117 protein-coding genes, 1 tRNA gene and 1 pseudogene (1 of these 119 only partly in view) are annotated in these 108330 nt (G+C 63.8%); 62 read left to right on the top strand and 57 right to left on the bottom strand.

Annotation, left to right across the window (positions count from 1 at the left end; genetic code table 11):
* The 4 genes from clpA to RQP55_RS09270 form a co-directional block, all read left to right on the top strand.
* Positions 1 to 1361 carry the 3' portion of an ATP-dependent Clp protease ATP-binding subunit ClpA gene (gene clpA, locus RQP55_RS09285; protein WP_315609904.1) on the top strand. It extends 1012 nt beyond the left edge of the window, so the window shows 1361 of its 2373 coding nt (coding positions 1013–2373); its start codon lies beyond the left edge, outside the window; its stop codon occupies positions 1359 to 1361.
* A gap of 74 nt (positions 1362 to 1435) precedes the next feature.
* Positions 1436 to 1828, top strand: coding sequence for a globin (locus RQP55_RS09280; protein ID WP_315609903.1), 393 nt, complete (start codon positions 1436 to 1438; stop codon positions 1826 to 1828).
* Positions 1829 to 1867: 39 nt separating this feature from the next.
* The gene (locus tag RQP55_RS09275) at positions 1868 to 2515 is read left to right on the top strand and encodes a YoaK family protein (protein ID WP_315609902.1); all 648 of its coding nucleotides are present in this window, start codon (positions 1868 to 1870) and stop codon (positions 2513 to 2515) included.
* A 54-nt stretch (positions 2516 to 2569) separates the two neighbouring features.
* Positions 2570 to 3085 carry a DUF1993 domain-containing protein gene (locus tag RQP55_RS09270; protein WP_315609901.1) on the top strand — a complete coding sequence of 172 codons (516 nt, stop codon included), beginning with the start codon at positions 2570 to 2572 and terminating at the stop codon, positions 3083 to 3085.
* Between the two features lie 5 nt (positions 3086 to 3090).
* On the opposite strand, the gene RQP55_RS09265 is transcribed toward RQP55_RS09270, so the two are convergent.
* The 6 genes from RQP55_RS09265 to RQP55_RS09240 are packed head-to-tail and all read right to left on the bottom strand — an operon-like array spanning position 3091 to position 9280.
* Entirely contained in the window at positions 3091 to 3375 is a 285-nt protein-coding gene (locus tag RQP55_RS09265) for a DUF167 domain-containing protein (protein WP_315609900.1), read from the bottom strand.
* Positions 3356 to 3922 (bottom strand): gamma carbonic anhydrase family protein, encoded by a 567-nt coding sequence (locus tag RQP55_RS09260; RefSeq protein ID WP_315609899.1) that lies wholly within the window; start codon positions 3920 to 3922, stop codon positions 3356 to 3358. Before RQP55_RS09260 ends, RQP55_RS09265 begins: the two co-directional genes overlap by 20 nt.
* A 1-nt stretch (position 3923) precedes the next feature.
* Positions 3924 to 6155 carry a hypothetical protein gene (locus RQP55_RS09255; RefSeq protein WP_315609898.1) on the bottom strand — a complete coding sequence of 744 codons (2232 nt, stop codon included), beginning with the start codon at positions 6153 to 6155 and terminating at the stop codon, positions 3924 to 3926.
* Positions 6152 to 6706: a GNAT family N-acetyltransferase gene (locus tag RQP55_RS09250; RefSeq protein WP_315609897.1), complete on the bottom strand. Its 555-nt coding sequence runs from the start codon at positions 6704 to 6706 to the stop codon at positions 6152 to 6154. Before RQP55_RS09250 ends, RQP55_RS09255 begins: the two co-directional genes overlap by 4 nt.
* A complete protein-coding gene (hemB, locus tag RQP55_RS09245; RefSeq protein ID WP_315609896.1) occupies positions 6699 to 7694 on the bottom strand; it encodes a porphobilinogen synthase in 996 nt (331 codons plus the stop codon). The genes RQP55_RS09250 and hemB overlap by 8 nt, the downstream gene beginning before the upstream one ends.
* 44 nt (positions 7695 to 7738) lie before the next feature.
* The gene (locus RQP55_RS09240; protein WP_315609895.1) at positions 7739 to 9280 is read right to left on the bottom strand and encodes a M23 family metallopeptidase; all 1542 of its coding nucleotides are present in this window, start codon (positions 9278 to 9280) and stop codon (positions 7739 to 7741) included.
* A 141-nt stretch (positions 9281 to 9421) separates the two neighbouring features.
* Here RQP55_RS09240 and RQP55_RS09235 point away from each other — a divergent pair, with 141 nt between their 5' ends.
* The 6 genes from RQP55_RS09235 (at position 9422) to RQP55_RS09210 (ending at position 14768) form a co-directional block, all read left to right on the top strand.
* Positions 9422 to 11968: a helicase-related protein gene (locus RQP55_RS09235; RefSeq protein WP_315609894.1), complete on the top strand. Its 2547-nt coding sequence runs from the start codon at positions 9422 to 9424 to the stop codon at positions 11966 to 11968.
* Positions 11965 to 12267, top strand: a complete 303-nt coding sequence (locus RQP55_RS09230; RefSeq protein ID WP_315609893.1) for an RNA-binding S4 domain-containing protein — start codon at positions 11965 to 11967, stop codon at positions 12265 to 12267. Before RQP55_RS09235 ends, RQP55_RS09230 begins: the two co-directional genes overlap by 4 nt.
* A gap of 5 nt (positions 12268 to 12272) precedes the next feature.
* Positions 12273 to 12611, top strand: a complete 339-nt coding sequence (fdxA, locus tag RQP55_RS09225; RefSeq protein WP_315609892.1) for a ferredoxin FdxA — start codon at positions 12273 to 12275, stop codon at positions 12609 to 12611.
* 304 nt (positions 12612 to 12915) lie between these two features.
* Positions 12916 to 13449 (top strand): CarD family transcriptional regulator, encoded by a 534-nt coding sequence (locus RQP55_RS09220; RefSeq protein ID WP_315609891.1) that lies wholly within the window; start codon positions 12916 to 12918, stop codon positions 13447 to 13449.
* Positions 13450 to 13582: 133 nt separating this feature from the next.
* A complete protein-coding gene (locus RQP55_RS09215) occupies positions 13583 to 14347 on the top strand; it encodes a head GIN domain-containing protein (RefSeq protein ID WP_315609890.1) in 765 nt (254 codons plus the stop codon).
* 142 nt (positions 14348 to 14489) lie between these two features.
* A complete protein-coding gene (locus RQP55_RS09210; protein WP_315609889.1) occupies positions 14490 to 14768 on the top strand; it encodes a hypothetical protein in 279 nt (92 codons plus the stop codon).
* Here RQP55_RS09210 and RQP55_RS09205 read toward each other — a convergent pair whose 3' ends face one another.
* Positions 14769 to 15719, bottom strand: coding sequence for an L-threonylcarbamoyladenylate synthase (locus tag RQP55_RS09205; protein WP_315609888.1), 951 nt, complete (start codon positions 15717 to 15719; stop codon positions 14769 to 14771).
* 55 nt (positions 15720 to 15774) lie between these two features.
* Here RQP55_RS09205 and RQP55_RS09200 point away from each other — a divergent pair, with 55 nt between their 5' ends.
* Positions 15775 to 17499 (top strand): acyl-CoA dehydrogenase, encoded by a 1725-nt coding sequence (locus RQP55_RS09200; protein ID WP_315609887.1) that lies wholly within the window; start codon positions 15775 to 15777, stop codon positions 17497 to 17499.
* Positions 17496 to 18341, top strand: coding sequence for an ATP-binding protein (locus RQP55_RS09195; RefSeq protein WP_315609886.1), 846 nt, complete (start codon positions 17496 to 17498; stop codon positions 18339 to 18341). The genes RQP55_RS09200 and RQP55_RS09195 overlap by 4 nt, the downstream gene beginning before the upstream one ends.
* Positions 18342 to 18344: 3 nt before the next feature.
* Here RQP55_RS09195 and RQP55_RS09190 read toward each other — a convergent pair whose 3' ends face one another.
* Positions 18345 to 19808 carry a sorbosone dehydrogenase family protein gene (locus RQP55_RS09190; protein ID WP_315609885.1) on the bottom strand — a complete coding sequence of 488 codons (1464 nt, stop codon included), beginning with the start codon at positions 19806 to 19808 and terminating at the stop codon, positions 18345 to 18347.
* A gap of 91 nt (positions 19809 to 19899) precedes the next feature.
* Between RQP55_RS09190 and RQP55_RS09185 the strand changes: the two genes are divergently transcribed.
* Together RQP55_RS09185 and RQP55_RS09180 are read left to right on the top strand one after the other, a co-directional pair.
* On the top strand, positions 19900 to 20382 hold the full coding sequence (locus RQP55_RS09185; RefSeq protein ID WP_315609982.1) for a GAF domain-containing protein: 483 nt from the start codon (positions 19900 to 19902) through the stop codon (positions 20380 to 20382).
* Between the two features lie 128 nt (positions 20383 to 20510).
* On the top strand, positions 20511 to 21293 hold the full coding sequence (locus tag RQP55_RS09180; protein WP_315609884.1) for a glycine zipper 2TM domain-containing protein: 783 nt from the start codon (positions 20511 to 20513) through the stop codon (positions 21291 to 21293).
* 81 nt (positions 21294 to 21374) lie between these two features.
* On the opposite strand, the gene RQP55_RS09175 is transcribed toward RQP55_RS09180, so the two are convergent.
* The 10 genes from RQP55_RS09175 to RQP55_RS09130 form a co-directional block, all read right to left on the bottom strand.
* Positions 21375 to 22529 (bottom strand): acyl-CoA dehydrogenase family protein, encoded by a 1155-nt coding sequence (locus tag RQP55_RS09175; RefSeq protein WP_315609883.1) that lies wholly within the window; start codon positions 22527 to 22529, stop codon positions 21375 to 21377.
* Between the two features lie 82 nt (positions 22530 to 22611).
* Positions 22612 to 25302 carry a carboxypeptidase-like regulatory domain-containing protein gene (locus tag RQP55_RS09170; RefSeq protein WP_315609882.1) on the bottom strand — a complete coding sequence of 897 codons (2691 nt, stop codon included), beginning with the start codon at positions 25300 to 25302 and terminating at the stop codon, positions 22612 to 22614.
* 27 nt (positions 25303 to 25329) lie between these two features.
* On the bottom strand, positions 25330 to 26160 hold the full coding sequence (locus RQP55_RS09165; protein WP_315609881.1) for a molecular chaperone: 831 nt from the start codon (positions 26158 to 26160) through the stop codon (positions 25330 to 25332).
* Positions 26161 to 26361: 201 nt separating this feature from the next.
* Positions 26362 to 26865, bottom strand: coding sequence for a DUF4402 domain-containing protein (locus tag RQP55_RS09160; RefSeq protein ID WP_315609880.1), 504 nt, complete (start codon positions 26863 to 26865; stop codon positions 26362 to 26364).
* A 191-nt stretch (positions 26866 to 27056) separates the two neighbouring features.
* A complete protein-coding gene (locus tag RQP55_RS09155) occupies positions 27057 to 28013 on the bottom strand; it encodes a ParB/RepB/Spo0J family partition protein (RefSeq protein WP_315609879.1) in 957 nt (318 codons plus the stop codon).
* The gene (locus RQP55_RS09150; RefSeq protein ID WP_315609878.1) at positions 28010 to 28786 is read right to left on the bottom strand and encodes an AAA family ATPase; all 777 of its coding nucleotides are present in this window, start codon (positions 28784 to 28786) and stop codon (positions 28010 to 28012) included. Before RQP55_RS09150 ends, RQP55_RS09155 begins: the two co-directional genes overlap by 4 nt.
* Entirely contained in the window at positions 28783 to 29424 is a 642-nt protein-coding gene (gene rsmG, locus RQP55_RS09145) for a 16S rRNA (guanine(527)-N(7))-methyltransferase RsmG (RefSeq protein ID WP_315609877.1), read from the bottom strand. The genes RQP55_RS09150 and rsmG overlap by 4 nt, the downstream gene beginning before the upstream one ends.
* Complete coding sequence (gene mnmG / locus RQP55_RS09140; RefSeq protein WP_315609876.1) at positions 29421 to 31292, bottom strand: tRNA uridine-5-carboxymethylaminomethyl(34) synthesis enzyme MnmG; 1872 nt, start codon at positions 31290 to 31292, stop codon at positions 29421 to 29423. Before mnmG ends, rsmG begins: the two co-directional genes overlap by 4 nt.
* A gap of 61 nt (positions 31293 to 31353) precedes the next feature.
* Positions 31354 to 32631 (bottom strand): tRNA uridine-5-carboxymethylaminomethyl(34) synthesis GTPase MnmE, encoded by a 1278-nt coding sequence (gene mnmE / locus RQP55_RS09135; protein ID WP_315609875.1) that lies wholly within the window; start codon positions 32629 to 32631, stop codon positions 31354 to 31356.
* Between the two features lie 26 nt (positions 32632 to 32657).
* Positions 32658 to 32915 (bottom strand): DUF6489 family protein, encoded by a 258-nt coding sequence (locus tag RQP55_RS09130; protein WP_315609874.1) that lies wholly within the window; start codon positions 32913 to 32915, stop codon positions 32658 to 32660.
* Between the two features lie 118 nt (positions 32916 to 33033).
* On the opposite strand from RQP55_RS09130, the gene RQP55_RS09125 reads away from it, so the two are divergent.
* Entirely contained in the window at positions 33034 to 33732 is a 699-nt protein-coding gene (locus RQP55_RS09125; protein ID WP_315609873.1) for a dienelactone hydrolase family protein, read from the top strand.
* On the opposite strand, the gene RQP55_RS09120 is transcribed toward RQP55_RS09125, so the two are convergent.
* Positions 33724 to 34860, bottom strand: coding sequence for an aspartyl/asparaginyl beta-hydroxylase domain-containing protein (locus RQP55_RS09120; protein WP_315609872.1), 1137 nt, complete (start codon positions 34858 to 34860; stop codon positions 33724 to 33726). The two genes, RQP55_RS09125 and RQP55_RS09120, sit on opposite strands and share 9 nt — an antisense overlap.
* Before the next feature lie 78 nt (positions 34861 to 34938).
* Here RQP55_RS09120 and RQP55_RS09115 point away from each other — a divergent pair, with 78 nt between their 5' ends.
* Positions 34939 to 35331, top strand: coding sequence for a nuclear transport factor 2 family protein (locus tag RQP55_RS09115; RefSeq protein ID WP_315609871.1), 393 nt, complete (start codon positions 34939 to 34941; stop codon positions 35329 to 35331).
* A gap of 22 nt (positions 35332 to 35353) precedes the next feature.
* Here RQP55_RS09115 and rho read toward each other — a convergent pair whose 3' ends face one another.
* The 3 genes from rho to hemE form a co-directional block, all read right to left on the bottom strand.
* Positions 35354 to 36610: a transcription termination factor Rho gene (gene rho, locus RQP55_RS09110; RefSeq protein ID WP_315609870.1), complete on the bottom strand. Its 1257-nt coding sequence runs from the start codon at positions 36608 to 36610 to the stop codon at positions 35354 to 35356.
* 161 nt (positions 36611 to 36771) lie between these two features.
* Complete coding sequence (locus tag RQP55_RS09105; RefSeq protein ID WP_315609869.1) at positions 36772 to 37218, bottom strand: CopD family protein; 447 nt, start codon at positions 37216 to 37218, stop codon at positions 36772 to 36774.
* Positions 37219 to 37230: 12 nt separating this feature from the next.
* Positions 37231 to 38256 (bottom strand): uroporphyrinogen decarboxylase, encoded by a 1026-nt coding sequence (hemE, locus tag RQP55_RS09100; protein WP_315609868.1) that lies wholly within the window; start codon positions 38254 to 38256, stop codon positions 37231 to 37233.
* A gap of 320 nt (positions 38257 to 38576) precedes the next feature.
* On the opposite strand from hemE, the gene RQP55_RS09095 reads away from it, so the two are divergent.
* The 10 genes from RQP55_RS09095 (at position 38577) to RQP55_RS09050 (ending at position 45022) form a co-directional block, all read left to right on the top strand.
* On the top strand, positions 38577 to 39401 hold the full coding sequence (locus RQP55_RS09095) for a pyruvate, water dikinase regulatory protein (RefSeq protein ID WP_315609867.1): 825 nt from the start codon (positions 38577 to 38579) through the stop codon (positions 39399 to 39401).
* A complete protein-coding gene (locus RQP55_RS09090) occupies positions 39398 to 39988 on the top strand; it encodes a Maf family protein (protein WP_315609866.1) in 591 nt (196 codons plus the stop codon). Before RQP55_RS09095 ends, RQP55_RS09090 begins: the two co-directional genes overlap by 4 nt.
* On the top strand, positions 39985 to 40833 hold the full coding sequence (locus RQP55_RS09085; RefSeq protein ID WP_315609865.1) for a shikimate dehydrogenase: 849 nt from the start codon (positions 39985 to 39987) through the stop codon (positions 40831 to 40833). Before RQP55_RS09090 ends, RQP55_RS09085 begins: the two co-directional genes overlap by 4 nt.
* Positions 40830 to 41435, top strand: coding sequence for a dephospho-CoA kinase (gene coaE / locus RQP55_RS09080; RefSeq protein WP_315609864.1), 606 nt, complete (start codon positions 40830 to 40832; stop codon positions 41433 to 41435). Before RQP55_RS09085 ends, coaE begins: the two co-directional genes overlap by 4 nt.
* Positions 41436 to 41486: 51 nt before the next feature.
* A complete protein-coding gene (gene dnaQ / locus RQP55_RS09075) occupies positions 41487 to 42173 on the top strand; it encodes a DNA polymerase III subunit epsilon (RefSeq protein WP_315609863.1) in 687 nt (228 codons plus the stop codon).
* Between the two features lie 31 nt (positions 42174 to 42204).
* Entirely contained in the window at positions 42205 to 42771 is a 567-nt protein-coding gene (gene hpf / locus RQP55_RS09070) for a ribosome hibernation-promoting factor, HPF/YfiA family (RefSeq protein ID WP_315609862.1), read from the top strand.
* A gap of 123 nt (positions 42772 to 42894) precedes the next feature.
* Positions 42895 to 43356 carry a PTS sugar transporter subunit IIA gene (locus RQP55_RS09065; RefSeq protein ID WP_315609861.1) on the top strand — a complete coding sequence of 154 codons (462 nt, stop codon included), beginning with the start codon at positions 42895 to 42897 and terminating at the stop codon, positions 43354 to 43356.
* Positions 43331 to 43828, top strand: coding sequence for a PaaI family thioesterase (locus tag RQP55_RS09060; protein WP_315609860.1), 498 nt, complete (start codon positions 43331 to 43333; stop codon positions 43826 to 43828). Before RQP55_RS09065 ends, RQP55_RS09060 begins: the two co-directional genes overlap by 26 nt.
* The gene (locus RQP55_RS09055; RefSeq protein ID WP_315609981.1) at positions 43825 to 44160 is read left to right on the top strand and encodes a DUF1491 family protein; all 336 of its coding nucleotides are present in this window, start codon (positions 43825 to 43827) and stop codon (positions 44158 to 44160) included. Before RQP55_RS09060 ends, RQP55_RS09055 begins: the two co-directional genes overlap by 4 nt.
* A gap of 274 nt (positions 44161 to 44434) precedes the next feature.
* Positions 44435 to 45022, top strand: coding sequence for a cell wall hydrolase (locus tag RQP55_RS09050; RefSeq protein WP_315609859.1), 588 nt, complete (start codon positions 44435 to 44437; stop codon positions 45020 to 45022).
* 33 nt (positions 45023 to 45055) lie between these two features.
* On the opposite strand, the gene xth is transcribed toward RQP55_RS09050, so the two are convergent.
* The 3 genes from xth to RQP55_RS09035 form a co-directional block, all read right to left on the bottom strand.
* On the bottom strand, positions 45056 to 45835 hold the full coding sequence (xth, locus tag RQP55_RS09045; protein ID WP_315609858.1) for an exodeoxyribonuclease III: 780 nt from the start codon (positions 45833 to 45835) through the stop codon (positions 45056 to 45058).
* A 7-nt stretch (positions 45836 to 45842) separates the two neighbouring features.
* Positions 45843 to 46160 (bottom strand): HesB/IscA family protein, encoded by a 318-nt coding sequence (locus RQP55_RS09040; RefSeq protein ID WP_410000281.1) that lies wholly within the window; start codon positions 46158 to 46160, stop codon positions 45843 to 45845.
* Between the two features lie 63 nt (positions 46161 to 46223).
* A complete protein-coding gene (locus tag RQP55_RS09035; RefSeq protein ID WP_315609856.1) occupies positions 46224 to 46652 on the bottom strand; it encodes a CBS domain-containing protein in 429 nt (142 codons plus the stop codon).
* Between the two features lie 109 nt (positions 46653 to 46761).
* On the opposite strand from RQP55_RS09035, the gene RQP55_RS09030 reads away from it, so the two are divergent.
* A complete protein-coding gene (locus RQP55_RS09030) occupies positions 46762 to 47034 on the top strand; it encodes a hypothetical protein (protein ID WP_315609855.1) in 273 nt (90 codons plus the stop codon).
* 2 nt (positions 47035 to 47036) lie between these two features.
* On the opposite strand, the gene RQP55_RS09025 is transcribed toward RQP55_RS09030, so the two are convergent.
* The 4 genes from RQP55_RS09025 to RQP55_RS09010 all read right to left on the bottom strand — a co-directional run bounded on the left by RQP55_RS09025 (position 47037) and on the right by RQP55_RS09010 (position 49941).
* Positions 47037 to 47213 (bottom strand): hypothetical protein, encoded by a 177-nt coding sequence (locus RQP55_RS09025; RefSeq protein WP_315609854.1) that lies wholly within the window; start codon positions 47211 to 47213, stop codon positions 47037 to 47039.
* 200 nt (positions 47214 to 47413) lie between these two features.
* Positions 47414 to 47857, bottom strand: a complete 444-nt coding sequence (locus tag RQP55_RS09020; protein ID WP_315609853.1) for a DUF2497 domain-containing protein — start codon at positions 47855 to 47857, stop codon at positions 47414 to 47416.
* Between the two features lie 36 nt (positions 47858 to 47893).
* The gene (locus RQP55_RS09015; protein ID WP_315609852.1) at positions 47894 to 49336 is read right to left on the bottom strand and encodes a TolC family outer membrane protein; all 1443 of its coding nucleotides are present in this window, start codon (positions 49334 to 49336) and stop codon (positions 47894 to 47896) included.
* Between the two features lie 2 nt (positions 49337 to 49338).
* A complete protein-coding gene (locus RQP55_RS09010) occupies positions 49339 to 49941 on the bottom strand; it encodes a protein-L-isoaspartate O-methyltransferase (protein WP_315609851.1) in 603 nt (200 codons plus the stop codon).
* A 158-nt stretch (positions 49942 to 50099) separates the two neighbouring features.
* On the opposite strand from RQP55_RS09010, the gene RQP55_RS09005 reads away from it, so the two are divergent.
* From RQP55_RS09005 to RQP55_RS08985, 5 genes are all read left to right on the top strand, one after another.
* Positions 50100 to 51626, top strand: a complete 1527-nt coding sequence (locus tag RQP55_RS09005; protein ID WP_315609850.1) for a fumarate hydratase — start codon at positions 50100 to 50102, stop codon at positions 51624 to 51626.
* 83 nt (positions 51627 to 51709) lie between these two features.
* The gene (locus tag RQP55_RS09000; RefSeq protein WP_315609849.1) at positions 51710 to 52954 is read left to right on the top strand and encodes a sensor histidine kinase; all 1245 of its coding nucleotides are present in this window, start codon (positions 51710 to 51712) and stop codon (positions 52952 to 52954) included.
* On the top strand, positions 52947 to 53687 hold the full coding sequence (locus RQP55_RS08995) for a LytTR family DNA-binding domain-containing protein (protein ID WP_315609848.1): 741 nt from the start codon (positions 52947 to 52949) through the stop codon (positions 53685 to 53687). Before RQP55_RS09000 ends, RQP55_RS08995 begins: the two co-directional genes overlap by 8 nt.
* A gap of 22 nt (positions 53688 to 53709) precedes the next feature.
* A complete protein-coding gene (locus RQP55_RS08990; protein WP_315609847.1) occupies positions 53710 to 53976 on the top strand; it encodes a hypothetical protein in 267 nt (88 codons plus the stop codon).
* 8 nt (positions 53977 to 53984) lie between these two features.
* Complete coding sequence (locus RQP55_RS08985; RefSeq protein WP_315609846.1) at positions 53985 to 54725, top strand: metallophosphoesterase family protein; 741 nt, start codon at positions 53985 to 53987, stop codon at positions 54723 to 54725.
* Here the strand turns inward: RQP55_RS08985 and RQP55_RS08980 are convergent.
* The 5 genes from RQP55_RS08980 to RQP55_RS08960 form a co-directional block, all read right to left on the bottom strand.
* A complete protein-coding gene (locus RQP55_RS08980; protein ID WP_315609845.1) occupies positions 54722 to 55411 on the bottom strand; it encodes an HPP family protein in 690 nt (229 codons plus the stop codon). The genes RQP55_RS08985 and RQP55_RS08980 overlap by 4 nt on opposite strands.
* Before the next feature lie 85 nt (positions 55412 to 55496).
* Positions 55497 to 55991: a 30S ribosomal protein S9 gene (rpsI, locus tag RQP55_RS08975; protein ID WP_315609844.1), complete on the bottom strand. Its 495-nt coding sequence runs from the start codon at positions 55989 to 55991 to the stop codon at positions 55497 to 55499.
* Positions 55991 to 56470, bottom strand: coding sequence for a 50S ribosomal protein L13 (rplM, locus tag RQP55_RS08970; RefSeq protein WP_315609843.1), 480 nt, complete (start codon positions 56468 to 56470; stop codon positions 55991 to 55993). The genes rpsI and rplM overlap by 1 nt, the downstream gene beginning before the upstream one ends.
* Before the next feature lie 160 nt (positions 56471 to 56630).
* The gene (locus tag RQP55_RS08965) at positions 56631 to 57356 is read right to left on the bottom strand and encodes a hypothetical protein (protein ID WP_315609842.1); all 726 of its coding nucleotides are present in this window, start codon (positions 57354 to 57356) and stop codon (positions 56631 to 56633) included.
* 84 nt (positions 57357 to 57440) lie between these two features.
* Positions 57441 to 58487, bottom strand: a complete 1047-nt coding sequence (locus RQP55_RS08960) for a COX15/CtaA family protein (protein WP_315609841.1) — start codon at positions 58485 to 58487, stop codon at positions 57441 to 57443.
* A gap of 94 nt (positions 58488 to 58581) precedes the next feature.
* Between RQP55_RS08960 and RQP55_RS08955 the strand changes: the two genes are divergently transcribed.
* The 3 genes from RQP55_RS08955 (at position 58582) to RQP55_RS08945 (ending at position 60609) form a co-directional block, all read left to right on the top strand.
* On the top strand, positions 58582 to 58950 hold the full coding sequence (locus RQP55_RS08955; protein WP_315609840.1) for a MerC domain-containing protein: 369 nt from the start codon (positions 58582 to 58584) through the stop codon (positions 58948 to 58950).
* A 79-nt stretch (positions 58951 to 59029) separates the two neighbouring features.
* Positions 59030 to 60016, top strand: coding sequence for a sulfur carrier protein ThiS (gene thiS, locus RQP55_RS08950; protein WP_315609839.1), 987 nt, complete (start codon positions 59030 to 59032; stop codon positions 60014 to 60016).
* A gap of 65 nt (positions 60017 to 60081) precedes the next feature.
* Positions 60082 to 60609 (top strand): hypothetical protein, encoded by a 528-nt coding sequence (locus RQP55_RS08945; RefSeq protein WP_315609838.1) that lies wholly within the window; start codon positions 60082 to 60084, stop codon positions 60607 to 60609.
* Between the two features lie 5 nt (positions 60610 to 60614).
* On the opposite strand, the gene RQP55_RS08940 is transcribed toward RQP55_RS08945, so the two are convergent.
* From RQP55_RS08940 to RQP55_RS08930, 3 genes are all read right to left on the bottom strand, one after another.
* Complete coding sequence (locus RQP55_RS08940; protein ID WP_315609837.1) at positions 60615 to 62447, bottom strand: long-chain fatty acid--CoA ligase; 1833 nt, start codon at positions 62445 to 62447, stop codon at positions 60615 to 60617.
* 92 nt (positions 62448 to 62539) lie between these two features.
* The gene (gene ggt / locus RQP55_RS08935) at positions 62540 to 64243 is read right to left on the bottom strand and encodes a gamma-glutamyltransferase (RefSeq protein ID WP_315609836.1); all 1704 of its coding nucleotides are present in this window, start codon (positions 64241 to 64243) and stop codon (positions 62540 to 62542) included.
* Positions 64244 to 64253: 10 nt separating this feature from the next.
* On the bottom strand, positions 64254 to 65279 hold the full coding sequence (locus tag RQP55_RS08930; RefSeq protein WP_315609980.1) for a quinone-dependent dihydroorotate dehydrogenase: 1026 nt from the start codon (positions 65277 to 65279) through the stop codon (positions 64254 to 64256).
* A 122-nt stretch (positions 65280 to 65401) separates the two neighbouring features.
* Between RQP55_RS08930 and RQP55_RS08925 the strand changes: the two genes are divergently transcribed.
* From RQP55_RS08925 to RQP55_RS08890, 8 genes are read left to right on the top strand one after another with little or no spacing between them, the layout of a single operon-like run.
* On the top strand, positions 65402 to 65812 hold the full coding sequence (locus tag RQP55_RS08925) for an SUF system Fe-S cluster assembly regulator (protein ID WP_315609835.1): 411 nt from the start codon (positions 65402 to 65404) through the stop codon (positions 65810 to 65812).
* Positions 65809 to 67290 (top strand): Fe-S cluster assembly protein SufB, encoded by a 1482-nt coding sequence (gene sufB / locus RQP55_RS08920; protein ID WP_315609834.1) that lies wholly within the window; start codon positions 65809 to 65811, stop codon positions 67288 to 67290. Before RQP55_RS08925 ends, sufB begins: the two co-directional genes overlap by 4 nt.
* Entirely contained in the window at positions 67287 to 67796 is a 510-nt protein-coding gene (locus RQP55_RS08915) for an endonuclease domain-containing protein (RefSeq protein ID WP_315609833.1), read from the top strand. Before sufB ends, RQP55_RS08915 begins: the two co-directional genes overlap by 4 nt.
* A gap of 2 nt (positions 67797 to 67798) precedes the next feature.
* The gene (sufC, locus tag RQP55_RS08910) at positions 67799 to 68542 is read left to right on the top strand and encodes a Fe-S cluster assembly ATPase SufC (RefSeq protein WP_315609832.1); all 744 of its coding nucleotides are present in this window, start codon (positions 67799 to 67801) and stop codon (positions 68540 to 68542) included.
* Positions 68539 to 69276, top strand: coding sequence for a SufD family Fe-S cluster assembly protein (locus RQP55_RS08905; RefSeq protein WP_315609831.1), 738 nt, complete (start codon positions 68539 to 68541; stop codon positions 69274 to 69276). The genes sufC and RQP55_RS08905 overlap by 4 nt, the downstream gene beginning before the upstream one ends.
* Before the next feature lie 41 nt (positions 69277 to 69317).
* Complete coding sequence (locus RQP55_RS08900; RefSeq protein ID WP_315609979.1) at positions 69318 to 70511, top strand: cysteine desulfurase; 1194 nt, start codon at positions 69318 to 69320, stop codon at positions 70509 to 70511.
* A complete protein-coding gene (locus tag RQP55_RS08895) occupies positions 70508 to 70981 on the top strand; it encodes an SUF system Fe-S cluster assembly protein (RefSeq protein WP_315609830.1) in 474 nt (157 codons plus the stop codon). The genes RQP55_RS08900 and RQP55_RS08895 overlap by 4 nt, the downstream gene beginning before the upstream one ends.
* Entirely contained in the window at positions 70978 to 71331 is a 354-nt protein-coding gene (locus tag RQP55_RS08890) for an iron-sulfur cluster assembly accessory protein (RefSeq protein WP_315609829.1), read from the top strand. The genes RQP55_RS08895 and RQP55_RS08890 overlap by 4 nt, the downstream gene beginning before the upstream one ends.
* On the opposite strand, the gene RQP55_RS08885 is transcribed toward RQP55_RS08890, so the two are convergent.
* A complete protein-coding gene (locus RQP55_RS08885; RefSeq protein ID WP_315609828.1) occupies positions 71328 to 72266 on the bottom strand; it encodes a hypothetical protein in 939 nt (312 codons plus the stop codon). The genes RQP55_RS08890 and RQP55_RS08885 overlap by 4 nt on opposite strands.
* Before the next feature lie 84 nt (positions 72267 to 72350).
* Entirely contained in the window at positions 72351 to 72794 is a 444-nt protein-coding gene (locus RQP55_RS08880; protein WP_315609827.1) for a hypothetical protein, read from the bottom strand.
* 135 nt (positions 72795 to 72929) lie between these two features.
* Between RQP55_RS08880 and RQP55_RS08875 the strand changes: the two genes are divergently transcribed.
* Positions 72930 to 73925, top strand: coding sequence for an adenosine kinase (locus RQP55_RS08875; protein WP_315609826.1), 996 nt, complete (start codon positions 72930 to 72932; stop codon positions 73923 to 73925).
* Here the strand turns inward: RQP55_RS08875 and purD are convergent.
* Positions 73922 to 75202 (bottom strand): phosphoribosylamine--glycine ligase, encoded by a 1281-nt coding sequence (purD, locus tag RQP55_RS08870; protein ID WP_315609825.1) that lies wholly within the window; start codon positions 75200 to 75202, stop codon positions 73922 to 73924. The genes RQP55_RS08875 and purD overlap by 4 nt on opposite strands.
* On the opposite strand from purD, the gene xseA reads away from it, so the two are divergent.
* The 5 genes from xseA (at position 75201) to RQP55_RS08845 (ending at position 82620) form a co-directional block, all read left to right on the top strand.
* Positions 75201 to 76604 (top strand): exodeoxyribonuclease VII large subunit, encoded by a 1404-nt coding sequence (xseA, locus tag RQP55_RS08865; RefSeq protein WP_315609824.1) that lies wholly within the window; start codon positions 75201 to 75203, stop codon positions 76602 to 76604. The two genes, purD and xseA, sit on opposite strands and share 2 nt — an antisense overlap.
* 28 nt (positions 76605 to 76632) lie before the next feature.
* Entirely contained in the window at positions 76633 to 76836 is a 204-nt protein-coding gene (locus RQP55_RS08860) for a DUF2093 domain-containing protein (protein WP_315609823.1), read from the top strand.
* Positions 76837 to 76848: 12 nt separating this feature from the next.
* Positions 76849 to 77730: a M23 family metallopeptidase gene (locus tag RQP55_RS08855; protein ID WP_315609822.1), complete on the top strand. Its 882-nt coding sequence runs from the start codon at positions 76849 to 76851 to the stop codon at positions 77728 to 77730.
* Between the two features lie 318 nt (positions 77731 to 78048).
* Positions 78049 to 81027, top strand: a complete 2979-nt coding sequence (locus RQP55_RS08850; RefSeq protein WP_315609978.1) for a TonB-dependent receptor domain-containing protein — start codon at positions 78049 to 78051, stop codon at positions 81025 to 81027.
* 90 nt (positions 81028 to 81117) lie between these two features.
* Positions 81118 to 82620 carry a tetratricopeptide repeat-containing sulfotransferase family protein gene (locus RQP55_RS08845; RefSeq protein ID WP_315609821.1) on the top strand — a complete coding sequence of 501 codons (1503 nt, stop codon included), beginning with the start codon at positions 81118 to 81120 and terminating at the stop codon, positions 82618 to 82620.
* Here RQP55_RS08845 and RQP55_RS08840 read toward each other — a convergent pair.
* Positions 82611 to 83621: a hypothetical protein gene (locus RQP55_RS08840; protein ID WP_315609820.1), complete on the bottom strand. Its 1011-nt coding sequence runs from the start codon at positions 83619 to 83621 to the stop codon at positions 82611 to 82613. The two genes, RQP55_RS08845 and RQP55_RS08840, sit on opposite strands and share 10 nt — an antisense overlap.
* Positions 83622 to 83701: 80 nt before the next feature.
* Here RQP55_RS08840 and RQP55_RS08835 point away from each other — a divergent pair, with 80 nt between their 5' ends.
* From RQP55_RS08835 to RQP55_RS08820, 4 genes are all read left to right on the top strand, one after another.
* Complete coding sequence (locus RQP55_RS08835) at positions 83702 to 84874, top strand: aspartyl/asparaginyl beta-hydroxylase domain-containing protein (protein WP_315609819.1); 1173 nt, start codon at positions 83702 to 83704, stop codon at positions 84872 to 84874.
* A 120-nt stretch (positions 84875 to 84994) separates the two neighbouring features.
* On the top strand, positions 84995 to 85294 hold the full coding sequence (locus RQP55_RS08830) for a hypothetical protein (protein ID WP_315609818.1): 300 nt from the start codon (positions 84995 to 84997) through the stop codon (positions 85292 to 85294).
* A gap of 75 nt (positions 85295 to 85369) precedes the next feature.
* Positions 85370 to 85639 carry a hypothetical protein gene (locus RQP55_RS08825; RefSeq protein ID WP_315609817.1) on the top strand — a complete coding sequence of 90 codons (270 nt, stop codon included), beginning with the start codon at positions 85370 to 85372 and terminating at the stop codon, positions 85637 to 85639.
* Positions 85640 to 85684: 45 nt separating this feature from the next.
* Positions 85685 to 86011: a hypothetical protein gene (locus RQP55_RS08820; RefSeq protein ID WP_315609816.1), complete on the top strand. Its 327-nt coding sequence runs from the start codon at positions 85685 to 85687 to the stop codon at positions 86009 to 86011.
* 14 nt (positions 86012 to 86025) lie between these two features.
* Here the strand turns inward: RQP55_RS08820 and RQP55_RS08815 are convergent, their stop codons facing one another.
* Positions 86026 to 86412, bottom strand: a complete 387-nt coding sequence (locus RQP55_RS08815; RefSeq protein WP_315609815.1) for a hypothetical protein — start codon at positions 86410 to 86412, stop codon at positions 86026 to 86028.
* Positions 86413 to 86661: 249 nt separating this feature from the next.
* On the opposite strand from RQP55_RS08815, the gene RQP55_RS08810 reads away from it, so the two are divergent.
* Positions 86662 to 87684: an esterase-like activity of phytase family protein gene (locus RQP55_RS08810; protein WP_315609814.1), complete on the top strand. Its 1023-nt coding sequence runs from the start codon at positions 86662 to 86664 to the stop codon at positions 87682 to 87684.
* A 49-nt stretch (positions 87685 to 87733) separates the two neighbouring features.
* Here RQP55_RS08810 and rpmB read toward each other — a convergent pair whose 3' ends face one another.
* Entirely contained in the window at positions 87734 to 88018 is a 285-nt protein-coding gene (rpmB, locus tag RQP55_RS08805; protein ID WP_315609813.1) for a 50S ribosomal protein L28, read from the bottom strand.
* Between the two features lie 102 nt (positions 88019 to 88120).
* Between rpmB and RQP55_RS08800 the strand changes: the two genes are divergently transcribed.
* Positions 88121 to 88576, top strand: a complete 456-nt coding sequence (locus RQP55_RS08800) for a nucleoside deaminase (RefSeq protein WP_315609812.1) — start codon at positions 88121 to 88123, stop codon at positions 88574 to 88576.
* 38 nt (positions 88577 to 88614) lie between these two features.
* Here the strand turns inward: RQP55_RS08800 and nadC are convergent, their stop codons facing one another.
* From nadC to RQP55_RS08785, 3 genes are read right to left on the bottom strand one after another with little or no spacing between them, the layout of a single operon-like run.
* Complete coding sequence (nadC, locus tag RQP55_RS08795) at positions 88615 to 89475, bottom strand: carboxylating nicotinate-nucleotide diphosphorylase (protein WP_410000280.1); 861 nt, start codon at positions 89473 to 89475, stop codon at positions 88615 to 88617.
* Positions 89476 to 89485: 10 nt separating this feature from the next.
* The gene (locus tag RQP55_RS08790) at positions 89486 to 90283 is read right to left on the bottom strand and encodes a LytTR family DNA-binding domain-containing protein (protein ID WP_315609810.1); all 798 of its coding nucleotides are present in this window, start codon (positions 90281 to 90283) and stop codon (positions 89486 to 89488) included.
* 21 nt (positions 90284 to 90304) lie between these two features.
* Entirely contained in the window at positions 90305 to 91462 is a 1158-nt protein-coding gene (locus tag RQP55_RS08785; protein ID WP_315609809.1) for a sensor histidine kinase, read from the bottom strand.
* A gap of 93 nt (positions 91463 to 91555) precedes the next feature.
* Between RQP55_RS08785 and RQP55_RS08780 the strand changes: the two genes are divergently transcribed.
* On the top strand, positions 91556 to 92164 hold the full coding sequence (locus RQP55_RS08780) for an HD domain-containing protein (protein ID WP_315609808.1): 609 nt from the start codon (positions 91556 to 91558) through the stop codon (positions 92162 to 92164).
* Positions 92165 to 92167: 3 nt separating this feature from the next.
* Here RQP55_RS08780 and RQP55_RS08775 read toward each other — a convergent pair whose 3' ends face one another.
* From RQP55_RS08775 to RQP55_RS08745, 7 genes are all read right to left on the bottom strand, one after another.
* Positions 92168 to 92917, bottom strand: coding sequence for a DsbA family protein (locus RQP55_RS08775; RefSeq protein WP_315609807.1), 750 nt, complete (start codon positions 92915 to 92917; stop codon positions 92168 to 92170).
* A 10-nt stretch (positions 92918 to 92927) separates the two neighbouring features.
* Complete coding sequence (locus tag RQP55_RS08770) at positions 92928 to 94280, bottom strand: M48 family metalloprotease (protein WP_315609806.1); 1353 nt, start codon at positions 94278 to 94280, stop codon at positions 92928 to 92930.
* Positions 94281 to 94289: 9 nt separating this feature from the next.
* The gene (locus RQP55_RS08765) at positions 94290 to 95240 is read right to left on the bottom strand and encodes an alpha/beta hydrolase (RefSeq protein ID WP_315609805.1); all 951 of its coding nucleotides are present in this window, start codon (positions 95238 to 95240) and stop codon (positions 94290 to 94292) included.
* Positions 95241 to 95322: 82 nt separating this feature from the next.
* On the bottom strand, positions 95323 to 96702 hold the full coding sequence (locus RQP55_RS08760) for a hypothetical protein (RefSeq protein WP_315609804.1): 1380 nt from the start codon (positions 96700 to 96702) through the stop codon (positions 95323 to 95325).
* 129 nt (positions 96703 to 96831) lie between these two features.
* Positions 96832 to 97275 (bottom strand): DUF2141 domain-containing protein, encoded by a 444-nt coding sequence (locus RQP55_RS08755; RefSeq protein ID WP_315609803.1) that lies wholly within the window; start codon positions 97273 to 97275, stop codon positions 96832 to 96834.
* Positions 97242 to 97976 (bottom strand): sterol desaturase family protein, encoded by a 735-nt coding sequence (locus RQP55_RS08750; protein ID WP_315609802.1) that lies wholly within the window; start codon positions 97974 to 97976, stop codon positions 97242 to 97244. The genes RQP55_RS08755 and RQP55_RS08750 overlap by 34 nt, the downstream gene beginning before the upstream one ends.
* 43 nt (positions 97977 to 98019) lie before the next feature.
* Positions 98020 to 99717 (bottom strand): DEAD/DEAH box helicase, encoded by a 1698-nt coding sequence (locus tag RQP55_RS08745; protein ID WP_315609977.1) that lies wholly within the window; start codon positions 99715 to 99717, stop codon positions 98020 to 98022.
* Between the two features lie 277 nt (positions 99718 to 99994).
* Here RQP55_RS08745 and RQP55_RS08740 point away from each other — a divergent pair, with 277 nt between their 5' ends.
* Both RQP55_RS08740 and RQP55_RS08735 read left to right on the top strand, forming a co-directional pair.
* Complete coding sequence (locus RQP55_RS08740; protein WP_315609976.1) at positions 99995 to 101323, top strand: M20/M25/M40 family metallo-hydrolase; 1329 nt, start codon at positions 99995 to 99997, stop codon at positions 101321 to 101323.
* Complete coding sequence (locus tag RQP55_RS08735; protein ID WP_315609801.1) at positions 101254 to 101496, top strand: DUF1289 domain-containing protein; 243 nt, start codon at positions 101254 to 101256, stop codon at positions 101494 to 101496. The genes RQP55_RS08740 and RQP55_RS08735 overlap by 70 nt, the downstream gene beginning before the upstream one ends.
* Here the strand turns inward: RQP55_RS08735 and RQP55_RS08730 are convergent.
* A complete protein-coding gene (locus RQP55_RS08730) occupies positions 101493 to 101981 on the bottom strand; it encodes an MmcB family DNA repair protein (RefSeq protein WP_315609800.1) in 489 nt (162 codons plus the stop codon). The genes RQP55_RS08735 and RQP55_RS08730 overlap by 4 nt on opposite strands.
* Before the next feature lie 39 nt (positions 101982 to 102020).
* Positions 102021 to 102407 (bottom strand): hypothetical protein, encoded by a 387-nt coding sequence (locus RQP55_RS08725; protein ID WP_315609799.1) that lies wholly within the window; start codon positions 102405 to 102407, stop codon positions 102021 to 102023.
* A 169-nt stretch (positions 102408 to 102576) separates the two neighbouring features.
* On the opposite strand from RQP55_RS08725, the gene RQP55_RS08720 reads away from it, so the two are divergent.
* A tRNA-Arg gene (locus RQP55_RS08720) sits at positions 102577 to 102653 on the top strand.
* A 30-nt stretch (positions 102654 to 102683) separates the two neighbouring features.
* On the opposite strand, the gene RQP55_RS08715 is transcribed toward RQP55_RS08720, so the two are convergent.
* The gene (locus RQP55_RS08715) at positions 102684 to 104021 is read right to left on the bottom strand and encodes an ROK family transcriptional regulator (RefSeq protein WP_315609798.1); all 1338 of its coding nucleotides are present in this window, start codon (positions 104019 to 104021) and stop codon (positions 102684 to 102686) included.
* On the opposite strand from RQP55_RS08715, the gene RQP55_RS08710 reads away from it, so the two are divergent.
* The 3 genes from RQP55_RS08710 (at position 103973) to RQP55_RS08700 (ending at position 108280) form a co-directional block, all read left to right on the top strand.
* Complete coding sequence (locus RQP55_RS08710) at positions 103973 to 106462, top strand: TonB-dependent receptor (RefSeq protein WP_315609797.1); 2490 nt, start codon at positions 103973 to 103975, stop codon at positions 106460 to 106462. The two genes, RQP55_RS08715 and RQP55_RS08710, sit on opposite strands and share 49 nt — an antisense overlap.
* 97 nt (positions 106463 to 106559) lie before the next feature.
* On the top strand, positions 106560 to 107798 hold the full coding sequence (locus tag RQP55_RS08705) for a glycerate kinase (RefSeq protein ID WP_315609796.1): 1239 nt from the start codon (positions 106560 to 106562) through the stop codon (positions 107796 to 107798).
* The gene (locus RQP55_RS08700; RefSeq protein ID WP_315609795.1) at positions 107795 to 108280 is read left to right on the top strand and encodes an MGH1-like glycoside hydrolase domain-containing protein; all 486 of its coding nucleotides are present in this window, start codon (positions 107795 to 107797) and stop codon (positions 108278 to 108280) included. Before RQP55_RS08705 ends, RQP55_RS08700 begins: the two co-directional genes overlap by 4 nt.
* Here the strand turns inward: RQP55_RS08700 and RQP55_RS12080 are convergent.
* A pseudogene (locus tag RQP55_RS12080) lies at positions 108242 to 108330 on the bottom strand (integrase catalytic subunit); the annotation flags it as partial. The gene RQP55_RS08700 and the pseudogene RQP55_RS12080 sit on opposite strands and share 39 nt — an antisense overlap.

Here is a 108330-nt window from a genome sequence, read left to right as displayed (position 1 = left end):
TCCGCAACCACTTCGAAAAGGACCGCGCGCTGCTGCGCCGGTTCCAGAAGATCGACGTGAACGAGCCGACGGTTGAGGACACGATCAAGATCCTGAAAGGTCTGCGCACCGCGTTTGAAGATCATCACAAGGTCAAGTACACGCCCGATGCAATCAAGACCGCGGTTGAGCTGTCGGCCCGCTACATCAATGACCGCAAGCTGCCCGACAAGGCGATCGACGTGATCGACGAAGTGGGCGCGATGCAGATGCTGGTGCCGCCCTCAAAGCGCAAGAAGACCATCACCGCGCGCGAAATCGAGGCCGTGATCGCTACCATGGCGCGGATCCCGCCCAAGTCGGTGTCTTCGGATGACCGCACCGCGCTGGAACACCTTGAGCGCGACCTCAAGCGCGTGGTGTTCGGCCAGGACAAGGCGATCGAGGTGCTGAGCTCGGCCATGAAGCTGAGCCGCGCGGGGCTGCGCGATCCGGACAAGCCGATCGGCTCGTTCCTGTTTTCGGGCCCGACCGGGGTCGGCAAGACCGAGGTTTCCAAGCAGCTGGCCGAGATTTTGGGCATTCCGATCCAGCGCTTCGACATGTCGGAATATATGGAGCGTCATTCGGTCAGCCGCCTGATCGGCGCGCCTCCGGGCTATGTCGGCTATGACCAGGGCGGGCTGCTGACCGATGCCGTGGACCAGCAACCGCACTGCGTGCTGCTGCTCGACGAGATCGAGAAGGCCCACCCCGACCTGTTCAACATCCTGTTGCAGGTGATGGACAATGGCCGCCTGACCGATCACCACGGCAAGACAGTCGACTTCCGCAACGTGATCCTGATCATGACCACCAATGCCGGCGCCAGCGATATGGCCAAGCAGGGCATCGGGTTCGGCGATGTGTCCAAGGCCGATGCCGGGGACGAGGCCGTGAAGCGGATGTTCAGCCCGGAATTCCGCAACCGGCTCGATGCGATCGTGCCCTTTGCCTACCTGGGCACCGAAGTGATCGCGCGGGTGGTAGACAAGTTCGTGCTCCAGCTTGAACTGCAGCTGGCCGATCAGAACGTCCACATCCAGTTCGATGGCGATGCCCGGAAGTGGCTGGGCGAGCGCGGCTATGACAAGCTCTATGGCGCGCGGCCGATGGCCCGCCTGATCCAGGAGAAGGTCAAGCAGCCGCTGGCCGAGGAGCTGCTGTTCGGCAAGCTGCGCCACGGCGGCGAAGTCCACGTTTCGGTCAAGGACGCGGCTCTGGCATTCGAGCTGACCCCGGCCCCGCCGAAGCTGGCCAAGAGCAAGGCCGCAAAGCCCGCCGCCAAGCGCAAGGGCAAGGCCGCCCCCGAACCGAGCAACGACAGCAACGGCACCGATTGATCGGCGTCAATGCGTAGGATTCGGCAGCCTGTCAGCGAGCAGGCTGCCGAATTTCGTTTTGGAGAGCCGAACCAATGCCCACTGACACCGCCGCAAGTCCTTTCGAACGGGTTGGCGGCCATCCGGCCATGCGGGCAATCACAGACCGGTTCTATGACCTGATGGACCAGGATCCGGCCTATGCCGATCTGCGCGCAATCCATGCCGCAGACCTGGCGGAGATGCGCATCCAACTGCCCCTCTTCCTGGCCGGATGGGCCGGCGGCCCGCGCGACTGGTTCGAAGCCAATCCCGGCAAATGCATGATGAGCGCCCACGGCGGCATCCCGATCACGCCGGATACGGCCGGGCAGTGGGCAGAGGCCATGACCCGCGCCATCGCCGAGGTTGACCTGGCCGACCGCGAGATCGCCGATGCCATGGCTGACGTCCTCAGCCGAATGGCGCGGGGCATGGTGCGCGACTGATCCTCGCCATGGGGGCCAATTGCCGTTAGCCTGGGGGCCATGAACTCAATCGACCGTTCGCGCCGTCGCCTTGCTATCGCCGCTGCAGGCCTGGCAGGGTTTGTCGACGCCGTCGGGTTCCTGTCGGCCAAGGGCTATTTCGTCTCGTTCATGTCGGGCAATACGACGCGGCTGGGCGTGGACCTGGCGGTCGCGCCGCACCGTGCGATCGTTCCGGCTGGACTGATCGCGGGCTTCTTGCTGGGCGTCTTCGCGGGAGCGCTGCTGGCGATACGGTTCGAGACCCGGCGCAAGGTTGCGGTTCTGGCCTTGGTCACGATCCTGCTGATCGGTGCCGCGCTGGCACATGCGGCAGGCGCCACCACTGCCATGCCGGGCTTCCTGGTGCTGGCCATGGGCGCGCTCAACAACACCTTCCAGCGCGACGGCGAAGTCACGGTCGGGCTGACCTACATGACCGGTGCGCTGGTGCGCTTCGCGCAAGGCCTGGCGGCGCGCATCGCGGGCAGCGGGGGTGAGGGCTGGGTGAACTGGCTGCTGTTATGGCTTGGCCTTGCGCTGGGCGCGCTGGCCGGAGCCTATGCGCTGCTTTCGGCCCCCGGAATAGCACTGTGGCTTGCCTGCTTGTGGTCGCTCACCCTGGTCTGGGCGGCACGTGGCATCACCGAATCAACACGGAACACTTGAACGGTGCGCCGTAGCACCCTAGTTCAGTTTCAAATCGAAACTGGAGACTCTGCCATGCACCTCGCCGAAACCGCCCTGATTACCTTTGACCAGCTGCTGGGCACGCTGGATCACTTGCTGGGCAAGGCTGCAGCCAGCGAGCAGGGCGAAGCACTGCTCCAGGCGCGGCTGGCGCCCGATATGCTTCCGCTGGCAACCCAGGTCCGGTTCACCACGCAGCAGGTCTACAACACGCTCAACCGCGCCTATGGCGCGAGCCATTCCGGGGCCGATGCCGACCATGGCTCGATCGCCGCAGCCCGCGCCCATCTTGCCGAGGTGCGGGCGCTGATCGCCGCCGCGCGGAAGACTGCCCCACTGGCCGAGGACGCCATGGTGGAGTTCGACCTGCCGAACGGCATGACCTTTGCCCTGACCGTGTCGGACTATGTCCGCGACTGGGCCACGCCGCAGTTCCACTTCCACCTGATGACGGCTTACGCGATCCTGCGCCATGCCGGCCTGCCGATCGGCAAGACCGATTACATGGGCTACATGATGCAGCACCTGAAGGCGCCGCCGCAGGGTTGACCCGCCTAGGGCGCGACGAGCTGCACCTGCTTGTCGCGCCCGGTTGCGCCGCGGAGCAAGCGAAGGCGTGACGTTGCGACGCCCAGTGCCGTTGCCAGCAGATCCAGCACGGCGGCATTGGCCTTGCCGTCCTCGGGCTTAGCGCGGACTTTAACGACCACCCGGCCCGCTTCGATGGCAACGGCCTCTACCCGCGCGCCCGGCGTAACCCGCAGGGTCAGGCGTCCTTCCCCGTCAGCCAGCGCCAGGATCGCCGCAGCGGGCGGCAGGTCAGCCTTCGGCCTGGCCATTCAGCGCCGCCACGTGGTGCTTGGCATTCTCGACATAATGCTTCACGCCCATCTGCAGGCCAGCCAGCATCCGGTCATCGAGATCGCGCATGAAGGTGGCCGGGCGGCCAGACCACAACTGCCGCGCCGGGATCCGCTTGTTTGGCGATAGCAGCGCACCCGCCGCCAGCATCCCGTCATGCTCGATCACGCAGCCGTTCATGGTCTGCGCCGAAAAGCCGACGAAACCGCGGTCCTCGATCACCGTGCCATGGATCATCGCCATGTGGCCGATCAGCACGTCTTCCCCGATCAGCGTGGGATAGCCGTTGGGATTGCCGGGCATCGGCCCATCGCAATGGATCACGCTGCCATCCTGGACATTGGTGCGCGCGCCGATCACCACCCGGCTGACATCGCCGCGGATGACGCAGTTATACCAGATCGAGGCATCGGGCCCGATCTCCACATCGCCAATGATCCGGCAACCGGGCGCAATGAAGGCGCTGTCATGGATGCGCGGGCGCTTGCCATGAATTTCAAGGATAGTGGTGTCGGGACGGGTCATATCAGTGGTTTCCCAGCAGGTTGCCCCAGCGCACCTGGGGCAGGATTGAAGCGTGATCATCGGTCCAGGCCCGGGCAGTGACAGGGCCCGGCCCGCGCCAGGAACGCGCTGGATCGATTGTGCGCAAGGCATCGATCCGCGCCGGATCGCGGGCGATAGCAACCCAGGTTGATGGCGTGAAATAGCTGCCAGTGTTCGGGGTCGTATCGTCATCGCGGATCGCGATCCCAAGGCCTCGCTTGCGGGCGATGGCGGCAAGGACCGGCTCAAGATCGATATAGCGGTTTGAAATGTGCACCAGCAGAATCCCCTTGGGGCCGATGGCATCCAGATAGACCCCCATCGCCTCGTCCGTCATCAGATGTAGCGGGATTGCATCGGACGAAAAGGCATCCACCGCGAGCAGATCAAACGTGCCTTCGGGAACCTGCGCCAGCTTGAGCCGGGCATCGCCCAGCACCACCTGCGCACCGGGCGCGCAATCGCGCAGATAAGTGAAGGTGCCATTGCGCGAGAGGTCGAGGACAGCCGGGTCAATCTCGAAGAACCGCCAGGATTGGCCGGGGCGATGATAACAGGCGAGCGTTCCGGTTCCCAGCCCAACCACGCCCAGCCGCGCCTGTGAACCAAACAAGCGATCGGCGTTGGCAAAGGCGATACCGACACCCGAGCCTGGCCCGTAATAGGTCAACGGCAGCCGGCTAAGCTTGGGGTCAAGCGATTGCTTGCCGTGCAGCGTGGTGCCGTGGGCCAGGGTGCGCATCCGTTGCACCGGAAAATCGCGCACGGTGTATACGCCAAAATAGCTGCGGGTGCGCAACCCATCGCGTGAGGCGTTGACGGTATCCCACCCCCCTTGCGCATAGAGCAGCGCCAGCAGCAGCAGCGCCAGCATCCAGCGCCAGGGCGCGATCAGGCAGCCGAGCAGGCCTACGCCCAGCGTCAGCAGGTACTGGCGCTGCGTGAATTCGCCCTCGGTCGAGGTTGCCTGGTAAATGAACCAGCACATCGCCAGGGCCGTACCCAGAACCAGCGCAGCAGTGATCTGGGCCAGTTGCGGGTCAACACCTTTGAGCTTGCGCCAGTCGAACAGGGCGGCGGTTGGCAACAGGAGCGCGGCGGCCAGCACCAGCAGCGGATGTTCCCACACCCAGTCAAACAACAGCGGGGCAAACAAGGCCGTAAACAGGCCGCCCAGCACACCACCCGCCGACATCACCAGATAGAACAGGGTAAGCTGCGACGCATCGGGCCGGGCATCGTAAAGCCGTGAATGCAACGCCACGCAGACCACGAACAACAGGAACACGCTGCCAATTACCGGGGTGAGTGTTGCGGAGTGGCTCGAAGCGGCGGCAAAGCCTCCGGCGGCCAGTACAAACAGCGGGGCAACATTGGTAAAGACCCGCGCCAGCATCCGGCTATCGGCAAAGGCCACGCTGAAGCTGAGCAGATAGAGCCCGAGCGGGATCACCCACAGCAGCGGCATGGCGAAAAGGTCAGTCGTCAGGTGCGTTGTGGTGGAAAGCATCAGCCCCGATGGCACCGCAGCCAGCACCAGCCAGAGCATAATCCTTTTCCAGCCGATCACCTCCGCCGGGCCTTGGGTCTGCTGCACCAGCGCGGTGTCCGCCGTATCCTTGCGGCTCCAGGCGCAAATCGCCACCAGCACCACGAGCAGGGCATAGCCAACCGACCAGCCGATGCTTTGGCCCGAAGCGGAAAGCAGCGGTTCGGCCAGCAAGGGGTAAGCGATCAGGCCGCCAAAGCTGCCCAGGTTCGATGCCGCATAAAGCGCCCAGGGTGCGCTTGATGCAGGATCGGCGGCATACCACCGCTGCATCAACGGCGCCTGCGCCGAAACGAGGAAGAACACCGGCCCGATCGTCAGTGCCAGCAGGGCCGGCACCCACAGGATCTCCATCCCGGCGGAGGGAAGTGGCAAATCGGCCAGGGTGATCGGCAAGGACAGCCCGGCCAGCGCCAGCAGGGCAAGATGGATCCGGCCTTGCCGCTTGAGCGGCAGTTTCGACAGGCGATGGGCATAGTAATAGCCCGCCAGCAACAGCGCCTGGTAGACCAGCATGGCGCTGTTCCAGACGTTCGGCGCCCCACCCAGCCGCGGCAAGGCCAGCCGCGCCACCAACGGCTGAACCAGAAACAGCAGGAAGCTGCCGGCAAGGATCGTCAGGACGAACAGCAAGCGCTGCGCCCCGGCCCCCGACCGGTTCACGGCGCACCCCACTGGCTGCGCGGCAGCGCATAGGTCACATGGCGCAAAAGCGAATCATCGGCCGCCAGGCGCGGATGATCGAAATCGAGATCGGATCGATAATTCATGCCCAGACGCTCCATCACCGCCCGGCTGCGGCGGTTGCCAACATGGGTGATTGCCCAGGCTGCGTCATCGGCAAAATTGTCGAAAAACCAGTTAATTGCAGCGCGCGCTGCTTCGGTCACATAGCCATGCCCCCAGGCCGCGCGGGCGAGGCGCCAGCCGAACTCCCCCTTGCCCGCAACTGGCCCGGCCGTGCCGCGGATCAGGCCGCACCAGCCGATCAACTGTTGATCGTCCTGTCGCACCAGGGCCCAGAAACAATGGCCGTGCTCAGCCTGATGGGCGCGCATTCGGGCAATCAGGGCGGCCACTTCGTCCCGGCTCATTACCGGACCGAGCGTGGCCATCACTTCCGGATCGCTGTTGATCGCGTGGAAGGGCGCAAGATCATCATCGCGCCACGAGCGCATGATCAGTCGTTCGGTGGCGAGCTGGAACTCAGCCATTCAGCAGCCGCGCGGCATGCGCGGCATGATAAGTCAGCACCCCGCAGCAGCCCGCACGCTTGAACGCGGTCAGCGTTTCCAGGACCAGGGCATCGCGATCGCCGGCCCCGGCCGCAACCGCCGCTTCGATCATCGCATATTCACCGCTGACCTGATAGGCGAATACCGGGACGGCGAAGGCTTCCTTCACCTTCACGATAATATCGAGGTAGGGTAGCCCCGGCTTGACCATCACGCTGTCAGCCCCCTCAAACAGGTCCAGCTCCACCTCGCGCAGGGCTTCCTCGGCGTTGGCGGGATCCATCTGATAGGTCTTCTTGTCACCCTTCAGCAGGCCGCGGCTGCCCACCGCATCGCGGAACGGACCATAGAAGGCCGAGGCATATTTGGCGGCATAGGACATGATCTGGACATTGGCCTGACCGGCCCCTTCCAGCGCATCGCGGATCGCGCCAATCCGGCCGTCCATCATGTCGCTGGGCGCAATGACGTCAGCCCCGGCGGCGGCCTGGTTGAGGCTCTGGCCAACCAGCACTTCAACCGTGGCATCGTTCAGCACATAGCCTGCCGCATCGATCAGGCCGTCCTGGCCGTGGCTGGTATAGGGATCGAGCGCCACATCGGTCAGCACGCCGATCCGATCGCCGCAGGCATCCTTGATCGCCCGGATCGCCCGGCACATCAGGTTATCGGGGTTCAGCGCCTCGCCCCCATCCTCGCTGCGCAGCTCGGGCGGGGTGTTGGGAAACAATGCAAGACAGGGAATGCCAAGCGAAACGGCTTCCTTCGCCCGCTCAACCACCAGATCGACCGACCAGCGCGATACGCCGGGCAGCGACGCGATCGGCTCTTCCGTATTTGTCCCGCTGGTGACGAACATTGGCCAGATCAAGTCGGCCGGGGTCAGCACGGTTTCGCGGTGGAGCGCGCGGCTCCAGGCGCTGGCACGGGTCCGGCGCAGGCGGGTGGCGGGATAGGAACCGGTCATGGCCGATGCTCTAGGCGCGAGACCGAGGGGCAGCAAGCCCGCTTCTAAGTGATGGGTGAACCAAGCGGTGCCAGCGCTGCCCCCGGCGCCACGGCCTTGAGCGCGGCCATCCTGGCGCGGAATGCCGCCAACTCCTTGGCATCGACCTGATTGGAAACGGTGAAGCGCACCGACAGCGGATCAACCTTGGCGCCGTTGCGATAGAGCTCGTAATGCAGGTGTGGGCCGGTCGAGAGGCCGGTCGAGCCGACATAGCCAATCACTTGCCCGGCCCGGACGCGGGTTCCCGGGGAAACGGCAATCCGGCTCATATGCGAATAGCCCGTGCCCCAGCCGCCGCCATGTTCCAGTTTGACGTGATTGCCATGGCCCCCGGCCCAGCCCGCGAAACTGACCGTGGCATCGCCAACGGCATAGATCGGCGAACCCCACGCCGCGCCGAAATCGACCCCGGCGTGCATGCGGGTATAGCCCAGGATCGGGTGCCGCCGCGCCCCGAAGTTCGAGGTGATGCGGCCAACCACCGGCATGATCAGGCCCGAACGCTGCGCGCCCATGCCGGATGCTTCGAAGAACTGGCCGTCGCCCCCCCAGCGGAGCAGCTGGGCCTTGGCCTTGCCATCGCGCTCCACCCCCGCGAACAGCAATTCACCGACGCTGGTTTCGCCGCTCGCCGCGCGCTTGAACCCGACAATGATGTCAAACGTGTCGCCCGGCTCGATCGCGGTATCGAGGCTCAGGTGCTGGTCGAGCACCTGGAGATATTGCTGGATCGCCTCGATCGGCGCGCCCGCGGCGCGGGCCGAGCGATAAAGCCCGGCGCCAATCGTGCCGCGGATGCGGAGCGGGGTGGTGCTGACCGGTATCGCGGTGGACCGCAGCACGAAACCACCGTTGCTCCGCGCGATGGTGAGCTTGAGATCAAACCGTGCGCGAAACGAAATGGCGTCAAGCGGCCGGGGCAGGCCCGGTCCTTCACGGCGGCCAAGCGTGATGTCGATCTGCGTGCCCGGCGCGAGGCCGGCCGGATCGATCGATCCGGAAACCAGGTTGCTGACCCGCGCGGCATCGCCGGCACCGGCACCGGCCCGTTGCAGCAGCCGCTCGAAACTGTCACCGGCGCCAAAGCTGGCGGTCAGTTGCACCACGGCCCGTTCGGGCACGTTGGCCGCGGGACGGACCCGGTCCGTGAGCCCCATCCGCACCCAGCTGCCAGAACCGAGTGCCAGCGGCCGGATGGTCTGGGCATGGAAGGCAGCGCGCGCGGCCGGGTCGAGCGGCATGGCTGGCGGCGCGGCCATGGTGGAAAAGTCGGGAAGGAAGGCCAAGGCCAGCGCGCTCAGGCCGAACAGGGTGCCAAGCCCCCTGAACCAGCGCGGCGATCCAATGTCCTCCGCCAGGTCGGGGGCCCAGTCGAGGTGGGCGAGACGCGCCGCCCAGTGCCGACGCAGGCGTTCAAGCTGCCCCACCTGGCCGGCGGACCGATTGCCGGGAATCCGGGCGGGTGACGCTGCCATACCGGTCAGGCGAAGACCCAGCGAGGCTGTTGCGCTCCCGCCATCAAGCGCTTCACGCGATATGAACACCAATCTGCCCCCCGGGCGGCTGCAATCGGCAACCGCTCTGCACGGCTAAGGTTAATCTTCAGCTAAAAATGGGGGCGCTGGGGAATAGGGCTTATGGGCACCTTGTCGGCTCCTGGTGGCAGTGCCACATCCTGGCACGCAATGGCGCGCAGCACTTCTGGCACTCAGCAGCGAGACGATGACAGCCGGGTCAAGGCTGTGCTCGGCCCGACCAATACAGGCAAGACGCACCTGGCGATCGAGCGTCTCTGCGCCCATTCCTCCGGCGCAATCGGCTTTCCCCTGCGGCTGCTGGCACGCGAGGTCTACGATCGGGTTTGTGCGATAAAGGGCGCGGACCGGGTCGCCTTGATCACAGGTGAGGAGCGGATCGAGCCGAAGCATGCCCGCTGGCTGCTATGCACTGCCGAAGCCATGCCCGTCAGTGCTGATCTGGCCTTTGTCGCGCTGGACGAAGCGCAGCTTGGCGCTGACCGCGAACGCGGCCACGTCTTTACCGACCGGCTGCTGCATGCCCGCGGCCGCGAGGAGACCATGATCCTGGGTTCCGCCACGCTCGAACCCATGGTCCGCGCGCTGATCCCGAAGGCAGAGATCGTGGGCCGGCCCCGCTTTTCGACGCTGAGCCACGCCGGTGCCCGCAAACTTTCCCGCATCCCTCCGCGCTCTGCCATCGTCGCCTTCTCGGCCGAGCAGGTTTACACCATTGCGGAAATGCTGCGGCGGTTCCGCGGCGGCGCGGCGGTGGTGATGGGGGCGCTCTCGCCCGAGACGCGCAACCGTCAGGTGGCATTATACCAGTCAGGCGAAGTCGATTATCTGGTGGCGACCGACGCGATCGGAATGGGGCTCAACCTTGATGTTCAGCATGTTGCCTTTGCCGGGCTGTCCAAATTCGACGGGGTACGCCAGCGGCGGTTGATGCCAGCGGAAATGGCCCAGATCGCCGGCCGCGCCGGGCGACACCAGACCGATGGCACCTTTGGCACGCTGGCGGGGACCGGCAGCCACGACAGCGAATTCACGCCCGAAGAGATCTACGCGATCGAAGAGCACCGTTTTGCCCCGCTGACGCATTTGTTCTGGCGCGATTCAGAACCCGATTGCAGCAGCGTGGCCAATCTGATTGCCGACCTGGAGCGTCTGCCGGGACGCCCCGAACTACGGATTGCGCCCGAGGCAATCGACCTGGCAGTGCTCAAGCGGCTGGCCGATGATCCCGCGATCCTGGCCGAAGCAAAGGGCAACAAACGCGTCGCGCGGCTATGGGATGCCTGCCGCCTGCCCGATTTTCGCCAGCACGGTGCGGAAACCCACGCCCGCTTCGTGGCACGGCTGTGGACGGACCTGAAGGACGGCCAGATCCCCGGCGATCATGTTGCCCGCGCGATTGCCGAACTTGACCGCCCCGATGGCGATATCGACACGCTGCAGGGCCGGATCGCGGCGATCCGATCGTGGTCCTATATCGCCCAACGGCCCGACTGGGTGCTGGCGCGCGAGGAAATGGCCGCCCGCGCCCGCGCCGCCGAAGCCCGGCTATCGGATGCGTTGCACGGACGGCTGACTGAACGGTTCGTCAATCGCCGCACTTCGGTCCTCATGAAAAAGCTGGGCCCGGATGCCGGCTTACTACCGGTCACAGTCGAAGAGGACCGGGTGCTGGTCGATGGCGAGGCGATCGGCGTGCTGTCAGGGTTCCGGTTCCGGGTCGATCCCGCCGCGCGACTGGCCGATCACAAGCTTTTGCTGGCAGCAGCAGAGCGCCACTTGCCGGTTCTGCTGGCCAGGCGCGCCGAAAGGCTGACCGCCGCCCTTGCTGCAGGCGAACGCGTTGAACTCACCCTGTCAGGCGCAAGCCTGGAGTGGGAAGGCGAGCGGATCGCCCGGCTTGCGCCCGGCAAGTCCATCCTCAACCCTGTGCTGGCGCTGGAACCGGCCCTGACGACCCTGCCGCAAGTTGCGCGGCGCGACCTTGAATCTGCCCTGCTGGGCTGGCTGGAAGGGACGATGGCTCCGCTCGCGCCGCTGCGCAAGCTGGAACAGGCCAGCCGCGCAGCCGATGGCGGGCCCGAACTGCGCGCCCTGCTGATCCGCCTGATCGAAGCTGGCGGGACTCTCGGCAAGGCAGGTTCCGGGATTGACCTGCTCAAGCCGGCCCAGCGGCACCTGCTGCGCCGGTTGGGCGTGCAGGTGGGTGCGCTCGATCTGTTCATGCCGGCCATGCTCAAGCCGGCTGCCTTGACGGCATGGCGCAACTTGCAGGCCGTAAAGGGTGCGCAGTTGACCGCTCCGCATCCGACTATGCCTCCGGTCCTTGCAGTGATCGGACGGACGGCCCCGCCCCCCGGCTATCGCTCGCTCGGCCAACAGGCGCTGCGCCTCGACATGGCAGAAAAGCTGCTGCATGCCGCTCACGGTCTGCGCAGCGCCGCCGCTGGCAAGCCTGTGGTTCTGAACCCCGCGCTGGCCGTGTCGATGGGCCTTGGCACCGCGGCCTATGCCCAATTGCTCCGAGCCGCGGGGTTCCAACCGATCATGCCGCGCCCGCTGCCAAAGGGCGCCGCAGGCCCCATCGCGCCGCCGCGCTGGCGCTGGCGGCCTGGCCGACCCGACCACCGCCCCCCGGCGCGCGCGGCTCGGCCTGCCAGTGGCGCCTTTGCTGCGCTTGCGGACCTGGTTCGATGAGGGTCGACAAGCTGCTTTGGTACCTGCGGCTCGCCCCATCGCGGACCTTGGCCCATGATTGGGTGGCCGAAGGGCACTTTCGGCTGAACGGAAAACGAATCGAAAAGCCAAGTGCAGCTGTTGCCGTGGGTGACATTCTGACGGTTCCGGCGCGGTCTGGCGTGCGGGTAATCAAGCTTATTACGGTTCCCGAGCGACGCGGTCCCGCGCCGGAAGCGCTCGCTTGCTACCACACGCTTGACGAGCGCGTCGCAAATCCCATAGCAGCACAAAACAACACCACGCCTCAGGGGACCTGAATACCATGACCTATGTCGTCACCGACGCCTGCATCAAGTGCAAGTACATGGACTGTGTTGAGGTCTGTCCTGTCGATTGCTTCTACGAAGGCGAGAACATGCTGGTGATCAACCCCAGCGAATGCATCGATTGCGGCGTGTGCGAACCGGAATGCCCGGCCGAAGCGATCCTGCCCGATACCGAATCGGGTCTGGAGCAGTGGCTTGAGCTGAACGCCAAGTATTCGGCCGAGTGGCCGAACCTCACCACCAAAAAGGACACGCCGGCGGATGCCGACGAGCACAAGGGTGAGGAAGGCAAGTTTGAGAAGTACTTCTCGGCAGAACCCGGCGAAGGCGATTGATCCTTCGCGCATGCAGCGCGAATCGATTGCATAGTTTGCATCTGTATTGAATTTGAGCTGGCAGCGGAATCGCTTGTCAGAGCGCGGAATTCTGCGCTCTGGCAATTTTGTTGCCGACATGCTATACAATCGCCCGACTTCCGGGGCTTCCTGCCTCGGTAGCATGGCAATAATTGGCTAGGCGGGACTGCGAACACGGACGGAGGAACACGGTGCCAGCCGCTCAAGGCCGGTGCCGGGATTGGTAATCCACGCCGCCATCCGGTTCGACGGGTAATGTTCCCGCCACATGAAAGGACGATACATGGCTTCCAAGGCGCACGCCTTCGATGTTGGTGACTACGTCGTTTATCCCAAGCACGGTGTTGGCAGGGTGATCGAGCTGCAGGAGCAGGAGATCGCTGGCATGACGCTGGAACTGTACGTTCTCCGTTTCGAAAAAGAGCGCATGACGCTGCGCGTTCCGACCAACAAGGTCGAGGCGATCGGCATGCGCAAGCTGTCCAGCGACAAGACCCTGCGCGAAGCGCTCGATACACTGAAGGGCAAGCCCAAGGTCAAGCGCACCATGTGGTCGCGCCGCGCCCAGGAATATGAAGCGAAGATCAATTCGGGCGATCTGGTGTCGATCGCGGAAGTGACGCGCGACCTGTTCCGCGCCGATGACCAGCCGGAACAGTCCTATTCGGAACGGCAGATCTTCGAAGCTGCCTCGTCGCGCCTCGCGCGTGAATTGGCAGCCATGGAAAAGACCGATGAACCGGCTGCACTCAAGAAGATCCTCGCGATTCTCAACGAGCATGCGCCCAAGTACTATGCCGAGGCGGCCACCGCCTGACGGCACCAACCCGATCACCGAGAAGGGCCGTTCCCGCAAGGGAGCGGCCCTTTTCGTTGTCGGCACAACCCGCCCCTTGTTGTCTCCGCCATGCTGTATTATATCAACAACACACACCAGCAGGAGACTCGCGATGAAGTTTGACAGGTTCTTTCGGGCAATCGGCCCGATTGCTGCGGTGGCCATGGCTGCCGGGGTTGCCGCTTGCGACGGAAATGTCTCGATCAATGGCGAAAAGGGCAAGCCGCTTGCCGAAATCGACCTGACCGGCACGCCGCCCGAGGAACTGGTCCTGCTGGGCCCGGACGAGATCCGCGTAACCCAAGGCGACAAGCTGGCGATCACGGTCGAGGGTGACAAGGCCGTGACCGACAAACTGCGTTTTACGCTGAAGGGCGGTACCCTGGGCGTGCTGCGCGAAGGCAAGAGCATGGGTGACGGCAAGGCCGTGGTCAACGTGACCATGCCCGCACCCAAGACGCTGACCATGGCCGGATCAGGCAAAATCAATTCCGCTGCCCTGGCCAGGGACGCCAAGGTAACGATTGCCGGATCGGGTGACATCGAAACCCCCAATGTTGCCAGCGACAAACTGGACCTGACGATCGCCGGCTCGGGTTCCTATCGAAGCGCAGGCAACGTCAAGGTGCTCGAGGTCAGCATTGTTGGCAGTGGTTCGGCCGCAATGGACGCACTCAAGACTGACAAGGCCGACCTGACCATTGCCGGTTCGGGCAATTCCACTTTCGCCAGCGATGGCGAGGTCAAGGCCAAGATCATGGGATCGGGCAGCGTTACCGTTCGTGGCCGCGCGCGCTGCACGGTTGAATCGATGGGTTCAGGCAAGCTGGTCTGCGAACCCGGCAATGGCACGGCTCCAACTAGCGAGAAGCCCTGATGGCGCTGAGGTTCATCGGCGGCTAATCCGGGGCCAATCAGGATCGGACGATCCTGTTCAATCCTGAACACACCGGGAGTTAGCCATGCCTCGTCTCAAACCGCTCCTCCTCCCTGCCCTGCTGGCCCTGCCTGGATGCGGGGTGGCAGGAGCTGCGGTCGACCTGGCCAGCGCTCCGGTTCGCGTGGTAAAAACCGGCAGCACGGTTGTCGACAAGATGACCACCAGTCAGGCTGAAAAGGACCAAAAGCGAGGCCGCGAGATTCGCCGGCGCGAGGAACAGATCGGCGAGCTGGAACGGGACTATCGCAAGCAGTCCGGCAAATGCCAAAGCGGCGACGAAGACGCCTGCCGCAAGGCGGATCGGATCCATGCTGAAATGCGCGCGCTGATGCCAAGCGTGCCTTACGAAGCACGGTAATCAGGCTGCGGCGCGGGCCAGCCGGTCATTGATCGCTTCGCCGATGCCTTTGTCCGGGATCGGCGCGACGGCAATCCGCGGATGGGGAGCGCCAGCCGCGGCGTGAAGCGCGGCATAAAGTTGCGCCGCCGCTTCGGCCAGATCGCCGCCGGGGGATAAAGACAGATCCCCGCCGATGGCGCCAAAGCCGATCAGGAACTCATCATCGGCGGCAGCCGTGGCATTGAGGCGAACCGGCTTGCCCGGCGCATAGTGGCTGGCCAGCTGGCCGGGAGCCTCGATCGCGGCCGACGTCACGGCTTCGGGCGGACAGCCCAGGACTTCGGCAATCCGCTCTGCCGCAATCGGCCCCGGGCGCAGGACCTGCCAGGGTCCATCCTCGCGCAGCGCAACGATCGTCGATTCGAGCCCGGCGGCGCTCGCCCCGCCATCCAGGATCAGCGGCACGGCCGCGCCCAGTGATCCCGCGACATGGTCTGCCCGGGTCGGGCTGACACCGCCGCTGCGATTGGCCGATGGGGCCGCCAGCGGCAGGCCGCTGGCCTCGATCACAGCGCGCATCACCGGATGAGCCGGACAGCGCAGGGCAATGGTCGGCAGTCCCGCCGTGACTGCCGGTGCAATCGGCGCACCCGGCTGCAACGGGAGAACGAGCGTCAGCGCCCCGGGCCAGAAAGCCGCAGCCAATGCCTCGGCACGCGGATCGAACCGGGCCAGGCCGCGCGCGACAGCGACCGAGGGCACGTGAACGATCAGCGGATTGAAGTCTGGCCGGCCTTTGGCGCGATAGATCGCCGCTACTGATTCGGCTCGATCTGCACGAGCGGCTAGCCCGTAAACTGTCTCGGTTGGCAAGGCGACAAGGCCACCGGCGCGCAATGCCGCAGCGGCCGCAGCAATCCCGGCGGGATCGGCGGCACGGATCTGTGCGGCTTCTTGCTTGTCGGACATGCACCTCCCGCTATAGGCGGGAAGCCGCAAAGCCAAGGGAAAGCAAGAGAGCACCATGGATTTCACTGCCCCTACCGCCGATCAGGTCCTCGCCATTCGCGTCAACGCCGGGATCGAAGAGCTTGCGTCGCACCCGCGCTTTGCCGCTGCCAGCCCCGATATGGTCGAAGCGATCGTCGAAGGCATCGGCCAGTTTGCCGCAGGCGAATTTGCCCCACTCAATCGCAAAGGCGATGTCGAAGGTGCCAAGCTGGCCAATGGCACGGTGACGCTGCCCGCCGGCTTTGCCGAAGCCTATCAGGCCTATGTCGAGCAGGGCTGGAACGCCGTTGCCGGCGACGAGGCCCATGGCGGCCAAGGCTTGCCCTTCACGCTGGCTGCCAACGTGCTGGAGAATCTGGGCGCCGCCAACATGGCCTTCTCGCTGCTGCCGATGCTGACGGTTGGCGCAATTGAAGCGCTGGCCCACCATGGCAGCCCCCAGCAGCAGGCGCTGTACCTGCCCAAGCTGGTCAGCGGCGAATGGTCCGGCACCATGAACCTGACCGAACCGCAGGCCGGATCGGATGTCGGTGCGCTGCGCACCACGGCCACCCCGCGCGGCGATGGCACCTGGGCGATCAAGGGCACCAAGATCTACATCACCTGGGGCGAGCATGACCTGGCGGGCAATATCATCCACCTGGTCCTGGCCCGCACCCCGGGTGCACCGGCAGGCAGCCGGGGCATCTCGCTGTTCGTGGTCCCCAAATACCTGGTGAAGCCCGACGGCTCATTGGGCGCACGCAACGATCTGCGCTGCGTTTCGATCGAGCACAAGCTGGGGATCATGGCGAGCCCGACCTGCGTGATGAGCTTTGGCGACAACGACGCGTGCGTGGGCGAATTGGTCGGGCATGAGAACGAAGGCCTGAAGGCCATGTTCACGATGATGAACTCGGCCCGTATCAATGTTGGCAACCAGGGCGTGCAGATTGCCGAGCGCGCGCTGCAACAGGCCGGCTATTATGCCCGCGAGCGTGTCCAGTCGGCCCGCGCGGGCGGCGCCAGCCGCGAACCGGTGGCGATTGTCGAGCACCCCGATGTGCGGCGGATGCTGCTGCGGATGCGCGCCCTGACCGAAGGCGCGCGCGCGTTGCTCTATTACACCGCCGGCCAGGTCGATCGCGGCGCGCTGGGGGACGATGCCGCCCAGCTGCGCGCCGATTGCCTGGTGCCGATGCTCAAGGCCTGGGGCACCGACATTGGCTGCGAAGTGGCCAGCCTGGGCGTGCAGATTCACGGCGGCATGGGCTTTGTCGAGGAAACCGGCGCCGCCCAGCATTACCGCGATGCCCGGATCGCCCCAATCTATGAAGGCACCAACGGCATCCAGGCGGCCGATCTTGTGACGCGCAAGCTCGGCTACGAGCAGGGCGGCGTCCTGACGTCACTGTTCGCCGAAATCGCCCGGGATTGCAGCGATGCACCCGAGCTCGCGGCCTTGGCTGGTGACTGCGAGGGGATTGCCCGCTGGATGGTCGATCAGGCGAGCCTGGACGACCGGCTGGCCGGCAGCGTGCCGTTCTGCACGATGAGCGCCGTGGCCGTGGCCGGATGGCAGCTGCTGCGCCAGGCGCGCGCGTTGTCCGCCGAATCGACGCCGCAGGCCAAGGCCAAGGCCGTGGTTGCCGGCTACTTTGCCCAGCATATTGCCAGCGAGGCCCGCGGGCTCAAGGTGCAGGCGCTGGCTGGCGCAGATCTGCTTTACGCACTCGACGCCGAGGCCCTTGCCGGATGAGCGATCAGGGCGATCCGCTGGCCCGCATCGCCGATGCGCTTGAACGGCTGGCCGGCGCCCTGCCAGCCATGCCTGACTGGACGGCGGCCCCGGCCTATGTCTGGGATCGCAGCGGTGCCCGCGCCGTTGCCAACCTTGCCGCGCCTTCGCTTGACCTGCTGCAGGGGATCGACGCCCAAAAGGCGCTGGTCACCGCCAATGTTGCCCGCCTGGCCGCGGGACACGCGGCGCACGACATGCTGCTGTGGGGCGCGCGCGGCATGGGCAAGTCAGCCTTGCTGCGCGCCAGCGTGATCGCGGCGCAGGATCGCGATCCTGCGGCACTGGCCCTGGTCCAGGTGGCACCGGATGCCTCTGCCGCCCTGCCCGGCCTGTTCGCGGCGCTGGGCGGCGAACAGCGCCGCTTCCTGGTGTTCATCGATGATCTTGGTTTTGCCGAGGGCGACAGCGAAGGCTCACGCGCGCTGCGATCATGGCTGGAAGGCGGGGTCGACGCCCGCCCCGGCAATGTCCGTCTTGCCGTCACCGCCAATCGCCGGGCGATTGTCTCGCGCCATGCCGGGGAGCAGGCCATTTCTTCCAGAGAAGAGGGGCCGATCAACCCGCGCGATGCAGTGGATGACAAGCTGGCCCTGGCCGACCGGTTTGGCCTGTCGATCGGCTTTCATGTTTGCAGCCAGGATGACTATCTGGCGATTGTTGGCGGCTATTGCGCCAGCCATGGCCTCAGCTGGGATCAGGGCGAGGCGCTGGAATGGGCCAAGCGGCGCGGTGCCCGCTCGGGCCGCGTCGCCTGGCAATTCGTGACCGAACTGGCCGGACGGGCCGGCCAGTCGCTCTAGGCCTTAACGGCCAGCCCCCGTCTGCTTGAACCCGGCGCGGTACTGCGCCTCAAGATTGCCATCCAGTTCACGCTGGGCCGGCATGCGCGCCGTCACCACCGGGCGCACGGCTGCTGCAGGTGCCGCGCCCGGTGCGGTGACCCGCCAGATGATCCCGCCGGTGTCATCGCTGACCAGCAGGGCGCCGGTCTTGTCGAAGCCCACCCAGGTCGGGCGACCGCGCGTTTCCTTCTTGCCACTGAGGAAACCGGTCAACACCGGGATCGGCTTGCCCTGCGGATTGCCGTTGGCATCGAAGGCAACGAAGACCACATCATAGCCGGTCAGCGGTTCGCGGTTCCACGAACCATGGCGGGCGATGAAGGCCCCATTGGCAAAGGCCGGTCCCATCCGCTCACCACCGCGCACGAAGGCCAGGCCCAGCGGCGCCATGTGGGCGCCCAGGCCATATTCGGGCTTGCGGACATATTCATCGATGAATTCCGGCGGCTGCCCGCCCACGCGATCATCGTCGTACTTCTTCCAATAGATCCACGGCCAGCCATAATGGGCACCCACGGGCACATTGGTCAGGTAATCGGGAACAAGATCCGGGCCGAGCATGTCGCGCTCGTTGACCACGGTCCAAAGCTCGCCGGTCGAGGGGTTCCAATCGAGGCCATTGGCATTGCGCAGGCCCAAGGCAAATTGGCGGGCGCGGCCCGATTTCAGGTCAAGTTCCCAGATGGCAGCGCGGCCCTTTTCGATCTCGAAGCCCTTTTCGGCAATGTTCGAAGCCGAACCGACCGCGACATAAAGCTTCGCCCCATCGGCGCTGAGCACCAGGTTGCGCATCCAGTGGTTGCCGGCCGGGGGCAGGTCCATCAGCTTCTTCGGCGCACCGTTCAGCGCGGTTTCACCCAGCTGGTAGGGGAACGAGAGCACGGCATCGTGATTGGCCACGTAAAGCGTGCCATCGCGCCAGCCCAGGCCCGAAGGTGAGGCAAGGCCATTACCCTTGCGAAGGACATGGCGTTCTTCCGCCTTGCCGTCGCCATCGGCGTCACGCAGCAGGACCAGCCGATCGGCCGAACCTTGCTGCGCGCCCGCGCCGCCCATCAGGAACTTGGCAACCAGCGCTTCCAGCCCGTTGCCCAGGTTGCCCTTGGGCGCATCGGTTTCAGCCGCCACGACATCGCCGTTCGGCAGGACAAGAATCACGCGCGGGTGCTGCAGCCCTTCGGCAAAGCGGTTCACGCTCAGCCCCTTGGCGGCCACCGGCGCTTCACCCGCGGCCCAGCCGATTGGCTTGGCGATCCGGATCGACGGGAAACGCTCTTCCTTCGGCTCGACGATCAGAGGATCGCGGCCGGAAAGCTCGTCCGGCGTATGCTCCGACGGAGTGGGGCGGGTAAGGACATAGCCGAGGCCAAACAGGACCACGAGGACGGCGAGGCTGCCAAACAGCCACTTGCGGGTTCTAGACATGGGGCAGTTGATAAGCGGCCAAGGCCGCGGGGACAATGGACCTTTTGACGGGGGTCTTTTGGCGGCGACGGCTTTGGCCTATGGCGGGACCATGTTTGCTTTCGCGCCCGATCCGAACCAGCCCAAGTCCGAACTCTATGCCGACCTGGTCGAGGCCGCACAGGCGCTGACGCGGGACGAACCCGACGGCATGGCCAACATGGCAAACCTGGCCGCGCTGATTTGGCAGTTCCTGCCGCGGCTGAATTGGGCCGGATTTTATCGCACCGTCGATGGCAACCTGGTGCTGGGACCGTTCCAGGGCAAGCCGGCCTGCATCCGGATCGCCTCGGGCCAGGGCGTCTGCGGCGCGGCCTTGGCCAGTGGCGCCACGCAGCTGGTACCCGATGTCCACGCCTTCCCCGGGCACATCGCCTGCGATGCAGCCAGCCGGTCTGAACTGGTGGTTCCGGTCTGGCGCGATGGCCAGGTGATTGCGGTGATCGATCTGGACAGCCCCGAACCGGCGCGCTTTGACGAAGGCGATGCGGCCGGGATTGAAGCCCTAGCCAAAGCGATCGCCCCCGCGATCTGATCCACCGGACTGCTCCGAAACGGGACAGCTGGAGCACAAGTTGCTCATAGCACTTGGTTTTCTGCCCATTGCGATGCTAAATTCCTGATTAAGGTCGGGATTCTCTCCGGCACAGCAGGGGATTGCCCATGTCATCGCGTGCGATTGCGCTTCGTTTCATGTTTGCCGCCGGGCTGGCCAGCCTGGCCGCGCCCGTTTTGGCGAACCACCAGCCAGTCACCGATGCCGAAGGGCGTGTCTTCGGCAATACGGTGAGCGACCCGCTGCCCGAATGGCAGCAGCCACGGGCCGTTCGCGTTGCGCAGCAGTTGCCGCCGATGCCAACCAGCTATGGATCGGACCCGATGGATCAATCCGGGATGGATCGGGCGGCGTGGGAGGAGGAGCGGGCCGATTGGCTGGCCGAATGCCGCCAGCGCTTCGGTGGCCGGGGCAAGGTGGCGGGCGGCGTGGTTGGCGGCGTGGTTGGCGGGATCGCCGGCAGCGCCATCGCCGGCCGGGGCCACCGGACGATCGGCGCTGTTGTCGGCGGCGTGACCGGAGCCGTGGCCGGGGCGGCATTGGGCGATGCGTCCGACCGCAGCCGGGCGCGGGATTACTGCGAAAGCTATCTTGATCGCCATCTGGCGAGCTACGGCCAGAGCTATGGCAGCTCGGGCTATGCGAACCCGGGCCAGGGGACCTACGTCTACCCCCAACGGCAGGTGGCCTATGCCATGCAGCCGATGATGGTGATGGTCCCGGTGGCAATGACCACTGTTGCCGCCCAGGTTGTGCAACAGCAGCCTTGCACCGAAGTGGTTGAGGAATGGGTACCCGTGGCGCGGCCTGCCCGCCGCTACATTCCCCGCCGGATCGCGCCCAGCAAGCGGGTGCGGGTCTATCCGGACAAGCGGGTCCGCATCTACTGAGGGCGATGCCAGGCACATAAACAGAAAAAGGCGGGGGGCCGATTGCCGGCACCCCGCCTTCTTGCTGTCAGCCCCGGCCCGTCAGAGCTTGCGGCCGATCAGTTCCTTCATGATTTCGTTCGTGCCGCCAAAGATCCGGGTGACACGCGCACCGCGCCACATCCGGGCGATCGGGTACTCATTCATGTAACCGGCGCCGCCGAACAGCTGCAGGCACTTGTCCATCACTTCCCATTGCAGGTCGGTGTGCCACAGCTTCGCAGCGGCACCCTCTTCCGGGGTGAGCTCCTTGCGCAGGTGCCGCGCCAGGGCCCAGTCAAGATGCGCCCAGCCAACCTGAAGCTTGGCCTTGAGATCGGCGAGCACGAAGCGGCTGTTCTGAAAATCAAGGATCGGCTTGCCGAAGGCCTTGCGATCACGGGTGTACTCAACCGTCATGTCGAAGGCCCGCTGCGAACCGGCCATGGCCGAGACGGCGATCGAGAGGCGTTCCTGCGGCAGCTCGCTCATCAGGTAGATGAAGCCCATCCCTTCCTGCCCAAGGCAGTTGGTGATCGGCACGCGCACGTCCTCGAAGAACAGCTCCGAGGTATCTGCTTCGTCCTGCCCGATCTTGTCGAGGTTGCGGCCGCGCTTGAAGCCTTCACGATCAGCCTCGACCAGGACGATCGACACGCCCTTGTAAGCGGGCTGCACCTCGGTGTCGGTCTTGCAGCATACCAGGATCAGGTCAGCATTCTGGCCATTGGTGATGTAGGTCTTCGACCCGTTGATCACGTAATGGTTGCCATCCTTCTTGGCCGTGGTGCGCATCCCCTGCAGGTCTGACCCGGTGCCCGGCTCGGTCATCGCAATCGCGGTGATCACCTCACCCGAGACGAGCTTGGGCAGCCAGTGGCGCTTCTGCTCTTCCGAGCCATAATTGACGATATAGCTGACGACGATATCCGACTGCAGCGAGAAGCCGGTCGTCACCCCGCCATAATAGGCGCCTTCCTCATCGACGATGGCGTTGTAACCAAAATCGAGACCCAGGCCGCCGTACTCCTCTGGCACCGTCGGGCAGAGCAAGCCCAGCTCGCCCGCCTTGGGCCAGATCGATTTCGGCACAATCCCGTTCTCAGCCCACTGCGCGCCGTGCGGGGCGACTTCTTCCTGCATGAAGCGGCGCACCGTCTGGCGGAACGCCTCATGGTCTTCGGTGTAGGCGGTGCGGGCAAGTGAATCGAGCGACATGGGGGTTCCCTCTGGCTGACTTGGATTGGCCAAAGGTTTGACGTTGCCCCGCGCGCCGGTCAACCGGAATTTAATCGCCCGGTTAAGGGGCCGCCGCAACCTGTGCGGCGGCCAGCAGCTGCAGCCGGATCCGTCCCAGCCGCAGCGAAGGATTGGCCCGGTCGATCCGCAGTTGCCGGTCAAGTTCGGCCTTGATGCCCAGCGTCGCCGCGCTCGCCGCTCCGATCCGCAGGCGGTAATCGCCATAGGGCACGGAATCGAACAGGACATAACCGTCGAAGTCGCTCTGCACCTGGCGGAGCACCTGCCCAGCGGTATCGGTCAGTTCGATCACCACGCCCTCGCGCGGCTGGCCATCGGCGTCGAGCAACAGCGCCTCGACTTCGCCCGTCGGGGCAAGGCCAAGGCTAAGCTTTGCGGCCACGCCCGGTCGCGGCACAACGACCATACCCTGCCCCTTGGGCTGCAACAGCGGGTCGGGCAGGGTCCCCGAATCAATCGAAACAAGCACTGGCACAAACGGCGTCAGCCCATCGATCACCGCCCGGCCGGACCGGTTGGTCGGCGCCTCGGTGTGGCGGAAGCCCGCTTCGACCGTAACGCCCTCCACCAGCGCTTCACCGGCCTGGCGATGGCCATCACCGTTATCATCACGGAATACTTCGACGGCGGCCTGTCCGGTTTCGGCAAGGCGTTGGCGCGACATGCGCCAACCGCCGTCGACCGGATCAGGGCCCAGGCTAAAGCCCAGGGTTAGGCCAATTGACATGTGCCCGCGGGTATCGAGCCGGGCTTCGGTGCGCAGCGCAAAGCGATCAAACTGGCGGACCAGCCCGACCATGGCCTCGCTGCGGCGCGAAGTCGCATCGTGTTCATAGCCCAGCCGCAAGGTGGAATTCTGGCCCAGTGCGGATTCCGCGACTAGCTGAGCATTCTCGAACCCGCGGCGCTGACCATCCAGGGCAAAGCGCGCGGCCCCGCGCAGACGGACCTGCCCGAGCGCGGTGTTGGCGATCAGGTTCAGCTTGGTGCCAAGATCACCAGCAGCTGCCCCGCCGGGCTGGCCAGAGCTGGTCCGGCGCGTCAGTTCCGCCGCCAGCGAAGTTCGCCGCAGCTGAACCGCGGTGCGCATTAGCCACTCGCTAACCCTTGCCCCGGTCCGGCTCCGCAATTTGCGCAGACCCGCCTCAACCGGCAATCGCCAGGATCCCAGCTTGACCGACGAACTCAGCCGCAGGCTGTATTGCCGGCGCTGATCGGCCTCCACCAGCTCGCTTTCGTAGTCGCCATGGACCCACAGCGCTTCCGCATCATACCGGATCGGACCAATTCGCCCGAGCGCCTTGGCCTGGATGGCCCGTCCGGCACCAAGCTGCTGCGCGCCGCTCAATTCGAGCAGCATACGGCCCAGCGCCCGTTGAACAGTCCCTTCGATGTAGTGGTGGCGGCGATCGCCGAGCATCGCACTTTGATACTCAAGGCCAGCCGTGGTTCGTCGATCGATGCCGCGTTCGACACCGACCCCCCAGCGCCAGCCGGTATTCGGCGCGGCGAAGGTCTTTGACAGGTCGATCAGGTCTCGGCCGGAATCGACCACTCCCGCCCAATACCAGGTCTTGCCCGCAGGCAGGCTTTCAATCCCGACCGGTGCGCTGCTGCGCTCGCGCTTGATCTGGCCTTGCGGGCCGTAGAGCACGACTTCAAAGTCATTTTCGCCCCACAGCAGCTCGACATCATCGAACCGATAACGGCCATCGCCGCGATCAGCCTGGTAGGCGCGCAGTTCACCGTTGCGGTAAAGCTCGGCATCCCAACCCGCCGGAAGGGTCCCGCTCAGCGAAGTTACCCCAAACCGGCCCGGACGGTTCAGCGGGCGGTTGGAGACAAAGGCTCCCCGGCCATAGGCGGCCTGGTTGGTCAGGGCGCCGCGCAACGCCTCTACGTCACCCAGCGCCACCTGGGTTGCCTTCAGCGGACCAAGCATTTGGGCCGAGGGATCATTGCGGTAGAGCTTGAGGCGTAGCGAATCCGCACCCTTATTGGTGCTGCCAGCAAGACGGGCGCTATAGCTGAGGCCAAGGGCTTCGCCAGCCGCCAGCACTTCCAGCTGGGCATTGGCGCCGGCATTGCGGGCCCACTGCCCCTGAACCTGCACGTCGACCGACGGGGTGCGCCAGCCACGATAGGGCGTTGCTGCTTGCGGCAATTTGGCCAAGTCAAATTCCGTGACGCTGGGCGTGCGCAGTCGCGCGGCGCGACTTTTGCGCTCGATCGCCTCAAGGAACGGCAGCTTGCGATCGGATTCGAGCACGACCGCCAGGTTTGAAAGTTCGGCGCGGAAGCGGACCCCCATCCAACCGGAGAGCGCCTTGAGATCGACACACCACCCTTCGGGCGTGTCGTGGATCGCATCCTTGGCAATCGCATGCGCGCCGTTCATGTTTTGTACCGTATCGGCATCGCGATCGAGGGTGAAACGCTGATCCTCCGCAAAGAGCCACCCGGTTGCGCGGCGCGACTTCTTGTCGAGCCGCACCGGCAGGTCGAGCGCCTGGATCAGGTCGGCAAGGTCAACGCAGACGCCCGCCGGGGTCTGGTAACCGCGAAGGGGTTCGCCCAGCCGGTACTGGCCGCTGCGCAATTCCAACAGAAGCGAATCGTCTTCGCTGGCATGCCATGACTCCGCCTCGGCCGGAACGGCCGCCACCGCAACGCCGAAAGCCGCCCCAAACAGGGCGGCCAGGCGGCGCAGCGGGGTGCGGCAGTTCCTCATGACGTCAGGGTCCGATCGCCGATCAGGTCAGCGTACGGTTGAGGTTACGGCAGCAATCAGCTGCCCGCCGTTTTCTGGCAGTTCGCGGTATTCGATGCGGATCGGGCCGGTGAGCTTGCCGATCTGTTCGGCGGTCAGCGGGATCCGCACCGAGCGGCCCTGCACTTCAGGGTAGATTGCGACGCCCTTCAGGGCAAAGACCTGCTCGTTCCCGCGCTTGCCAAGGATTTCGCCATAGACAGAGCGTTGCCCGGTGCGGCGCATTTCGAGCTCAAGCCATTCCGCACCAGGATCGCCGCCGAGCCGCGGGTTGGCGATCGTCGCCCCCGCCTCAAGCCGCCCCTTGCGGATAAAGACCGGGATCGTGATGCCATAGACTGGGGTCAGGCGAATCGCGAGCTGGCCGGCCGCAGCCTGGTCCTGCATGGCTTCGGGCGAAAGCGCTGGCGGAATGGCGCGAAAGCTCATGTGAACGCGGTATTCGCCGTCGGGCAATTCAGCCGCCGGCCGCGCACTCAACCGGATTGCCTGTGGTTGCCCCGGAAGCAGGGTGATGCGCTTGGGGGCATAGCGCAGCATTTCCAGCGCAGCCTTTTCCGCGGCGCTGGCCTCGGCTTCGCTGACGTCGGCGAAGTCACCGTTTGCTTCCATCCGACGCAATTCAACGCCAATGCGATAGGTGGCCGCCTGGCTGCCGATATTGCTCAGGACAACCTCGGCATTGCCCGCGCCATTGATGATCACCCGGGTGGGTGCGACCAGCAGGTCGCCCTGTGCCGCAACCGGGGAGGTTACCCCCGCAGCAACGACAATGGCGAGGCCGGCAAAAAGATCGCGAATTCGACGTGTGATCAGCATTGGCTGCGAACCCCTGGCAGAAGCAAATCCTTGCCGGGATCTTTCGAACCATCCCCCGGCTTACGCCTAGGCCCTAGGGGAACAGGGTTAATTTCCCGCTAAGCATAGGCGAAGCCGGGACAAACAAGAAGGGCCGCACCCCAAGGATGCGGCCCTTCCAGTTCGAATGCAGCTGCCTGATGGCAGCCGGGACTATTCGGCTTACTGGTACTCGACAGAAACGCTGAAGGTGCCGTTATAGACGCCGGCAACCTGGCCCGAAGCGACAGTCAGGGTTCCGCCGATCGAGAAGTTCGACGAACCGGTGCTGCCCAGCTGGAAAGCGCCGGCCGGATTGGCATTGAAGCCGCTGATCGACATGGCTTCGGTGCCGCCCGAGCGGGTCAGGGTGGCCGAAGTCGGCAGCGTGAGTACGACGTTGGCATTCGGGGTGCCGGTTACGGTGAAGCCGGCCGGAGCGCGGGTGCCGGTCGAGATGAGCGTGCCCGACGAGCTCGCGGTCGAATCGGCATTAACGGTTACGCTGCCGCCGGTATTGGCGGCGATCTGGCCGAAATTCAGCGACGAGTTGGCCGTCAGAGTCAGCGTGGTCAGCACTTCCGCCGAAGCGTTGGCAGTGGCCGAAGTGGCCGCGGAGGCGGCCGAGGCAAACGAAACGGCGCTCAGAGCGGCACCGACAAGAGCGATACGAAGCGTGTTACGCATGATAATTATGATCCCTTCCAAGCAATCTAACCCGCAGCACCAAAGCGCTGCCGAATGGAAGACACTGCCCCATTCGCAAGTTTGCTTGTAGAATCACAGAGTTGTAGGATTACTTTATATTATGGTTAACAGATTGGCCCCAAACCTTAATATTTGAGCCCGGAAGAACCACTGAATTGGCTTAAGAAGCGCTAGATTCCACCGCCGGTCAAACGCTGGCAAATAAGGTCCAACTGGTCGAGCGTGCGATACCGGATCGTTACGGCGCCGGAACGGGGATCGGCGTCGGCGTTGATCCGCACGGACAGGCCCAAGAACTCCTCAAGATGCGCTTGAACGGCGGCAATATCGGCAGAACTGGCACCATCTCGCTCGTTGCGAGCCCGCCGTTGGGTGGTTGGTGCATCCTTGCGCCGCACCAGCCGTTCGACTTCGCGGACGGAAAGTTGACGAGACACCGCCTGGCTCGCAAGTTCTGCCGCATTTTCAATACCAACCAGCGCCCGGGCATGGCCCATCGATAGTTTGCCGCTCTCAACCAACGCGATCACGCTTTCCGGAAGAACCAGAAGGCGCTGCAAGTTGGCGACATGGCTGCGGCTCTTGTCGACCAGCTTGGCAATCTCCGCCTGGGTCAGCCCTTCGCCTTCAGCCAGCCGATGATAGGCCCGCGCCTCTTCAATCGGATTGAGATCTTCGCGCTGCAGGTTTTCGATCAGCGCAAGGGCCGTAACTTCACGCTCATCCAGATCGCGCACGATCGCGGGAATTTCGTGAAGCTGCGCGCGTTGGGCCGCGCGCCAGCGCCGTTCACCGGCAACGAGGCGCCACTTGTTGGCACCATGCGGCGTTACGATCACCGGCTGGATCACGCCGCGCGCTGCAATCGATGCAGCCAATTCATCAAGCGCGGCTTCATCAAAGTGACGGCGTGGCTGGCCCGGATGCGGGATGATCGACGCCACCGGCAAGACGGCCAACCCTTCATTTGACGTCGCGCCGCCTGCACCCGGCAGCGCAGCGGGATTGACCAGCGGCTCCTCGCGCCGCGTCTCGCCCAACAAGGCGCCAAGTCCGCGCCCAAGGGCAAGCGGCTTCTTCTTGGCAGCTGCCTGGGGTGCTGTACCAGTGGTGCTATCGTCGCTCATGCGGCTTTCCTTGATTCAGGCAGGCGGGCAATCAATTCACGGGCAAGCGCAATATAGGCCCGGCTACCTGCGCAGGAATGATCATAAACCAGCGCCGGCAAGCCATGGCTTGGCGCTTCCGAGAGGCGGACATTGCGCGGGATCACCGCTTCAAACACAAGCGGGCCAAGGCAGGAACGAACATCCTCAGCAACCTGGTCGGTAAGACGGTTACGCCGATCAAACATCGTCAGCGCCACACCGATGATGCCAAGACCCGGATTAAATCTCTGCTGAACGCGCTCCACCGTTTGGAGAAGCTGGCTCAAACCCTCAAGCGCGAAAAATTCACACTGCAGTGGCACCAGCAAGGTATCCGCCGCGCAAAGTGCATTCAGCGTCAACAGGCCCAGCGAGGGTGGGCAGTCGATCAGACAAATATCGTGGTCTGTGTCCGCAGCAAGCGCCTGAGCCAGTCGCGAGGTCCGGTTCTCGACAGCGACCAGCTCCACTTCGGCACCTGAGAGGTCGACCGTGGCGGGGACAATGTCGAGCCCGGGGATCCGTGTCGCCGCGACACAATCGCTTAGCGCAGCCTGGTCAACGAGCAGGTCGTAGGTCGACCGCTCACGATCATTGGTGCCAATGCCAATCCCGGTTGAAGCATTGCCTTGCGGGTCGAGATCCACCAGCAAGACCTTCCACCCGGTCGCGGCAAGGGCCGTGGCAAGATTGATCGCCGTGGTGGTTTTGCCCACCCCGCCCTTCTGGTTGGCGATCGCCATGCGAATCACGATTTCTTCCCCTTTTTGCCCAGTAGCTGGCCAACAATGACCCCGGCCTCTGGATCAGTCAGCGATTGTTCCACGTGGAACATGTGATTCCATCCCCGGAGCTCCAACAGTTCCTGCTGCGCCGAGCGCCCCTTCGGCAACAGGTAGAGCGTGTCCTTTGTGGAAAAGCGTGCGGATAGGTCAAGCAGTCGGACCAGTGGAGCAAAAGCCCGTGCCGAAATGACGCTGAAGGGTCGCGATTCCACGAGCTCAAGTCGCGCACCGACGACCCGCGCATGATCCAGCCCCAAAGCGATTCGCGCGCGCTCCAGCCATTCAACGCGGCGTGCGCGGGATTCGACCATGACAACTTCACAGTCGGGACGTAGAGCTGCGATCACCAAGCCTGGGAAACCCGCTCCAGTACCCAGATCGAGCCACGGGCGAGACGTTTCACGTGGAACGTGGGTGAGCAACTGGGCCGAATCGACAATATGGCGCTGCCAGACGACTGGAAGGCTCGCCGCCGCAACAAGATTCTGGCGGGCGTTCTCTTCAGCGAGCAATGCGATCAGGCAGGCGATCCGTTCCGCCGCTGCCGGATCCCATTCCGGCAGGGCTGCCAGCCAGGCCTGCGCTGCGGTTTCCGAAGTGATCATGCCGCGCGCTCCGCTCGGCGCCGGGCATGGACCAGCAGGGCCGCCAGCGCAGCGGGGGTAATGCCGGGCAAGCGTCCGGCCGCCGCCAGAGTGGCTGGCCGCGCCTTGCTCAACCGTTCGACCATCTCGCGCGAGAGCCCTGGAATGGAACCATAGGGGAAGTCATCGCCTAGTGGCAGGGCTTCACCTGCACGCATATCGGCCAGTTCGCTGTCCTGGCGGGCAAGATAGGGGGCATAGGCCGCATCCTCGGCCAACTCTTCTGCCAGATCCGGGTCCTCGGCAAAATTCTCACCAAGCCATGGGGTGAGCACGTTGAGATCGATCCCGGTGAACCGCAGCCATTCGCGCAATGGCTGGCGGCCCACGTCAGCGCGCACCGGCAGACCCGCGGCCGCCAGTTCATGGCCGGTCGCCGAAGCACCGAGCGCATCGTTCAGCCGCGCGCGCAGCGCTTCACGCCGCCGGTACCATTCCGCGCGCCTTGGCCCGACACAACCTGCAGCAAGCGCCAACGGTGTGAGCCGACTTGTTGCGTTGTTGGCCCGGAGGCGGAGCCGATATTCGGCCCGGGCGGTCAGCATCCGGTATGGTTCACTGACACCGTGGAGTGTCAGGTCATCGATCATCACCGCCATATAGGAATTCGCCCGGTCAAGCGCGATCGGGGCCTTGCCCAGCACATCAGCTGCAGCCGACATTCCGGCAACAAGGCCCTGCGCCGCGGCTTCTTCATAGCCCGTGGTCCCGTTGATCTGGCCCGCGCAATAGAGCCCGGGCATGTCGCGCAGTTCAAGGCTCTGACGCAGCGCGCGCGGATCGATATGGTCATATTCAACGGCGTAGCCAGGCACGACCATCTCAACCCGATCCAGCCCTTCCATCGTCCGCAACATCGCCAGCTGGACGTCAGCCGGAAGCGAAGTGGAAATGCCGTTGGGATAGACCAGATGGGTATCGAGCCCTTCCGGTTCGAGAAAGACCTGGTGCCCGTCACGATCGCCGAAGCGGTGGATCTTGTCTTCAATCGAGGGGCAATAGCGCGGACCCTGGGCGCCGATTGCACCGGAGAACAGCGGCGAGCGGTGGAGATTGGTGCGGATCACGTCATGGCTTCGTACGTTGGTCCGCGTGATCGCGCAGAACACCTGTGGGAGCACGCGTCCCGCACCGCCATTAGCCGACGGCAGCGCCGACATCGTCCAACCCTCAGCTTCAGATGGCTGTTCTTCCAGCGCGGCCCAATCAATCGTCCGGCCATCAAGACGCGGCGGGGTGCCGGTCTTGAGGCGGGCCATCGGCAAGCTCGCTTCGCGTAGCTGCGCGGCGAGGCGCTGCGCCGAAGCCTCTCCGATCCGGCCACCCACAATCCGCTCTTCGCCGCGAAACAGCACGCCACCCAGAAAGGTGCCAGTGCAAAGGACCACCGCGCGAGCCGCAAGCGCCGTGCCATCGGCAAGGTCAAGCCCGGTCACGCGTCCGCCAGCCAGCCGCAGGGCTGCCGCCTCCCCCTGCACCAGGGTAAGTGCGCCCTGCTGGCCCAACAGGTGCTGGACTGCCGCCTTGAAGCGCTTGCGGTCTGCCTGGACCCGCGGGCCCTGCACGGCGCTGCCCTTTGAGCGATTCAGCATGCGATAGTGAATTGCCCCGGCATCGGCAGCGCGGGCGATGATCCCGTCGCAGGCATCGACTTCGCGGACCAGGTGTCCCTTGCCAAGCCCGCCAATCGCCGGGTTGCAACTCATCGCGCCGATCGCATCGAGATCGAAGCTGACCAATGCCGTGCGCGCGCCCATCCGGGCTGCTGCCGCTGCCGCTTCCACGCCGGCGTGCCCGCCGCCCACTACGATGATGTCAAACTGGTCCATGTGTCTGGAGGCGGCCTTAGCCGAGCGATGTTTCACGTGGAACAGGTTTTGCACCCGGTCACTACTTCCCGATGCAGAACCGTCCAAACAGCGCATCGAGCATGTCTTCGGTCGTAACCCGGCCCAGCAGGCCATCGAATGATACACGGGCCAGGCGCAGGGCTTCCGCGACGAGCAGCGGGTCAAGCTCATCCTCTGCCGCCTGCAGGGCGCGCGCTGCTTCGCGCAGCAAATCATGCTGGCGCTGGCTGAGCGCCGCTTCACCTGGTTTGGGCAAGGCCTGCCGGGCCGTGGCCACCAGATCAGCGATCAGCGATTCGATCCCCTCGCCACTGACCGCCGACACGCGGTGGCGCGGATGGCGCTTGGCCGTGCCCTGCGGCCGGTCGGCCTGCGCAGAGATTTCCCAGGCCCCGGCCGGCCCCTGACCTTCGGGTCCAAGCCACAGCACCAGGTCAGCGCGGTCCAATGCCTCAAGCGCACGCTCGATGCCGATGGCTTCGACAACATCATCGGTCGCATCGTGCAGGCCGGCGGTATCAGCAAACAGAAAGGGTATCCCGGCATAGCCCACCGGCCGCGTCAGGACATCGCGCGTGGTCCCTGCGATCGGGGTGGCAATGGCGGCCTCGGATTGGACCAAAATATTGAAAAGTGTGCTTTTTCCGGCATTTGGTGGGCCGGCAATAACCACCCGGAAGCCTTCGCGGAGCGTCTCTGCCCGCGGCCGATCAAGCCAGGCGCCCAATTCCTGTCGCAACAGATCGATCTGTTGCAGGAAGTTGGCCGGAAGCGTGGCGACATCATCCTCATCGGCAAAATCGAGCACGGCTTCAACCGAGGCCGACAGACCCAGCAGACGCTCACGCCACTGTTCGACCTGCCGAGAAAATGCGCCGCCCGCCATGGCCAGCGCCGCTTGGCGCTGAAGCTCTGTCTCAGCCGAGAGCAGGTCGGCAAGGCCCTCAGCCTCGGCCAGGTCGATCCGGCCATTCACGAAGGCCCGCCGGGTGAATTCGCCCGGTTCGGCTGCCCGTAGCCCCGGCAGGGCTGCAAGCGCACCCGCTACTGCCGAGACGACCGCCCGCCCGCCATGAAGATGAAGCTCAGCCGTATCCTCACCTGTCGCGGTGTTCGGTCCCGGTAGCCACAGCACCAGCGCGCGATCGAGCACAGCCTTGGCCGAATCGCGCAAGGTTGCAGCCACGGCCCGGCGCTCGGCCGGAAGCCGGCCGGCGAGCGCTTGCAACGCCCCGCGTGCCGCCGGGCCACTTATCCGCACTACCGCGATTGCAGCCGGCGGCGCGCCGCTCGACAGGGCAAAGATCGTTTCAGCCATAATCCGTCAGGCGCACCGGTTAGGGTTCAGTCTTCGCTCTTCCTCTTGGAGCCAGCGGCAAAGGCGGCGCCATTCTCAACAAATTGCTGGAACAGCTTGAGGCCCATCTGGCCCATCGGCGCGATATTCTTGGCAATTTCCTGGATCTGGTCGACGTTGCCAGCACCCTTCATCGCCTTGGCAATGGCTTCGACATAAAACTGGTTGGCCTTGCCCACGTCGGGCAGGCCCAGGAACGAGCGCGCCTCTTCAGGGGTGCAGTCGATCTCGACATTGATCTTCATCACGGTCTCCTTGCCGGCGGTCCCAGTTCCGCGAGGCAAGCTGGCACAGGGCCTTGGCAAAGTCCATCCAGCCGACCTATTGCTAACGCCACACCCCTTCAGTTTGCGGAGCTTTCCCATGGCCACGAACACCCAGATCCCGTCGCTTGACGGTGCCGCCCAGATTCCCGCCTATCTTGCCCGTCCTGCTGGAACGCCCAAGGCAGCGATCATCGTCATTCCGGAAATCTTCGGGGTGAACCCGGGCATCCGCCAGAAGTGCGAGAGCTGGGCCAGCGAAGGCTATCTGGCGCTAGCCCCGGATATTTTCTGGCGCTTTGCTCCGGGCGTGGAACTTGATCCCGATGTACCCGAGCAGCTGCAGGAAGCCTTCGGCTATTTCGGGCAGTACGATCCGGACCTCGGCATTCAGGATATCGAAGCGGCAATCCATCACATTCGCCGCACGGAAGGCGTCAGCAAGGTCGGCCTGGTCGGCTACTGCCTTGGCGGCCGGATGGCCTATATGGCGGCTGCGCGGACCGATATCGATGCTTCGGTGGGCTATTACGGCGTGATGATCGATACCATGCTGAACGAAAGCCACGCGATCGCCAATCCGTTGATGCTCCATATCCCGACCGCCGATCACTTTGTGGGCCCGGAAGCGCAGGCGGCGATCCACGCCGGACTGGACAACCACCCCAAGGTGACGCTGCACGATTACGAAGGGTTGGACCACGGCTTTGCTGCCGAAATGGGCGACCGCCGCAACGAAGCCGGTGCTCAGCTGGCCGACGCGCGGACCAGGGAATTCCTGGCCGCGAACCTAGCCTGAGCTGTAACTGCCGATCGCCTGGAAGATCCGCGCGATGGCCGCGCGGTCTTCCTCGGGCACTTCGGGCCGCCAGATCTCGAACAACAGCACGACGCGGCGCTGCGGCCCGTCGTTCTTTGCCTCGTGTTCGATCGAATCGTCGAAAACAAGCGGCACCCCCGGCTCCCAGGTGCGCGTGTCGCTGCCGACGCGCAGCCAGCACTTGGGGGCAGTCAGCACGGGGATGTGGCAGATCAGCCGGGTGTTGAGCATCCCGCAGTGCGGCTTGATGTGGGTGCCGGGGAGCAGGCTGGACCAATGCGCATTGGGTGACCGGGAAGGAATGCGCGGCATGGGTGCCAGGTCCAGCGCAGCCATCGTTGCGGGACAGCGCGCGGCATTTTCCGCGACCACCGCGCCGTCGCGCCAGAAATAGAAAGCCGACCAGTCCTTGCGCTCCAGCAGGTGGTTGGCCGGAGCAGGGCGATCGGGATTGTGCCGGACATAAGGGTCAAAACCCGCATCGCCGTCAGCCACAACCTGGGCCAATTCATCCTGCATCGCGGGGACATGGGCCAGCATGGCTTCCAGCCAGGGAAATTCGGCCGGATCATAGAACCTGCGTTGCGGCAGCCCGGGATAATAGAACATCGTGGGTTGCTGAAGATGGATCTGGCGTTTGCCAGTCAACAGGTCGACCGCCTCGCGCATCGCCGGACTGAGGTCCTGGCCAAGCTCACCCAGCAGGTGGCCAGTGAAGTCGTCGGTCGCACTGGCAAGGTAGGCGCGGGCATGCGCTTCAAGCTGCGCCAGTTCGGGCGGAACGCGGCCATCGAAGGCCATTTGCGCCTGAGCCGTACGGTAGAAGCTGATCGCCGCCCGGGCATCGCCGGCCCGCTCGCGCAACAGCCCTTTCAGGAGCAACGCACCGACATCGCGAATTTCCCGCCCGAGTTGGCGGTCAATCGCGGCTTCCGCCGCATCGCCCTGCCCAAGCGCCAGTTCGGCATTGGCCAGGGCAATCCATGGAAAATCATCCGGCGGGGAACCGGCCGCCACCTGCCGCAGCAGCCCTGCCGCACGGGGCAGGTCACGCGCCGCCAGGGCCTGCATCCCCTCGGCAATGATCGTGCGGATTTCGCTGCTCATGGCCAAGCATAGGTCAGGCTGGAACTTTCGCGCAAGTCGCGGCACTATCCTGCCCGATCAGAGCGGAGGAGAGACCTGATGTCCAAACACCCCGGCGTTGCTGCATGGCATGCCTATATCGGCAACGAAACCCCCGAGGCGCTTGATGCGATGCTGGCTGACGATGCGGTGTTCCATTCCCCGGTCGTCCATACCCCCCAGGTCGGGAAGGCGATCGTCAGCAAATACCTGCTCTCGGCCGCCAAGGTGCTTAACGGGGATCACTTTGCCTATGTCCGCGAGCTGGTTGATGGCGACAATGCGCTGCTTGAATTCGTGAGCGAGATCGACGGGATCAAGATCAACGGGATCGATCTGATCCGCTTCGACGAAAACGGAAAGATCATCGATTTCAAGGTGATGGTCCGCCCGATCAAGGCGGTCAACAAGCTGTGGGAGATGATGGCCGCGCAGCTGCAGGCGGCGGGATAACCCCACCGCCTGAGCGCTGAACTTACTGGTTCATCGTCGCAAAGAAGTCTTCGTTGGTCTTGGAATCCTTCATCTTGTCGAGGAGGAATTCCATTGCGTCGATCGTGCCCATCTGCATCAGGATGCGGCGCAGGACCCACATCTTGGAGAGCTTGTCCTTGCCGACCAGCAGCTCTTCCTTGCGGGTACCGGACTTGCCGACATCCAGCGCCGGGAAGATGCGCTTGTCCGCAACCTTGCGGTCGAGCACGATTTCCGAGTTACCGGTGCCCTTGAACTCTTCGAAGATGACTTCGTCCATGCGGCTGCCGGTATCGATCAGCGCCGTGGCGATGATCGAAAGCGAGCCACCCTCTTCGATGTTGCGCGCCGCGCCGAAGAAGCGCTTAGGACGCTGCAGGGCGTTGGCGTCGACACCGCCGGTCAGAACCTTGCCCGAGCTGGGCACAACCGTGTTGTAGGCGCGGCCAAGGCGGGTGATCGAATCGAGCAGGATCACCACATCACGCTTGTGTTCGACCAGGCGCTTGGCCTTTTCGATCACCATTTCGGCAACCTGGACGTGGCGCGTGGCGGGTTCGTCAAAGGTGGAGGAGATCACCTCGCCCTTCACCGAACGCTGCATGTCGGTCACTTCCTCGGGGCGTTCATCGACCAGCAGAACCAATAGGAACACTTCGGGGTGATTGTCGGTGATCGCCTTGGCGATGTTCTGCAGCAGCACCGTTTTGCCGGTGCGCGGCGGCGCGACGATCAGCGCGCGCTGGCCCTTGCCCTGTGGGCTGATGATGTCGATCACCCGGGCCGACTTGTCCTTGACCGTCGGGTCGACCGTATCAAGGTTCAGGCGCTCATCAGGATAAAGCGGTGTGAGGTTGTCGAAGTTGACGCGGTGACGAACAACTTCAGGCTCGTCAAAGTTGACGCTGATCAGCTTGGTGATCGCGAAATAGCGCTCACCATCCTTGGGCGCGCGGACTTCGCCTTCAACCGTATCGCCGGTGCGCAGGCCCCATTTGCGGACCTGGTTGGGCGAAACGTAGATATCGTCGGGACCGGCCAGATAGTTTGCTTCCGGGCTGCGCAGGAAGCCGAATCCATCGGCCAGCACTTCGATGGTGCCCTGGCCAATGATTTCCTCGCCATCTTCGGCCAGTTCCTTGAGGATCGCAAACATCAGGTCCTGGCGGCGCATCGTCGATGCGGCTTCAACCTCAAGCTCTTCGGCCATCTCGACCAGCTCGGCGGGGGTTTTCTTCTTGAGTTCTTTAAGATGCATTGGCTTGGCATTTCCGAAAGATGCGCAGTGGGCGCAGGCTGTGATGGCCGGTCGATCGATGGGCTTGGAGAAAGCGGATCGCAGCGCGTCGTTTGTGGTGCGCGCCCTTGCCGGACCGCTCGCAGATAGGCCTTTGCGCGAAAGCGGTCAACGCTGCAGCGTCAGAATGGCTTCACGATGACCATGATTGCAATCAGCACCGTGGCAATCCCGGGAACTTCGTTGAGGATGCGCAGCTGCTTGCCTTCCAGCCGGCGCTGGCCATGGGCCAAATCGGCCGCATAGCCCGCCATCCAGACATGATAGGCACTCAGGATCAGCACCAGGCCCAGTTTGGCATGGAACCAGGGCTGCAGGAATGCACCGATCGACAGGGCCAGGGCAAGGCCAAGTAGCCAGGTAACGGCCATGGCCGGCCACAGGATAATCCGCAGCAGGCGGCGTTCACGGTCAATCCACCGGGCCTCTTCGGGCGAGCCTGGCTCAGCCTCCTGATGGTAAACAAAGAAGCGCGGCAGCATGAAAAGCCCCGCCATCCAGAAGATCACGAAAGTGATATGGCCAGCCTTGAGCCACAGGTAGGTCATCGAAAGCACCCACGACAGCATTGGAACATCATACTAGCGCTTCCACCCGCGCACCAGCGCCAGCAATTGCCCGACATGCTCGACCGGCGTGGTCTGGCCAATGCCATGGCCCAGGTTGAAGACATGCGGACGATTGGCAAAGGCATCGAGAATATGCAGCGCCTGACGTTCCAGTTCGTCACCGCCGGCCAGCAACAACAGCGGATCAAGATTGCCCTGGACCGGCATGCCGGCCGGCAGTTCGCGCGCCGCCCAGATTGGATCGATCGTTTCATCGATCCCGATCGCGTCCACGCCGGTCTCGCGCGCATAGGCTGCAAGCTTTTCGCCGGCACCCTTGGGAAAGCCGATGACCGGCACATTCGGGAACCGCGCCTTGAGCTGGCGAACGATTGCGGCGTTGGGGGCAATTACCCAGCGTTCAAATTCGCTGGGGGCCAAGCTGCCTGACCAGCTATCGAACAGCTGAACCGCTTCGGCCCCGGCCTGGATCTGCCCGATAAGGTATTCAACCGTCACGGTGACGATCGCATCAATGATTGCCTGAAAACCTGCGCGGTCGCGGTAGGCCAGCGCGCGGGTGTCGTGCTGATCCCGGCTGCCTTCGCCGGCGACCATATAGGTCGCGACGGTCCAGGGGCTGCCGGCAAAGCCCAGCAGCGTCTTGTCTGCCGGTAATGCAGCTTTCACCTGGCGCACGGTCTCATAGATCGGGCTAAGCCGTTCAGGCACGGCAATCAGGCTGCCAAGCGCTGCATCGAGCAGGCGAGGTGAAAGATGCGGTCCTTCGCCAACCAGGAACTGCAGGTCCTGGCCCATGGCATAGGGAACGATCAGGATGTCTGAGAACAGGATTGCCCCATCGAATCCGAACCGGCGGATCGGCTGCAGGGTAATCTCGGCCGCGGCCTCACTATCATAGACAAGGTTCAGGAATCCGCCCTTGCTGGCTCGCAGTGCGCGGTACTCTGGCAGATAGCGACCAGCCTGGCGCATCAGCCAGACGGGCCGCTCGGCCGTGTTCTCGCCAGACAGGGTACGCAGGAGCAAACCGGGCATTTCGTGAGTCCAATCAAAATCTAGAATAGATTCTTATAAGGTTTTTGTAGGTTGTTGGCCCTGTGGAAAGCGGGGATTGGCGCCCCTTGCCTGAATTGTCCCGGGCTGAACAGGGGCAAGCGTAGCTGCGAATCCGCAGCCTGATGCGTCAAGCAGAGGTTGTCCCCACTGTCCCCAGCCTGTGGGAATCGTTATCCCCCTGTCCACAAGGTCTGGGCGGAGTGGCCGGAAGCGGGCAGGGAATCTGTCCCCGAACTTGTCCCTGAGCTTATCCCGTGGTTTATGCGGCAGACTGTCCACAGGGGTGGTCCAAATTCCCGATGCCGCGTCTGCACCTCCATCTCTTGTCTGATTCCACCGGCGAAACGCTGGAGATGATTGCCAAGGCGGCACTGGCCCAGTTTGAAGGGGCTGAGGTCAGCCGCCATTTCTGGCCAATGGTCCGCTCGCTTCAGCATCTTGACCGGATCATGGGCGAGGTTGCAACCAATCCGGGGCTGGTTTTCTTCACCTTGGCGAACGCCGACATCCGCGCGCGGCTGGAAGAACGATGCCGCGCCCTTGGTTTGCCGGTTGTCCCCGTGCTTGACCGCGCCGTTGACGCGCTTGAGACTGCGCTTGGCCAACATCCGCATGCCCGTCCGGGCCGGCAGCACGCGATGGATGAGGCCTATTTCGCCCGCGTTGACGCCATTCATTATACCATTGCGCATGATGATGGTGTTGCCTGGGAAGATTGGGAAGAAGCCGACATCGTCCTGGCCGGGGTTTCGCGGACTTCGAAGACGCCAACCTCAATCTATCTCGCCAACCGCGGCTACAAGGTGGCGAATATTCCGATCGTGGTGGAAAGCCCGCCACCTTCGGCCCTGTTCGGGCTGAAGCATCCGCTGGTGATCGGGTTGACCACTGCGCCCGAACGGCTGGTCCAGGTTCGGCGCAACCGGTTACTTTCGCTCAATCAGGCGCCCGAGACGACCTATGTCGATCAGCAATGGGTCACCAGCGAGGTGCAGTATGCGCGGCGGATGTTTGCCGATAACAATTGGCCGGTGATTGACGTTACCCGTCGGTCGATTGAGGAGACCGCCGCGGCCGTGATCAATATCTATAATGAATCGATTTCTGCGGAGAAGCAGCGGTGAGTTCCCTGATCCTCGCCTCACAAAGCCAATCGCGCAAGGCGATGCTGAGCGAAGCCGGCGTGCCCTTTATTGCGCGGCCTGCCCAGGTGGACGAGCGTGCGATCGAAGCGGGCATGACCGGGGCAAAGCCCGGCGAAGTGGCCCTTGCGCTGGCGCGGGCCAAGGCGCTCGCCGCGGCGGACCGCGCGTCCGGGGACTGGGTGCTTGGCAGCGATTCACTGGTGTCGGTCGCAGGGCGGCGCTTTGACAAGCCGGGCAGCCGGGAAGAGGCGGCTGACCATCTTCGGTTCTTCTCGGGCAAAGTGATGGAACTGCACAGCGCCGCGGCGCTGGCCCGGTCCGGGCGGGTTAATTGGGATCACGCCGATCTTGCCCGTCTGAAAGTGCGCGAACTCTCGCCTGCATTTATCGAAAGCTACCTTGCGCAAGAATGGCCGGCGGTCAGCGGCTGTGTCGGCGTGTTCCGGATCGAGGCGCTGGGGGTGCAACTGTTTGAAAGCATCGAAGGCAGCCATTTCACCGTGCTGGGCATGCCCTTGCTGCCAGTGCTGGCTGCGCTGCGCGCACGCGGAGCGCTGGCGGCATGAGCAAGTCCTATGCCGAAGTGATCGGTGATCCGATTGCGCAATCGAAAAGCCCGGTAATTCACGGCTTTTGGCTTAACCTTGTGGGGATCGACGCCGAATATCACCGCTGCCACGTTAAACCAGAAGGCCTGGCGGATTACCTTGTAGCCCGGCGCGGCGATGCGTTGTGGCGGGGCTGCAATGTTACCATGCCGCACAAGCAGGCGATCATGCCGCTGTTGGACCGGCTGGATCCCGAGGCAGCGCGAATTGGCGCGGTCAACACGGTAGTGCGCGAAGCCGATGGCACGCTTACCGGTTACAACACCGACGCGCCTGGCTTTCTTGAGCCGGTCCGGCCGAAACTGGGGGAAGAGCCCTATCGCTTTGCCTATGTGATCGGCACTGGCGGCGCCGCGCGAGCGATCATTGACGCGCTGTTTCATGCCGAATTCATGATCTGGTCGATCAGCCGCAACCCGGCCAAGGCCAAGGCAGAATTCGGGCACTATCTGGGCGATGATCCCGAGTTCCTGATCGATCTGGCGGAATTGAAACCCGGCCCCTTGCGGCCGGCCGACCCGGAAGTGTTCAGCCTGATCGTCAATGCCACGCCGCTTGGCATGACCGGAAATCCGCCGCTCGATCTGCCCTGGGGCGGGTTCCTGGGCAATGCTACGGTGTATGACATCGTAACCTCTCCCGCCGACACCGCCCTGCTGCAGCAGGCCCGCGCGCAAGGTTTGGCAACGATCGATGGCCTTGCCATGTTGATCGGCCAGGCGGCTGTTGCATTCGAGAAGTTCTTTGGCGTCGCCGCGCCGCGGGGGCAGGATGCCGAATTGCGCAAGCTGATGACGCGATGAGCGGACACCGCCCGTTTATCCTCGGCCTTACCGGATCGATCGGCATGGGCAAATCGGCCGTTGCCGCCATGTTGCGTGGGCTGGGGGTGCCAGTGTTCGATGCCGATGCGGCGGTGCACGAACTGCAGGGACCGGGCGGGGCCTGCCTTGGCCCAATCGAGCGCGCTTTTCCCGGAACGACCGGACCGCAGGGAGTTGACCGGCCGAAGCTGGGGGCCGCGGTTTTCGGCAATCCGGAAGCCCTGAAGCTGCTGGAATCGATTGTTCATCCAGAAGTTGCTGAAATGCGCCGTGCGTTTCTGGCCGACAACGCCGCTGCGCCGCTGATCGTTTTCGACATTCCGCTGCTGTTTGAAAAGACCGGCAACCACGGGCTTGATGCGGTGGCCGTGGTTTCCGCCCCGTTCGAGCAGCAGCGCGAACGCGTACTGGCCAGGCCAGGGATGACCGAGGAAAAGTTTGCCCAGATCCTGAAGCTCCAGGTCCCCGATGCCGACAAGCGCGCGCGGGCCGATTATTTGATTGATACCGGCATCTCGCTCGCTGAAACGCGCCATGCGGTGCAGAGCCTCGTTCACACAATCACTGCTGCGCAGATTTAGTCGATTCGCCCTCTTGCCAGCGCGTGAAGGTGGGCCGATATCAGTCTGGAAATGCGCGAGATCATTTTTGACACCGAGACCACGGGGCTTGATCCCAGGAGCGGTGACCGGCTGGTGGAAATCGGCTGCGTCGAAATGGTTAATCGGGTGACGACGGGCGCAACCTTTCACTGCTATCTCAACCCTGATCGTGACATGCCGGCCGCTGCCGAAGCGGTGCACGGCCTTTCCGCGACATTCCTGTCAGACAAGCCTCGCTTCCACGAAAAGGCAGCCGAGTTTCTGGAATTCATCGGCGATTCAATGCTGGTGGCGCACAATGCCGGGTTCGATTTCGGCTTCATCAATATGGAGCTGGAGAAGTGCGGGCTCGATCCCGTTGGGCGGGATCGGATGATCGATACGGTCGCCCTGGCGCGGATCCGCCATCCCGGGGCGAAGAACTCGCTCGATGCGCTTTGCACCCGCTATGGCATCGATCGCAGCCACCGCACGTTGCACGGCGCATTGCTTGACGCTGAATTGCTGGCCCAGGTCTATGTTGAGCTTACCGGCGGGCGGCAGATCGGTTTGGAACTTGCAGCCGAATCAGCGGGTGCTGACTTGGCCGAACCGGTTGCCCGTCTGCAGCGCGAGCGGCCCTTCCGCGAGCCCCGCCCGCACGCACCCAGTGAAGAGGAACTATCCGCCCACACCCAGTTTCTCGACCTGCTCAAGGAGCCACTCTGGAGATCTTGAGCAGGCCAGGTTGATACCAAGGAGAAGTCTTATGGATATCCGCGTTTCCGGCCACCAGATCGATACCGGTGAGGCTCTTCAGGCCCATGCCCAGGAACGACTGTCCGGGATTGTTGGCAAATACTTCTCGCGCGCCTTGTCCTCAACCATCACCTTCAACCGTGCCCCGGCTGGTGCTTTCCGCGCCGATATCGTCACCCATGTGATGCAGGGGCTGGTGCTCAAGGGTGCGGGCATTGCTCATGATGCCCATGTCGCCTTCGATCAGGCGGCAGAAAAGATCGACAAGCAGCTGCGCCGCTACAAGCGCCGCCTGAAAGATCGGCACGAGGAATCTGCCCACGCCATGAAGGCGGAAGAAGCGGCCTATACCGTCTTTGTCGAACCGGACGCCGAGGTTGAGGAAGTCACGATCGATGCTCCGGTGGTGATCGCCGAGACCCGGGTTGATGTGCCCGAGGCGACCGTTTCCGATGCGGTGATGATGCTGGATCTGCGCAACACGAACGCCTTGCTGTTCAAGAACGCCGGCACCGGCAGGCATAATATGGTTTACCGCAGGGGCGATGGCTCGATCGGGTGGGTTGAACCTTCCTAGCCAAGGGTATAAGGGCCGCGGCAACCTTTGGTGAGGGTGAGGGGTCGATGGTGCGGACGCGTTTCCGCCGCCCTTGCCCCTTGGCCGCGCCAAGCCCACCAGTTTCGGACATTTCCTACTGCCATGACCGGACTTTTCACGCTCTCGCCTGATGCCGTCGCCACCGTGGCCGCAGATAGCAAACACGCGATTCTTGAGCAGCTTTCGCAGCGATTCGCAGCAGTTTACGGGCTTGATCCGGTCACGGTTCTGGAACGGATTGAGGAGCGTGAGCGTCTGGGGAGCACGGGTTTTGGCCGCGGCGTCGCAATTCCCCATGCCCGCCTGCCAGGACTTCCCCGCCCTGTTGCGGTGTTTCTGCGGCTGGATGCTCCTGTCGCCTTTGATGCCGCCGATGGCATGCCGGTGGGTCTTGTATTCGGCCTGCTTTCGCCCGAATCGGCGGGTGCCGCGCATCTCCACGCCCTCGCTGCGATCAGTCGGATGATGCGCGACGAGGCCATGCATGCGGCCCTGGCTGAAGCCCCGGGGGCCGAGGCACTTTACGCGCTGCTAGCCAATGTCATCGATCGCGACGCCGCCTGACGCTGCGCCAAGCGGCGCGGCAGTCCACTGGCGTGCGCTCGAAAGCCTTTATGCTTCGGCGCCCATCAACCGTCTGTTCGATTCCGAGCTGACGGTTACCGGCGCGGGCGCGGCGCGGATTGCTTTTACCGTGGACGAGCGCTGCTTTCATGCCGCCGGCGCCGCCCATGGCACGATCTATTTCAAGATGCTCGACGATGCGGCCTTCTATGCTGCCAACACGCTGATCACCGATCGCTTCCTGTTGACCACCGCCTTCAACCTGCACTTCACCAAGCCGGTTCGTGCTGGCCGGGTGATTGCCGAGGGGCGCTGGGTTACGGGCCGTAAACGCGTGCTGGTTGCTGAAAGCCGATTGGTTGACGAAGAAGGCGAAGAGATTGGCCGCGGGACCGGAACCTTCATGCGCAGCCGCATCGCCCTTTCCGGCCTGCCCGGCTATGCCGCGGTCTTGCAGGCGGCCGCAAGCTGACCGAGGAGCCCCGCCTTCCCGCGCACCTCGAGGTTGGGGCGCTGATCCGGCGGGTCGGAGCCGAGGGCGGTTTTGCCAGCGTGCTGCAAAAGGGCGAGCCGGATGGCGGGACGATTCTTGTCGTCCTGACCGAGCGCGGCACCGGGGCGCGAGTCTATGAACGCATGCCGCGCGCGGACGGAACCCGCGCCTGGCAACTGTCCCGCCGCGAAGATCCCGACAACAAAATCGAATTGCAGGAATGGCTTGATCGGCGGGGTTTCCAGGATCCGGACCTGTGGATTGTCGAACTGGACATCGCGAACGGTGAACGGTTCATCGGAATAACCTGAACCTCAGATTGACTCTGCTGCACTGCGGAAACAAGGGGCCGGACCTTTTGTTTGTGCGCAGGCGGCGCGGGCGGCATTTCAGCCCTTCGCGCTAGCACGCAGACGGGGGACAACCGGCAGGTTTCTCGGCCGGGGGCAGTTTGATTTCGGTTTCTCCGCCCCCATCCCAGCCTGTGCAGGTCGGTCCACCGCCCAGTAAGACGGTTGAATGCTTCGCATTTCGAATAGTACCAAGCTGAACCGCGCCAGCCTTATTGCTGTCGTGGCATCGGCGATGATGATTGTTGTGAGCGCCGATGGTTCGGGCGCGGCAGCAGAGGCTCTGAAGCCCGCTGCGATCCAGACTGAACCGACCCTCCCCGTGATTTCCCAACCGGTTGTCCAGCCGCTGCCCCAGGCCGAAGCGCCGGGCGATGCCGCTGCGGCCGGTGCCGATGAAGCGCCGCGCGCTGTCAGCCTGGCAGAACTGGTTGCCCAGCAGCCCGAGCCGGCCGATCTCTCGCGTGAGCTTAACTGCCTTGCCAGCGCCATCTATTACGAAGCCAAAAGCGAAACGCTGAACGGCCAGCTCGCCGTCGGCCGCGTGATCGTGGCCCGTTCGAAGTCGGGCCGTTTCCCGGATTCGTACTGCGGCGTGGTGTTCCAGCCGTCGCAGTTCTCGTTCGTGCGCGGCAATAGCCTTCCGGCCACGCCCAAGGCGTCGCGCCAGTGGAAGAACGCTGTCGCCGTGGCCCAGATCGCCCACGAAGGAACCTGGCGCAGCCCGGTGGAGGGCGCGCTGTTCTTCCACGCTGCTTATGTCAGCCCCGGCTGGCGGCTGACCCGGATGGCCCGGGTCGATAACCACGTGTTCTATCGCTAAACGGGTTGGGGGGCTGCGGCCCCCCTTCTTGCATCAGTTGGGCTTGTGAAGCTCGATCCATACCGGCGCATGGTCGCTGGCTTTTTCGCGCCCGCGATATTCCTTGTCGACACCGCAGGCTTTCAAACGGTCGGCCAGTTCGGGTGAGAGCAGGACATGGTCGATCCGGAAGCCGTGATCGCGCTGCCAGGCTCCGGCCTGGTAATCCCAGAAGGTCCAGACCCCGCCGCCCGGATTGTGGGTGGCGATCGCGTCGGTCCAGCCATCGGCCAGCAGCCGCATATAGGCATCCCGTGATTCCGGCTGCATCAGCGCATCATCAGCCATGGCGGCCGGAGCCCAGACATCGCGATCGGTCGGGATCACGTTATAGTCTCCCAGCACCACGGCCGGGACTTCCTCTGCCTTGATTGCCTGCATGCGGGCACGGAGCCGCTCCATCCAGGCCAGCTTGTAATCGAACTTGGGCCCAGGCTGCGGATTGCCATTGGGAAGGTAGATGTTGATGATGCGCGTATCGAACACATCAACCTCAAGATAGCGGGCGTGCTCGTCAGTCGGATCGCCGGGCAGGCCTTGCTGCACCACCTGCGGGGTTGTGCCGTCAGCCAGAACCGCAACGCCGTTGAACCCCTTCTGGCCATGCCAGACGGCATGATAGCCGATCTTCTCAAACTCAGCGGCGGGGAAGCCTTCGTCCTGGGTCTTGATTTCCTGCAAGCAGGCAACTGCCGGGCGGGTTTCCTCCAGCCATTCGAGCAGACGCGGCAAACGGGCCTTGATCCCGTTGATGTTGAAGCTGGCGATGCGCATCAGGAATTCAGACCGCGAAGCTGGAGCCACAGCCGCAACCGGCGGCAGCGAGCGGGTTTTCGACCTTGAAAGCCGAGCCGCCGAGCGAATCCACGAAGTCCACGACGCTACCGGCCACCAGATCAAGGCTGACCGGATCGACCACCAGCTTCACGCCATCGGTCTCGACCACCAGGTCATCGCCCTCAATGCTTTCAGCCAGACCAAAGCGGTATTGGAAGCCGGAACACCCGCCACCTTCAACCGACAGGCGCAGGGCCGCCGGTTTGCCCTGCTTGTCGGCAATCAGCGCAATCCGCGCGGCAGCCGCGGGGCTGAGGGTCATTGTCGGGGTTTCCATGTCCCCGATGTAAGCCGCGCGGGCATTACCCGCAAGGCCGCTGGGCGTTCAGGCGCTCTGGATATAGCTGCGCATGGCCTGAGCTTCGGATTCGATTCGCTCAATCCGGTATTTGACCAGATCCCCGATCGAGATGAAGCCGACCATGGCCTTGCCGCGCACCACCGGCAGGTGCCGGACCCGGCGCCGGGTCATCAGGCCGAGCGCTTCAAGCACTTCGGTCTGGGGATCAACGGTAATGACCGGCGCGGTCATCGCCGCGCCAACCGGACCATCGAGCATGGCCGCGCCATGCTGGGCCAGGCCATAGACCACGTCACGCTCGGAAAAGATGCCAACAATCGATCCGTCCTGCGTCACCGGCAGGGCGCCGATCCGCTTTTCGGCCAGCAGGGCGACGGCCTCGCCCACGCTGGCAGTGCTTTCGATGGAGATGATGGGGCCGCTGCGGCCTTCGATCAGGCGGGCAATAGTCATAACGATACTCCCCTCTAGACCAAGGAGGATGACACGAAGTGGCACGATTGGCGAGTCCGCGACCAAGGTCTACTTGCGCTGTCCCGCTGGGAGGCGCAAAGGCGCGGCGATGACCCAATCTCCGCTCGATAATCCTGAGATCGCCGCGATTGCCTGGGCGCGCTACAAACGCCTGATCAAGCGCTGGAGCCTGGTGACCCTGGCAGTCTGCGTGGTGCTGATTGCCTATCTGGCCTGGGAATTCGGCCTGCCTTCAATTCACCTCTATATCGCGACGGTGCTGGGCATCGCCGGGGTAATCATGCTGACCGTGGCGTTGATGGCCTTGCTTTTCCTGTCGAGCGGCACCGGCCACGACGAATCGATCGACGACCGGGAATAGTCTCAGGCTGGCGGGTTAAGCCGGAATTCTTCGACCGGTACACCGCCAATCAGGTGTTCCTGGATGATCCGCTCCAGCACTTGCGGCGTGCAGGAATGATACCAGGTCGGTCCCGGCCAGACCACGGCAACCGGGCCCAGCGCGCAGACCCGCAGGCAGCCGACCTTGTTGCGCAGCACCCCGGTATGGCCGCCCAGCCCAAGCTCGCCGAGCCGCTTTTTCAGAAACAGCCATGCTTCATGCCCTGAGGCGCGGTCACAGCATTTGGGTTCTTCGGGGTCAGCGCAGAGAAAGATCTGCCACCGCGTATCGAACCCACCCAGCCGCGCCAGGGTGCGCTCGGCCAGTTCACGTTGGGCGGGGTCGACTGACAGGACCCTTAGCCCTTCTTGCCGACGATCCGTGCGATCTCGGCAGCAACCATCCGCTCAACCAGAGCCGGCAGGTTCTTGTCGAGCCATTCGGCCAGCGCCGGGCGCAGCAATTCGCGGGTCAGCCCTTCCAACGAGGTCTCGCCCGAGCGGACGATCTGCGGTGGTGCGCCGGGTTCTGCCAGCATGGCCAGCGCGGCCAGCGATTCGCGCATCGAGGTGGCGGTGTATTCGGGCAGCAGCGGGCCGCCCTCTGCATCCTCAACCAGCTCGGCTGATGCATCGAGTTCGAAGATATCGTCTTCATCGAATGCTTCAGTAGCAGCGTTCTTGAGCCCGCGCTCCTGGCGCTCTTTGCGTTCGACGGCAGCGCCGGCGCGGTTGTCGCGCGCGATCACCTTCTTGATCGAATCGAGGATTTCCTCGACCGACGGTTCACCTGCCTGGCGCATGCCTAAACCCCCACTTTGTCCCGCTGAGGGACAGAATCACTTGCGGGTTACAGAGCCGTCCTGCGGCTTTGAGTCAACGGTCCGTGTCGATTGCTGCTTGGGTGCGGGATCGCTCGCCCAATCGAAAATGTTGCCGGATACGCGCTTGTAATTCGCCTCCGGCTCGTAGAGCGCACCCCCATCCAGCCCGAGGTCGCGCGCTTCGGCCTTGCCGATCGCCGCCAGCAGGTTGAAACCGGCCACATAGCCATTGCGCTCTGCCGTGGCGAGCTGGACCTGGGCGCTGAGCAGTTCCTGCTCGGCATTGAGGATGTCGAGAATCGTCCGGTTGCCCACAGTGTTTTCCGCCCTCACGCCTTCAAGGCTGAGCTGGGCTGCGGACACGGCGGCACGGTTGGCGGCGATGATCTCGGTCGCGGCCTGATGCTGGGCATAGGCAGCCCGGACATTGGCAATCACGGCGCGTTCAACGGCGATTTCCTGCTCCAGCTGGGCGCCTTCGCGGGCCTGGGCCTGGCGCTTCTGCGCGGCGGGCAGGCCGCCCTGGAAGATGGGCACCGTTGCCCGCACGCCAACCTGGGCGGTGGTGTCAGTCTGCGGCAGGGTAGCGGAAATGGGGCCGCCCAGCGTACCATAGTAATTGGTGTAATTGCCGTTTGCGAACAGACTCACCGACGGAAGCCGGTTGGCACCGGCCGCCTTGCTGTCAAAGCCTGCGGCCTTGGACCGCTGGCGTGCCGCGCCAAGGTCTGGATTATGGTCAAGCGCATAGCTGACGGCGTCTTCCGGGCTGCTCGGCAGGCCGACCAGCGCCGGGGGGCTTTGCAGATCTTCGGGCTGCTTGCCGACTACCTGGATATAACGCTCACGCGCGGTCAGCAGGTTCGCTTCGGCGGCGCGGGTCTGGCCGCGTGCCAAGGCCAGGCGGGATTCCGATTGGGCCACGTCGGTTCGGGTCAGGTCACCAATCTCGAACCGGTCCTTGGTGGCCTGGAGGTTGACCTGCAGCCGATCCACGTTCTGGCGGTTCAGCCCGACGATTGCCTCATTCAGGATCACATCCATGTAATTGGCCACGACCTGGCTGAACAGACCGCTTTCGCTGGCGCGCAGATCCTGCTGCCCGGCTTCGACCCGGGTCTTGGCCGCACGGATCGAGTTCTTGATCGCGCCGCCCGCATAGATCGGGGCGCCAAAGTTGGCCTGGGTCTGCAGGGCCCGCTCCGGCGCAGTAAAGCTTGATTGGCTCTGCTTCACGAATTCGATGTAATTGGCCGTGCCGTTCAGCGATGGCAAGCCCGGGGCCCGCGCAATTGCGACCCCGGCATCGACCGCGCGCTGCTGGGCGCGAGCAGCCTGCAGGGTGGGATTGGTGTTATAGGCCATGACCAGCGCTTCGCGCAGGTCGTCGGCAAGAGCCGGGGTTGCTGTCAGTCCGATTCCTGCCAGCAGGATTGCCCGCCCAAGCCGTTTGGCCATGCTCAGAAGCTCCACCGTTTAGGTGCTGCGAATTCTGTCAGCACCGGGATTCCCATTTCGGCCAGCGGCAGCAGCGCCGCGGCTCCGGCGGCCTTGCGGCCGCTTGCGAGGCGCGTCACCCCGCGTTCGACCAGGCCCGTTATCAGTCGACCAGCGTCTTCGACGCGGGCAGCCAGACCTTCGGGTAAATGTTCAATCGCGCCGTCGATCAGGACAAGGCTGTAACTGCCCTTGACCTTACCGGCGGCGGCATCAGCCGCACTTATCGTCGTCACTTTGGCGACCAGGCCCTCGAGCAGTGCGGCAAGGTAGCCGCTGCCGCAGGAAACCAGCAGCACCTTGTCATCGCTACGCAGCCCGGCTTCGACCAGCATTCGGCCGTGGAACAACGGTGCGGCCAGGGCATGCCCATCGCCAAGCGGAATCGCCCGGTCGATATAGGCATGGGCGCGCGAGGCGGCTGGAACGAAGTCTTCGCGCGCAACACGGGCGAAGGCTTCCAGCACGACAGGATCGTTGACCCCGCTCGTGCGCAGCTGGCTGTCAATCATCGCGCGGCGGGCGGCGGCAAGGTCGGTGCCCGGACGCTCGGCAGTGATAGTCATGATTCAACCCTTCTCGGCGGGCTGTATTGCAAAAATAACACAGCACCGCAATCGTCTTGCTTCTAAGCGAAGCGCCGCCCCGCGCCAAGCGCTTTGACGGCAGGCCCGTTCCATGCCTAAAGCGCCAGCAAACAACCCCATTCGAGGAGCCAAAATCCATGAGCGAGATGGTGACGATCCGCGAGGACGATCTAATTGAGAGCGTCGCCGACGCGCTTCAGTTTATCAGCTATTTCCATCCGATGGACTATATCCGGGCGCTCGGGGATGCCTATCAGGCTGAGCAGGGCCCTGCCGCCAAGGATGCGATTGCCCAGATCCTCACCAACAGCCGGATGTGCGCAGAAGGCCACCGCCCGATCTGCCAGGACACCGGCATCGTCAATATCTTCGTCGAATGGGGCCAGAATTGCCGGCTTGAATCGGGCCGCTCGCTGCAGGAAGTGGTCGATGAAGGGGTGCGCCGGGCCTATAACCACCCGGAAAACAAGCTGCGCGCCTCGGTGCTGGCCGATCCGGCTTTTACCCGCCGCAACACCCGCGATAACACCCCCTCTGTGCTTCATGTCACGATGGTGCCCGGCAGCAAGGTCAGCATTGATGTGGCGGCGAAGGGTGGCGGCAGCGAGAACAAGTCCAAGTTCAAGATGATGAATCCCAGCGACAACATCGTTGACTGGGTGGTGGAGATGCTGCCCCAGATGGGGGCCGGCTGGTGCCCGCCGGGGATGCTGGGCATCGGCATTGGTGGCACGGCGGAGCACTGCATGCTGCTTGCCAAGCAGGCGCTCATGGAGCCGATCGACATGGCTCAGTTGAAGCAGCGCGGGCCGCAGAACGATATCGAGGCGATGCGGATCGAGATCTTCGACAAGGTCAACGCGCTGGGCATTGGCGCCCAGGGCCTGGGTGGGCTTTCGACGATCCTGGATGTGAAGATCATGGACGCGCCGTGCCACGCCGCTTCCAAGCCGGTGGCGATGATTCCCAACTGCGCCGCCACGCGCCACGCGCATTTCACGCTTGATGGCTCGGGCCCGAGCTTCCTGGAAAAGCCCAACCTCAAGGAATGGCCCGAAGTGCACTGGACCCCTGACAAGGCGGCCAAGCGCGTCAACCTCGATACGCTGACGGCCGAGGAAGTTCGCGGCTGGAAGCAGGGTGACCGGCTGCTGCTCAATGGCAAGATGCTCACCGGCCGCGATGCCGCGCACAAGCGGATCAAGGACATGCTGACCAAGGGCGAGGCCCTGCCGGTCGCGTTCAAGGGCCGTTCGATCTATTACGTCGGCCCGGTCGACCCGGTGATGGGCGAAGTGGTTGGCCCCGCCGGCCCGACCACCGCCACCCGCATGGACAGCTTCACTGACATGATGTGCGAGTTGGGCCTCTTGACCATGATCGGCAAGGCCGAGCGCGGCCAGGGCGCGACCGAGGTGATCGCCAAGCACAAGGTGGCCTATCTGATGGCCGTTGGCGGTGCGGCCTATCTGGTGGCGCGGGCGATCCGCGAAGCCAAGGTTATCGCCTTCGAAGATCTGGGCATGGAAGCGATCTACGAATTCACGGTTGAGGACATGCCGGTGACCGTGGCGGTCGACAGCGAGGGCAACAATGTCCACCAGCTGGCCCCGCTCGCCTGGAAGGAAAAGATCGCCAAGGAAGGGCTGCTCCCGGTCAAATAGGCGGTGCCGGACGTTCGACCAATGACGCCTGCGGCTCGACCAAGCTGCTGGCCTCATTGGCTGCTGGTGGTCTAGGCAGGGCCATGGACCCGACAGCGCCATCCACGCCGCGCGTGCCGTTCAGGCTGGTACTGGCCTCGATCGCCGGGGTCTGGCTGGCCTATTTTGCGCTGACGACACTGCGCGGCTGGCTGGTCGGGCTCGAACTGTTTGACGCCCTGTTGTTGCGTCGCGGCCTGGTGACCGTTGCATCGATGGCGGTGACCCTGGCGCTATGGCCGCTGGTCCGCCTGCTTGATCCGCGCCCCTTCTGGGTCAAGGTGGGCGCCGTGCTGCTGATGGCCTTGCCGGCCTCGGTCCTGCTGGCGGCAATTAACCAGGCTGTGTTCGCTGATATTGAAAATAAGGTCGTCGCCACGATTGGTGAGCGCGAAGGTCTGCGCATTCGCAGTGATGAGAGCGGCAACCTGCTGGTCGACCCGCTCGACCGCGAGGCGGAAGCAGCGGCAAGTTCTGCACCGCCGCCAGCTGCCGCGGCGCGTGCGGACGCAGAGGCGCGCCCCGCGATTACCATCGACGCCGAGACCCGCGCCGACAACCGCCTGCGCCAACTGGTCGACGTGGCGCTGGGGCGGTATTATCTGCTGCTGGCCTGGGCGGCGCTCTATTTCTCGCTCGCCAATGCCGAACAGGCCCGCGCAGCGGAGCGGCGCGAGGGTCAATATCGCCGCGCGGCCAAGGCCTCCGAGCTGCGGTCCTTACGCTATCAGGTTAACCCGCATTTCCTGTTCAACACACTCAATTCGCTTTCGGCGCTGGTGATGACCGGAAAGGGACAGGCGGCCGAACAGATGATTCAGACGCTCTCAACCTTCTATCGCCGCAGTCTGGCTGGCGATCCGACGGCCGACGTGGCGCTGGATCAGGAAATTGCATTGCAGCGGCTCTATCTTGAGATCGAGGCCGTCCGCTTTCCCGATCGCCTGCGCACCCGGTTCGATATTCCTGCGGCACTGGCCGATGCACGCATGCCCGGCATGATCCTCCAGCCGCTGATCGAAAACGCCGTCAAATATGCCGTTTCAGCCACGACAAGTCCGGTGACGCTGACGATTACCGCGCGCCAGGAACATGGCGGTCTGGTCATCGAGGTGGCTGATGATGGACCGGTTACGAAGGACAGCAAGCCCGGTTTCGGCATCGGCCTCGCCAATGTCCGCGACCGGCTGGCCGCGCGGTATGGCGATGCCGCGCAGTTTGACTCTGGCCCGGTTGCCGGCGGCGGCTGGCGCAGTGTGATCCGCCTGCCCCTGGAACGCCATGACTGATAGCCTTGCCACCGCAGCCTTGCGCACCCTGATCGTCGATGATGAGCCACTGGCGATTGAGCGGATGCAGTTGATTTGCCGCGACCTGGCCGGAATCGAGGTGGCCGGGACGGCCCAGGACGGCGCCGCGGCGCTGCGGATGATCGATGCGCTTTCGCCCGACCTGGTCCTGCTCGACATGACCATGCCCGAACTTGATGGCCTGGCTGTCGCCCGCGCCCTGGCCGGGCGCAAGCCGCGGCCGGCGGTGATCTTCGTCACCGCGCATGAGAACTTCGCGGTCGAAGCCTTCGATCTCGACGCAGTCGACTATGTGCTGAAGCCGGTTACCCCTGATCGGCTGGAGCGGGCCGTAGCCCGCGCACTGGCCCGGCGCGGCGAGCGGGCCGAACAGGGCGGGGATTGGCTGACCGAATTCTGGGTGCCCTATCGCTCTGAACTGCTGCGGATCGCTGCCGCCGATGTCGATCGGATCGATGCCGAGCGCGACTATGTCCGGCTCCACGTCGGCGATCGCAGCTACCTCTTGCTGCAGACGGTAACCGGGCTTGAGGCGCGGCTTGATCCGCAGCACTTTATCCGGCTCCATCGTTCGACCATCCTGCGGCGCGACCGGATCACCGGCCTGCGCCACGATGGCCTGGGGGTGTGGTCGGCCGAACTGGCCGATGGCACGGCGGTACGCATCGGCCGGACTTACCTGGCCAAGGCCAAGGCAATGGCCGGACGCTGAATCGCGTGTTAGGGATGCGGCGATGTTCGTCGCGCTCACCTTCCTGTTGGGGATCGGCAATTTTGCCGTCCATCGCGCCGTGCTGAACAGCGAGCACCCGCTGCTGGGGCAGGTGCCCTGGTTCTTCCAGATGCTGGGTGGCCGGTTCAGCCTGCTGGTCGAATTTGCCATGCTGTTGGGGGCGATGTTGATGGTGTCCGAAGGATCGGCCGGCTGGGCCTGGTTCTATGCCGGCTACAGCGCGGTGAATGCCGGATCGGCCTGGCTGATCCTGTCCGGACGGGTATAGGGAACGCCATGCCGGACAAGACCGTGCTCTATCACGTCAGCGACCTGCACTTTGGCTATGAAGACCGGCAGGCGCTTGAATGGTTCGCGGCCGAGGTGGAGCGTGAACGGCCGGCCGGGGTGGTCTGCACCGGCGACCTGACCATGCGCGGCACGGCCAAGGAATTCGCCCTGGCCGCGGAATGGCTCACGCACCTGCCGGTCCCGGTCTCGATCGAACCGGGCAATCACGATGTGCCCTATTACCACATGATGCTCCGGCGGTTGGCGCGGCCCTATGTCCATTTTCACGCCCTCAAGCACCGGTTGGGCAGCGAGATTGCCTTGCCGGATGTGGCGGTTGTTTCGCTCAAGACCATTGCCCGCGCACAGCTGCGGCTCAACTGGTCAAAGGGACGGGTCAGCCAGCCCGACCTGGATGCAGCGCTGCATGGGCTGGGGCAGCACCAGGCGGTGCCGTTGAAGCTGGTGGCCTGCCACCACCCGCTGGTCGAGGCCGACACCCATGCCACGGCATCAACTCGCGGCGGCAAACGGGCATTGGCAGCATTGGCGCGGGCCGGGGCTGGTGCCGTTCTTTCGGGCCATGTTCACGATCCCTTTGACCGGGTGGTCGAGATCGATGGTCATGCGATCCGGATGGTCGGCGCGGGCACGCTATCGCAGCGGCTGCGCAGCTCGCGTCCGTCGTTCAATCGGCTGGTGCTGGATGGGGCAGGCGGCTTTTCGGTTGCGGTGCGGACGCTTTAACCGCCGCGGCGAGAGCGAACCTTGCCTTCAACGGCATGGACCACGGCGAGCAGGTCTTCGCGGCTGACGTCCAGCACTTCGTCCCATTCGGCCAGAACCGCATCAAGATCGCTGTCCTCGATATGACCGATCCAGTCGGGCTGGGCCGCTTGCGGCGCGGCGCGGTGGGGATAGGAATGGCCGGTTAGCCGGTTCCAGGCCACCCCGGCCACCAGCAGTACCAGCACGTTGAGCGCCAGCGGCATGACCAGGAAGCCAAGGCCGGCAGCCTCCACTCCGGGAGTTGCCAGCGCGGTAATCAGCACGGTGCCCCCCGCCGCCGGGTGCAGGCAGCGAAGCAGGCTCATTGCGGCAATGGTCAGGCAGACCGATAGTCCTGCCGCAAGCCAGGTCGCGCCAAGCAAGGCGTGTGCGCCAACCCCGATTGCCGCGGAGAGCATGTGGCTGCCGAACACCGGCCAAGGCTGGGCCAGGGGGCTGGCTGGCAGCACAAAGATCAGCACGGCAGAGGCACCCATCGAGGCAACCAGCCATGGCAGGGCGGGATCGTTGCCCATGATCATGTGCGCGATCCACGCCGTGAGTGCGATTGCGAGGCCAGCCCCGGTCGCGCCGCGCAGCCAGCCGATTCGGCCGGCAATCATCATGCGGGTGGGGGTGGCGGCGAGCGGGGCGTGCTGGTGCATGGGCTGGCTGTCTCTGGGTTGGCGGATATGAAAAAGGGGCCGACCTTGCGGCCGACCCCATTTTTCCAAACCGTTGCGATCCGGATCAGCGCTTGCTGAACTGGAAGCTCTTGCGAGCCTTGGCGCGGCCGTACTTCTTGCGCTCAACCGCGCGGCTGTCGCGGGTGAGGAAGCCGGCGGCCTTGACGACACCGCGCAGGACGGGTTCGAACTTGGTCAGTGCCTGGGCGATACCGTGCTTCACGGCACCGGCCTGACCCGAGAGACCGCCGCCCTTGACGGTGGCGATCACGTCGTACTGGCCAGCGCGGTCAGCAACCTGGAACGGCTGGTCGATCACGAGGCGCAGGGTCGGACGGGCGAAGTAGACCGACTGGTCACGACCGTTGATCACGACCTTGCCCGAACCGGGCTTGATCCAGACGCGGGCCACGGCATCCTTGCGGCGACCGGTGGCATAGGCACGGCCCTGGGCGTCGACTTCCTTTTCACGAAGCGGCGCAGCCGGAGCAGCGGGGGTGGCGGTCACATCGGCAGCAGCACCGAGATCGGCCAGATCGTTGAGCGTGGTGTCAGACATCAGGCACCCACCTTGTTCTTGCGGTTCATGGCAGCGACGTCGAGCGGCTGGGGCTGGGTGCCCGCATGCGGATGCTCGGCACCGGCGTAGAGGTGAAGGGCGCGCATCTGGGCACGGCCAAGCGGACCACGGGGGATCATGCGCTCAACAGCCTTTTCGAGCACGCGCTCGGGGAAGCGGCCGTCCAGCACCTTGGCTGCGGTCACTTCCTTGATGCCACCGGCATAGCCAGTGTGCTTGTAATAGATCTTCTGCTTCAGCTTGTTGCCCGTCAGCTTGACCTTGCCGGCGTTGATGACGACGACATGGTCGCCGCAATCCACGTGCGGGGTGAAGCTCGGCTTGTGCTTGCCGCGCAGATGATTGGCGATGACCACGGCCAGACGCCCGACCACCATTCCTTCGGCATCGATCAGATGCCACTTCTTTTCCACCTCGGCCGGCTTGATCGACCGGGTGACCTTGGAAAGCGCCTTCATGGCAACTCCCTTTCTGATAAAAGGTCAAATCCCTGAATTACACGCCACGCAGAATCGCTTCCGGCAGCGCGGGAAGGCGGCCCAATCGAGGATTGGCGCCGGAAAGTCAAGCATTCCGGGCCTCTGCAGAGAGGTAAAATAATACCGCCCCACTCGGATTTCAGGGTTTGACGTGTTCGAAGGTCCAGATTTCACGTGAGGTGCGCGTGGTTCCGCCGAGGTCTGTATGAACGGTCCGCTCGACCCGCGTTGGCAAGCTGCCATGGATCTGGCCTTCGCTGCGCATCGCGATGTTGATCGATCCGCGGCTGCCGTCGGGTAATGCAATGTCCCGCGTTTCGAGTGTATCCGGGTGAGCCGGATTGAAAATGTCGACTGGCCAGGCAGTTCCGCCGTTTCCCGCCATCACAACCTGGGTCAGCATGGTCGTTGCCTGGTTGCGGGCATTCGTCGAAACCAAGGCTCCGGCGATCATCATTTCACCCAGCGCCACGGCGCGGGTGCGCGAGGCATCACCAATAGGTGGACCCAACCGCGTCTTCACTTTGCCAGCCGAATCGAGCATTATCGGAAAGAAGCCTGGCTCGACCCGATTTCTCTCAATCTCGGCGAATTGCTCAAGCAGAGGCGGAACCTCAACTGCAACGTCACGCAGCTCGCCGTCGATCTGCCAGCCATCCGTTTCGCGCCGGAACCAGACCAGGTAGCGGCGTGTTACCCGCACTTCCTTGCCATCAACCAGGCTCCGCACCACGGTGCGGCTGATCATCACTGGCCCTTCGGCAGGCCGGAATTGGCTGGTGCGAAGCTCGGTTGGTGGTGTTCCCATCAGTTGAGCCGGCGCGAGCGCGGCGAAGCCGGCCAGCAGCATTACCCGCGTGCTCATGCCAACTCGCTGCCGCGATTCGTCATCACCCCACCCCTACACCATTGATTCTATGAAGTATTGACGCAGGTGCGGTGGCTTTCGTCAAGCCTTTGCGCCGCCCCGCCCCAGTGCATGGGCACCCCAGACCGTGCTCGCTACCAGCAGGGCACCAACCAACTGGTGCGCCACGGCGATCCACAAGGCCACTCCGCTCATGACCGTGGCGATGCCCAGCAGGACCTGGATGCCGAACGTGGAATGGATCGCGATTGAGGCCCGCCGATCAACCGCGCGTAGCCGGCGGCCCACAACTACCAGGATTGCGACCACCACCCAGGCCCACCAGCGGTGCACGAAGTGCGTCAGGAACGGATCGTTGAGCAGCGCATGGACCTTGCCGGCAGCCCAATCGATGCCTTCAGGTACGAAGCTGCCCTGCATCAGCGGCCAGACATCCCAATTGAACCAGCCTGCGCCCGCAACATAGCCTGCGCGCATCCCGGCCACGAGCGCGCCGAAGAACAATTGCAGTCCAAGGGCGGCCAGGGCAAGCAGGGTAAAGGGTGTCAGCCGCGCAGGCTCTTCACCCCGGGCCAGGGCGCGCAAGTCAAGCGCGGTCCAGACCAGGCCACCCAGAGTGAACAGGGCAACCAGCAAGTGCGTGGCGAGGCGGAAGTGGCTGACGCGGACATCAGCGCTAAGGCCGGATGAGACCATCCACCAGCCGATCGTACCCTGCAGCCCGCCGAGCGCCAGCAGGGCGATCAAGCGCCCATGATAGCCCTTGGGGATCGCGCCCTTGATCCAGAACCAGGCCAGCGGCAGGGCAAAGGCCAGGCCAATGATCCGGGCGATCAGGCGGTGAACCCATTCCCAGAAGAAGATGAACTTGAAATCGGCCAGGGTCATGCCGGCCGGTCCGGTCACTTCGATATATTGCGGGATCTGCTTGTAGTCATCGAAAGCCGCTTGCCACTGCGCGTCATTCAGCGGCGGCAGAACCCCCGAAACCGGCTTCCATTCGGTGATCGAAAGGCCCGATTCGGTCAGGCGGGTAATCCCGCCGACGGCAACGATGAATACCACGAGGGCGGCAACGGCGAAGAGCCACCGGGCAAGCGCCAGAGGCCGGGGAGAAGCTGCTGTCATGAGCGTGGCCACTGCTCCCGACCGAACAAAAGCGCAAGCGGGCTTTTGGGGCCATCTTGCGGCATGTAACACTATAACATATATGAAGTGCCTGATGCGTGACGCACTCCTCTCGATTCGCGGCCGGCTGGACCGGTTTGGCGTGCTCCTGTCCGGGCTGTGCATGTTGCACTGTCTGGCCGGGTTGTTGCTGGTTGCCGGGTTGGGTCTGGGCGGGCAATTTCTGTTCGCGCCGGTGATTCACCGGGTCGGCTTGGCCTTGGCAATTGCGGTCGGGGCAGTGACTTTGGTGATCGGCGTGGTGCGGCACGGCGATCCTCGGCCGATGCAGACTGGCGTTGCCGGTTTGGCGTTGATGGCTATTGCCTTGATGGTCGGCCATGGTCTGGCAGAGGCACTGTTGACCATTGCAGGCGTGGCTTTGCTGGCCTGGGCTCACTGGCGCAACCTTAAGCTGTCCTGATCATCCTGACCGGCGAGCAAACCTACCTGCTCTTTCGCCGCATTGCCAAATTTCCGCTGCGCGCTATCTGCGCTGGGTGATGACCGAACAGCTCTCCCTTACCGTCAATGGCGAACCCCGCCGCGCCGCCACTGGCTCTGTGGCCGATCTCGTGCGCAGTCTTGAACTCGATCCAGCCAAGGTTGCGGTTGAGCGCAACGGCGAAATTGTCCCGCGCTCGACCCTTGCCGCGGTCGCGCTCAGCGAGGGCGATGTGCTGGAGATTGTCCATTTTGTTGGTGGCGGGGACCATGCACCGGAGGACACCTGGACCGTTGCCGGGCGCACCTTCCGTTCGCGGCTGATTGTCGGCACTGGCAAGTACAAGGATTTTGCTGAGAATGCCGCGGCGGTTGAAGCTTCGGGCGCGGAGATCGTGACGGTCGCTGTGCGCCGGGTCAATGTATCGGACCCCAAGGCGCCGATGCTGACCGATTTCATCGATCCGAAGAAAATCACCTACCTGCCCAACACGGCCGGCTGCTTTACCGCAGAAGACGCGATCCGCACCTTGCGACTGGCACGCGAGGCGGGTGGCTGGGACCTGGTCAAGCTGGAAGTGCTGGGCGAGGCGCGCACGCTCTATCCCAACATGGTCGAAACCATCCGCGCCTGCGAAGTGCTGGCCAAGGAAGGCTTCCTGCCGATGGTCTACTGCACCGACGATCCGATCGCAGCCAAGCAGTTGGAAGATGCCGGGGCAGTTGCGGTCATGCCACTGGGTGCACCGATCGGTTCGGGCCTTGGCATTCAAAATCGCGTTACGATCCGTTTGATTGTTGAAGGTGCCTCAGTTCCGGTGCTGGTCGATGCCGGGGTGGGCACGGCCTCGGACGCTGCCGTGGCGATGGAGCTTGGCTGCGAGGGCGTGTTGATGAACACCGCCATTGCCGAAGCCAAGGATCCGCTCCGCATGGCCCGGGCGATGAAACTGGCGGTCGAGGCCGGTCGCCATGCCTATCTTTCCGGCCGGATGGCTACCCGCAAATACGCAGATCCCTCCAGTCCGCTGGCAGGGTTGATCTAAGCATCAGGGTTAACGGGATCATAACTTTATCATGATGACTTAGCCTCTCTCGAAAGGGGCTTGTCATGGCCAAGACCGGAACTGCATCGCTGACGATCGCCGAACTGCGCGAATTCGCCAGCTTTAGCCCGTGCGAACAGCGTTACATCAAGCGAAGCCTTGATGTAGGACTGGGTCGGCAGGATGCCTTCAAGCTTTGGGCCCGCGATGCCGGGGAAACCGCATCGATCCGGAGCCAGTACGTGGTCTACCAGGAATTGAAGGCCTTGCGGGTGCAGATCCCGGCGGGCAGTGACTTTGCCAGCCTCGAGAGCTTTATGGGCAAGCTGCTGCGAGTCACCGCCTTTGATATTGCCCAGGACCGGATTGATGGCTTTCCGGCCTACCGGTTCCTTTATGAGCGGCTGCTTGGTGCTGAGGCGCGCCCGTTCCTGCCCAGTGCCTTTTGCGCCGCTGCGGCCCTGCCGCAGATCAGGCCGGAGCGCCGCAAGCACCTGCTCCAGTCGATCAGCGAAGCCGCCGCTACCGCCCCAGGGTGGTCAAGCCGCGAACCGAGCTTCTACCCTGAATGGGTTGAGCAGGAAGCGGCCTAGATCCGCTAGCCTTTGTAGAGGGCGTCAAGCCGGTCGGCGTATCGCTCTTTCAGCTTGTGGCGGCGGATCTTGAGGCTTGGGGTCATTTCCTCATTCTCGATCGCGAAGGCCTCGTCCGCGAAAGCGAACTGGCGGACCTTTTCAATCACGCTGAGGTCCTGATTGACCCGGTCGATTGCCGTGCGGATCGCTGAGCGGAAGGCGGGCAGATCCTGCAGCGCCTTGAAGTCAAACTTCTCACCCTGGGCGCGGGCCCATTCGAGCGCCCATTCGGCATCGGGCACGATCAGACCGACCACATAGGGCCGCTTGTCACCGACCACCATTGCCTGAGCGATTTCGGGCTGCAAAGTAAGCATGCCTTCAACCTTCTGGGGCGAGATATTGTCGCCCTTGTCGTTGACGATCATGTCCTTCTTGCGGTCGGTAATGACAATCCGACCCTTGACATCGATGTGGCCAACATCGCCGGTGTGGAGCCAGATGCCAGCGCCGGGTTCACCTTCTGGCTCTTTGAGCACGCGGGCGGTCTCGGCCTCGTTCCGCCAATAACCATGCATAACCAGCTCGCCGCGAACCAGGATTTCGCCATCCTGGGCGATCTTGATTTCGACTCCGTCCATGGCCGGGCCGACCGTGTCCATCTTCAGCCCTGCCTTGGGCCGGTTGCAGCTGATCACCGGGGCGGCCTCGGTCTGGCCATAACCCTGGAGCATGTTAAGCCCCATCGCCTCGAAAAAGGTGCCAACTTCCGGGTTGAGCGGGGCCCCGCCCGAAACCATCGCCTTGATCCGGCCGCCAAAGCGCGCGCGGATTTTTGGGCGGAGGGTCTTTTCCAGGATCAGGTCCATCGGCTTATCGCGCAGGCGGCCCTTGCCCTCATTCTGGCCCTTGATCGAGCTGATTGCCAGCGCGCGGCCCATCAGGAAGTTGGCGACCTTACCCTGCTTTTCGACCTGCTTCATGATCCGGGTACGCAGCACCTCGAACAGGCGGGGGACAACGACCATGATCGTTGGGCGCACTTCCTCGATATTGCTGGCCAGCTTCTCGAGGCCTTCGGAATAGAAGATCTGCCCGCCCATCCCGATTGGTAGCATCTGCCCTCCGGTATGCTCATAGGCATGGCTCAGCGGCAGGAAGCTCAGGAAGACTTCGTCATCCCAGCCGAAGTCCTCGGACAGGATGCGCGCCGCTCCGTCCACGTTGCACAGGATCGCGCCGTGGTGCTGCAATACCCCACGCGGCGCCCCGCCTGTGCCGCTGGTGTAGATGATGCAGGCGGTGTCCTCGCGCTTGATCTTGGCCGCGCGCTGGTTGACTGCGGCGCGGGCCTTGGCGGCGTCGCCGGCCAGCAGGCTGGTCCAGTCGCGATATTCGAACTGGCCGGTCTGGGCGATGCGCAGCGGCTCGATCCCGATCACGAACCCGGCCTGTCCCGCGGCGAGCACGCCGGGCAGCAGCGGCTTGGCCAGCTTGTCATCCGATACAATCACCGCGCGCGCGCCAGAGTTTTCCAGCACGTGCAGGTGATCCCGCTCGGTGTTGGTGATGTAGGCTGGTACGGTCACGCAGCCAGCCGCCATGATCGCGAAATCTGCGATGCACCATTCTGGCCGGTTTTCGGAAACCAGCATCACCCGGTCGCCATCCTTGAGACCCAGGGCGCGCAGCGCTTCGGCCATCAGGCAGACCTGACGGGCAGCTTCGGCCCACGAAATCGCCTGCCACGATCCATTGCGCTTTGCAGACAGGAATGGCGCTTCGCCCTTCTCGTCCGCGCGGCTCAGAAACAGTTCGACCAGGTTCCGGGCGGCCCGGAAATCACCAATATCCATATTGCACTGCCCCTCTCTGCAGCACCCTTCCCTTATGGCCAGCAGCCCTAGGCAAGCTTTGCCGCATCAGCAACCCTGCGTGCCATTGCGGCCTATTGCCGCGCGGCTTCACCCTCGCTGCGCGGATCGGCCGCACCCACCAACTTGCCGCCACGCACTTCAACGGCATTGGCCTTGAAGCTGCGTTCACGCAGGCGGACATCCGGGTGACCCAGCCCGTTCAGCACGGGGATCAGCTGTTCATGCTCGGTCCCCCCTTCGACAAAAACGGTGTTGCCGCCCGGCGCAAAGATCACCGGCAGGCCCAGCGCCTGGTCGACCGGCAGATTCCAGTCGATCACCGCGATGATCGCTTTCAGGACCTGGGCTGGAATCGTTACCCCGCCCGCTGCGCCGACGGCCAGTTTCACCTTGCCGTCTGGGCCATAGACGATGGTGGGCGCCATCGAGCTGCGCGGGCGTTTGCCGCTTTCGACCCGGTTGGCGACCGGCTTGCCGTTGACCTCGGGCACGATCGACAGGTCGGTCAGCTCATTGTTCAGAAAGTAGCCATTGACCATCAGCCCCGATCCGAAGGCGCTTTCGATGGTGGATGTCAGGCTGGCCGCCATGCCGTTGCGGTCAATCACCGCGAAGTGTGATGTGCCATTTTCGGTCTGCCTGGGGCCATCGGCCATGGCGACCTTTACGCCGGCCGGATTGCCTGGTGCGACCGAGGGCATGGTGCGGTCAGTCGCAACCAGTTGGGCGCGGGCAGCCAAATAATCAGGGGCGAGCAGCCCGGCGACCGGCACGTCAACGAAATCCGGATCGGCCAGATAGCGCTCACGATCGGCATAGGCGAGTCGCTGGGCTTCGACGATCAGATGCCAGGCCGTGGGCGAATCCTTGCCCATGGCCGGCAGGTCGAACTTTTCGAGCACGCCCAGCGCCCCGAACACCGTGGTCGCACCCGAACTGGGCGGACCCATGCCGCAGAGCCGATACTTGCGGTAATTCGCGCAGACTGGCGGGCGGGCCTTGACCCGGTACGAAGCCATATCGGCCAGCGTCATCGCGCTGCGATTGCGCGGTGCATTGTTGACTGCATCAACGATCGCCGCGGCATTCTGCCCGGAGTAGAACGCCTTCGCCCCCTCGCGTGACAGGCGTTCAAGGAAGGCGGCAAGGCGGGGGTTCCTCAGGACCGTTCCGGCTGCCACCGGCTTGCCGCCCGGATAGTAAAGCGCCCGGCCCTCTTCGCTCAGGGCTGCGGTCTTGGAAAATCGCTCAAGGAAGGCGTTAAGCCGTTCGGATACGACAAAGCCATCGCCCGCCAGGCGAATTGCGGGCTGGAAGATCTGCCGCCACTTGAGCCTGCCGTGGCGGCGATGCGCCTCGGCCATCATCGAGACATTGCCGGGTACGCCAACGCTCTTTCCGCCGGGGATTGCTTCGGCCACGGACAGGTATTTGTCCTCCACCTTGAACCAGTCCGGGGTGGCGGCCTTGGGGGCCTTCTCGCGCCCATCCAGTGTCAGCAGGCGGCCCTTGCCATCATCCAGCACCAGGAACCCGCCCCCGCCGATGCCCGAGCTTTGCGGTTCAACCACGGTCAGCGCCAAGAGCACGGCCAGCGCCGCGTCAGTGGCATTGCCACCCTGGCGCAGGATCTCTGCTCCAGCTTCGGCTGCGCGCGGATCGGCTGCCGATACCACGCCCTTGTCAAAGGGCGCGGGTGCCGGGGCCTTGGCGGCGAGTGGGACAGCGCTTGTCAGGGCAAGCGCGGCGAGCGCGGCAGAGCGGAACAGGACCATGGGCCCCGTGCTATTCGCTTCCGACCGCCTCGGCAATGCTGGTAAACCCGTCCTGCCGCATCAGCCGCTCCAGACCGCGCGTGATGCGGCGGGCCAGGCCCGGGCCTTCATAAACCATCGCGCTGTATAGCTGGACCAGGCTGGCCCCGGCGCGGATGCGGGCCCAGGCGTCTTCGGCACTGGCGATCCCGCCTACGCCGACCAGCGGGATCGCGCCTTTTGCCACGGCATGAAAATCGCGCAGCCGCTGTTGGGCCAGGTCGCGCAGCGGCGGGCCGGACAGCCCGCCAGCCTCGCCGGCATGAAGCGATTTCAAAGGTGGGCGGGTGATCGTGGTGTTCGAAACGATGACCGCGGCGATGCCATGCTTGATCGCTGCCTCGACAATCCGGCCGGGCGCCGATTCGTCAAGATCGGGTGCGACCTTCAGGAACACCGGCGGATCGCCCGCCTGCCGCTCAGCGGCGATGGCGGAGAGCAGGTCATTCAGCTCCTTGTCCCCCTGCAGGTCGCGCAGGCCGGGCGTATTGGGCGAAGAGATGTTGACCGTGATGTAGCTTGCCAGATCGCGGAAGGCGGCGATGCCGGTCAGGTAATCGGCAATGCGGTCGGCCGAATCCTTGTTGGCGCCAACGTTGGCGGCCACAACACCCACCTGCTTGCGGCTGGCCAGCCGCGCCCGCGCCGCCTCTAGCCCACCGTTGTTGAATCCCATCCGGTTGATGACCGCCCGGTCTTCCTGCAGTCGGAACAGGCGCGGCTGCGGATTGCCGGGTTGCGGGCGCGGGGTGACGGTGCCGATTTCGGTAAAGCCGAAGCCTTGGCCAAGCACCGCGTCTGGTACCTCGGCGTCCTTGTCGAACCCCGGCGCCATGCCCAGCGGATTGGGGAAGGCCAAGCCCGCCACTGTAATCGCCAAGGGACCAGGCCGGGCCGGCCGGCCGTGCGGCAACAGCTTCAGCGCATCGATCGTCAGGCGATGGGCCTTCTCGGCATCGAGCAGGAACAGTGCGGGGCGGAGTAGCGGATAGATCATGGTCACGGAAGGCAGCCTATTACAGCACGGATCGCGCAAGTCGATTCCCGCCATTGCAAAGCTTGCAAGTGAGGCCTAGGGGCAAACCGGAAAGAATCAGTCCGATTTAGCCGGAGCCGCCATTGCGCCTCTCATCCATGGCCGATTATGCCGTCGTTACGATGAGCGCCGCCGCGCGCCATTGCGGCGGCATGCGCGTTTCGGCCGCCGAACTGGCCACCGAAACCGGCCTGCCGGTGCCGACCGTGCAGAAGCTGGTCAGCCGCCTGACTTCTGCTGGTTTGTTGCGATCGACCCGTGGCGTCGGCGGCGGGCTTAAGCTTGCGCGCCCGGCCGCCGCCATCACCCTTGCCGATATCATTGAGGCGGTCGAAGGCCCGATCGCGCTTACCCAGTGTGTCGACGATGCCCGGGCCGATTGCGGCCTGGACTCGTGTTGCTCGGTCAAGCCGCACTGGCCGATTGTCAACGATGCGCTGCGCGATGCATTGTCGCAGGTCTCGCTGATCCGCCTGGCTGAGGTGGCAGCATGAGCGAGGATGCCACCCTCAAGGACCAGGCGGCCCGCGAAGCGGCCGCCAAGGTTGCTGATTACGAGCACGGCTGGTCGGCCGAAATCGAGACCGAGTTCGCGCCCAAGGGACTGAACGAAGACACCGTTCGCTTCATCAGCGCCAAGAAGAACGAGCCCGAATGGATGCTCGATTGGCGGCTCAAGGCCTTCCGTCACTGGCAGACCATGCCGACGCCGGACTGGGCCAAGCTGAACATCCCGCCGATCGATTATCAGGACGCCTATTACTACGCTGCGCCCAAGCCGAAGAAGCAGCTCGCCAGCCTCGACGAGGTCGATCCCGAGATTCTCGAGGTATACAAGAAGCTTGGCATTCCGCTGGAAGAGCAGAAGGTGCTCGCCGGGGTGGAAGGCGCGCGCAAGGTTGCGGTCGATGCGGTGTTCGATTCCGTCTCCGTCGCCACGACCTTCCGCGAAGAACTGAAGAAGGCCGGCGTGATCTTCCTGTCGATCTCGGAAGCGATTCGCGAATATCCAGATCTGGTGAAGCAGTGGCTGGGCAAGGTCGTTCCGGTTCGCGACAACTTCTTTGCCGCGCTCAATTGTGCGGTCTTTTCGGACGGCACCTTCGTCTACATCCCCGAGGGCGTGCGCTGCCCGATGGAGCTCAGCACCTATTTCCGCATCAATGCCGAGAATACCGGGCAGTTCGAGCGGACGCTGATCGTGGCCGACAAGGGGGCCTATGTCTCCTATCTGGAAGGCTGCACGGCGCCGATGCGCGATGAGAACCAGCTCCACGCCGCCGTGGTCGAACTGGTTGCGCTTGATGATGCCGAGATCAAGTATTCGACCGTGCAGAACTGGTACCCCGGCGATGCCGAGGGCAAGGGCGGGATCTACAATTTCGTCACCAAGCGCGCGCTGTGCCAGGGAGCGCGATCCAAGGTTTCGTGGACCCAGGTCGAAACCGGCTCGGCCGTCACCTGGAAGTATCCCAGCTGCGTTCTCAATGGCGAGGATTCGGTGGGTGAGTTCTACTCGGTCGCCGTCACCAACAATTACCAGCAGGCCGATACCGGGACCAAGATGATCCACAACGGCAAGGGCAGCCGCTCGACCATCGTGTCGAAGGGCATCTCGGCCGGCAAGAGCCAGAACACCTATCGCGGCCTCGTCCGCGTTGCTCCCCAGGCCGAAGGCGTCCGCAACTTCACCCAGTGCGACAGCCTGCTGCTGGGCAAGGACTGCGGCGCGCACACCGTGCCCTATATCGAGGTGCGCAACCCCAGCGCCCAGATCGAGCACGAGGCAACCACCAGCAAGATTTCGGACGACCAGCTGTTCTACGCGATGCAACGCGGGTTGGATCAGGAGGCCGCCGTGGCGCTGATCGTCAACGGCTTTGCCAAGGAAGTGCTGCAGCAGTTGCCGATGGAATTTGCAGTCGAGGCGCAGAAGCTGCTCGGCATATCGCTTGAAGGAAGCGTGGGATGAAGAAGACATTGACCGTCCGCGCGCCGAGCGAGGACGAAGCCCCCGCGATCAAGAAAAAGGGCCGCGGCTGGGAGATTTCGGAAAAGCGGCTTGATGCGCTGCACCAGCGTGCGCGCGAGATGCGGCGCAATCCTTCGGCGGCCAGCGAAGCCCTTGCCGCGGCGCTGACCGAAGTTGAAACCGGCGGCTATTCGTTCAAGCGCCAGGATGTGATCGGCTCGGCGATTGTTGATTTTGCCTGCAAGCCGCTGATGCTGGTGATCGAGCTGGATGGCGACGAAGACGCGAGCTTTACCGCTGACCGGACCCGCAGCCTGACCGAGGTCGGCTACCGGGTTGAGCGCCTTTCCGCCGCTGCCGTGCTGGCCGATCCGGCGGGTGTTGCCGCTCAGGTTTCCGCCGTGATGCGCGAACGCTGGCACGAGCGCCGCGCGGCACGGGCCAATCGTGCACCTTCCAATCGCGCGCCCACTTATCGCAATTCGGGCCGGCGCCCGCAGGACTGATCATGCTGACCATTTCCAACCTCCACGCCACTGTTGCGGAAAAGCCGATCCTCAAGGGCCTGTCGCTCACCATCAACGCCGGCGAAGTCCATGCGATCATGGGCCCCAATGGCGCGGGCAAGTCGACGCTCGGCTACACCCTGGGCGGGCGGCCCGGTTACGAGGTGACCGGCGGTTCAGTCGAATTCCTGGGCCAGGACCTGCTGGAACTGGAACCGCACGAGCGCGCCGCCGCCGGGCTGTTCCTGGGCTTCCAGTACCCGGTCGAAATTCCGGGCGTGTCCTTCGTCCAGTTCCTGCGCGAAAGCCTCAATGCCCAGCGCGCGAGCCGCGATGAGGCGCCGCTCTCGGGCGGGGAATTCCTCAAGCTGGCGCGCGAACAGGCGGCGCTGCTGAAGATGGACATGGAAATGCTCAAGCGGCCGGTGAACGTCGGCTTCTCGGGCGGTGAAAAGAAGCGCGCCGAGATGGTGCAGATGGGCATCCTCGATCCCAAGCTGGCGATCCTGGATGAGACCGATTCCGGGCTCGACATCGATGCGCTGCGGATCGTGGGTGACGGGATCAATTCGGTGATGCGCAAGGCGGACAAGGCCGTACTGCTGATCACCCACTACCAGCGCCTGCTCGATTACGTGAAGCCGGACTTCGTCCACGTCCTGGCGGCGGGCCGGATCGTCAAGACCGGCGGCCCCGAACTCGCGCTGGAGCTGGAAGAGCGCGGTTACGAGGCGGTGGCGGCGTGAACCAGGCGCTCGCCCTTCCTACCCGCAAGGACGAGGATTTCCGCTATGCGGACCTCGGTGCACTGGCGCGCGTCTGGCCGGTTGCAGTTGAGACCATCCAGCTTGCGGCTGGAGAAAGCGGCAACCTGGCGCTGGCGCTGGACGGCGATGCGCCAGTGGCGCGTGAGATTGCGATAGCGCTGGGCGATGGCGCGTCGTTCGATCTGCGCGTCCTCAACGCCGGGTCAGGCTATGGCCGGGTCGCGGTGCGGATCGAGATGGGGCGGGGCGCCAGCTTCACGCTGGGCGCGGCGCAGCTTGCCGGCGGGAGCCAGACCGTCGAGATCATTACCGAAGTGCTGCATGCCCAGCCCGACGCGGTCAGCCGTCAGATCGTGCGATCGGTCGCTGGCGGACAGGCCACGGCCAATTATCTCGGCAAGGTTCGCGTCGCCAAAGGTGCCGACGGGACCGATGGCTCGCAATCGGTCCGGGCCATGCTGCTCGACCGGACCGCCACGGCCAATGCCAAGCCTGAGCTCGAAATCTTCGCCGACGATGTGAAGTGCGCACATGGCTGCGCCGTGGGTGAGCTGGATGCCAATGGCCTGTTCTACATGGCCCAGCGGGGCCTGCCGCCGGCCGAAGCGAAGAAGCTGATGCTTCAGGCTTTCGTCGCAGAAGCCTTTGCCGGTGCCGCGGATGAAGAGCGCCTGCTCGAAGCCGCGCTGGCGGCGCTGGGCCGGCTGGTATGAACCACAACACCCAAGCCCCGCTCGCATCGAGCGCAGTCGAGATGCCGCGCGCCGGGGTCTCGACTGCGCTCGACACGAACGGGATCAGGGGGGACTTCCCCGGCCTTGCCGGCGGCTGGCATTACCTTGATACCGCGGCGACGGCGCAGAAGCCGCAGGCCGTGATCGATGCGACGGTTCGGGCCATGGGCGCAGACTATGCGACCGTCCACCGCGGGGTCTATGCCCGCTCGGCCGACATGACCCTGGCCTTCGAAGCCGCGCGAGAGAAAGTTGCCACCCTGATCGGCGCCCCGGCGCAGGAGCTGGTCTTTACCCGCGGCGCTACCGAGGCGATCAATCTGCTCGCCCACAGCTACCCCAAGAAGGGCCGGGTGCTGCTTTCGCTGCTGGAGCATCATTCGAATATCGTGCCTTGGCAGCTGGCCGGGTGGCAGATCGATGTCTGCCCGCTCACGGCCGATGGATGCATCGATCTGGATGCGGCCGAAGCCATGCTCACGCCGGAGCATACGATGGTGGCCTTTGCCCATGTTTCGAACGTGCTGGGTTCGGTGCTGGACGCCCGCCGGGCGGCGGAACTGGCGCACCGGGTGGGTGCCAAGCTGCTGCTCGATGGTTGCCAGGCAGTGCCGCGGTTGGAAATCGATGTCGCCGCGCTGGGCTGCGATTTCTATGCCTGTTCCAGCCACAAGCTGTACGGTCCGACCGGGATCGGGGCGCTGTGGGGCCGGACTGAACTGCTTGAGGCCATGCCACCCTGGCAGGGCGGCGGCGCGATGATTGACCGGGTCAGCTTTGCCGGCACCACCTATGCCCCGCCGCCGCAGCGGTTTGAGGCCGGGACCCCGGCAATCATCGAGGCGATCGGGTTTGGCGCGGCGGCGGACTATGTTCGGTCGGTCGGGCTGGCGGCGATCCATGCCCACGAAGCGGCGCTGGTCAGCGAACTGCGCGCCGCATTGCGCGCCCGTAACGATGTGACGCTGTTCGGCCCGGAAGAGAGCGCGGGGATCGTATCCTTTGCGCTCGATGGGGTGCATCCGCACGACCTCGGCACCATATTGGACGAGGAAGGCGTTGCGATCCGCGCCGGGCACCACTGCGCCCAGCCATTGATGGAGCATCTGGGGGTACCGGCGACGGCCCGGGCCAGCTTCGGGCTCTATTCGGATCAGGATGATATTGCCGCGCTGCTGCGCGGAATTGAGCGGACACGGAGGATCTTCGGATGAACGAAGAACGCAAGATCGTGGTTGAAGAGGTCGAGGCAGTGAGTGCCCCGCCCCGTGCCCGCGTGGACGAAGCCGAGAGCCCGGCCGCCAAGCTGGAGCGCAAGCGCGATTACCTGGAAGGCTTCCTGCAGCAGAAGCCGCACGACCTTTCACCCGGCGAACCCGGCGGGTCGATCTATGACGGCGTGATCGCGGCGCTGAAGGACATCTTCGATCCGGAAATCCCGGTGAACATTTACGACCTTGGCCTGATTTACGGGGTTGAGGTTGATCCCGAAGGCGCGGTGGTGGTGACCATGACGCTGACCACGCCGCACTGCCCGGTGGCGGAATCGATGCCGGGCGAGGTTGAGCTGCGGGTCGGCGCCGTGCCGGGCGTGCGCGACTGCGAGGTCAACCTGGTCTGGGATCCGCCATGGGACCCGGCCAAGATGAGCGACGAGGCCAGGCTGGAGCTTGGGATGCTATGACCACGACGATCCGCCAACGCCCTGCTGCCGTCATCCTGACGCCTTCGGCCGAGGCGCGGATCGCTGCGCTCATGGCCAAGGCACCGGAAGGCGCGATCGGGGTGAAGCTTTCCACCCCGCGGCGTGGCTGTTCGGGCCTGGCCTATTCGGTTGACTATGTGACCGAGGCCAATTCCTTTGACGAGCGGATCGAGACGCCCGGCGGCACCTTCTTCATCGATGGCGCATCGGTGCTTTACCTGATCGGCAGCACGATGGACTGGGTGGAAGACGACTTCACCGCCGGCTTCGTGTTCAACAACCCCAATGCCAAGGGCAGCTGCGGCTGCGGGGAAAGCTTTACCGTCTAAACGGCGAGGGCTTTGGGCCTCGGCACGAAGGTCGCGCCTGTTTCCGCATCAATAAACGCAATCAAGGCCTTTTCGAGTTCGTCGAGCTCTTCGTCGGCCTCTAGCTGGTGGCGCAGCCAATCAGCCCCTTCTTCCAAGTCTGGCACTTCAACTTCGGCGTTGCTGAGCAGACTGCCAAAGGCATCGGCTCCATCGCGGGTCACTATGCGCGACAGAAAGCCACCGATCTCGGCGCCTTGGTTGTGCATGAAGGCTTCGAGTTCGTGGGCGCGTTCGGTGCTGAGCGCTTCGCTGTTGGCAAAACCAAGCAAATAGCTTGCCACGCCCTGTACAAACAGGGCCTGCCATTGGCGGGCATTTGCTTCGTAAAGCGTTGCGTCTTTGATGCGAAACAGCATGCCCACTTCGGCGTTGCAAACTGTTGCAGCGCCCGCGCGGCGCGCGGGAAAGATAAGACGCCGCAGCAGATCCACTTCCGTGGAATTGATCCCATCGCCGCCAAGGTCGCCATGGCGGGTTGGACCTTCGCCTTGTTCCACCGACAGTTCGATCTGCTGCAAAGCATAGCTGCGCAACATTGCCGGAGCGCTCGTTGCAATTTCGAGCACACGAACCAGTAACTCAAGTTCTGCAAGGCTGTTTAACCGACCGTCGCGATCAATGCGGGCGATCAACTCGTCAGCCATTTCCTGATCAACGTGCCCTTGCGGCTTGACCGTGTTGACGATGAAATTGGATAATGCTTCGACGAAAAAGTCACACCATTCACGGTTCTGATCAACCAGTGAATCATGAATGGCAAAGAGCGCTTCGGCCTCGTCCGGGTCCATTTTGCCATCGGCCCAGCCAAGTTGGCGCAGCACCTGGATTTCTTCCGGCGTCACTTGACCGTCAGCCAGGTTCTCCACGGCGAAGTTGTTGAACTGCATACGCATTATGCAACGGACCCCCGGAAATGTTTCCGCCGCAGGCCTTCGCAAACCTGAGTTAAGGGGTGGTTACCCCGCGGCCACGGGTGATCAGCGCGTCCGTAGCGCAGCCACGCAGGCGGCGCGGTCAACATCCTGGCCATCGCTGGCGCGGCGGGCCTCGACATAGGTGGCCTGGGGCTCACGCCCGCGCTCTGCGGGGTAGAGAAAGATTTCAAGCACGCAGGCCGCGCCGACATATTGCAGCTTGCGGGCATCGCCTTCTATCACGTCCAGCCGCGGATTGCCGAACTGGCGCATCAGCTCGCCGGCGTTTGCGCCAATCACGCCTTCCAGACCGGGCAGGCTTTGCACGCGGGCAGCGGGCGGCGGGGTGCGCACCGCGGGCCGGACCGGGGTCATCGCCGGGCGGGCGACCGGACGGGTCACGGGCGGTCTTGCGCCGGTGCTTTTTGAGCGTTGCGGCGGCCCGCTGCTGGCACAGGCGGCCAGCGCCGGGATCACGGCCAGCAGAAGCAGGGACTTAGGCCGCATCGGATAGGCACGCGTTCAGCATGGCGGCGGCATTGCCGCTGCTTCGGCGCCTGTCAACGGTGGGCTGCCTTGCCCTGCGGCAGAATGATGGCTAGGCGCGCCGGTTGTAACTGCCCTCCGCACAAAGGATTCCCTGTGTCTGCATCCACCATCGATGTCATCGCCATTGGCAACGCCATCGTCGATGTCATGGCCCCTTGTGGCGATGACCTGATCGAACAGCTGGGCCTGGTTCGCGGAGGCATGACCCTGATTGATACGGCGCGCGCCAAGGAGCTTTACGCAGCGATGGGTCCCGCGCGTGAGATTTCGGGCGGTTCGGCGGCGAATACCCTTGCCGGCCTGGCTGCGCTCGGCGCGAACTGCGCCTTCATCGGGCAGGTCGCGGACGACCAGCTGGGCGAGGTCTTCGCCCACGACATCCGCGCCGGCGGAATCGCGTTTGCCACTCCGGTTCGCGCTGGCGATCCGCCAACCGCTCGCTGCCTGATCTTCGTGACACCCGATGGTCAGCGGACGATGAACACCTTCCTTGGCGCGTCGCAATACCTGCCGCCGGCAGCCCTGGACGAAGCCGCGATTGCCAAGGCCAAGGTGCTCTATCTTGAAGGCTATCTGTGGGATCCGGAAGAGCCGCGGGCTGCCATGCGCCGCGCGATCGCTGCGGCGCGTTCGGCGGGCCGGCAGGTTGCCTTCACCCTGTCCGACGCCTTCGTGATCGAACGCCATGGCGATGATTTCCGCGCGCTGATTGCCGAGGGCCAGATCGATATCCTGTTCGCCAACCATGTCGAACTGGCGGCGCTGACCGGGGAAGCGGATTTCGACGCCGGCCTTGCCGCCCTGCAGGACAAGGTACCCGTGCTGGTCGTCACCCGGAGCGAACACGGTGCAGTGGCTGTTGCCCATGGCCAGCGCACTGCGGTGCCGGCCGAGCCCGTATCACGGGTGGTTGATACCACCGGCGCGGGGGACCTGTTTGCCGCCGGTTTCCTCTATGGTCACGTCAATGACCGCCCGCTCAGCGAATGCCTGACGCTTGGCGCGATTTGCGCAGGCGAGATCATCTCGCACTTTGGCGCGCGGCCAGAGGCGGACCTGACTGCGCTGGTTAAAGCGCGGCTGGGTTAGGCTTCGCCCTCGCGCGCCACTTCGCGCCAGCCGATATCGCGGCGGCAGAACAGGTCCGGGGCATCAATCAGGTCGACTGCCGCATAGGCGCGTTGCTGGGCTTCGCGCACGCTTGCCCCGCGCGCGGTGACATTGAGTACGCGGCCACCAGCGGCAACAAGCTGGCCGCCGGCTGTTGCAGTGCCTGCGTGGAACACCTTTGCGCCGCTCGCTTCGGCGGATTCGACACCGGCAATCGCCCCGCCCTTCTGCGGGGTGCCCGGATAGCCTTGCGCGGCCATCACCACAGTCAGCGCGGTTTCGGGTGAGAGCCGCGGCGGGGCAATGCTCGCCAGCTTGCTCTCGGCACAGGCCATGAGCAGGTCGACCAGATCATCCTCCAGCCGCAGCATCAGCACCTGGCATTCGGGATCACCGAACCGGGCATTGTATTCGATCAGCTGGACGCCGTTCCTGGTCAGCATCAGCCCGGCATAGAGCACCCCGGAATAGGGTGTGCCTTCGCTTGCCATGGCCCGCACGGTCGGGACCACGATCCGTTCCAGTGCCTCGCCGGTCAGCAGCGGGGTCAGGACCGGTGCGGGGCTATAGGCGCCCATTCCGCCGGTATTGGGGCCTGTATCGCCTTCGCCAACGCGCTTGTGATCCTGGGCCGAGCCAAGCGGAACGACCGTGTGTCCGTCGGTCAGGGCAAAGAAGCTGGCCTCTTCGCCTTCCAGGAATTCCTCGATCACGGCCTCGGCCCCGGCCTCGCCGAACCTGCCGGAAAAGATTTCGCGCACGGCCTCTTCCGCCTCGGCCGTGGTCATGGCCACGGTCACGCCCTTGCCGGCGGCAAGGCCATCGGCCTTGACTACTACCGGCGCGCCGAAGCGGGCGAGCGCGGCCAGCCCTTCGGCTTCGCTGCGCACGCGCTCGAACCCGGCAGTCGGGATGTTATGCCGGGCGCACAGTTCCTTGGTGAAAGCCTTTGAGCCTTCCAGCTGGGCTGCCGCCTTGCTCGGCCCGAATACAGGAATGCCCGCGGCGCGCAGGCTATCGGTCAGGCCATCGACCAGCGGAGCCTCGGGGCCAACGACGACCAAACCAATCGACTGTGCAGTGCAAAAGGCGATCACCGCAGCGTGGTCGGTTGCATCAAGCACAACCAGCGCGGCATGGTTCGCAATCCCCGGGTTGCCGGGTGCGGCGAACAGCTTTGTGCACTGCGGGGATTGTGCCAGCTTCCATGCCAGCGCATGTTCGCGCCCGCCAGATCCCAACAGCAGGATGTTCATGCCCGGTCCTTATTACGAAGACGAAGAAGACGCTGGGCTGGTAGCGAAGGACGCCGCCGGGGACAACGCCGCGGCCCTTTCTGTCAGCGAGATATCTGCCGCTTTGAAGCGCGTGGTTGAGGATCGCTTCGGTTTTGTCCGAATTCGGGGCGAGCTTTCGGGTGTAAAACGCGCCGCCTCCGGCCACGTCTACCTTTCGCTCAAAGACGAGAATGCGCGGATCGACGGGGTGATGTGGCGCGGCAATGCCCAGCGGCTCGGCTTCAATCCCGAGGACGGGGTGGAAGTGATCGTCACTGGCAAGCTGACGACCTATCCCGGCCGCTCCAACTATCAGGTCGTAATCGACCGCATGGAAATTGCAGGCGAAGGGGCGCTGCTGGCACTACTCGCCAAGACCAAGGCGCGGCTTGAGGCCGAGGGCCTGTTTGATCCCGCCCGCAAACGCCGCCTGCCCTTCCTGCCGCGCGTGATCGGGGTGGTAACCTCGCCAACTGGCGCGGTGATTCGCGACATCCTCCACCGCCTGGCTGATCGTTTTCCGGTGCAGGTGCTGGTCTGGCCAGTGCTCGTGCAGGGGCAGGGTGCGGCTGAGCAGGTTGCGTCGGCCGTGCGCGGGTTTGGCACGTTGGAGGGAGGCGGTGAGATCCCGCGGCCCGACCTGGTAATCGTTGCGCGTGGCGGCGGTTCGATCGAGGACCTGTGGTGCTTTAACGAGGAAGTGGTGGTTCGCGCCGTGGCGGACTGCCCGATCCCGGTGATCTCTGCAGTCGGGCATGAGACCGATACCACCTTAGTTGATTTCGCCGCCGACCTGCGCGCACCAACTCCGACGGCAGCGGCTGAGGTTGCTGTCCCGGTTCGCGAGGAGCTGGCGCAGCAGTTGGCCGAACTTGGCCTGCGAAACCGGCGCGCGGCCAACCGCCCGTTGCAACTGGGGCGCGAGCGGCTGCTGGCCCGCGCCGAGCGGCTGCCTAAGCCGCAGGCACTGTTCAGTCCGCATGCGCAAAGGCTTGATCAGGCCGCGGAACGGTTGCGGCGGGCACTGGTTGACCGGACCCACCTGGCGCGAAATGCCTTCCAGCGCGTTGATAGCCGGCTATCGTTGCCCCTGCTGTCGGCGCGCCTGGATCGGGCGCAGGAGCGGCTGGCCGGTCTGGCGCGGCTCCACGCCTCGCTCAATCCGGATGCGGTGCTGCAACGGGGGTACGTGCGGGTGACCGGGGCTGACGGTGCGACGCTGACCACGCGGGCGGCTGCAGCGAATCAGGACAGCCTGCTGTTGCACTTCCGCGACGGCGACTTGGTAGTCAGGGCCGGGGATGCCCCGCCCGCCGCTGCGGCGAGCCGTTCCCGGCCTGCGCCAAAGGCGCCGCCGCCGGAGCAAGGAAAATTGCTCTAGCTTCGACAATGGTTTAGGATACCCCATCATGCTGATGTCCGCTTCCGATCGTCCTGCCACCTTGTTCTACCAGGCCAATGGCTTCCGCGTCCTGACGCCGGGCAAGCATGTGGTTTGCGCCGCCACGGGCGAAGCGATTGCACTTGAAACGCTCCGGTATTGGAGTGTTGAACGTCAGGAAGCCTACGTTTCTCCCGAAACGGCAACGCGACACCTGCTGGGACAGAACTGAGCGGGCGCGGCGATGGACCGCCGCGCGTTCATCTTTGGCAGCTTCTGCATGGCGGGCGCCGGAGCCATCGGCTTGCAGCGTGTGCTTGCCGCCGAGGAACGGCCGCACTTTGTGCTGAGCGGACAATTGGCCCAGGGCGGCTGGGCGCGCGGGGTTGTCCCGCGGGGCACTGCGCATCTGGCGCTTAATGGCAGGTCCGTGCAGATTGCCCCTGATGGCCGCTTCCTGATCGCTTTCGATCGCGATGCCGGCCCGGTGGCGCGAATTGTTGCGGAAAGGGCTGACGGGACAATCGACGATTTCACGGTCCCGGTTGCTGCCCGGGCTTGGCAAATCGAACATATTCCGATCGGACCCCGGCCGGGCTCTCCGCCGAGCGAGGAATTTGCCCGCCGCCGCGCCGCCGAACTGGCCCAGATCAATGCCGCCCGGGCGATCGAGCGCGGAGCGGACGGTTGGCGGCAAAACATGATCTGGCCGGTCATCGGCCGCATTTCGGGCCGGTTTGGCTCGCAGCGGATCTATAATGGCTCCCCCGGCAGCTATCATTCCGGGACTGACATCGCCACCGGCGCGAGCGGCACTCCTTTTGTTGCCCCCGCTGATGGGGTGGTGATGCTGGCGGCCACCAGCCCCTTCTCACTCGAGGGACGTTTGCTGATGGTCGATCACGGGATGGGCCTGAACAGCGCCTTCCTGCACTGTTCGGAACTGGCGGTGGGGGTTGGGGAAGTGGTGCGCCAGGGCCAATTTATCGGTCGCATCGGGGCAACCGGGCGCGCAACCGGGCCGCACCTGCATTGGAGCCTCAAGTGGCGAGATTCAAGGTTGGATGCGCAGCTGTTCGTCCCGCCGATGCCCGCTGTACCGAAGGCCTGGCGCGCCGCGGTGTAGCACAATTACGCCAGATTCGACGTGAATGTAATAAAATTACAACAACTCGCTCACCCTGTGGCTGCGTTGCAACAATTCTGCAATGAATGCCCGCCGCCCCCCGAAAAGCTTTGCTCGTTGCGTGCCTTTTCGCCATGAGCCGCCCATCTATCCGTAATTTCGGCGGGGGCTGTGCTCTGACCGGGACCGGATGATTAGGAATCCTCATGGGGAAACCCAGGGGATCTACAGAGGGACTGACCTGTGAAAACCACCAAGAAAACGCTTTCGAGCGCAACCTGCCTGCAGTCGCTGGCTCTGGCCGGCACTGCCGTTGCCATGCTTTCGTCGACCGCTGCCTTTGCGCAGACCGCGGAAGAAGATGCCGCTGCCGATCAGACGATCGTCGTTACCGGCTCGCTGATCCGCAACCCCAACCTTGAACAAGCCAACCCGGTCAACGTCACCACCTCGGACGCGATCGAACTGAAGCAGTCGAACACGGCTGAAGAAGTCCTGCGCGAAGTTCCGGGTATCGTTCCGAACATCGGTACGGCCGTCAACAACGGCAACGGCGGCTCGTCGTACGTCGACCTTCGCGGCCTCGGCTCGAACCGCAACATCGTGCTGCTCGACGGCAACCGCATCGTCCCGGCTGACCTTGCTGGCCGCGTCGACCTCAACAACATCCCGCTCGCTCTCGTCAGCCGCGTTGACGCGCTGACCGGCGCGGCCGTGACCACCTATGGTGCTGACGCTATCACCGGCGTGGTGAACTTCGTCACCAAGAAGGACTTCGCTGGCGTTGATCTTTCGGTTGGTGAGCAGATCACCGGCAAGGGCGACGGCAACTACCTGCGTTCCGACCTTACCATCGGTGCCAACTTCGACGATGGCCGCGGTAACGCTGTCTTGAGCATTGGCTATCAGGAATCGGACCCGGTTTACCAGGGCGACCGTGACTTCTCGGTCTTCGGCATCGACTCCTACTCGGGCACGCTGGGCGGTTCGGGCACGGGCGTTCCGGCTCGTATCACCGGCACCCGTCCGCTGATCGCTGGCACCACCACGCCGAACACCGATGGCACCGTTGCAAACGGCGGCACCCGCCAGCTGCAGAACGGTGCCGCTGTCGGCACCTACCAGTTCTTCAACTTCAACCCGTACAACATCTTCCAGACGCCGTTTAAGCGCTACAACATCTTCGCCCAGGCGAATTATGAAATCAGCGACTCGGTGGAAGTGTACACCCGCGGGCTGTTCTCGAAGAACACCATCGACACCATCATCGCGCCGTCGGGCTCGTTCGGTGGTTCGGTGACGATGAACCTGAACAACCCCTACATGCCGACGACCCTGCGCAACCAGTTCTGCGCATTCAACACGGCAACCGGCGGTGCTTACACCCCGCTGTACAGCCCGGCCATCTGCGCCGCCGCTGCTACCGCGACCGGTCCGAGCGACCCGAACTACCGCACCGTGACCTTCAACCTGTCGCGTCGCGCGACGGAAGTTGGCCCGCGTATCAGCAACTACACCTCGACCGTGTTCGACTATCGCGTCGGCGCCCGTGGCGCGGTTAGCTCGTCGATCAACTGGGACGTTTCGGCTGCCTATGGTGAGTCGGACAAGCTCCAGGCGATCAAGAACTACACCCTGCAATCGCGCTGGCGGCAGGCCCTGCTGGCCAACAACACCACGACCTGCATCACCAACACCGGTGGCTGCGTCCCGGTGAACCCGTTCGGCACGGCTGGTTCGATCTCGGCTGCGGCTGCTGACTTCCTTTCGGACGACAGCACCACCCAGGTGAAGACCTCGCTGGCCCAGATCCGCGGCGTGCTCTCGGGCGACCTCGGTCTGACCTCGCCGGGTGCGAGCGAGCCGATCGGCTTCGCGCTTGGTGCGGAATACCGCAACTATAACGCTCAGCAGGCTTCGGACGTTCTGGCCAAGACCCCGGGTGAACTCGGTGGCGCCGGCGGTGCTGCTCCGGACATCAAGGGCGCCTACAAGGTCTACGAAGGCTACGGCGAAATCATCGCTCCGCTGCTCGAAGACAAGGCCTTTGCCAAGAGCCTGACCCTTGAAGCTGGTGCGCGTTACTCGAGCCAGAAGATCAACGGTGGCGGCACCAACAACGACTGGACCTACAAGGTCGGTCTGAGCTGGGAGCCGGTTGATGACATCAAGCTGCGCGGCAACTACGCCCGCGCTGTGCGCGCCCCGAACATCGGCGAACTGTTCTCGCCGGTCTCGACGGGCCTGACCAGCCTCGCGGCCGACCCGTGCGCCGGTTCGGCCCCGGTCAGCAACGCCAACCTCCGCGCGGTCTGCCTTGCGCAGGGCGCTCCGGCTGGCACGATCGGCTCGATCCTGAACCCGACTGCGGCTCAGGCCAACTCGACCGGCGGCGGCAACATTGCCCTTGCTCCGGAAAAGGCCACCACCTGGACTGTCGGCGCGGTATTCCAGCCGCAGTTCCTGCCGGGCTTCTCGCTCTCGGTTGACTACTACAACATCAAGGTCACCGAAGAAATCGGCGCCCCGACCTCGGGCGACGTGATCGCGGCCTGCTTCGGCAGCCCGGCCCCGTCGGGCATCACCAGCGGTTCGGCTGCTGATCCGCTCTGCACCGCCATTCGCCGTAACCCGGTGACCGGTGGTCTGGACGGTGACCCGGCCACCACGCTGGGCCTCCCGCAGACCCTGAGCAACAGCGGCCGTCTGAAGACCGACGGTATCGACCTGATCGCGAACTACTCGAAGGACCTTGGCCTGGCCAAGTGGAGCTCGGGCTTCGTGCTGAACTATGCGATCTCGCAGACCTTCAACGCGAACGTGAACAGCCCGCTGAACACCGACCGCGAATGCGTCGGTTACTACAGCGCGAACTGCGGCTTCACCGGCTCGATGCAGCCGAAGTGGCAGTGGTCGTGGCGCAACACCTTCACCTTCGGCAAGTTCGATGCGTCGGTGCTGTGGCGCCACATCTCGGGCATGCAGCAGGAGCCGGATGACGTTACCGGAACCGGTGCGGCCTTCGCTGGTCCGCTTCCGGCCGGCTTCGGCTACCGTGAAGGTGAAACCGTCAACTTCGGCAAGATCGGTGCCTACGATTGGTTCGACCTCAGCCTGCGCTTCAACGTCAATGACAACCTGACGCTGACTGCAGCTGTGCAGAACCTGTTCGACAAGGATCCGCCGGTCGTCGGTAGCTCGATCGGTTCGACCTCGTACAACAGCGGTAACACCTATCCGTCGACCTACGACGCACTGGGTCGCCGCTTCGCGGTCTCGGCTCGCGTCAAGTTCTGATCACTCAGAACCTGAACCAAAAGATCGGGGGTGGGCAGCAATGCCCGCCCCCTTTCTTTTTGCGCTGCCACCGCGCATCAAGCGACCAACATGTCTTCTGAGGTACTTCACCAAGCCTGGACCGCGCTGGCCGAGGGCAATTACCCCACGGCCGAGAGCTTGTTTGCAGCGCTCTTGAGCGAACCGTCGGCAGACCCGCTTGCGCGGGTCGGAATGGCCTCGCTCCTGCGCCAGCAAGGGCGCCTGCGCGATGCGATCCTGCAATGCGATGCCGCCATCCGCGTCGATCCCCGCTGCGCCGAAGCCTGGCTCGAACGGGCATTTGTCTTCAACGCCGGGGGCTCGTTCCCGGCTGCCGCGGATTGCTACCAACAGGTCCTCGTGCTGGAGCCTGGAAATGCCCAGGCCCACGCCGGCCTGGCGGGCCTGGCTGCCCGCGATGGCGATCCGCTTCGCGCCCGCCAACACGGCGAAGCCGCCCTTGCCGCCGACCCCGACAACGCCCTTGCCGCCACGGCGCTGGCTGGTGTGGAGCTGGAGGCCGGCAACGCGGCTGCTGCCCGCGACCTTCTAAGCCCTCTGGCTACGAAGCCCGGACACCCGTCATCTGAACGCGTCCAGCTTCTAACCACCTATGGCGATGCCCTCGCCCGTTGCAGCGATGCCAACACCGCCTTTGCTGCCTACTCTGAGGCTCAAGCCGCTTACGCCGCGCTTTATGAACCGCCGCCGGGAACGCGGGAAACGCACCGCGACCTGATCCGGCGGATCACGGCCGAAGTCTGCTCCGCCGCGCATGCCGCTTGGCACCAGCCGGCACCACCTGCCCCGCCCGATGCTGCCGCCCGTCATGTCTTTCTGCTTGGCTATCCGCGTTCGGGCACGACGCTGGTCGAAAATGTCCTGGCCTCTCTCCCCTCTGTCTCTGCACTCGAAGAGCGCCCGACGTTGGTTGAATCTGACCGGGCTTTTCTGGCCGAACCTGGTGGGATCACCCGCCTTGCCGGGCTGCCGCCGGCGGACCTGGCGGGCCTTGTCCAAGCCTATTGGGACAAGGTCGGCGCCGCCGGCGTCGAGCCTGCCGGAAAGACGTTTGTTGATATGGATCCGCTTAAGGCCACGCGCCTGCCGTTGATTGCCCGCCTGTTTCCCCAGGCCAAGGTCCTCATCATGCGCCGCGATCCGCGTGACGTCGTTCTAAGCTGCTTCCGCACCAGCTTCGCCCTCACCAGCGCAGCCCTTGAATTTACCAGCCTTGAGCGTGCGGCCCGGCACTATGCGGCGATGATGGAGCTGATCGAGGTTGCGCGCATTTGTCTGCCGCTGGCTTTCCACGAGGTCGATTACCATGCACTGGTGCGGGACTTCGATGGCACCACCCGGCAGCTCTGTGCTTTCCTCGATCTGCCTTGGGACGAATCGCTGCGCCGGTTCGATCGTACGGCTCGCGATCGGGGCGTTGCCACGGCCAGTGCCAGCCAAGTCCGCCGAGGGCTCTATGATGGCCGGGGGCAATGGGAACCCTTTGCTCGGCATTTTGATCCCGTGCTGCCGATCCTTCAACCGTGGATCGAGAAACTGGGTTACGCCTGAAGCAAGGGGTTGGGGCCGTCGAGCGTGAGCCCGACATTGTTCGCCACCGCTCCGGCCCATGTGACCACCATGGCGATCTCCTCGCCGTAAGCGGTCCGGGCGGCAGCATAGTCCGCACTACGCGCCGCCGGAGAGTAGCTCGACCCATTTTTCGAATTGCGTCTGAAAGCGGGGCCATTGGCAATGTCGGCTGCGTCAAGCGTCAGATCGAAATGTGCGGCGACGGCGGCAATGGCCGCTTCAGGTTGGTCTGTCAGCACATCAGCGTCGAGACTGCCGATACGGCCGCCCAGCTTGGCTGACAGGGCAGTAAAATGCTGATGTTGCGCCAACCAGCCGACTGCAGCCACCTGCAGGTCGGTCAGGCGGAAGTAGTCCTCGGGCGCGAAGCCAAGGTGGACGAAGTTATCCTGGACGTAACCTTCCAGCAGCTCACGCACCCAGGCCCGGCAATGCAGCCCCTTTCGCGCAACGGAAACCAGGAAGGTTTCGAGCGAGGCAAAGAGGAACAACGCTTGCGCTTGATCCTCCAGCGCCAGCAGCAGCTCGGCCAGCGGATTCAGAATGTTGGATGGTTTGACGATCACCGCTTCGCCAGGGCCGAACGGCCGGCCCAGCAAACGCAGCGCAAGATCAGCCGCGCGCGCCACGGCTGGCGGCGGGGCCCCGCGCCGTCGGTACCCGACTACATCGTTGAGGATCGCCGGCTCGCTCAGCCCCATGGCTATCCCGGGCGCCGACAGCGCCCGGGCCAGCAGGGTCGAGCCACAAAATGCCGAGTGGAACAGGAAGTGCAGCTTGCCGCGCGGCTGCGCCAACAGCGGCTCGGCCGGGAGATCGGGCGAGGTCGGCCGCTGCCCCAGCAGCGTATCGATTAGGAACGCCTGGCTTTCATGCTCCGCGCGCGGCAGGTGGATGAAACGCACCGCATCGTCGCTCTCGACATAGCGGTGGGCCAGCCATTCGGCGTTGCCCAGGTCAAATGCGGGTGCAGCAGTCATGCCACAGGGTCTAGGGCGCGCGAGCGCGCATCGCAACTGCCGCTTGCCGCTGTGGCTTCGCGCTTCTAAACCTAACGCCAATGGCTTCATCACCCGCCCAAATTGCCAATGCTGAAGGTGTAGCTGCCCTGCGAAAGGGCGATGCCTCCGCTGCGATTGCTGCCTTTGCCCGAGCCACTGCCGCCGATCCGGCGGCCGGGCCGCTGTGGCGCAACCTGGCCCATGCGCATCGCTTGGCGGGCGATGCCGATGGTGAACGTGCTGCCCTGAACCAGGCCCTCGCCATCGATCAGCGGGATTTCGCCGCCCAGCTGCGCATGGCGCAATTGCACGAACGGTTGGGTGAAGAGACTCAGGCATTGATGACCTGGAGCGGGGTGCAGCAGCTGGCCGCTGCCCTGCCGGTTCTATCACCAGATGTCGCTGCCGAGCTCGCGGCTGGTGAGCGTTATTGCGAAGGCCTGCGCGCCAAGCTGGCGGCTGCCGCCGAGGCCGCGCTTGCCGCCGATCGCGCGCGCGACGAAACCGAGGAGCGGCGGGTTCGGGCCTTCGTCGATCATGCGCTGGGGCGCCGTCAGGTCTATCACAACCAGTGCGCCGGGGTGTTCTATCCGTTTCTGCCCGAGGATGAATACTTTGACCGCCGGCACTTTGCCTGGTTTGAACAGCTTGAGGCGGCCACACCGGATATCCAGGCCGAGCTTCGGTCCCTGCTCGATGCGCCCGAAGATCTGATCCGGCCCTATGTCCGGTTTGAGGCGGGCACTCCGGAAAACGAGTGGAGCCCGCTTGACGGTTCGCTCGATTGGTCGGCCTGCTTCCTGTGGGAATATGGCGAGCCCCACCGCGCAGTGCTTGATCGCTGCCCGAAGACGGCCGCCGTGCTTGAAAGTTTGCCGCTGGCGCGAATTCCGGGCCGGGCCCCCAACGCGTTTTTCTCGGTGCTGCGGCCCCACAGCAAGATCCCGCCGCATACCGGCGTGACCAACACGCGGGCGATTGTTCACCTGGCGCTGGAAGTGCCCCCGGGCTGCGGCTTTCGGGTTGGTAACGAAACGCGCGAATGGGTTGAAGGCAAGGCTTTCGCCTTTGACGATTCGATCGAGCACGAGGCCTGGAACGATAGCGACCAGCGCCGCGCCGTGTTGATCATCGATGCATGGAACCCGCATCTCAGCGCGCGGGAACAGGATGCCGTCGTGCGTTATTTCGCAGCGGCAGATGGTGCCCTTACCGGAGGCGGGCCGGGTTAGCCGCTTATTCGACCAACGGCATTGTGGATGCGTGCGGTGCGGGTTGAGCATTCAGTGCCGGTTCAATAGGCTGCGCCAATGATCCTGCCTCAAGTGAGGCAGCCAGACGGGGAGTTTTACGTGCTATTTTCTGCCATCCTGCTGCTGACGGCTGCCCCGGCGGCTGTCCCGGCGATCCCCGAACCGAAGCCAGCCGAAATGAGCTCGGCCGAAATTCGAGCGCACAACAAGACGCTTGACCGCACCCACCCCTATTTCATCAAGTGCGTGCGCGAGGCGGATACCGGTTCGCTGGTGGCGCGCAAGCCCGTGTGCAAGACCAATGAGCGCTGGTCGTTGATGGAGCGCCATACCCGCGCTGCGGCTGACCAGATGGCTTCGGACATGACCGCGCGATCTGCTTCGAGCAGCGGCAACTGAATTATCAGAGCAGGGAGAGTCCCGATGTTTGCAATGCTTGCGGCTTCGCTTTTGTTCACCGCTGCCGGTCCAGCAGTGACCACCGCACCGGTTTCTGCAGGCGAAGTGGTCGCGGTTGATCCTAAGAAGATGAGCCAGGCTCAAATCCGCGCACATAACGCCAATCTGCAGCGTACCGATCCAAACTATATCCGCTGTGTCCGATCAGCGGAGATTGGTTCGCTGGTCGCACGCAACTTCAGCTGCCGGACCGTGGCACAGTGGGATGCGGCTGACCGGGCGGGGAACGAGGAAATGCGCCGCGTTGCCGATGCGATGTCCAGCAAGGCCGTCAACAGCAACTAGCGCGGGCGGCCCGGATCCTGCCGGGGCAAGCCAAGGAGGACCGCGATGTCGTTTCTTGCCACCATTCTGATCCTCGCCAGCGCTCCGTCAGAAACGCCGCCGCTGATTACCGGACCAATCCTGATGAAATCGTCGGAAATTCGCGCGTACAATGCCAGCCTGACACGCGATCATCCCAACTATATCCGCTGTGTGCGTGATGCGGAGACTGGTTCTCTGGTTAAGCGCAACCAGGCCAAGGTGTGCCGGACCAATCAGGAATGGGCCAAGATCGAGTCCGAAGGAAATGAAAACGCCCGCGAGACCGCAGATCGGATGCGCGGCATGCGGCCGCCGGATGAGCAGTTCGAATCGCTGAATAATCCAAACTAGGGTGCGAGCAGGCGTTAGTTCGCCTGCCGGACGACACGCACGCCAGGCTGGCCATTGATGCTGGCGATGTAACTGCCAAGTGCGGCCTTGCGGATGCGAATTTTCTGCCCGGGCTTCGGGTAGGTATTGCGGCCGTCAGTCTGCTTCCAACGCGCCCCATCGTCCAGGGTGAAGGTCGGAAAGCCGTCACTGGCCATACGGATGGCTGCGATCTTGCTTTCGATCTCGGTCACTTCTTCGTCTTTACCGCCACCGAACAGCTTGAGGCTCGGCAGCGCGAGGCCGAACAGGCCCTTCTTCGCTTCGCGCACAGTCGCGCGGTCCGTCACGACCAGTTCGTTGGCCGCCTTCGCAGTGTTCAAGGCCTCGACCGCCCGGTCATAACAGCCCAGCCGCGCCATTGGATCTGCGATGGCTTTGCAATCTAGTACGGCTTGGAAAACGGCCGGGGCGGGGCCGGTTATATCCGCCTCCTTGTCCCTGGCCTGCACCGGCAGGGCAACAAGACCAAAGCCGGCAAGAACAACCGCTGAACGGAACATGGTGCACTCCTTGGCCGCGTTTGACCAAACCATGCCGCCCCGGCCGGTTCAGGTCAATCGCACAGCACCGCGCTTGATTCGCCCGGCCTGACCGGCCATTCCAGCAAGATGCCGAGGCGCGTGCTTTCCATTCTGCTGCTGTGCGGCCTCGTCCCGGCTATCTGGCTGCGCGAACCTCTTCCCCCGGAAAACTTCAGCCAGAGTGTCCAGATGAAGCCGTTGCCGCTGCCGCAAGCGGCCCTGGGTCCGTTTCGACTGGTGGGCGCATGGCACCTGACAAGCTCCAATAGCCGCTTTTTCGGGTTCTCGACGCTTACGGTTAGTTCAAGCGGTGATCTGACGGCGTTCAGTGATACTGGCATGCGGCTCGACATGCCGCAGCCTGGCCTGAATGGCTCAAAGCGCAACACCGCAGGGCACGATGGCTCTACCCGCATTGTCCCACTCATGGCGCGGCGGAGTGCATTAAAAGCTTACCAGGATGTCGAGGCCGCGGCACTGGACCCTTCCACCGGCACATTCTGGCTCGCGCTCGAGGGACGAAATGTTTTCATGCGGACAGATGTTGCTGGGTCGCGGTCCGAATCAATCGGTGGCCCGGAGCTGGCCGGCTGGCCGGCCAACAGCGGGGCCGAAGCCATGGCTAGGCTGGCCGACGGGCGTTTCCTCATCCTGGCCGAGGCTGGCGGGCCAGATCACGAAGGCCGCTTGCTTCCGCATGCCCCTGATGGAAAGGACCGGGCACTGCGGTTTCGCTTTCGCGCGCCTGAAGGCTATCGCCCAACCGACGCTGCGCAGCTTCCTGATGGACGCGTCCTGATCCTCTTGCGGAAACTGCGGTGGCCGATGCCGCCGCGCTTCAGCACCTTGCTGCTACTGGCCGATCCGGCCATGATCCGCGCAAGCGGTGAATGGTCGGGCCAGGTACTGGCCGACTTCGACGGCACCGGGCTAGAAGACAATTACGAAGGGCTGGCGATCGAAGCCGGGACGGCTGGCCATCTCACGGTTTGGCTGATCAGTGACGACAACCGGGCGGTTACCCAGCGCTCCTTGCTGTTAAAACTCGAATTGCGGTTGCCGGACCTGCCGCAGCGCACCCTTCAGGCAAAGCAAAAGGCGCCCGGCTAACCGGACGCCCTTGCTCTATTTCAGCGCGGGCTCGAAAGCCCGCCGTGAATCAGGCGGCCTGAGCCTTCACCAGTTCGCGCTTCACCTTCAGCGCATTGGCCGAAAGCTTGCTGTCGACGGTCTTCAGCAGCCAGTTGTCAAGCCCGCCGACGTGCTCAACCGAGCGCAGGCCGTGGGTCGAAACGCGGAACTTGAAGCTGCGGTCCAGCTTTTCCGACATCAGCGTGACGTTCTGCAGGTTGGGCAGGAAGACGCGCTTGGTCTTGTTGTTGGCGTGGCTGACGTTGTTGCCAACCTGACGACCCTTGCCGGTCAGTTCGCAGATGCGGGACATGTGAAAACTCGCTTAGAAAAAAGGGCTACCCGTTTAGGCAGAAGGCGCGCCCTTACCGATTCACCCTTGTGTGGTCAAGTTATACCGGCCATTTCCGCGGAAATGAGCCGCTGGCCGCTTCCCGAACCGATGCAGAAGGCCCTTGATGAGGCCCGACTTGGCGAATCTGCCGGAGAAGTGCCGATTGGCGCGGTTGTGGTCAGGGATGGCGCGGTGATCGCTGCGGCGCATAACCAGCCGCGCAGTCTGGCCGATCCGACGGCCCATGCTGAAATCCAGGCGATTCGCGCGGCGGCCAAGCTGCTGGGTAACGAGCGACTCGATGGCTGCGAGCTGTGGGTGACCCTGGAACCCTGCCCGATGTGCGCCGGGGCGATCAGCCACGCCCGAATCGGCAAGCTTTACTATGCCGCCAGCGATCCGAAGGGCGGTGCGGTAGAGCATGGTGCGCGGGTGTTTGAGCAGGCGCAATGCCTGCACCGGCCCGAAGTCTACGCCGGCATGGGCGAGGCTGAGGCTGCCGAACTGCTCCGCGGCTTCTTCAAGGCGCGTCGCTAAAGCCCGCGTGAGATTTTGACCCCCGCACATTGCGCGAATCACAGCGGGGTGAAGTCGAGTCCGATGTCAGCTGCAGGAGCGCTTTGGGTGAGGCGGCCGACCGAGACATAGGTCACCCCGGTTGCGGCAATGGCTCCAATCGAATCAAGCCGCACCCCGCCTGAGGCCTCGCTCGGCACGCGGCCGGCGATCAGCGCAACGGCCTGGCGCAGGGTCGGCACGTCCATGTTGTCGAGCAGCAAGTGGCTCGCCCCGGCGGCCAGTGCTGGTTCGATCTGGTCAATGCGATCGACCTCGCAAATGATATCCTGGATCCCGGCGTCCCTCGCCCGGCGCACGGCTTCGCCCACGCCCCCGGCGACGAGGACATGGTTGTCCTTGATCATCGCGGCGTCCCACAGGCCCATTCGGTGGTTCTTTGCGCCACCCATCCGGGTGGCATATTTCTCGAGATGACGCAGGCCGGGGATGGTCTTGCGGGTATCGAGCAGGGTGGCATGGCCCTGCATCGCGTCGACATAGGTGCGCGTCATCGTGGCGATGCCCGAAAGGTGCTGGACCGTGTTGAGCGCCGATCGCTCGGCCGTCAGCATCGCCCGCGCATTGCCGGACAGGCGCATCAGGTCAGTGCCGGCCCGAACCTGCGCGCCCTCTTCCACCAGCACCTCGATTTCCATCGCTGGATCAAGCGCACGGAAGAAGGCGACGGCGATCGGCAGGCCGGCAACGGTGATTGCGTCGCGGCTGTCCATCACTCCGGCAAAACGCGCTTCGGCCGGGATCACGCTTTCGCTGGTCACATCGTGCCCGCCGCCGGGCAGCCCTAGCCCCAGGTCCTCGTCCAGCGTAGCCCGGACAAAGGCTTCGAGGTTGAACCCCGCAAGTTGCCAGCCCCCCAAAGTCAACTCCTCAGTGCACGAACCGCGCGACGACATCGCGGTAAGAGCGGCTGACCTTCACGTCGGCGCCGCTTTCCAGCACCAGGAAGCATTCGCCATTGGTGTGCGGCTTGACCTGACGGACCTGGTTGAGGTTGACGATCCACGAACGGTGAACCCGCTGGAACACGCGCGGATCAAGCCGGCGCTCCAGGTCCTTCATCGTTTCGCGCAGGATCAGGCTGTTGTCGGCAGTGTAGATCACCATGTAATCGCCCGCCGCTTCGATCCGTTCGATCGAATCGACGTCGACCCGGAAGATCTGGCCCTTGTCCTTGATGTTGATGAGCCGTTCATAGCGCGCCGCGGCCGGCTCGCCCTCGTCGGGCATGGCTTCCATGGCATCGGGAGCCACTTCTGCAAGGACGTTCTTAAGCTTTTCGGCTTCTTCGGCCGAGCGCTTCTCAGCCAAGCGCAGGCGCACACGCTCCAGCGTGTCGGCTAGCTTGTCCTCGTCGACCGGCTTCATCAGGTAATTGACGGCGTTGGCCTCGAACGCGCGGACAGCGTGTTCCTGATAAGCGGTAACAAAGACGATCAGCGGCGGTTCGATTTCCATCACGCCCTTGACCACGCTGAAGCCGTCAAACCCCGGCATCTGGATATCCAGGAAAACGAGGTCGGGCTTTTCGGTCTTGATCTTGCGGATTGCCTCGCGCCCGTTCGAGCAGGTATCGATGATCTCGACATCGGGGAAGGCCTGGAGGCGCAGCATGAGCCCCTGGATGGCCAGTTTTTCATCATCGACCAGGATCGTGCGAATGGTCATGGGGGCGGTCCTTGAATGGGGTCAGCCAGCAAGCGCAGGGGTGCGCAAGGCCGGAGAAACAGCGGCGGGCTCACGCCGCTCAAAAGGTAGTTCGATCAATACGGCAAAGCCGCCTTCGGGTGGTTCCATGGTCTCGAAACGATGCATCTCGCCATAGGCCTGAGCCAGCCGGTCGCGAATGTTGGCTAGGCCTACTCCGGTTGAAACTTGTTCCCCGCCGTCGAAGGTCACGCCCGCAAACCTGTTGTCGTTGCCCGAGTTTTGCAATCCCGGCCCAGTATCCGAGACGACGATGCGAAGGTTCGGTCCGACGAGTTGCGCCGTGATGGTGATCTCGGCTCCGGCCTCCTGCGGGCTGACGGCATATTTGATCGCGTTTTCGACCAGCGGCTGAAGCAACAGCGAGGGCAGCAAGGCCACCTCTGCCGCTGGATCGATTCTGAAGCTGGTCCGAAGCCGTTCCTCAAACCGCATCCGCTCAATTTCAAGGTAAAGCTTCAGCGTCTCGATCTCCTGCGCCACGGTCACCCGCCCGGTCGGTTCGTTGACCAGGGTGTAGCGCAGGAACGAAGACAATCGGCTGAGCATGGCATTGGCCGGCTCGGTCTGCTTGAGCAGTACCAGAGTGGAGATCGAGTTCAGCGTATTGAACAGGAAATGCGGGTTCAGCTGGTAACGCAGCATTGCGAGCTGGGCTTGGGTCGCCTGGTTTTCCAGCCGGATTAGCTGATCGTTCTGCTCCTCGATCTGCAGGAAGAAGTTGATCGCGTAATAGAGTGCCGACCAAGCGCCCAGCAGGGTCAGGCCGATATAGAACAGGCCGATGAAACGCGAAGCGACCCCGCCGGCGGCATCAGCATAATAGAGAGCGTTTACCCAAGCATCGACGAAGACGTAGAGCCCGACTGCTATCGGCAGGACCAGGGCCGTCACGCCCCAGGTCACCAGCGGTCGCTGGTTGATCAGCTGGCGATAGATAACCGAGAGAATCAACGTGATCGAGAAGCCGGTCACGGTCGATATCACCACCAGAACCAGGTAGCTGAGCTCGACGCCATTGGCGATGCCGGACATGGCGCGCAGCAGCATGGCACCCAGCCAGCCGGCGGCCTGCAGGCGCCAGAATGCCCGGTTCTTGTTGGCGAAAAAGGGGGTCGGACGGAAGGGCAGCACGGCCATGCGGCATAGCCTAGCAGAAAAACGCTCCTGCTCGCGAATGTTTTGCGCAAGGCGTGAGTTTGGATTAGCCTTGCTGCCAAACGGGAGAGAAAAATGGCCGATATCGACAGCCCCATCCAGCACGGCAGCCATGAGCGTGCCAAGTTCCGCGCCATGACCGAAGGAACCCAGGAAGACTGGTCGTTGATTTCGGGCGAGTACATGGCCTTTGCCAAGGACCTGCCGGATCGCGTCCTAGCCCACCTCAAGCTGCTGGACGGCGATTTCGGCGGCTTCCCGGTCGACCGGCTGCAGCACTCACTCCAGACCGCGACGCGGGCCCACCGTGACGGGCGGGACGAGGCCTATGTCATCATGGCTCTGCTGCACGACATCGGCGATACCCTTGGCACCTATAACCACCCTGAAGTCGCGGCCTCGATCATCAAACCATTTGTTTCGGAAGAGATCCATTGGATCTGCCAGAACCATGGTGCGTTCCAGGGGCATTACTATTTCCACTACATTGGCATGGACCGCGATATCCGCGAGCGCTTCCGCGGTAATCCCTATTTCGACGCCTGTGCTGAGTTCTGCGAGAAGTACGACCAGGCCGCCTTCGACCCGGACTACCAGAGCGAGTCGCTGGAATTCTTTGAGCCGATGCTGCGGCGGGTCATGGCCCGGCCGATCAATTCCATGTACGCTAAGCTGGCCGAATAGAATCTATTCTTTCGGCGCGGCCTTGGCCGCGTCGATGGCCTCCTGAAGCACTTTCTGCCCGACTGCGCCGGCCATCAGCTGCTTGCCGATGACCCAGCTGGGGGTCCCATCGATCCGCAGCTGGCGGGCGAAATCGAGGTTCTGCTTAATCTCCGCCTCGACACGCGGTTCGGCAATCACCTTGCGGGCCAGGTCCAGGTCGAGCCCGGCGCGCGCAGCGGCAGCCTGTATTGTGTCAGCCGCAGGACGGCCTGCTGCAAACATCGCCTTGTGGAAGGCTTCGAACTTGCCCTGCTCGGCCGCAGCAAGCGACCAGCGCGCGGCATCGGCGCTGGCCGGGGACAGGATCGGCAGTTCGCGGATCACGACCTTGAGATCGGGATTGGCGGCAATCAGCGCCTCAACTTCGGGCACTGAAGCCCGGCAATAGCCGCAGGCATAGTCGGTAAATTCCACCAGGGTGACCGAGCCGTTGGGGTTGCCCAGCACGGCGCCCGGGAAGGGCGCGGTCAAGGCGTTGCCGGCGCTGGCTACCTGCTTGCCATCCTCGCGCGCCTGCAGCCGCTCCATTGCCTGCGGCAGGATTTCCGGATGCTCAAGGATGTAATTGCGAACGATTTCCTCGATCGCGGCCTTGTCGCCCGGTTGTTGCCGGGTACCTAGCAGCCAGCCGCCCAGCCCGCCGATCAACGCAACGATGACCAGGGCCAGGATTACCCAGGGCGATCGGGATTTTTCTTCGGTTCCAGACATGCGGGCAGGCCTACCGGCGTTTCTGCGACCGTTCAATCTCGGCGCGTGCCTGCATCGCAATATCCTGGGCACGGAGCCAATCAGCCGATCCCTTGGGCAACTGGGCCTCGGCCGCTTCGGCGCTGCGCAGGGCCTGCGGCATCTGCCAGTTCAGCACTTGCTGTTCGGCGCTCGCCAAATGGGCGCGGGCCATGTCGCCATTCGCGGCGTAGACGACCCCTAACTGGTACCAGGCAAAGGGGTTCTCGCGGTCACGCGCGACCGCATTCTTAAGTACCTTTTCCGCCTCGGCGAAGTTTTGGGGGTTTTCAGTTGCGATCAACGCATGGCCAAACGTGGTCGCGATCAGCGGCTGGTTGCCTGACAAGTCCGTCGCCCGGCGCAGGGCATCGAGCGCTTCGGCCGGCTTGCCGGTTTCGAGCAGGATTTGGCCCTTCAGCTCAAGGAAATAGGGATCAGTGGGAGACTTCGCGAGCAAGGCATCGGCTTCGGCCAGGGCCTTGTCGGGGAAGGCCTGGCGGTGGAAGCCATAGGCCCGGGCATAGCGGGCCGGCACGTCGGTCATGGTTTCGGGATAGGTGCGCATGATCTGCGCCGGTTCACCCAGATAGCCAAACAGCTTGGCCTTGGCGCGCTGGAAGCGGGCTTCAAGTTTGGGATCAAGCGGCGCGTTCCAGGCCGGGTCACGCTCATAGGTGTCCTGCAGGGTGGCGATGCGGTCCCCGGTCATCGGATGGGTGCGATAGAATTCGTTGTCCGGCGTGCGGGTGTAGCCATAGCGGAACTCCATGTTCTGGAGCTTCTTGAAGAATTCCACCGATCCCCGGCCGGTGATCCCGGCCTTGGACAGATATTGTGCGCCGGCGGCATCGGCGGTCGATTCCTGGCTGCGGCTGAAGGCCAGATACTTGCCCAGGGCTGCCTGCTGCCCGGCCATGATCACGCCCATGGCCGCGTCGCCGGCACCAGCGGCCGCTGCCGCTGCACCGAGCAGCAAGGACAATATGCTGATATTGCCAGCAGCCTTGCTGCCGCCATCGCTGATGATGTGACCACCAGTGATGTGGCCCAACTCGTGGGCGATCACGCCCTGAACTTCATTAGCGGTACTGGCGGCATTGAGTAGGCCGGAATGGATGTAGACTGCCTGCCCGCCCGCCACAAAAGCGTTGAGCGAGGAATCGTTGATCACCACAACATCGACGTTGTTGGGATTGAGCCCGGCGGCTGTAATCAACGGCGCGGCCATATCGTGCAGCAACGCTTCGGTTTCGGCATCGCGCAGAATTGATTGTGCTGTCGCCGGCTGCGCCATCAGCGTTATCGCGGCGATCAGGGCCAACAGTCGGGAGATCAGGCGCATGGGCAGTCTTTACTCAGCCGCCGCCTGAACCGGTGCTGAAGATTGCTGCAAACTGCCAAGAAAGGCCTGGACCGGGGCACTGACGCTGGTGTCGCGGGCGAAGGGTTGGGCCAGCTTGAGCACGGGCCCCGCATGATCGACCCCGGGCAGGATCACCAGTTCGGCGCGGCCGCCGCGCTCGGTCAGCGCCTTGGCCAGAACCTTGCTGTTGCGCGGTTTGACTGTCGTATCTGCATCACCGGTCAGAAGCAGCATCGGTGGCGCATCGCCGCGGGCAAAGGTGATTGGCTGGGTCAACTTGGGATCTGCGACATGGCCGAATGCCTGGCGGGCGGAATCCGAGGTGAAGGGATAGAAATCGTAGGGCCCCGATAGACCGACAACCCCCTTCACAAAGTGGTCGGGCAGGCCCTGGCGCCCAAGCCATTGCCGTTCCAACCCCAGCATGGCCACGGTATGGGCCCCGGCGGAATGGCCCATCAACACAACCTTGTCCGGATCGCCGCCAAAACGGGCAATGTTCTGCGCGGTCCAGGCTACGGCCATTGCCGCGTCTTCCAGCATGTGCGGGTAGACGCCATCGGGGCCTAGCCGGTAGCCCGGCAGCACCACAACATAGCCCGCCCGGGCAAAAGTGCGGCCAACAAAGTGGTAGTCCTCGGGGCGGCCTGAATTCCATGAACCACCATGCACGAAGATCAGTACAGGATGCGGTCCTGGCGTGCTGGGCGCAACGATATCCAGCCGCTGGGCTGGCACCGGGCCATAGCGCAAACCGGTTGCGGCAATTTGCGTCCCGTCCGTGCCACCGACTGTGCGATCCGCCAGGTCGAGCAAACCAACCGCACCCGCGGCATGGGCATAACGCCAGCCCGCAAACAAGGCCGCAGCCAGTAAGAGCAGGACGGTCACCGTCCAGCCGATCCAGCCCATGCGCCTGCCTTTCGCCATCATAACCATGGCGGCGGTCTAGCGGGCAAAAGCGAAGGGCGCCATGCCCTTCGGCACGGCGCCCGACTCGCTGAGGGGTTTATTGCCGATGTCAGCCAATCAGCTTGCGTGCAGCCCGCTCCAGCAGCGGCACGTCATCGCCGATTTCGCCCAGCAGGACCACTTCGCCCGCAGGCAGGCGGCGGGCCACGAGCAGCGTGAATTCGCTGCCTTCGCCCGGCACCGCGTTAAGTGGGGTCGTTTCGAGCTTGCGCAGCTTGCGGGCCAGCGCTTCACGCGGGGTATCGCGCCCAGCATCATCCACCCCGGCTTCGACGCGCTTAGTCCGGCGCTCGTCGTTGACCACGCCCTTCAGCCCGCCGGTGGCCTGGGCCAGGTACTGGCCGAGCTGGCCGCGCGGGATGCCGACGCGGTGCGCGTGGCTCAGCGCGGTGGCATATTCGGTCAGGCGGGTCTTGTCGTAATCTGCACCGAAAACCAGCTTTACCACCGGGGTCATGGGTGCCCGGTCCTGGACCGTTAAGCCATAGTTGGCGACCAGCTCGCTGAACTCAGCCGGGGCTTCGGCCGCGGCGATGGAGAAATCGTAGGCCCGGCCAATCGCAGCATAAAGCGCCTGGCGGGTGCGGTCCTCGCTACCGCGGGCGGCTTCGGCCAGCTGGCGGGCAGAGGCCAGCCAGTCAGTTAGGCCCATCTCCGCATCGTTCGGATCGCCAAAGCTAGGCTCAGGGAAGGCAAGAAGGTCTGCGCCGTCGGTTTCGAATGCGCCCAGATCAAGAATGTCGTCGCCCTCGCTGCCAGCATTTCCGGCAAGGTCGGCGGGGCCATCAGCCCAGTCAGTCAATTCATCGTGGCGGATCTCCGGTGCGCCCACTTCCAGCGCCTGTTCGATTTCCAGCAGCAGCGCATCGGTGGTGCGCTGGTCGGCCAACTCCTTCCAGTTGATCACGCCATAGATGAAGTCGATGGTGTCATCGTCGCTGGAGAAGGGCAGAAGAATTCCGCGGTAAAGGATGGTGGCTTCGCGCTGGTTGACGAATTCCGCTTCGAACCCGATTGGCGCCTGATTGGCCAGGATCTGCATGTAATGATCGGTAATGCGCGACAGCAGCGATCGGCTGGGCACGTCGGCCAAGGTCTCGATCTGCGCATCGGTGCCGCACTCAACGGCAAGTGCAGAGCCAAGGTAGCGGATCGAAGGGTTATCGATCCCCGCTGTAAAATCCAGCAGCACGCTGTAGGGGGCGAAGTCCGGCAGCCGTTCCGGCTCGAGATCCTCGATCGAGGGCAAGGCGCGGTCACCCAGCAAGCCCGCCCAGTGATTGTAGGCGCGCACCTGCATCCGACGCTCGTCCTGGCCAACCGGGTTCGGTGGCAGATCGTTTAGCGTCTCGTCATCGTGACTGTCGAGGTCGGGCCATTCATTGCCGGTCTCGGCCTGGTCCGAAAAATTGCCCCGAAACGTATCCATGTGGCTACCCCACCCGTGTGTCTATGTGGGGTTTCTCGCGCAACATGGTAAATTATCGGTTAAGCTGTGCCAAAGTCATTGGCACCGCTCATGACGTCACACACGCGCCGCGCAAAGCACTGCCGAAGCTTAGAGAAGATAGCGGATTCGGGCCGTTTGTTCGACTGCGGTGCCAGCTACGTCGAAGGCAGCCTTATCGAATTTCGGCGGCCCCATCGTTACCGGCGCATCCCGGGAAAACCCGTAGCCCTCTTTCGGCATGATCAGGGCCATGTCCATTTTGCGGTTGGCGTTTTCGTCATGGATCAGCGAGATCGCATAACGGCCCGCCGGGACGGGACCGAAGTTGATCCGCACTGTTGCCGCGGCGGGGACGATAGCCTGCTTGGCGGCGGGATCCTTGCGGCAATCGGGGAAGCCCTTGGGCTGGGCGGTAAGGCAGGCCAGGACCTGCCCCTTGGTGTTGCGCAGGCCGGTGACCACCACGCTCACCTCGGTCAGGGGCGGCGGCCCTGCCCCCAGGAGCGGCAGGCCCAGGGTCAGAGCGAGGATAGGCCGCGATCCGTGCCGCACAGCCGGTCCCAAACGCGAAAATAGAGGCCGTAATTGCATTGATAGTTCTCATGATGCCGCTGGTGGTGGCTCGCTGTTATCAGCCAGCCCCCTAAGCGCGAATGAACGAGGCGGGCAGGGAACAACTCCCAGCCCATATGGTTGGTAATCCCCATCAGCGTCATGATTGCCAGGACCAGACCCAGCAGGGCGACATGGATCGGGATCAGGAACGCCAGCGCCGGGATAACCACGGCACCGGTCACGGCCTCCCACGGGTGGAAGCTCATCGCGGTCCAGGCTGTGGGCGGGCGGCTGGCGTGGTGCACGGCATGGGCCCGGCGGAACAGCCGGGGGCGGTGCATCCAGCGATGGGTCCAATAGAACCAGGTGTCGTGCGCAAAGAGGTAAAGCAGGACCGATAGCGGTGCATACCACAGCGGGTAATCGGCGAAGTCGGTATAGATCCGGGTCCAGCCCAGCTGTTGCCAGCCCCAGGCGACGATCCCGGCCGGAATGCCATAGATCGCAGCCGAGGTTAGCGACCAGCCAATTTCCTGCCTGATCTGGCGCTCCAGACCTTCGTACAGACCGGGCCGGATGATCCTGGTGGCCCAGGCAAAAGCCCCGCTGGTCGCAAGATAGCGCAGCGCGACAATCACCGTCATCGCGCCTGCCGACCAAACGGCCGCTTGCCATCCCGAACCAGTCAGACCCTGCATAGGCAGGCCTTATGCCGCGCCGTGAGGCGCGGCGCCAGCACTGTTAGCGGGCGTCGCGGCCTTTGCCCCGGAACTGGCCGGGACCGCGCGACGCGCCCTGGCCGCCGCTGCGTCCACCTTCATTGCGACCACCTTCACGGCGGTCACCCCCAGGCCGACGGTCACCGTGCGGCGCACCGCGGCGCTCGCCCTGTGGCTTATCGCGGCGCTCGCCTTGGCGAGCCGGGCGCCGGTCAGGGCCGCCGGGTCGACGATCACCCTGCGGTGCGGGGCGGCGCTCGCCTTCGGGCCTGGCCTTGGGCATCATGCCGAATTCGCGCGCTTCACGTTCTTCGGCGGCAAGCGGGTTGAAGACCGGGCCACGCTGTTCGCGCGGGGCCCATTCCTGCCGCACGCGTTCGTTGCGGTGGTACTGGTCGCGGCTCTGCCCGTCGCGGCTCTGTCCACCGGGGCTGCGGTTGTTGTTCCGGCCCCCGCGACTCTGGCCACCGCGCGGCTGGCCGCCACGCCCGCGGGCATCGCGTTCCTCGCGGCGGGCATCCTGCTCGGCCTCGGCCGGCTTGCGGCTGGGCAATGGCAGGCGGGCGGCTTCCTTCTGGAAATCATCCGGCAAGGGCATCGGATCCAGCTTCACTCCGGTCAGCCGCTCGATGTCCTTGAGATAGGCCTTTTCGTCCGGGGCGCAGAAGCTCTGTGCAATCCCGTCAGCCCCGGCGCGGGCCGTGCGGCCGATCCGGTGAACATACTGTTCCGGCACGTTGGGCAGTTCGAAGTTGAACACGTGGCTGACGCCCGAAACGTCGATCCCGCGGGCGGCAATGTCGGTTGCGACGAGCACCGGGGTCGAACCCTTACGGAAAGCCAGCAGCGCGGCGGTGCGCTGGGCCTGGCTCTTGTTGCCGTGAATTGCCGCGGCATTGACGCCGGCGGTGGACAGGTGGCGCACCACCCGGTCCGCCCCATGCTTGGTGCGGGTAAAGACCAGCGCCCGGTCGATCGAGCCATCGGCCAGGCCAGCCCGCAGCCGCAGCGAAAGCAGCGCCTGCTTCTCCGCCTGGTTAAGGAAGGTCACGTACTGCTCGACACGTTCAGCCGTGGTGGCCTGCGGTGTCACTTCAACGCGCACCGGGTTCTGGATGAACTGCTTGCCGAGGTCGGCAATCGCCTTGGGCATGGTGGCCGAGAAGAACAGGCTCTGGCGCTCCTTGGGGAGCAGATTGGCGACGCGCTTTAGCGGCACGATAAAGCCAAGGTCCATCATCTGGTCGGCCTCGTCGAGCACGAAGATCTCGACATTGCGCAGCGTCAGCGCGCGCTGGTCGATCAGGTCGAGCAGGCGGCCGGGGGTGGCCACCAGGATATCGCAGCCCGGGACGAGCGCGCGGGCCTGCTTGCCGACGGGGATCCCGCCGAACACGCACTGGACCGACAGGTTCAGGTACTTGGCATAGCCGCGCATGTTCTCGGCAATCTGGGCAGCCAGCTCGCGGGTGGGCGAAAGCACCAGCATGCGGCACGAAGCATTGCTGCGCGCCTTGGGGTTGGCTGCCAGGCGGTGGAGTGAAGGCAGCGAGAAGGCCGCGGTCTTGCCGGTGCCGGTCTGGGCGATGCCCAAAAGGTCGCGTCCCTCCAGCAGCGCCGGGATCGATTGACGCTGGATCGGTGTGGGATCGGCATAGCCCTTGGTTTCAAGGGCACGGATCAGGGGCTCGGCCAGGCCAAGGTCGGTAAAATAGGTCATGAAATTCTCTTCAATATGAAGCGGCGCAGGCGGAATGATCCCGCCATGCGAAGCAAGGTGTCGTTCGATGCGACCCTGCGTGAAAGAGGAAGCTTCAGCGAATGCGGCGATCGTACGTTCGGGCAAGTCTTCCGTTGAAACGGTGACCTCACGCTGCCGGAACTGCGGCGGAAACAGGGCCCGCACGCCGATTGCAGAGGCCGAGCTAGTGCAGATTGCCGCAAAAAGCAAGAAAATTGCGCTGGCACGCGGCCCACGGCTTTGGCAGGGTGTGGCTATGTTGACCCGCCATATCCTTGCGCCCGTCGCGCTGATCGCCGCCACCCTCCTTTCCACGCCGGTCTTCGCTACGCCGCCCAGCAAGGCTGAGCAGGCGATGATCGCCACGGTCGATGCCGAGCAGGCGCGCCACCTTGATCTGCTGGAAAAGCTGGTCAACCAGAACAGCGGGACCCGCAATCTCAAGGGCGTGCGGGCGGTTCACGACATGCTGGTGCCCGAATTCGAGGCTTTGGGCTTTACCGTGCGCTGGGTCGATCAATCCGCGGTTGGCCGCGCCGGACATTTCATTGCCGAACATAAGGGCAAGAAAGGCACCAAGCGGCTGCTGCTGATCGGGCACCTTGATACGGTGTTCGAGCTTGACCATCCGTTCCAGAAATTCGAGCGGGTCAGCGCCGACAAGGTCAAGGGTCCGGGCGCGGCCGATGACAAGGGTGGGGTGGTCGCGATGCTCGCCGCGCTGCGCGCCATGCACCAGGCCGGAACGCTGAAGGGCGCCAATATCGAGGTGGTCCTGACCGGTGATGAGGAAGAGGCCGGGCTGCCACTTGCGATTGCGCGCGCCGATCTGATTGCAGCGGGCAAGCGCGCCGATGCCGCGCTCGACTTCGAAGGGCTGAGCCAGGAAAACGGACAGGACATGGGCTCGATTGCCCGGCGCTCGGCCGGCAACTGGCAGGTCACCGTCACCGCCCGCAGCGGTCATTCAAGCGGGATTTTTTCCGACAGCGCGGGGGAGGGTGCGATCTATCCGCTCGCCCGGATCCTGTCCGCCTTCCGCAAGGAGCTGCCCGAACCGAACCTGACCTTTAACGTGGGCATGGTGGCCGGCGGGGCCAGCGCGGCCATTGCCCCCAGCGGAGCCAATGCCGAGGCAACCGGCAAGACCAACATCATTCCCAGTGTGGCCGTGGCGATGGGTGATGTCCGCGCGCTCAGCCGCGAATCGATTGCCCGCACCGAAGCAAAAATGCGCGAGATCGTCGCCCGCCCCTTCAACGGCGGCGAGGCCAAGCTGGTGTTCGAAGACAAGTATCCGCCGATGGCCCCGACGGCCGGCAACCGTGCACTGCTGGACAAGCTGAACGGCGTTAACGCCACGCTCGGGCTGCCGGCGATGGCCGCTCTGGACCCGCTTAAGCGCGGAGCGGGCGATGTCAGCTTTGTTGCGGCTGACGTTGATAGCCTGGTGGGCCTGGGTCCAGCCAGTGCCGGCGACCATACTGCCGCCGAGACTGTTGACGTGCCCAGCCTGTGGCGTCAGGCCAAGCGGGCGGCGCTGCTGATGACCCGACTTTCGCGCGAGCCGGCGGCCAAGCGCTAGGACCCAGGACCGTGCATGGTCCGGAATCGCCCTGCGACGGGACCTGTCAGATTGACCGGGCCACTGGCTGGTGCCGGGGCTGCAAGCGCAGGGTGGATGAGATTGCCGATTGGCCGATGCTTTCCGTGCGCGGCAAGCAGGCGATCCTGCGGGGTCTAAAGGATCGGCGTTAGCTCCAGGCCGCCAGGCCCGGATCGACGAAGCTCTGCTGGCGGCGCAACGCGGCGCGGGCCAATCGCTCAACCTCAGCCTTGCGACGCGCGGCGTTAAGCGGGATGGTCGGCGCAGGGCGGAGGATCTCCGCGTCATAGCCATCGGCCACGATCAAGCCGCAGCGTTCGGGCTGGAAGGCATCAGTTTCCATGCAAGCCCGATCGAGATGCGCGGCGAGGCCCCAGTAAAACCGGTCACAATGATCCAGGTAATCGGTCCACTTGGCATCGCCCATCAGGTCTGCCTTGCTGACCTTGATCTCTACAATCACCAGGTGGCCCTTGGCATCTATCCCCATCAGGTCGGCCCGGCGGTTGGATCGCAGCGGCATTTCCGAAAGACACCAGATGTCGTTGCGCGCAAACAGCCGGCAAATGCCACGGGCAACCGCTTGGGCGGCTTTCAGTTCGGCATCAAGGGTTACGGGGTTCGCAGTGCCAGTCATTCCAGAAGCATAGGAACAGACCGGGAACTGCGCAAGTGTTCAGGTGAAGCGGCGCGGGGCCAAAGCCTCACCCGGTGGCGGAACGAGCGCCATCAATCCATTGCGGGCGGCCAGATACTCTTGCCACAGTGCCTGCGCTGGTATCTTCGGGTTGATCCCGCGGGCGTGCACGGAAAGCAGCGCGGCGATACCGGGTTCCATGACTGCGGCCAGGTCATCGATGCCTTGTTCGGCCATCGTGCGGCGCCATCCTCCTGCGTCGCGCATCGTTGCCGGGAAGTGACGGAGCTCAGGCTTCAGCGGTTCAACCGTGATGCCTGCAAGCATGGCGACCACACCGGCCGCGTCGTTCAGCGCGGCCCACTTCATGCTCATCGCATTGGCAGATGCCTGGCCGAAGTCGGCCCGACCCGATCCTGGCAGCATGCCTGCTGGCGGAACGATCGGCGTTGCAAAGGGGGGATGATGCGCATTCATAGCCAGTCGTCATAGTTAAAGCGTCTTGCCAAATAGCTAATTTCGCGGCCGGGAGGTTTCCGGGCCAAATTGCGCTGGCGCAAGTGCCGCCGTGCTGCTAACCGCTCGCCCTGCTTTGGCACCCGTAGCTCAGCTGGATAGAGCGCTGCCCTCCGAAGGCAGAGGTCACAGGTTCGAATCCTGTCGGGTGCGCCATTTGCGAACAATGGCGCGGCCAACCGTTATCTAAAGCATTGATGAAAAGAATTCCGCCTCAAGCGGCAGCATGGCGGCGCCAATGGCACAGGCGTCGACGCTCGTCTGTGAAAGCACCAACTTGGGCAGTGGCCGTGGTTCGTGGCGTCGGGCATCGTCGAACAGTTCGATGGCGGGTATCATCTTCTCGGCCAGGCTCTTTGGGAGACGCCCGCCCAGTACAATTGCCTCGGGATCAAGCAATGCTGAGATCGAAGATGCAATCAGCGATAGTGGGTCCCGGCTCTTTTCGATCCACTCATCCACACCGGGCCAATCGGGGTCAAAGTTGGCGAGCATCGCCGAGATGCCGTCCAGATCGACTCCGTGCCTCCTGAGTGATTGCAGCAGGGTTTCCAGAGTAGGCAGCTGGTAGAGGCGCCAGGGGAGGATCAGCCCTATTTCACCGCCATTACCGTGCGTACCGCGCATCAGGTGGTGGTTTGCGATAACCCCGCCACCGATACCTGCGGCGACGAACATATAGACAAAGTCAGAGTAGGCCCTGCCGGCGCCTAGAAAGCTCTCGCCGATTGCAGCTGCATTGCCATCATTTTCGACCCAGGCCGGCAAGCCCAGCGCTTCGCTGAACAGGGCATCGAGAGGTATCATCGCAAATTCGTCGAGCGCTGGGGGAGGGTTGTAGCGGGCCTTCCCATCAAGACAGTAGCCGGAGATCCCGATCCCAATCCCGACCAGCCGCTCGCGGGCTTCTGGGCGCGCGGCGAAGAACTGTTCCTTGGCCTCGGCGATCTTTGTGAAGACTGCTTTCCGGCTCATCACCGGCATGTCGAAGTAGGCGTAGTCGACCACGTTTCCGGCGAAGTCCATCAACAGGATCGACATGGCGTCAGTCATCAGGGCCAGCCCTAACGAGAAAGCATAGCCCGGCGCGATCGCGATTTCGAAGCTGGGTTGCCCGCGCTTGCCGTTTGAGCGCCTCTCCCCAAGCTCAAGCGCGCCACGTGTCACTAGATCGTTGACGAGACGCGAGACTGTTTGCTGCGAAAGTCCGCTGCGACGGGCCAATTCAGGCTGGGTCGTGCCGATGCCGCGCAGGACCAGGCTCAGCAACTGGCTTTCACTATCGGATGGTTGCCTGAACTTCTGAGCAAATGGTTGCGACGATAACATCTGCACCCCATCGCAAATCAGGCATTCAAGAGCAACGGCCATAAAACCCCCATTAATACTCAACGTGGGTTGAAATGGGGGCGAGGTGTCGATAAGAGCGCCTTCGATAAGGTCGAATGTACGACCGCCAGGTGAGGAGAGGTCTGATGAAGCGCATCTCAAAAGTGATGCTTGCAAGTGTTTCGTTGCTCGCATTTTCGCCCACGGCGCTGCTGGCGCAAACCAAGGCCGATGCGGCTAGCAATGACGAACAGGCGTCGGCGGAAGAAATCGTCGTGACGGGCACCAGCCGTTCGCGCATCTCGCTCGACACACCGCTGGCTGTGAGTCAGGTCAGCGCAGGGGCGCTGGCACGGGCGGGTGTCAGCAGCCAGGCAGACATTCTCAACACCATTCCGACGATCAAGGCTGATGGCGGCGGCGGCGAGGTGGCGTCAAACGTGTTTGTGAAGGGCCTGCCCTCGGGCGGCCAATACCAGTTCACGCCGCTGATGTATGACGGCATCACGTTGCTTTCGTCGTTCGGTCTGAACTCGTCGGCCTATGACGTTTACGCACGGAATGATCTTGGCATCCAGCGCCTCGAATTTGTTCGCGGCGGGGTTTCAAACCTGTTCGGGCCTGGCTCGGTTGCGGGTCTGATCAACTACATCAGCAAGACCGGCACCGATAAACTGGAAGGCACCGTTCAGCTCGAAGTCGCCGAGGGCGATCGCTATCGCGGTGATGTCGCGCTCAGCGGCCCCCTGGCCAACAACCTCTATTTCTCGGTTGCTGGCTTCTACCGCACCGATAAGGGGCCGCTCCGCACCAATTTGGACACGAAGGGCGGCCAGATCCGCGGTAATCTTGAGTATCGCTTCGCCGATGGCAGCGGTAGCGTCAAAGTGCTGGGCCAATACATCAATGACCAGGCACAGTTCTATCTTCCCATCCCTCTGAACGGCACCACTCGTGAGCGGCTTGTCGGCAATGATGGCGCCTCGGTGGAATCGGTTCAGAACAATTTTTCCAGCAGCCTTGGTTTCCGCACGCCAACTGGCACCTTTAGCTCGGAGATCGATGAAGGGGTGAAAACCAAGGGCGGTTTTATCGGCCTGACCTTCGATAAGGACTTCGGTGACAGCGGTTGGGCCTTGAACGGTAAGTTCAAGTACAGCGACTACAAGCACAAGTTCGGCCTTTGGTCGGATGGTGACGGTGTCATCAACGTGCCCGAAACCCTGCAGAGCTTCCTGACCAACCGAGGCCTTGGCAGCCTTGCCAATGCATCGTTCACGTTTGTTGGCGGCGGTGCGGTTCCGGCGAACTATCTGCTGTTCGCCAACCGCATTACTGACCGTATCCGTCCAGCCACTGACTTCACCGGCGAACTTAATCTGACCAAGAAGCTGGCGACCGGTGGCATCGACCATGCCATCACCCTTGGCGGTTTCCACGGCCGGGCGAGTGCTGGCGATTACAACGTCACCACGACGTTCCTCGCTGAGTTCAACAATACGCCGCGACTGGTAAACCTCACCGTCACCAACCCGCTGACCAACGTCCAGACCGTTGTCTCGGCCAATGGTCTGCTAAATGCCGGGGCTGGCTACGTTAACAATCGCCACAAGGCAGAGCGCCTCGCCGGCTATCTGGCAGACCAGATGAAGATTGGTGACCGCTTCAACTTTGACATTGGCGCCCGCATCGAACGGATCAACGGTGATGTCAGCCGCGAACGTACCTCAACCGTGGTAACCGATGCATCGACCCCGAACCTTTCGACTGCTCTGCGTGACGTGATCTGGGGTAATGGCGGCTTCCTGACCGGCAAGGTTGAAACCACTGAATGGGCGCTTGCGGCAGGTGCGCTTTACAAGCTGACCGATCGGATCAGCGTCTATGCCAACGCATCGCGCGGGTTCTTCTTCCCTGAACTGCGTTCGGCTGGTTTCCGTCCGCTTCCGGCTGGAACAGCAGCGAATGCCAGTCTCGCTCCGGGTATGCAGAGCTACACGGCGGAAATCATCAAGCAGGGTGAAGCTGGTATCAAGATTAGCCAGCCTGGGATCTCCGCAACTGCTTCGTTCCTTTACACCCGGCTCGACAACCGCCGTCAGGTGTTGTTTGTCAACGACGGTGCGGGTGGATTTACCGAGCGGGTCAATCTGGTCGGGACCGAATCCTACGGTGTTGAAGCGACTCTGGATCTGAAGTTGACCAACGCGCTGCGCTTTAGCGGCAACCTGACGGTCCAGCAGGCAAAGTACATCGCCTTCGACACGACGCCGGCCAACATTGGCAAGAAAGTCGAGCGGCAGCCTCAGGTGCTCTACAACGCCGGGCTGTACTATGACGATGGTCGCTTTGATGCCTCGATCTTCACCAATTACACCGGCGATAACTTCACGGCATCTGCCAACACAATCGAGCTTAAGGGATGGAATGTCGCCAACCTTGACCTGGGTTACAAGGTGCCGCTGGGTGAATCGTCTGTCCGGCTCAGCCTAAACGTCTACAATCTGTTTGATACTGCAGCTGTGACCGAAGGATCGCCGCGGCAGGATAACAACCAGACCGCCAATGGTGCATTCTTCGTCGGCCGCCCTGTGCTGCCGCGCCGGATCACGGGCCGACTGACCTATAGCTTCTAATCGTCACACATACCTGCGGCGGGGGCAGAACAAATTGTCCCCGCCGCTTCCCATACTGAGGGTTGCGCCGGCTCTTTAAGGCGGGGATTGTTGTTCCATGAGTAATCGCGAACAGTTGACCGATTACTTCCTGCACGGCGTTGCGGCGAGCAGTCCCAGATTGACCATGCCGGCGGTCTTGCCCACCATCGCGCCGCCGGGCCGAACGATCGTTTTGGGCTGCGGCAAGGCTGCGGCGGAAATGGCTCTGGTCGCCAGCGAACATCTGGCGGGTCCGGTCACAGGGTGCGTAGTGACCCGTCATGGCCACAATGTGCCCCATCCGCCCGCGGCGATCGAAATAATCGAAGCGCGCCACCCGGTCCCTGACGGCCTGAGCCTTGAAGCCGGACACCGCCTTTTGCAGCTGGCGGCTGAAGCCGGGCCTGATGACCGTGTAATTTTTCTGATCTCTGGGGGCGGCTCTTCGCTGCTTTGTGCCCCTGTTGATGGGCTGGCGTTCGAGGGCAAGCAGGAGATTACCGACTGGCTGGTCCGTTCGGGTGCCGGCATTGAAGACATCAACCTGGTCCGGCGCCATCTGTCGCGGATCAAGGGCGGCCGGCTGGCCGCCGTTGCAGGGGCCCGTGGGGCAGACCTTCTGACCTGCGTAATTTCCGATGTGGCGGGCGATGATCCTGCATTAATTGCTTCCGGCCCAAGTATCGGTGCTTCTTTTGACCCCGATGCTGCCATCGCGATCTTGTCTCGCGCTGGCTGGGATGTAACCGCCGACCTTGCTGCTGCAATTCATGAGAATAGGCCGCCACAAGTGCCCGAGCATCCTGTCCGGGTGCTGGCGACCAACGCTGATGCATTGCAGGCTGTTTCCGATCGCGCCAGGCAGGAGGGTTGGAATGTGGTCAACCTCGGCGGGGACCTCACTGGCCATGCGGCAGATACGGGCCAGGCCCACGCGGCCATTGCCCGCGCATATTGCGCAAAACCTGGACGACATTTGTTGCTTTCCGGCGGTGAATTGACCGTTCTTCGCGCTAGCGCAAATGGTCGCGGCGGGCCTAACCTTGAATATCTGACAGGGCTGCTGGGCGCGCTCTTGCCCTCTGATCCGATCGAGGCCCTGGCAGGTGATAGTGACGGGATTGACGGGACAGAAGACAATGCTGGCGGATATATCTCTGCCAGTTGGGCCGACCCCCAGGCTGCGGCGCAGGCGCTGGCGGCCAACCGTAGTTACGATCTCTTTGAGCGACTTGGCGGCCTGATCAAGACCGGGCCAACCCGCACCAATGTTAACGACATCAGGATGATTGCCGTGGAAGGGCCCACACCATGAACAAGGACCTCGATTGCCGGGCACAGGAGATCCTCCGCCGCAATGATCGCGGTGGCTATACTGTCCCTACCCACGGACTCTATCCGTTCCAGTGGAACTGGGATTCGGCTTTCGTTGCACTTGGCTTCGCCGAATTCGACCGTGAACGCGGCTGGCAAGAGATTGAAACACTGAGTTCGGCTCAATGGGACGACGGGATGATCCCGCACATCGTCTTTCATCAAGACGATGATGGGTACTTCCCTGGTCCCGGCGTATGGGCCACTGGGAAAACGCCCGCCACGTCCGGGATTACCCAGCCGCCAGTTTTGGCCAGCGTGGTCCGCCAGTTATGGGAACAGGAAGGCGCCGACCCGACGCATCCGCGAATGCGCAAACTATATGCCGCCTGCGTCAAGAGCCACCGCTGTGACCGGCCCCCACTGAGTGGTCCGTTCGGTTTGTTAGTGCATGATCGCCTCCTGCGCCATGGCTGGCCGTAGGTGGAGCGAAGCGGAACCGGAGGGCAGCCATGGCGATGGCGCTGTTTCTG

The sequence above is a fragment of the Novosphingobium sp. APW14 genome (assembly GCF_032337075.1).
Lineage (GTDB): Bacteria > Pseudomonadota > Alphaproteobacteria > Sphingomonadales > Sphingomonadaceae > Novosphingobium.
This window is presented reverse-complemented; position numbering and strand designations above follow the sequence as displayed.

What these genes read in the sequence shown, in the direction of transcription:
- sufC (WP_315609832.1), top strand. Translation starts at nt 67,799, where the DNA reads ATGCTGACCATTTCCAACCTCCACGCCACTGTTGCGGAAAAGCCGATC.
- RQP55_RS09185 (WP_315609982.1), top strand. Translation starts at nt 19,900, where the DNA reads ATGTTTGCTTTCGCGCCCGATCCGAACCAGCCCAAGTCCGAACTCTAT.
- RQP55_RS09275 (WP_315609902.1), top strand. Translation starts at nt 1,868, where the DNA reads ATGAACTCAATCGACCGTTCGCGCCGTCGCCTTGCTATCGCCGCTGCA.
- RQP55_RS08965 (WP_315609842.1), bottom strand. Translation starts at nt 57,356, where the DNA reads ATGAGCACGCGGGTAATGCTGCTGGCCGGCTTCGCCGCGCTCGCGCCG.
- rsmG (WP_315609877.1), bottom strand. Translation starts at nt 29,424, where the DNA reads ATGATCACTTCGGAAACCGCAGCGCAGGCCTGGCTGGCAGCCCTGCCG.
- RQP55_RS08750 (WP_315609802.1), bottom strand. Translation starts at nt 97,976, where the DNA reads ATGCAGGGTCTGACTGGTTCGGGATGGCAAGCGGCCGTTTGGTCGGCA.
- xseA (WP_315609824.1), top strand. Translation starts at nt 75,201, where the DNA reads ATGCCCGGTCCTTATTACGAAGACGAAGAAGACGCTGGGCTGGTAGCG.
- rplM (WP_315609843.1), bottom strand. Translation starts at nt 56,470, where the DNA reads ATGAAGGCGCTTTCCAAGGTCACCCGGTCGATCAAGCCGGCCGAGGTG.
- RQP55_RS08915 (WP_315609833.1), top strand. Translation starts at nt 67,287, where the DNA reads ATGAAGAAGACATTGACCGTCCGCGCGCCGAGCGAGGACGAAGCCCCC.
- RQP55_RS09010 (WP_315609851.1), bottom strand. Translation starts at nt 49,941, where the DNA reads ATGACTATCACTGCCGAGCGTCCGGGCACCGACCTTGCCGCCGCCCGC.
- RQP55_RS09115 (WP_315609871.1), top strand. Translation starts at nt 34,939, where the DNA reads ATGTCCAAACACCCCGGCGTTGCTGCATGGCATGCCTATATCGGCAAC.
- RQP55_RS08930 (WP_315609980.1), bottom strand. Translation starts at nt 65,279, where the DNA reads ATGATCTATCCGCTACTCCGCCCCGCACTGTTCCTGCTCGATGCCGAG.
- RQP55_RS09180 (WP_315609884.1), top strand. Translation starts at nt 20,511, where the DNA reads ATGTCATCGCGTGCGATTGCGCTTCGTTTCATGTTTGCCGCCGGGCTG.
- RQP55_RS08895 (WP_315609830.1), top strand. Translation starts at nt 70,508, where the DNA reads ATGAACGAAGAACGCAAGATCGTGGTTGAAGAGGTCGAGGCAGTGAGT.
- fdxA (WP_315609892.1), top strand. Translation starts at nt 12,273, where the DNA reads ATGACCTATGTCGTCACCGACGCCTGCATCAAGTGCAAGTACATGGAC.
- purD (WP_315609825.1), bottom strand. Translation starts at nt 75,202, where the DNA reads ATGAACATCCTGCTGTTGGGATCTGGCGGGCGCGAACATGCGCTGGCA.
- RQP55_RS09160 (WP_315609880.1), bottom strand. Translation starts at nt 26,865, where the DNA reads ATGCGTAACACGCTTCGTATCGCTCTTGTCGGTGCCGCTCTGAGCGCC.
- RQP55_RS08705 (WP_315609796.1), top strand. Translation starts at nt 106,560, where the DNA reads ATGAGTAATCGCGAACAGTTGACCGATTACTTCCTGCACGGCGTTGCG.
- RQP55_RS08810 (WP_315609814.1), top strand. Translation starts at nt 86,662, where the DNA reads ATGCCGAGGCGCGTGCTTTCCATTCTGCTGCTGTGCGGCCTCGTCCCG.
- RQP55_RS08845 (WP_315609821.1), top strand. Translation starts at nt 81,118, where the DNA reads ATGTCTTCTGAGGTACTTCACCAAGCCTGGACCGCGCTGGCCGAGGGC.
- RQP55_RS08820 (WP_315609816.1), top strand. Translation starts at nt 85,685, where the DNA reads ATGTCGTTTCTTGCCACCATTCTGATCCTCGCCAGCGCTCCGTCAGAA.
- RQP55_RS09015 (WP_315609852.1), bottom strand. Translation starts at nt 49,336, where the DNA reads ATGGCCAAACGGCTTGGGCGGGCAATCCTGCTGGCAGGAATCGGACTG.
- RQP55_RS08770 (WP_315609806.1), bottom strand. Translation starts at nt 94,280, where the DNA reads ATGCGCCTGATCTCCCGACTGTTGGCCCTGATCGCCGCGATAACGCTG.
- RQP55_RS09170 (WP_315609882.1), bottom strand. Translation starts at nt 25,302, where the DNA reads ATGAGGAACTGCCGCACCCCGCTGCGCCGCCTGGCCGCCCTGTTTGGG.
- rho (WP_315609870.1), bottom strand. Translation starts at nt 36,610, where the DNA reads ATGCATCTTAAAGAACTCAAGAAGAAAACCCCCGCCGAGCTGGTCGAG.
- RQP55_RS09155 (WP_315609879.1), bottom strand. Translation starts at nt 28,013, where the DNA reads ATGAGCGACGATAGCACCACTGGTACAGCACCCCAGGCAGCTGCCAAG.
- RQP55_RS09060 (WP_315609860.1), top strand. Translation starts at nt 43,331, where the DNA reads ATGTCATCGATCGCGACGCCGCCTGACGCTGCGCCAAGCGGCGCGGCA.
- xth (WP_315609858.1), bottom strand. Translation starts at nt 45,835, where the DNA reads ATGCGCATCGCCAGCTTCAACATCAACGGGATCAAGGCCCGTTTGCCG.
- RQP55_RS09020 (WP_315609853.1), bottom strand. Translation starts at nt 47,857, where the DNA reads ATGCGCCAGGCAGGTGAACCGTCGGTCGAGGAAATCCTCGATTCGATC.
- RQP55_RS09125 (WP_315609873.1), top strand. Translation starts at nt 33,034, where the DNA reads ATGGCCACGAACACCCAGATCCCGTCGCTTGACGGTGCCGCCCAGATT.
- hpf (WP_315609862.1), top strand. Translation starts at nt 42,205, where the DNA reads ATGGATATCCGCGTTTCCGGCCACCAGATCGATACCGGTGAGGCTCTT.
- RQP55_RS08760 (WP_315609804.1), bottom strand. Translation starts at nt 96,702, where the DNA reads ATGGATACGTTTCGGGGCAATTTTTCGGACCAGGCCGAGACCGGCAAT.
- RQP55_RS09215 (WP_315609890.1), top strand. Translation starts at nt 13,583, where the DNA reads ATGAAGTTTGACAGGTTCTTTCGGGCAATCGGCCCGATTGCTGCGGTG.
- RQP55_RS08765 (WP_315609805.1), bottom strand. Translation starts at nt 95,240, where the DNA reads ATGGTTATGATGGCGAAAGGCAGGCGCATGGGCTGGATCGGCTGGACG.
- RQP55_RS08745 (WP_315609977.1), bottom strand. Translation starts at nt 99,717, where the DNA reads ATGACCTATTTTACCGACCTTGGCCTGGCCGAGCCCCTGATCCGTGCC.
- thiS (WP_315609839.1), top strand. Translation starts at nt 59,030, where the DNA reads ATGACCGAACAGCTCTCCCTTACCGTCAATGGCGAACCCCGCCGCGCC.
- RQP55_RS09105 (WP_315609869.1), bottom strand. Translation starts at nt 37,218, where the DNA reads ATGCTGTCGTGGGTGCTTTCGATGACCTACCTGTGGCTCAAGGCTGGC.
- RQP55_RS09270 (WP_315609901.1), top strand. Translation starts at nt 2,570, where the DNA reads ATGCACCTCGCCGAAACCGCCCTGATTACCTTTGACCAGCTGCTGGGC.
- RQP55_RS08850 (WP_315609978.1), top strand. Translation starts at nt 78,049, where the DNA reads ATGCTTTCGTCGACCGCTGCCTTTGCGCAGACCGCGGAAGAAGATGCC.
- RQP55_RS09050 (WP_315609859.1), top strand. Translation starts at nt 44,435, where the DNA reads ATGATGATTGTTGTGAGCGCCGATGGTTCGGGCGCGGCAGCAGAGGCT.
- RQP55_RS08790 (WP_315609810.1), bottom strand. Translation starts at nt 90,283, where the DNA reads ATGACCATTCGCACGATCCTGGTCGATGATGAAAAACTGGCCATCCAG.
- RQP55_RS08990 (WP_315609847.1), top strand. Translation starts at nt 53,710, where the DNA reads ATGTTCGTCGCGCTCACCTTCCTGTTGGGGATCGGCAATTTTGCCGTC.
- RQP55_RS09190 (WP_315609885.1), bottom strand. Translation starts at nt 19,808, where the DNA reads ATGTCTAGAACCCGCAAGTGGCTGTTTGGCAGCCTCGCCGTCCTCGTG.
- hemE (WP_315609868.1), bottom strand. Translation starts at nt 38,256, where the DNA reads ATGCCCGGTTTGCTCCTGCGTACCCTGTCTGGCGAGAACACGGCCGAG.
- RQP55_RS08900 (WP_315609979.1), top strand. Translation starts at nt 69,318, where the DNA reads ATGCCGCGCGCCGGGGTCTCGACTGCGCTCGACACGAACGGGATCAGG.
- RQP55_RS08725 (WP_315609799.1), bottom strand. Translation starts at nt 102,407, where the DNA reads ATGCTGCCAGGATCGGGTCGGGCCGACTTCGGCCAGGCATCTGCCAAT.
- RQP55_RS09175 (WP_315609883.1), bottom strand. Translation starts at nt 22,529, where the DNA reads ATGTCGCTCGATTCACTTGCCCGCACCGCCTACACCGAAGACCATGAG.
- RQP55_RS08785 (WP_315609809.1), bottom strand. Translation starts at nt 91,462, where the DNA reads ATGGCCGTGCTGCCCTTCCGTCCGACCCCCTTTTTCGCCAACAAGAAC.
- RQP55_RS08835 (WP_315609819.1), top strand. Translation starts at nt 83,702, where the DNA reads ATGGCTTCATCACCCGCCCAAATTGCCAATGCTGAAGGTGTAGCTGCC.
- RQP55_RS09030 (WP_315609855.1), top strand. Translation starts at nt 46,762, where the DNA reads ATGACCCAATCTCCGCTCGATAATCCTGAGATCGCCGCGATTGCCTGG.
- RQP55_RS08995 (WP_315609848.1), top strand. Translation starts at nt 52,947, where the DNA reads ATGACTGATAGCCTTGCCACCGCAGCCTTGCGCACCCTGATCGTCGAT.
- RQP55_RS09230 (WP_315609893.1), top strand. Translation starts at nt 11,965, where the DNA reads ATGAGGGTCGACAAGCTGCTTTGGTACCTGCGGCTCGCCCCATCGCGG.
- RQP55_RS09000 (WP_315609849.1), top strand. Translation starts at nt 51,710, where the DNA reads ATGGACCCGACAGCGCCATCCACGCCGCGCGTGCCGTTCAGGCTGGTA.
- RQP55_RS08960 (WP_315609841.1), bottom strand. Translation starts at nt 58,487, where the DNA reads ATGACAGCAGCTTCTCCCCGGCCTCTGGCGCTTGCCCGGTGGCTCTTC.
- RQP55_RS09005 (WP_315609850.1), top strand. Translation starts at nt 50,100, where the DNA reads ATGAGCGAGATGGTGACGATCCGCGAGGACGATCTAATTGAGAGCGTC.
- RQP55_RS09085 (WP_315609865.1), top strand. Translation starts at nt 39,985, where the DNA reads ATGAGCAAGTCCTATGCCGAAGTGATCGGTGATCCGATTGCGCAATCG.
- RQP55_RS08775 (WP_315609807.1), bottom strand. Translation starts at nt 92,917, where the DNA reads ATGTCTGGAACCGAAGAAAAATCCCGATCGCCCTGGGTAATCCTGGCC.
- RQP55_RS08815 (WP_315609815.1), bottom strand. Translation starts at nt 86,412, where the DNA reads ATGGCGCGGCTGGGCTGTTATGACCGGGCGGTCGAGGCCTTGAACACT.
- RQP55_RS09065 (WP_315609861.1), top strand. Translation starts at nt 42,895, where the DNA reads ATGACCGGACTTTTCACGCTCTCGCCTGATGCCGTCGCCACCGTGGCC.
- RQP55_RS09165 (WP_315609881.1), bottom strand. Translation starts at nt 26,160, where the DNA reads ATGCTGATCACACGTCGAATTCGCGATCTTTTTGCCGGCCTCGCCATT.
- RQP55_RS08800 (WP_315609812.1), top strand. Translation starts at nt 88,121, where the DNA reads ATGAGCCGCTGGCCGCTTCCCGAACCGATGCAGAAGGCCCTTGATGAG.
- RQP55_RS09035 (WP_315609856.1), bottom strand. Translation starts at nt 46,652, where the DNA reads ATGACTATTGCCCGCCTGATCGAAGGCCGCAGCGGCCCCATCATCTCC.
- RQP55_RS08985 (WP_315609846.1), top strand. Translation starts at nt 53,985, where the DNA reads ATGCCGGACAAGACCGTGCTCTATCACGTCAGCGACCTGCACTTTGGC.
- RQP55_RS09280 (WP_315609903.1), top strand. Translation starts at nt 1,436, where the DNA reads ATGCCCACTGACACCGCCGCAAGTCCTTTCGAACGGGTTGGCGGCCAT.
- RQP55_RS08840 (WP_315609820.1), bottom strand. Translation starts at nt 83,621, where the DNA reads ATGACTGCTGCACCCGCATTTGACCTGGGCAACGCCGAATGGCTGGCC.
- RQP55_RS08855 (WP_315609822.1), top strand. Translation starts at nt 76,849, where the DNA reads ATGGACCGCCGCGCGTTCATCTTTGGCAGCTTCTGCATGGCGGGCGCC.
- rpmB (WP_315609813.1), bottom strand. Translation starts at nt 88,018, where the DNA reads ATGTCCCGCATCTGCGAACTGACCGGCAAGGGTCGTCAGGTTGGCAAC.
- RQP55_RS09120 (WP_315609872.1), bottom strand. Translation starts at nt 34,860, where the DNA reads ATGAGCAGCGAAATCCGCACGATCATTGCCGAGGGGATGCAGGCCCTG.
- RQP55_RS09260 (WP_315609899.1), bottom strand. Translation starts at nt 3,922, where the DNA reads ATGACCCGTCCCGACACCACTATCCTTGAAATTCATGGCAAGCGCCCG.
- RQP55_RS08945 (WP_315609838.1), top strand. Translation starts at nt 60,082, where the DNA reads ATGGCCAAGACCGGAACTGCATCGCTGACGATCGCCGAACTGCGCGAA.
- hemB (WP_315609896.1), bottom strand. Translation starts at nt 7,694, where the DNA reads ATGACCGGTTCCTATCCCGCCACCCGCCTGCGCCGGACCCGTGCCAGC.
- RQP55_RS09195 (WP_315609886.1), top strand. Translation starts at nt 17,496, where the DNA reads ATGAGCGATCAGGGCGATCCGCTGGCCCGCATCGCCGATGCGCTTGAA.
- RQP55_RS09130 (WP_315609874.1), bottom strand. Translation starts at nt 32,915, where the DNA reads ATGAAGATCAATGTCGAGATCGACTGCACCCCTGAAGAGGCGCGCTCG.
- dnaQ (WP_315609863.1), top strand. Translation starts at nt 41,487, where the DNA reads ATGCGCGAGATCATTTTTGACACCGAGACCACGGGGCTTGATCCCAGG.
- RQP55_RS08730 (WP_315609800.1), bottom strand. Translation starts at nt 101,981, where the DNA reads ATGACTGGCACTGCGAACCCCGTAACCCTTGATGCCGAACTGAAAGCC.
- RQP55_RS08885 (WP_315609828.1), bottom strand. Translation starts at nt 72,266, where the DNA reads ATGCGTATGCAGTTCAACAACTTCGCCGTGGAGAACCTGGCTGACGGT.
- RQP55_RS08715 (WP_315609798.1), bottom strand. Translation starts at nt 104,021, where the DNA reads ATGCGAGCAACGAAACACTTGCAAGCATCACTTTTGAGATGCGCTTCA.
- mnmG (WP_315609876.1), bottom strand. Translation starts at nt 31,292, where the DNA reads ATGGACCAGTTTGACATCATCGTAGTGGGCGGCGGGCACGCCGGCGTG.
- RQP55_RS08780 (WP_315609808.1), top strand. Translation starts at nt 91,556, where the DNA reads ATGGCCGATATCGACAGCCCCATCCAGCACGGCAGCCATGAGCGTGCC.
- coaE (WP_315609864.1), top strand. Translation starts at nt 40,830, where the DNA reads ATGAGCGGACACCGCCCGTTTATCCTCGGCCTTACCGGATCGATCGGC.
- RQP55_RS09095 (WP_315609867.1), top strand. Translation starts at nt 38,577, where the DNA reads ATGCCGCGTCTGCACCTCCATCTCTTGTCTGATTCCACCGGCGAAACG.
- RQP55_RS09220 (WP_315609891.1), top strand. Translation starts at nt 12,916, where the DNA reads ATGGCTTCCAAGGCGCACGCCTTCGATGTTGGTGACTACGTCGTTTAT.
- RQP55_RS08740 (WP_315609976.1), top strand. Translation starts at nt 99,995, where the DNA reads ATGTTGACCCGCCATATCCTTGCGCCCGTCGCGCTGATCGCCGCCACC.
- RQP55_RS08890 (WP_315609829.1), top strand. Translation starts at nt 70,978, where the DNA reads ATGACCACGACGATCCGCCAACGCCCTGCTGCCGTCATCCTGACGCCT.
- RQP55_RS09205 (WP_315609888.1), bottom strand. Translation starts at nt 15,719, where the DNA reads ATGTCCGACAAGCAAGAAGCCGCACAGATCCGTGCCGCCGATCCCGCC.
- mnmE (WP_315609875.1), bottom strand. Translation starts at nt 32,631, where the DNA reads ATGGCTGAAACGATCTTTGCCCTGTCGAGCGGCGCGCCGCCGGCTGCA.
- RQP55_RS08880 (WP_315609827.1), bottom strand. Translation starts at nt 72,794, where the DNA reads ATGCGGCCTAAGTCCCTGCTTCTGCTGGCCGTGATCCCGGCGCTGGCC.
- RQP55_RS08700 (WP_315609795.1), top strand. Translation starts at nt 107,795, where the DNA reads ATGAACAAGGACCTCGATTGCCGGGCACAGGAGATCCTCCGCCGCAAT.
- RQP55_RS09200 (WP_315609887.1), top strand. Translation starts at nt 15,775, where the DNA reads ATGGATTTCACTGCCCCTACCGCCGATCAGGTCCTCGCCATTCGCGTC.
- RQP55_RS09040 (WP_410000281.1), bottom strand. Translation starts at nt 46,160, where the DNA reads ATGACCCTCAGCCCCGCGGCTGCCGCGCGGATTGCGCTGATTGCCGAC.
- RQP55_RS08940 (WP_315609837.1), bottom strand. Translation starts at nt 62,447, where the DNA reads ATGGATATTGGTGATTTCCGGGCCGCCCGGAACCTGGTCGAACTGTTT.
- RQP55_RS08955 (WP_315609840.1), top strand. Translation starts at nt 58,582, where the DNA reads ATGCGTGACGCACTCCTCTCGATTCGCGGCCGGCTGGACCGGTTTGGC.
- ggt (WP_315609836.1), bottom strand. Translation starts at nt 64,243, where the DNA reads ATGGTCCTGTTCCGCTCTGCCGCGCTCGCCGCGCTTGCCCTGACAAGC.
- sufB (WP_315609834.1), top strand. Translation starts at nt 65,809, where the DNA reads ATGAGCGAGGATGCCACCCTCAAGGACCAGGCGGCCCGCGAAGCGGCC.
- RQP55_RS08980 (WP_315609845.1), bottom strand. Translation starts at nt 55,411, where the DNA reads ATGCACCAGCACGCCCCGCTCGCCGCCACCCCCACCCGCATGATGATT.
- RQP55_RS09235 (WP_315609894.1), top strand. Translation starts at nt 9,422, where the DNA reads ATGGCGCGCAGCACTTCTGGCACTCAGCAGCGAGACGATGACAGCCGG.
- RQP55_RS09250 (WP_315609897.1), bottom strand. Translation starts at nt 6,706, where the DNA reads ATGGCTGAGTTCCAGCTCGCCACCGAACGACTGATCATGCGCTCGTGG.
- RQP55_RS08860 (WP_315609823.1), top strand. Translation starts at nt 76,633, where the DNA reads ATGCTGATGTCCGCTTCCGATCGTCCTGCCACCTTGTTCTACCAGGCC.
- RQP55_RS09265 (WP_315609900.1), bottom strand. Translation starts at nt 3,375, where the DNA reads ATGGCCAGGCCGAAGGCTGACCTGCCGCCCGCTGCGGCGATCCTGGCG.
- rpsI (WP_315609844.1), bottom strand. Translation starts at nt 55,991, where the DNA reads ATGTCTGACACCACGCTCAACGATCTGGCCGATCTCGGTGCTGCTGCC.
- RQP55_RS08710 (WP_315609797.1), top strand. Translation starts at nt 103,973, where the DNA reads ATGAAGCGCATCTCAAAAGTGATGCTTGCAAGTGTTTCGTTGCTCGCA.